Annotated in this window: 111 protein-coding genes and 1 other RNA gene (1 of these 112 only partly in view); 60 read left to right on the top strand and 52 right to left on the bottom strand. The window is 65.3% G+C overall.

Annotated features, from left to right (window positions below):
• Positions 1-91 precede the first annotated feature (91 nt).
• Positions 92-502, top strand: a complete 411-nt coding sequence (locus CVO77_RS18355) for a MerR family transcriptional regulator (protein ID WP_106000306.1) — start codon at positions 92-94, stop codon at positions 500-502.
• Between the two features lie 137 nt (positions 503-639).
• Here the strand turns inward: CVO77_RS18355 and ssrA are convergent.
• Together ssrA and mscL are read right to left on the bottom strand one after the other, a co-directional pair.
• Positions 640-995, bottom strand: a transfer-messenger RNA (tmRNA) gene (gene ssrA / locus CVO77_RS18350).
• Positions 996-1,053: 58 nt separating this feature from the next.
• Positions 1,054-1,470 carry a large conductance mechanosensitive channel protein MscL gene (mscL, locus tag CVO77_RS18345; protein WP_106000305.1) on the bottom strand — a complete coding sequence of 139 codons (417 nt, stop codon included), beginning with the start codon at positions 1,468-1,470 and terminating at the stop codon, positions 1,054-1,056.
• A gap of 117 nt (positions 1,471-1,587) precedes the next feature.
• On the opposite strand from mscL, the gene CVO77_RS18340 reads away from it, so the two are divergent.
• Genes CVO77_RS18340 through CVO77_RS18320 form a run of 5 tightly spaced genes read left to right on the top strand, consistent with a single transcriptional unit; the run spans position 1,588 to position 4,782 of the window.
• Positions 1,588-2,190, top strand: a complete 603-nt coding sequence (locus tag CVO77_RS18340) for a LemA family protein (RefSeq protein ID WP_106000304.1) — start codon at positions 1,588-1,590, stop codon at positions 2,188-2,190.
• A 1-nt stretch (position 2,191) separates the two neighbouring features.
• Positions 2,192-2,716: a TPM domain-containing protein gene (locus CVO77_RS18335; RefSeq protein WP_158258124.1), complete on the top strand. Its 525-nt coding sequence runs from the start codon at positions 2,192-2,194 to the stop codon at positions 2,714-2,716.
• On the top strand, positions 2,713-3,534 hold the full coding sequence (locus tag CVO77_RS18330) for a TPM domain-containing protein (RefSeq protein WP_106000302.1): 822 nt from the start codon (positions 2,713-2,715) through the stop codon (positions 3,532-3,534). The genes CVO77_RS18335 and CVO77_RS18330 overlap by 4 nt, the downstream gene beginning before the upstream one ends.
• Before the next feature lie 12 nt (positions 3,535-3,546).
• Positions 3,547-4,227: a TPM domain-containing protein gene (locus CVO77_RS18325; protein WP_106000301.1), complete on the top strand. Its 681-nt coding sequence runs from the start codon at positions 3,547-3,549 to the stop codon at positions 4,225-4,227.
• A gap of 9 nt (positions 4,228-4,236) precedes the next feature.
• Complete coding sequence (locus CVO77_RS18320; protein WP_106000300.1) at positions 4,237-4,782, top strand: NUDIX hydrolase; 546 nt, start codon at positions 4,237-4,239, stop codon at positions 4,780-4,782.
• 36 nt (positions 4,783-4,818) lie between these two features.
• On the opposite strand, the gene CVO77_RS18315 is transcribed toward CVO77_RS18320, so the two are convergent.
• The 5 genes from CVO77_RS18315 to carA form a co-directional block, all read right to left on the bottom strand.
• Positions 4,819-5,454, bottom strand: a complete 636-nt coding sequence (locus CVO77_RS18315; RefSeq protein WP_106000299.1) for a rhomboid family intramembrane serine protease — start codon at positions 5,452-5,454, stop codon at positions 4,819-4,821.
• A gap of 17 nt (positions 5,455-5,471) precedes the next feature.
• Positions 5,472-5,948 carry a transcription elongation factor GreA gene (greA, locus tag CVO77_RS18310; protein WP_106000298.1) on the bottom strand — a complete coding sequence of 159 codons (477 nt, stop codon included), beginning with the start codon at positions 5,946-5,948 and terminating at the stop codon, positions 5,472-5,474.
• Positions 5,949-6,043: 95 nt separating this feature from the next.
• Positions 6,044-9,364 carry a carbamoyl-phosphate synthase large subunit gene (gene carB, locus CVO77_RS18305; RefSeq protein ID WP_106000297.1) on the bottom strand — a complete coding sequence of 1,107 codons (3,321 nt, stop codon included), beginning with the start codon at positions 9,362-9,364 and terminating at the stop codon, positions 6,044-6,046.
• 4 nt (positions 9,365-9,368) lie between these two features.
• Entirely contained in the window at positions 9,369-9,851 is a 483-nt protein-coding gene (locus CVO77_RS18300) for a hypothetical protein (RefSeq protein ID WP_106000296.1), read from the bottom strand.
• Positions 9,848-11,119, bottom strand: a complete 1,272-nt coding sequence (gene carA, locus CVO77_RS18295) for a glutamine-hydrolyzing carbamoyl-phosphate synthase small subunit (protein ID WP_106000295.1) — start codon at positions 11,117-11,119, stop codon at positions 9,848-9,850. The genes CVO77_RS18300 and carA overlap by 4 nt, the downstream gene beginning before the upstream one ends.
• Before the next feature lie 131 nt (positions 11,120-11,250).
• On the opposite strand from carA, the gene CVO77_RS18290 reads away from it, so the two are divergent.
• From CVO77_RS18290 to CVO77_RS18260, 7 genes are all read left to right on the top strand, one after another.
• Positions 11,251-11,703: a GatB/YqeY domain-containing protein gene (locus CVO77_RS18290; RefSeq protein WP_106000294.1), complete on the top strand. Its 453-nt coding sequence runs from the start codon at positions 11,251-11,253 to the stop codon at positions 11,701-11,703.
• Positions 11,704-11,810: 107 nt separating this feature from the next.
• The gene (locus CVO77_RS18285) at positions 11,811-12,200 is read left to right on the top strand and encodes an endonuclease domain-containing protein (protein ID WP_106000293.1); all 390 of its coding nucleotides are present in this window, start codon (positions 11,811-11,813) and stop codon (positions 12,198-12,200) included.
• Positions 12,197-14,074 (top strand): DNA primase, encoded by a 1,878-nt coding sequence (dnaG, locus tag CVO77_RS18280; protein WP_106000292.1) that lies wholly within the window; start codon positions 12,197-12,199, stop codon positions 14,072-14,074. The genes CVO77_RS18285 and dnaG overlap by 4 nt, the downstream gene beginning before the upstream one ends.
• Before the next feature lie 34 nt (positions 14,075-14,108).
• A complete protein-coding gene (gene rpoD / locus CVO77_RS18275; protein WP_106000291.1) occupies positions 14,109-16,133 on the top strand; it encodes an RNA polymerase sigma factor RpoD in 2,025 nt (674 codons plus the stop codon).
• Between the two features lie 335 nt (positions 16,134-16,468).
• A complete protein-coding gene (locus tag CVO77_RS18270; RefSeq protein ID WP_242446201.1) occupies positions 16,469-16,810 on the top strand; it encodes a PspC domain-containing protein in 342 nt (113 codons plus the stop codon).
• A gap of 269 nt (positions 16,811-17,079) precedes the next feature.
• Positions 17,080-17,766, top strand: a complete 687-nt coding sequence (locus CVO77_RS18265; RefSeq protein WP_106000290.1) for a DUF6975 family protein — start codon at positions 17,080-17,082, stop codon at positions 17,764-17,766.
• Between the two features lie 104 nt (positions 17,767-17,870).
• Positions 17,871-18,716, top strand: coding sequence for an AAA family ATPase (locus tag CVO77_RS18260; protein ID WP_106000289.1), 846 nt, complete (start codon positions 17,871-17,873; stop codon positions 18,714-18,716).
• A gap of 58 nt (positions 18,717-18,774) precedes the next feature.
• Here CVO77_RS18260 and CVO77_RS18255 read toward each other — a convergent pair whose 3' ends face one another.
• Together CVO77_RS18255 and CVO77_RS18250 are read right to left on the bottom strand one after the other, a co-directional pair.
• Positions 18,775-20,172 (bottom strand): methyl-accepting chemotaxis protein, encoded by a 1,398-nt coding sequence (locus CVO77_RS18255; RefSeq protein ID WP_242446009.1) that lies wholly within the window; start codon positions 20,170-20,172, stop codon positions 18,775-18,777.
• Positions 20,173-20,280: 108 nt separating this feature from the next.
• Positions 20,281-21,180, bottom strand: a complete 900-nt coding sequence (locus CVO77_RS18250) for a TraB/GumN family protein (protein ID WP_106000287.1) — start codon at positions 21,178-21,180, stop codon at positions 20,281-20,283.
• Positions 21,181-21,604: 424 nt separating this feature from the next.
• Between CVO77_RS18250 and CVO77_RS18245 the strand changes: the two genes are divergently transcribed.
• The 3 genes from CVO77_RS18245 (at position 21,605) to CVO77_RS18235 (ending at position 24,608) form a co-directional block, all read left to right on the top strand.
• The gene (locus CVO77_RS18245) at positions 21,605-22,783 is read left to right on the top strand and encodes a vWA domain-containing protein (protein ID WP_106000286.1); all 1,179 of its coding nucleotides are present in this window, start codon (positions 21,605-21,607) and stop codon (positions 22,781-22,783) included.
• Between the two features lie 156 nt (positions 22,784-22,939).
• Complete coding sequence (locus tag CVO77_RS18240) at positions 22,940-23,746, top strand: lipid II flippase Amj family protein (RefSeq protein WP_106000285.1); 807 nt, start codon at positions 22,940-22,942, stop codon at positions 23,744-23,746.
• A complete protein-coding gene (locus CVO77_RS18235; protein ID WP_106000284.1) occupies positions 23,739-24,608 on the top strand; it encodes a DUF817 domain-containing protein in 870 nt (289 codons plus the stop codon). The genes CVO77_RS18240 and CVO77_RS18235 overlap by 8 nt, the downstream gene beginning before the upstream one ends.
• 266 nt (positions 24,609-24,874) lie before the next feature.
• Here CVO77_RS18235 and CVO77_RS18230 read toward each other — a convergent pair whose 3' ends face one another.
• Positions 24,875-25,111 (bottom strand): hypothetical protein, encoded by a 237-nt coding sequence (locus tag CVO77_RS18230; RefSeq protein ID WP_106000941.1) that lies wholly within the window; start codon positions 25,109-25,111, stop codon positions 24,875-24,877.
• Between the two features lie 177 nt (positions 25,112-25,288).
• Complete coding sequence (locus tag CVO77_RS18225) at positions 25,289-26,074, bottom strand: NUDIX domain-containing protein (protein ID WP_106000283.1); 786 nt, start codon at positions 26,072-26,074, stop codon at positions 25,289-25,291.
• 91 nt (positions 26,075-26,165) lie between these two features.
• Here CVO77_RS18225 and CVO77_RS18220 point away from each other — a divergent pair, with 91 nt between their 5' ends.
• A complete protein-coding gene (locus CVO77_RS18220; RefSeq protein ID WP_106000282.1) occupies positions 26,166-26,798 on the top strand; it encodes a DUF4126 domain-containing protein in 633 nt (210 codons plus the stop codon).
• Between the two features lie 62 nt (positions 26,799-26,860).
• On the opposite strand, the gene CVO77_RS18215 is transcribed toward CVO77_RS18220, so the two are convergent.
• Together CVO77_RS18215 and CVO77_RS18210 are read right to left on the bottom strand one after the other, a co-directional pair.
• Positions 26,861-28,084 (bottom strand): NAD(P)/FAD-dependent oxidoreductase, encoded by a 1,224-nt coding sequence (locus CVO77_RS18215; protein WP_106000281.1) that lies wholly within the window; start codon positions 28,082-28,084, stop codon positions 26,861-26,863.
• A gap of 79 nt (positions 28,085-28,163) precedes the next feature.
• Positions 28,164-28,901 carry a helix-turn-helix domain-containing protein gene (locus tag CVO77_RS18210; RefSeq protein ID WP_106000280.1) on the bottom strand — a complete coding sequence of 246 codons (738 nt, stop codon included), beginning with the start codon at positions 28,899-28,901 and terminating at the stop codon, positions 28,164-28,166.
• Between the two features lie 106 nt (positions 28,902-29,007).
• Here CVO77_RS18210 and CVO77_RS18205 point away from each other — a divergent pair, with 106 nt between their 5' ends.
• The 6 genes from CVO77_RS18205 (at position 29,008) to CVO77_RS18180 (ending at position 36,399) form a co-directional block, all read left to right on the top strand.
• Entirely contained in the window at positions 29,008-29,925 is a 918-nt protein-coding gene (locus CVO77_RS18205) for an SDR family NAD(P)-dependent oxidoreductase (protein WP_106000279.1), read from the top strand.
• A gap of 10 nt (positions 29,926-29,935) precedes the next feature.
• Positions 29,936-31,105: an acyl-CoA dehydrogenase family protein gene (locus tag CVO77_RS18200; protein WP_106000278.1), complete on the top strand. Its 1,170-nt coding sequence runs from the start codon at positions 29,936-29,938 to the stop codon at positions 31,103-31,105.
• A gap of 114 nt (positions 31,106-31,219) precedes the next feature.
• Complete coding sequence (locus CVO77_RS18195; RefSeq protein WP_106000277.1) at positions 31,220-32,416, top strand: CoA transferase; 1,197 nt, start codon at positions 31,220-31,222, stop codon at positions 32,414-32,416.
• A 163-nt stretch (positions 32,417-32,579) separates the two neighbouring features.
• Positions 32,580-33,809 (top strand): acetyl-CoA C-acetyltransferase, encoded by a 1,230-nt coding sequence (locus CVO77_RS18190; protein WP_106000276.1) that lies wholly within the window; start codon positions 32,580-32,582, stop codon positions 33,807-33,809.
• Positions 33,810-33,952: 143 nt separating this feature from the next.
• On the top strand, positions 33,953-35,548 hold the full coding sequence (locus tag CVO77_RS18185) for an acyl-CoA dehydrogenase family protein (RefSeq protein ID WP_106000275.1): 1,596 nt from the start codon (positions 33,953-33,955) through the stop codon (positions 35,546-35,548).
• A complete protein-coding gene (locus CVO77_RS18180; RefSeq protein WP_106000274.1) occupies positions 35,548-36,399 on the top strand; it encodes an HTD2 family dehydratase in 852 nt (283 codons plus the stop codon). Before CVO77_RS18185 ends, CVO77_RS18180 begins: the two co-directional genes overlap by 1 nt.
• Before the next feature lie 26 nt (positions 36,400-36,425).
• On the opposite strand, the gene CVO77_RS18175 is transcribed toward CVO77_RS18180, so the two are convergent.
• Genes CVO77_RS18175 through CVO77_RS18160 form a run of 4 tightly spaced genes read right to left on the bottom strand, consistent with a single transcriptional unit; the run spans position 36,426 to position 41,877 of the window.
• Complete coding sequence (locus CVO77_RS18175) at positions 36,426-37,538, bottom strand: NAD(P)-dependent alcohol dehydrogenase (RefSeq protein ID WP_106000940.1); 1,113 nt, start codon at positions 37,536-37,538, stop codon at positions 36,426-36,428.
• A 12-nt stretch (positions 37,539-37,550) separates the two neighbouring features.
• Positions 37,551-38,435 carry a helix-turn-helix domain-containing protein gene (locus CVO77_RS18170; RefSeq protein ID WP_106000273.1) on the bottom strand — a complete coding sequence of 295 codons (885 nt, stop codon included), beginning with the start codon at positions 38,433-38,435 and terminating at the stop codon, positions 37,551-37,553.
• Complete coding sequence (locus CVO77_RS18165) at positions 38,432-39,649, bottom strand: cytochrome P450 (RefSeq protein WP_242446008.1); 1,218 nt, start codon at positions 39,647-39,649, stop codon at positions 38,432-38,434. Before CVO77_RS18165 ends, CVO77_RS18170 begins: the two co-directional genes overlap by 4 nt.
• Before the next feature lie 2 nt (positions 39,650-39,651).
• A complete protein-coding gene (locus tag CVO77_RS18160; protein WP_106000272.1) occupies positions 39,652-41,877 on the bottom strand; it encodes a TonB-dependent receptor in 2,226 nt (741 codons plus the stop codon).
• A gap of 221 nt (positions 41,878-42,098) precedes the next feature.
• Between CVO77_RS18160 and CVO77_RS18155 the strand changes: the two genes are divergently transcribed.
• The gene (locus tag CVO77_RS18155) at positions 42,099-42,530 is read left to right on the top strand and encodes a GlcG/HbpS family heme-binding protein (protein ID WP_106000271.1); all 432 of its coding nucleotides are present in this window, start codon (positions 42,099-42,101) and stop codon (positions 42,528-42,530) included.
• Between the two features lie 33 nt (positions 42,531-42,563).
• Here CVO77_RS18155 and CVO77_RS18150 read toward each other — a convergent pair whose 3' ends face one another.
• Positions 42,564-43,259 (bottom strand): tetratricopeptide repeat protein, encoded by a 696-nt coding sequence (locus CVO77_RS18150; protein ID WP_106000270.1) that lies wholly within the window; start codon positions 43,257-43,259, stop codon positions 42,564-42,566.
• Positions 43,260-43,693: 434 nt separating this feature from the next.
• On the opposite strand from CVO77_RS18150, the gene CVO77_RS18145 reads away from it, so the two are divergent.
• Positions 43,694-44,305, top strand: a complete 612-nt coding sequence (locus CVO77_RS18145) for a TetR/AcrR family transcriptional regulator (RefSeq protein ID WP_106000938.1) — start codon at positions 43,694-43,696, stop codon at positions 44,303-44,305.
• A gap of 83 nt (positions 44,306-44,388) precedes the next feature.
• Here CVO77_RS18145 and CVO77_RS18140 read toward each other — a convergent pair whose 3' ends face one another.
• A complete protein-coding gene (locus CVO77_RS18140; RefSeq protein WP_106000269.1) occupies positions 44,389-48,627 on the bottom strand; it encodes a TonB-dependent receptor domain-containing protein in 4,239 nt (1,412 codons plus the stop codon).
• A gap of 387 nt (positions 48,628-49,014) precedes the next feature.
• On the opposite strand from CVO77_RS18140, the gene CVO77_RS18135 reads away from it, so the two are divergent.
• Positions 49,015-49,878, top strand: coding sequence for a metal-dependent hydrolase (locus CVO77_RS18135; protein WP_106000268.1), 864 nt, complete (start codon positions 49,015-49,017; stop codon positions 49,876-49,878).
• Positions 49,879-49,933: 55 nt separating this feature from the next.
• On the opposite strand, the gene CVO77_RS18130 is transcribed toward CVO77_RS18135, so the two are convergent.
• The 3 genes from CVO77_RS18130 to alr are packed head-to-tail and all read right to left on the bottom strand — an operon-like array spanning position 49,934 to position 52,701.
• Entirely contained in the window at positions 49,934-50,290 is a 357-nt protein-coding gene (locus CVO77_RS18130) for a RidA family protein (RefSeq protein WP_106000267.1), read from the bottom strand.
• Between the two features lie 27 nt (positions 50,291-50,317).
• Positions 50,318-51,577: a D-amino acid dehydrogenase gene (locus CVO77_RS18125; protein WP_106000266.1), complete on the bottom strand. Its 1,260-nt coding sequence runs from the start codon at positions 51,575-51,577 to the stop codon at positions 50,318-50,320.
• Complete coding sequence (alr, locus tag CVO77_RS18120; protein WP_106000265.1) at positions 51,574-52,701, bottom strand: alanine racemase; 1,128 nt, start codon at positions 52,699-52,701, stop codon at positions 51,574-51,576. The genes CVO77_RS18125 and alr overlap by 4 nt, the downstream gene beginning before the upstream one ends.
• A gap of 122 nt (positions 52,702-52,823) precedes the next feature.
• On the opposite strand from alr, the gene CVO77_RS18115 reads away from it, so the two are divergent.
• A complete protein-coding gene (locus CVO77_RS18115) occupies positions 52,824-53,270 on the top strand; it encodes an Lrp/AsnC family transcriptional regulator (protein ID WP_106000264.1) in 447 nt (148 codons plus the stop codon).
• 33 nt (positions 53,271-53,303) lie between these two features.
• Here the strand turns inward: CVO77_RS18115 and CVO77_RS18110 are convergent, their stop codons facing one another.
• The 6 genes from CVO77_RS18110 to CVO77_RS18085 form a co-directional block, all read right to left on the bottom strand.
• Positions 53,304-53,987: a fumarylacetoacetate hydrolase family protein gene (locus CVO77_RS18110; protein ID WP_106000263.1), complete on the bottom strand. Its 684-nt coding sequence runs from the start codon at positions 53,985-53,987 to the stop codon at positions 53,304-53,306.
• 125 nt (positions 53,988-54,112) lie between these two features.
• A complete protein-coding gene (locus CVO77_RS18105; RefSeq protein WP_106000262.1) occupies positions 54,113-55,150 on the bottom strand; it encodes a copper resistance protein B in 1,038 nt (345 codons plus the stop codon).
• Positions 55,147-56,904 carry a copper resistance system multicopper oxidase gene (locus CVO77_RS18100; RefSeq protein ID WP_106000261.1) on the bottom strand — a complete coding sequence of 586 codons (1,758 nt, stop codon included), beginning with the start codon at positions 56,902-56,904 and terminating at the stop codon, positions 55,147-55,149. Before CVO77_RS18100 ends, CVO77_RS18105 begins: the two co-directional genes overlap by 4 nt.
• A gap of 69 nt (positions 56,905-56,973) precedes the next feature.
• Positions 56,974-57,561: an RNA polymerase sigma factor gene (locus CVO77_RS18095; RefSeq protein WP_106000260.1), complete on the bottom strand. Its 588-nt coding sequence runs from the start codon at positions 57,559-57,561 to the stop codon at positions 56,974-56,976.
• A complete protein-coding gene (locus tag CVO77_RS18090; RefSeq protein ID WP_106000259.1) occupies positions 57,558-57,995 on the bottom strand; it encodes a periplasmic heavy metal sensor in 438 nt (145 codons plus the stop codon). The genes CVO77_RS18095 and CVO77_RS18090 overlap by 4 nt, the downstream gene beginning before the upstream one ends.
• A 1-nt stretch (position 57,996) precedes the next feature.
• Positions 57,997-58,263 (bottom strand): hypothetical protein, encoded by a 267-nt coding sequence (locus CVO77_RS18085; RefSeq protein WP_106000258.1) that lies wholly within the window; start codon positions 58,261-58,263, stop codon positions 57,997-57,999.
• 190 nt (positions 58,264-58,453) lie between these two features.
• On the opposite strand from CVO77_RS18085, the gene CVO77_RS18080 reads away from it, so the two are divergent.
• Both CVO77_RS18080 and copD read left to right on the top strand, forming a co-directional pair.
• Positions 58,454-58,789 carry a copper resistance protein CopC gene (locus CVO77_RS18080; protein ID WP_242446007.1) on the top strand — a complete coding sequence of 112 codons (336 nt, stop codon included), beginning with the start codon at positions 58,454-58,456 and terminating at the stop codon, positions 58,787-58,789.
• A gap of 4 nt (positions 58,790-58,793) precedes the next feature.
• Entirely contained in the window at positions 58,794-59,741 is a 948-nt protein-coding gene (copD, locus tag CVO77_RS18075; protein ID WP_106000256.1) for a copper homeostasis membrane protein CopD, read from the top strand.
• A gap of 53 nt (positions 59,742-59,794) precedes the next feature.
• On the opposite strand, the gene CVO77_RS18070 is transcribed toward copD, so the two are convergent.
• A complete protein-coding gene (locus CVO77_RS18070) occupies positions 59,795-60,661 on the bottom strand; it encodes a pirin family protein (protein ID WP_106000255.1) in 867 nt (288 codons plus the stop codon).
• 113 nt (positions 60,662-60,774) lie between these two features.
• On the opposite strand from CVO77_RS18070, the gene CVO77_RS18065 reads away from it, so the two are divergent.
• The gene (locus CVO77_RS18065) at positions 60,775-61,686 is read left to right on the top strand and encodes a LysR substrate-binding domain-containing protein (protein ID WP_106000254.1); all 912 of its coding nucleotides are present in this window, start codon (positions 60,775-60,777) and stop codon (positions 61,684-61,686) included.
• A 19-nt stretch (positions 61,687-61,705) separates the two neighbouring features.
• Here the strand turns inward: CVO77_RS18065 and CVO77_RS18060 are convergent, their stop codons facing one another.
• From CVO77_RS18060 to ygfZ, 4 genes are all read right to left on the bottom strand, one after another.
• Positions 61,706-62,371: an MBL fold metallo-hydrolase gene (locus tag CVO77_RS18060; protein WP_106000253.1), complete on the bottom strand. Its 666-nt coding sequence runs from the start codon at positions 62,369-62,371 to the stop codon at positions 61,706-61,708.
• 578 nt (positions 62,372-62,949) lie between these two features.
• Positions 62,950-63,525 carry a retropepsin-like aspartic protease family protein gene (locus CVO77_RS18055; protein ID WP_242446006.1) on the bottom strand — a complete coding sequence of 192 codons (576 nt, stop codon included), beginning with the start codon at positions 63,523-63,525 and terminating at the stop codon, positions 62,950-62,952.
• A gap of 13 nt (positions 63,526-63,538) precedes the next feature.
• A complete protein-coding gene (locus CVO77_RS18050) occupies positions 63,539-64,114 on the bottom strand; it encodes a hypothetical protein (RefSeq protein ID WP_106000252.1) in 576 nt (191 codons plus the stop codon).
• 32 nt (positions 64,115-64,146) lie between these two features.
• The gene (gene ygfZ, locus CVO77_RS18045; RefSeq protein WP_106000251.1) at positions 64,147-64,887 is read right to left on the bottom strand and encodes a CAF17-like 4Fe-4S cluster assembly/insertion protein YgfZ; all 741 of its coding nucleotides are present in this window, start codon (positions 64,885-64,887) and stop codon (positions 64,147-64,149) included.
• Between the two features lie 56 nt (positions 64,888-64,943).
• Between ygfZ and pyrC the strand changes: the two genes are divergently transcribed.
• Positions 64,944-65,966: a dihydroorotase gene (pyrC, locus tag CVO77_RS18040; protein WP_106000250.1), complete on the top strand. Its 1,023-nt coding sequence runs from the start codon at positions 64,944-64,946 to the stop codon at positions 65,964-65,966.
• Here pyrC and rarD read toward each other — a convergent pair.
• Together rarD and CVO77_RS18030 are read right to left on the bottom strand one after the other, a co-directional pair.
• Positions 65,963-66,886 carry an EamA family transporter RarD gene (rarD, locus tag CVO77_RS18035; protein WP_106000249.1) on the bottom strand — a complete coding sequence of 308 codons (924 nt, stop codon included), beginning with the start codon at positions 66,884-66,886 and terminating at the stop codon, positions 65,963-65,965. The two genes, pyrC and rarD, sit on opposite strands and share 4 nt — an antisense overlap.
• Positions 66,887-66,896: 10 nt before the next feature.
• A complete protein-coding gene (locus CVO77_RS18030) occupies positions 66,897-67,118 on the bottom strand; it encodes a hypothetical protein (RefSeq protein ID WP_106000248.1) in 222 nt (73 codons plus the stop codon).
• 179 nt (positions 67,119-67,297) lie between these two features.
• On the opposite strand from CVO77_RS18030, the gene CVO77_RS18025 reads away from it, so the two are divergent.
• From CVO77_RS18025 to CVO77_RS18010, 4 genes are all read left to right on the top strand, one after another.
• A complete protein-coding gene (locus CVO77_RS18025) occupies positions 67,298-67,696 on the top strand; it encodes a glycine zipper 2TM domain-containing protein (protein WP_106000247.1) in 399 nt (132 codons plus the stop codon).
• Between the two features lie 303 nt (positions 67,697-67,999).
• A complete protein-coding gene (locus tag CVO77_RS18020) occupies positions 68,000-68,551 on the top strand; it encodes a GNAT family N-acetyltransferase (RefSeq protein WP_106000246.1) in 552 nt (183 codons plus the stop codon).
• Complete coding sequence (locus tag CVO77_RS18015; protein WP_106000245.1) at positions 68,548-68,988, top strand: DUF1330 domain-containing protein; 441 nt, start codon at positions 68,548-68,550, stop codon at positions 68,986-68,988. Before CVO77_RS18020 ends, CVO77_RS18015 begins: the two co-directional genes overlap by 4 nt.
• Positions 68,989-69,164: 176 nt before the next feature.
• Positions 69,165-69,917, top strand: a complete 753-nt coding sequence (locus tag CVO77_RS18010) for a hypothetical protein (RefSeq protein ID WP_106000244.1) — start codon at positions 69,165-69,167, stop codon at positions 69,915-69,917.
• Positions 69,918-70,001: 84 nt separating this feature from the next.
• On the opposite strand, the gene CVO77_RS18005 is transcribed toward CVO77_RS18010, so the two are convergent.
• Both CVO77_RS18005 and CVO77_RS18000 read right to left on the bottom strand, forming a co-directional pair.
• On the bottom strand, positions 70,002-70,184 hold the full coding sequence (locus tag CVO77_RS18005; RefSeq protein WP_106000243.1) for a CsbD family protein: 183 nt from the start codon (positions 70,182-70,184) through the stop codon (positions 70,002-70,004).
• Between the two features lie 109 nt (positions 70,185-70,293).
• Positions 70,294-71,010, bottom strand: a complete 717-nt coding sequence (locus tag CVO77_RS18000; RefSeq protein ID WP_158258123.1) for a Crp/Fnr family transcriptional regulator — start codon at positions 71,008-71,010, stop codon at positions 70,294-70,296.
• A gap of 217 nt (positions 71,011-71,227) precedes the next feature.
• Between CVO77_RS18000 and CVO77_RS17995 the strand changes: the two genes are divergently transcribed.
• Complete coding sequence (locus CVO77_RS17995; protein ID WP_106000241.1) at positions 71,228-72,616, top strand: DUF1254 domain-containing protein; 1,389 nt, start codon at positions 71,228-71,230, stop codon at positions 72,614-72,616.
• A gap of 51 nt (positions 72,617-72,667) precedes the next feature.
• Here the strand turns inward: CVO77_RS17995 and CVO77_RS17990 are convergent, their stop codons facing one another.
• Together CVO77_RS17990 and thiS are read right to left on the bottom strand one after the other, a co-directional pair.
• A complete protein-coding gene (locus CVO77_RS17990) occupies positions 72,668-73,438 on the bottom strand; it encodes a thiazole synthase (RefSeq protein ID WP_106000240.1) in 771 nt (256 codons plus the stop codon).
• Positions 73,435-73,638 carry a sulfur carrier protein ThiS gene (thiS, locus tag CVO77_RS21865; protein WP_106000239.1) on the bottom strand — a complete coding sequence of 68 codons (204 nt, stop codon included), beginning with the start codon at positions 73,636-73,638 and terminating at the stop codon, positions 73,435-73,437. Before thiS ends, CVO77_RS17990 begins: the two co-directional genes overlap by 4 nt.
• A 78-nt stretch (positions 73,639-73,716) precedes the next feature.
• On the opposite strand from thiS, the gene CVO77_RS17980 reads away from it, so the two are divergent.
• The 4 genes from CVO77_RS17980 (at position 73,717) to CVO77_RS17965 (ending at position 77,636) form a co-directional block, all read left to right on the top strand.
• A complete protein-coding gene (locus tag CVO77_RS17980; RefSeq protein ID WP_106000238.1) occupies positions 73,717-74,157 on the top strand; it encodes a type II 3-dehydroquinate dehydratase in 441 nt (146 codons plus the stop codon).
• A gap of 72 nt (positions 74,158-74,229) precedes the next feature.
• Positions 74,230-74,703 (top strand): acetyl-CoA carboxylase biotin carboxyl carrier protein, encoded by a 474-nt coding sequence (gene accB, locus CVO77_RS17975; protein WP_106000237.1) that lies wholly within the window; start codon positions 74,230-74,232, stop codon positions 74,701-74,703.
• Positions 74,704-74,723: 20 nt separating this feature from the next.
• Positions 74,724-76,082, top strand: coding sequence for an acetyl-CoA carboxylase biotin carboxylase subunit (gene accC / locus CVO77_RS17970; protein WP_106000236.1), 1,359 nt, complete (start codon positions 74,724-74,726; stop codon positions 76,080-76,082).
• A gap of 174 nt (positions 76,083-76,256) precedes the next feature.
• Positions 76,257-77,636, top strand: coding sequence for a L,D-transpeptidase family protein (locus tag CVO77_RS17965; protein ID WP_106000235.1), 1,380 nt, complete (start codon positions 76,257-76,259; stop codon positions 77,634-77,636).
• A gap of 86 nt (positions 77,637-77,722) precedes the next feature.
• Here CVO77_RS17965 and CVO77_RS17960 read toward each other — a convergent pair whose 3' ends face one another.
• On the bottom strand, positions 77,723-78,457 hold the full coding sequence (locus tag CVO77_RS17960) for a murein L,D-transpeptidase catalytic domain family protein (protein ID WP_106000936.1): 735 nt from the start codon (positions 78,455-78,457) through the stop codon (positions 77,723-77,725).
• Between the two features lie 195 nt (positions 78,458-78,652).
• On the opposite strand from CVO77_RS17960, the gene CVO77_RS17955 reads away from it, so the two are divergent.
• Positions 78,653-78,997 carry an arsenate reductase family protein gene (locus CVO77_RS17955; protein WP_106000234.1) on the top strand — a complete coding sequence of 115 codons (345 nt, stop codon included), beginning with the start codon at positions 78,653-78,655 and terminating at the stop codon, positions 78,995-78,997.
• Positions 78,998-79,045: 48 nt separating this feature from the next.
• On the opposite strand, the gene CVO77_RS17950 is transcribed toward CVO77_RS17955, so the two are convergent.
• Positions 79,046-80,167 carry a serine hydrolase domain-containing protein gene (locus tag CVO77_RS17950; protein ID WP_106000233.1) on the bottom strand — a complete coding sequence of 374 codons (1,122 nt, stop codon included), beginning with the start codon at positions 80,165-80,167 and terminating at the stop codon, positions 79,046-79,048.
• Between the two features lie 9 nt (positions 80,168-80,176).
• Between CVO77_RS17950 and CVO77_RS17945 the strand changes: the two genes are divergently transcribed.
• Positions 80,177-80,596 carry a hypothetical protein gene (locus CVO77_RS17945; protein WP_106000232.1) on the top strand — a complete coding sequence of 140 codons (420 nt, stop codon included), beginning with the start codon at positions 80,177-80,179 and terminating at the stop codon, positions 80,594-80,596.
• 2 nt (positions 80,597-80,598) lie between these two features.
• Here CVO77_RS17945 and CVO77_RS17940 read toward each other — a convergent pair whose 3' ends face one another.
• The 3 genes from CVO77_RS17940 to CVO77_RS17930 all read right to left on the bottom strand — a co-directional run bounded on the left by CVO77_RS17940 (position 80,599) and on the right by CVO77_RS17930 (position 84,016).
• Positions 80,599-81,819, bottom strand: a complete 1,221-nt coding sequence (locus tag CVO77_RS17940; protein WP_106000231.1) for a low temperature requirement protein A — start codon at positions 81,817-81,819, stop codon at positions 80,599-80,601.
• A gap of 54 nt (positions 81,820-81,873) precedes the next feature.
• Positions 81,874-82,797, bottom strand: coding sequence for an alpha/beta fold hydrolase (locus CVO77_RS17935; protein ID WP_106000935.1), 924 nt, complete (start codon positions 82,795-82,797; stop codon positions 81,874-81,876).
• A gap of 319 nt (positions 82,798-83,116) precedes the next feature.
• A complete protein-coding gene (locus tag CVO77_RS17930; protein ID WP_106000230.1) occupies positions 83,117-84,016 on the bottom strand; it encodes a pirin family protein in 900 nt (299 codons plus the stop codon).
• Between the two features lie 69 nt (positions 84,017-84,085).
• Between CVO77_RS17930 and CVO77_RS17925 the strand changes: the two genes are divergently transcribed.
• Entirely contained in the window at positions 84,086-84,691 is a 606-nt protein-coding gene (locus CVO77_RS17925; protein WP_106000229.1) for a DUF6445 family protein, read from the top strand.
• A gap of 6 nt (positions 84,692-84,697) precedes the next feature.
• On the opposite strand, the gene CVO77_RS17920 is transcribed toward CVO77_RS17925, so the two are convergent.
• The 3 genes from CVO77_RS17920 to CVO77_RS17910 are packed head-to-tail and all read right to left on the bottom strand — an operon-like array spanning position 84,698 to position 85,682.
• Positions 84,698-85,069 (bottom strand): cupin domain-containing protein, encoded by a 372-nt coding sequence (locus CVO77_RS17920; protein ID WP_197709649.1) that lies wholly within the window; start codon positions 85,067-85,069, stop codon positions 84,698-84,700.
• Positions 85,066-85,425: a DUF2200 domain-containing protein gene (locus tag CVO77_RS17915; RefSeq protein ID WP_106000228.1), complete on the bottom strand. Its 360-nt coding sequence runs from the start codon at positions 85,423-85,425 to the stop codon at positions 85,066-85,068. The genes CVO77_RS17920 and CVO77_RS17915 overlap by 4 nt, the downstream gene beginning before the upstream one ends.
• Positions 85,426-85,433: 8 nt before the next feature.
• Complete coding sequence (locus CVO77_RS17910) at positions 85,434-85,682, bottom strand: BolA family protein (RefSeq protein ID WP_106000227.1); 249 nt, start codon at positions 85,680-85,682, stop codon at positions 85,434-85,436.
• Positions 85,683-85,740: 58 nt separating this feature from the next.
• On the opposite strand from CVO77_RS17910, the gene CVO77_RS17905 reads away from it, so the two are divergent.
• The 3 genes from CVO77_RS17905 to cobS all read left to right on the top strand — a co-directional run bounded on the left by CVO77_RS17905 (position 85,741) and on the right by cobS (position 87,971).
• A complete protein-coding gene (locus CVO77_RS17905) occupies positions 85,741-86,331 on the top strand; it encodes a J domain-containing protein (protein WP_106000226.1) in 591 nt (196 codons plus the stop codon).
• Between the two features lie 10 nt (positions 86,332-86,341).
• Entirely contained in the window at positions 86,342-86,779 is a 438-nt protein-coding gene (locus CVO77_RS17900; RefSeq protein WP_106000225.1) for an ester cyclase, read from the top strand.
• A gap of 202 nt (positions 86,780-86,981) precedes the next feature.
• On the top strand, positions 86,982-87,971 hold the full coding sequence (cobS, locus tag CVO77_RS17895) for a cobaltochelatase subunit CobS (RefSeq protein WP_106000933.1): 990 nt from the start codon (positions 86,982-86,984) through the stop codon (positions 87,969-87,971).
• A 33-nt stretch (positions 87,972-88,004) separates the two neighbouring features.
• Here cobS and CVO77_RS17890 read toward each other — a convergent pair whose 3' ends face one another.
• A complete protein-coding gene (locus tag CVO77_RS17890; protein ID WP_106000224.1) occupies positions 88,005-89,066 on the bottom strand; it encodes a DUF5694 domain-containing protein in 1,062 nt (353 codons plus the stop codon).
• Positions 89,067-89,209: 143 nt separating this feature from the next.
• Between CVO77_RS17890 and CVO77_RS17885 the strand changes: the two genes are divergently transcribed.
• From CVO77_RS17885 to CVO77_RS17860, 6 genes are all read left to right on the top strand, one after another.
• Positions 89,210-90,391: an alpha/beta hydrolase gene (locus tag CVO77_RS17885; protein ID WP_106000223.1), complete on the top strand. Its 1,182-nt coding sequence runs from the start codon at positions 89,210-89,212 to the stop codon at positions 90,389-90,391.
• A 77-nt stretch (positions 90,392-90,468) separates the two neighbouring features.
• Positions 90,469-92,292 carry a cobaltochelatase subunit CobT gene (gene cobT / locus CVO77_RS17880; protein ID WP_106000222.1) on the top strand — a complete coding sequence of 608 codons (1,824 nt, stop codon included), beginning with the start codon at positions 90,469-90,471 and terminating at the stop codon, positions 92,290-92,292.
• Positions 92,293-93,074: 782 nt separating this feature from the next.
• Positions 93,075-94,721: an acetolactate synthase large subunit gene (locus CVO77_RS17875; protein WP_106000221.1), complete on the top strand. Its 1,647-nt coding sequence runs from the start codon at positions 93,075-93,077 to the stop codon at positions 94,719-94,721.
• 135 nt (positions 94,722-94,856) lie between these two features.
• Positions 94,857-96,290, top strand: a complete 1,434-nt coding sequence (locus CVO77_RS17870) for an aldehyde dehydrogenase family protein (protein ID WP_106000220.1) — start codon at positions 94,857-94,859, stop codon at positions 96,288-96,290.
• 243 nt (positions 96,291-96,533) lie between these two features.
• On the top strand, positions 96,534-97,415 hold the full coding sequence (locus tag CVO77_RS17865; protein WP_106000219.1) for a UDP-2,3-diacylglucosamine diphosphatase: 882 nt from the start codon (positions 96,534-96,536) through the stop codon (positions 97,413-97,415).
• Positions 97,412-98,464: a glycosyltransferase family 4 protein gene (locus CVO77_RS17860; protein ID WP_106000218.1), complete on the top strand. Its 1,053-nt coding sequence runs from the start codon at positions 97,412-97,414 to the stop codon at positions 98,462-98,464. Before CVO77_RS17865 ends, CVO77_RS17860 begins: the two co-directional genes overlap by 4 nt.
• Here CVO77_RS17860 and CVO77_RS17855 read toward each other — a convergent pair.
• The gene (locus tag CVO77_RS17855) at positions 98,461-100,851 is read right to left on the bottom strand and encodes a TonB-dependent receptor plug domain-containing protein (RefSeq protein WP_106000217.1); all 2,391 of its coding nucleotides are present in this window, start codon (positions 100,849-100,851) and stop codon (positions 98,461-98,463) included. The two genes, CVO77_RS17860 and CVO77_RS17855, sit on opposite strands and share 4 nt — an antisense overlap.
• 193 nt (positions 100,852-101,044) lie before the next feature.
• Between CVO77_RS17855 and guaA the strand changes: the two genes are divergently transcribed.
• From guaA to CVO77_RS17830, 5 genes are all read left to right on the top strand, one after another.
• Positions 101,045-102,646, top strand: coding sequence for a glutamine-hydrolyzing GMP synthase (gene guaA / locus CVO77_RS17850; protein ID WP_106000216.1), 1,602 nt, complete (start codon positions 101,045-101,047; stop codon positions 102,644-102,646).
• 3 nt (positions 102,647-102,649) lie between these two features.
• The gene (locus CVO77_RS17845; RefSeq protein ID WP_106000215.1) at positions 102,650-103,042 is read left to right on the top strand and encodes a VOC family protein; all 393 of its coding nucleotides are present in this window, start codon (positions 102,650-102,652) and stop codon (positions 103,040-103,042) included.
• Positions 103,043-103,299: 257 nt separating this feature from the next.
• A complete protein-coding gene (locus CVO77_RS17840; protein WP_106000214.1) occupies positions 103,300-103,797 on the top strand; it encodes a GFA family protein in 498 nt (165 codons plus the stop codon).
• 64 nt (positions 103,798-103,861) lie between these two features.
• Entirely contained in the window at positions 103,862-106,675 is a 2,814-nt protein-coding gene (gene polA / locus CVO77_RS17835) for a DNA polymerase I (protein WP_106000213.1), read from the top strand.
• Positions 106,672-107,172 carry a hypothetical protein gene (locus CVO77_RS17830; protein ID WP_106000212.1) on the top strand — a complete coding sequence of 167 codons (501 nt, stop codon included), beginning with the start codon at positions 106,672-106,674 and terminating at the stop codon, positions 107,170-107,172. The genes polA and CVO77_RS17830 overlap by 4 nt, the downstream gene beginning before the upstream one ends.
• 4 nt (positions 107,173-107,176) lie before the next feature.
• Here the strand turns inward: CVO77_RS17830 and CVO77_RS17825 are convergent, their stop codons facing one another.
• Complete coding sequence (locus tag CVO77_RS17825; protein WP_158258122.1) at positions 107,177-107,800, bottom strand: DUF805 domain-containing protein; 624 nt, start codon at positions 107,798-107,800, stop codon at positions 107,177-107,179.
• 211 nt (positions 107,801-108,011) lie between these two features.
• Here CVO77_RS17825 and CVO77_RS17820 point away from each other — a divergent pair, with 211 nt between their 5' ends.
• Positions 108,012-108,683: a CDP-alcohol phosphatidyltransferase family protein gene (locus CVO77_RS17820; RefSeq protein WP_106000210.1), complete on the top strand. Its 672-nt coding sequence runs from the start codon at positions 108,012-108,014 to the stop codon at positions 108,681-108,683.
• Here CVO77_RS17820 and CVO77_RS17815 read toward each other — a convergent pair.
• Complete coding sequence (locus tag CVO77_RS17815; protein WP_106000932.1) at positions 108,680-109,570, bottom strand: prephenate dehydratase; 891 nt, start codon at positions 109,568-109,570, stop codon at positions 108,680-108,682. The genes CVO77_RS17820 and CVO77_RS17815 overlap by 4 nt on opposite strands.
• A 167-nt stretch (positions 109,571-109,737) precedes the next feature.
• Here CVO77_RS17815 and CVO77_RS17810 point away from each other — a divergent pair, with 167 nt between their 5' ends.
• On the top strand, positions 109,738-110,391 hold the full coding sequence (locus tag CVO77_RS17810; RefSeq protein WP_106000209.1) for a c-type cytochrome: 654 nt from the start codon (positions 109,738-109,740) through the stop codon (positions 110,389-110,391).
• Positions 110,391-110,822: a c-type cytochrome gene (locus CVO77_RS17805; protein WP_106000208.1), complete on the top strand. Its 432-nt coding sequence runs from the start codon at positions 110,391-110,393 to the stop codon at positions 110,820-110,822. The genes CVO77_RS17810 and CVO77_RS17805 overlap by 1 nt, the downstream gene beginning before the upstream one ends.
• A gap of 34 nt (positions 110,823-110,856) precedes the next feature.
• Here the strand turns inward: CVO77_RS17805 and CVO77_RS17800 are convergent, their stop codons facing one another.
• On the bottom strand, positions 110,857-110,981 hold the 3' portion of the coding sequence (locus CVO77_RS17800) for an LOG family protein (protein WP_106000207.1). The gene runs 748 nt beyond the window's last position; 125 of the gene's 873 nt are visible here — the last part of the coding sequence; its start codon lies off the right edge, out of view; the stop codon is at positions 110,857-110,859.

Raw genomic sequence — 110,981 nt, 5'->3', positions numbered from 1 at the left:
CTCATCGGGTGGGCTTTCCGGCGAAAGCGTCCCGCTTGGTTCTTCGAGTCGGCGTCCTATATGCAGCCTGTAGCAACTACAGGGTCAAGCGATGAAGATCGGCGAATTGTCGCGTGCCACCGGCACGAATATCGAAACCATCCGCTATTATGAGCGGATCGGCCTGCTGCCCCCGCCCGCGCGCACCGGGGCCAATTACCGCGATTATGGCGCCGAACACCGCTCGCGCCTCAGTTTCGTGCGCCATTCGCGCGACCTGGGCTTCACGATCGAGGAAGTCCGTTCGCTGCTCGACCTGTCCGATCATCCCGACCGCGACTGCGCCGACGCCGACCGCATCGCGACCGCGCACCTTGACCAGGTCGAGGAAAAGATCGCGCAACTGTCGGCGCTCCGCGACGAACTCGCCCGCATCGTCGGCCGCTGCCGCGGCGGCCTGGCGGGCGACTGCCGCGTCATCGAGGCGCTGGGGGATCACGGGCAATGCGAGGGCGCGCATTAAACCTCCCTCGTCATTCCCGCGAAAGCGGGAATCCAGCGAGCGATCAACGCAACTGGGTTCCCGCTTTCGCGGGAATGACGAGGGAGAATATGGGGAAAGGTGGGACGATTCTGTTGCCCGGCTCGTCCCCAGCCGCTGGTATCCGATTCTGTTGCCCGGTTCGGTCCGAACCGCGTTCTATTTGAATAACCTTAGGCCGTGAGGCTTATCGGTTACGCAGCCAGAGCGAGTGCTTCGTTATCGTTAGCACCTATTGGTTTTGAGCCTTGAACGGGTTACTCAGCCCGGGCAAAAATATCGTCTTTGAACACACGTCGATCCTGGTTCGGCCCCGTCAGAAGCCCACCTTTCCTTGCGGATCGGCGGGATTGTGGTGGAGCCGCCGGGTACTGCCCCCGGGTCCGCTGTGTCTATTCCACGACACCATTTATCACCATAGCCGGTCGAAACCGGCACCCCCTATATAGGAAACCCGCCCGCGCTTGGAAAGAGCGCAGGCGGGCGTTCGTCCTGAATCGGCCCCGGCCCGCTCTCGCGTCGGCCGGAAACCCCTATTTTTTCCGCAATTCGTCGCGGATTTCGGTGAGGATATCGACCTCGCTCGGCCCCGCCGGGGCATCGGCGGCCCGGCGCGTCACGCGGTTCACCATCTTGACCAGCAGGAAGATGATCCACGCCAGGATCAGGAAGTTGATCAACGCGGTGATGAAGGCGCCATAACCGACCATCGCGACGCCGGCTTTCTTGAGCGCGACATAATCGGTCGCGGCGATCCCGTCGGGAATGCTGCCGAGCAGGATGAACTTGCTCGAAAAATCGACGCCGCCGAACAGCCAGCCGACGATCGGCATGATCAGGTCCTCGGTCAGCGAACCGGTGATCGTTGCAAAGGCGCCGCCGATGATGACACCGACCGCGAGGTCCATGACATTACCCTTGGCGATAAATTCCTTGAATTCGTTCAGCATCTTGTTGCTCCCCGGATGATCTTTTCCGTATCGGGAAAATGCGCCGGTGATTGCACAAAGGCAAGCACGATCCTATTATGTGTATTGTTGCGGCAAAACGCCGCGCGAGGGAGCTAGATGACCATGTCCTATCGTTCTGCCCGTCTGCTGATCGTGCCGGTTGCCGCGCTGTCGCTGTCCGCCTGCGGCATCAACAGCGTTCCCACCAAGGAAGAGGCCGCAAAGGCCAAGTGGGCGAATGTCGAGGCCGCCTATCAGCGGCGCGCCGACTTGATCCCCAACCTTGTCGAAACCGCGAAGGGCGCGGCGAAGATCGAACAGGCGACGCTCGAGGGCGTGATCCAGGCGCGCGCCTCGGCGACGCAGGTCAAGCTCAGCACCGACGACCTCGAAGATCCGGCGAAAGTCCAGGCCTTCCAGCAGGCGCAGGGCAATGTGTCGAGCGCGCTCGGCCGCCTGCTCGTCACGGTCGAAAAATATCCCGAACTCAAGAGCCAGGCGCGCTTCGCCGACCTGATGACCCAGCTCGAAGGGACCGAGAACCGGATCAATATCTCGATCCAGGATTATAACGGCGCGGTGCAGGACTATAACACGACGATCCGCACCTTCCCCGACATCATCGGCGCCAAGATCGTTCACGGCGCCAAGCCGATGACGCCGTACAAGGCGGTCAGCCCCAATGCGAACGTCGCGCCAAAGGTCGACTTCGGTCAATAAGGTGCGCGCAGCCGCCCTTGCCGCTCCGCTCGCGATCCTGTCGATCGCGGGCGGCTGCAAGGCGGCGCCGGGGCCGGTCGCCGCGAAGGAAACGGCGGCGTGCGACGGCGTCCCCCACATGGCGCTCGCGGGCCGCGTGACCGACGCGGCCGACATCTTGAGCGGCGAGGAGGAAACGCGCCTGTCCGATCGCCTCGCTCGTTACGAAGCACGGACGCAGCATCAGATGGTCGTCGCGACGACGCCCAGCCTGAACGGCGCGCGCGTCGATAATTTCGGAACCTGCCTCGCCAATCGCTGGAAGATCGGGCGCAAGGATCAGGACGACGGCATCCTCCTCCTCGTCGCGCCGAACGAACGGCTCGCGCGCATCGCCACGGGCATCGGCATGGAAAAAATATTGACCGACGACAAGGCATTGGCCGTCATTCATCAGATGATGCCGCAGTTCAGACAGGGCGATTATGCGGGCGGCCTGTCGACCGGTGTCGATGCCATCGCCGCCCAGACCGGAGATACGCCATGAGACCGCTTCTGCTCGGCTGGGCGCTGGGCCTTTCGCTGCTCGCGGTCCCCGCGGCCGCACAGAATTTTCCCAAGCGGACCACCGAACCCGTGGTCGACCAGGCCGACATCATCCCCGCCGACAAGGAGGCCGAGCTCAACCAGCAGCTCGAAAAGCTCAACAAGGATAGCGGCCATCAGTTCGTCGTCGCGACGGTGAACAGCCTCGAAGGCCATGATATCGCCGACTATGGCTACAAGCTCGGCCGCGCGTGGGGGATCGGCAGCAAGGACAATAACGACGGCGTGGTCTTCCTGATCGCGCCGAACGAGCGGCGGATGAACATCTCGGTCGGCTATGGCCTCGAACCCGTGCTCACCGACGCCTTGTCGGGCCGCATCATCCGCGACGTCGTCACGCCGAAGTTCAAGGCCGGCGACATGCCCGGCGGCATCCAGGACGGCGTCGACGCGATCGCCGAACAGATCCAGCTCCCGCCCGAAGAGGCTGCGGCGCGCGCCGCCGCCGCCGACAAGGCCGCGCGCGACCGCGCCGACGACGGCGATTTCGGCGGGCTGTTCTTCATCGGCTTCATCGTCTTTTTCTTCTTCATCCTGCCGATGCTCACCGCCTTCGGGCGGCGCGGCAAGAAGCATCGCCGCCATCGCCCATGGGGCGCCGCGCCGATCATCATCTGGGGCGACAACGACTGGGGCGGTGGCGGCGGCGGTTCCTCATGGGGCGGCGGCGGATCGAGCTGGGGAGGCGGCGGAGGCTTTGGCGGCTTTTCGGGCGGCGGCGGCAGCTTCGGCGGCGGCGGCGCTTCGGGCGGCTGGTAGGGGAACGGGACCATGAAAGTCAGCCATGTCAGCGCCGCCGACCACGACCGCGTCACTGCGGCCGTCGCCGCGGCCGAAGCCGATACGAGCGGCGAGATCGTCACCGTCATCGCGGCGCAGTCGAACGATTATGACGATGTCGCGCTCGTCTGGGCGAGCGTCATCGCCTTTCTCGCCATGTCGATCGTCGCGCTGGCCCCCGATTTCTACCAGGGCCTCTATTACCGGCTCACCGGCGGCTGGGGACACGAACTGACCGCCAACCAGTGGCTCGGGACGGTGATCGCGATCGGCGTCCTCAAATGGATCGGCGTGTGGCTGATCCTGCTCTGGCGCCCGCTGCGCCTGTGGCTCACCCCGCGCGCGATCCTCGCGGCGCGCGTCCGCGCCCGCGCGATCGACCTGTTCAAGGTCGGCACCGAGGCAAAGACGCTGGGACGCACCGGCGTACTCCTTTACGTCAGCCTGCGCGAGCATCGCGCCGACATCGTCGCCGACGAAGCGATCGCGGCAAAGGTCGCGCCCGAAGTCTGGGGCGACGCCATGGCCGCGCTGGTCGATCTCGTCCGCAAGGGCCAGCCCGGCGCGGGCATGGCCGAGGCGGTGCGCCAGATGGGCGCCGTGCTGACCGAACATTTCCCGCGCGGCAGCGAAAATCCGAACGAACTGCCCGATCGGCTGATCGAACTTTAGAGGAAGACCATGCCCCTACCCTCCCCCGACACCCCGGTCGAGACGCGGTGGGAAGGCCGTTTCATCACGGTCAAACAGCAAGGCACATGGGAATATGTCTCGCGCTCGCGCGGCATCCATGCGGCGGTGATCCTCGCGATCGACGACGCGGCCGACGGGCGCCACATCCTCCTGGTCGAGCAATATCGCGTGCCGCTCAAGGTCCGCTGCCTCGAACTTCCCGCCGGTCTCGTCGGCGACGACCATGCGGGCGAAGCGTCGGAAATCGCGGCGCGGCGCGAACTGGAGGAAGAGACCGGCTATCGCGCCGCCGACTGGCGCACCGTCGGCGAATTCTTCAGCTCGCCGGGCATGGTCAGCGAAAGCTTCACCCTGCTCGTCGCCAAGCGGCTGACCAGGGTCAGCGACGGCGGCGGGGTCGATGGCGAGGATATCACCGTCCACCGCGTGCCGCTGACCGGGATCGAGGATTTCATCGCGGCGAAGCGCGCCGAAGGCTGCGGCATCGACGTGCGCGTGGCGCTGCTGCTGGCGGGTGGGTTGCTGGCCGAATAGCATCTGCCGGCCGACACCGGCCGTCGGCCCCGGCCTCTACCGCCCCCCAAAGCGCCAGCGGAGCAGCGGCCGGGCCAGCAGCAGCCCCGCCAGAAATCCGCCGACATGCGCCCAGATCGCGACCGCGCCGAACCCGCCGCCACCCGCGAAACCGAGCGCGAGTTGCAGCCCGATCCACGCCGCGGCGAGCCAGAGCGCGCGCACCCAATGCGCCGGGATCGGCCCGATCGCCGACGTCTGCGTGCGACTGAAGATCAGCGCGAACACCGCGAGCAGCGCCGAGATCGCGCCGCTCGCCCCGATCATCGGCACGGCGGACCCCGGATCGGCAAGATATTGCGCGAGCGCGCCGGCATAGGCGCCGACGAGCAGCAGCACCGCCATCGCCTTGGCCCCCAGCGGCGCCTCGAGCTGGCGACCGATGAACAGCAGCATGACCATGTTGAAGATCAGGTGCAGCCAGCCGCCATGCAGAAAGGTCGAGCTGAGCGGCGTCAGCACGAACGGCACCATCGCGCCGGGCGGCAGGATCAGCTCGGTCCCGAACCGCGCCGGGACGAACCCCGCGCGGACGATCGCCTCGCCCTGAAAGCCGGTGATCTGGAGCAGAACGAACAGAATGACGCAGGCAAGCGCATAGCCTGTGACCAGCGGCGCGTCCTGCGGCTTCATCGCCTTGCCTCCGGGATTCAGACGAATTCGATCTTGGTGACCAGATAATATTTGTCGCCCGACGGCACCGTCACCTCGACCTCGTCATCGACGCGGCGCCCGATCAGCGCCCGCCCCAGCGGCGAGTTATAGCTGATCCGGCCGTCCTTGGCATCGGCCTCGGCCTGGCCGACGATCTGGTAGCGCACCGGCTTGTCGTCCTCGTCGGCGAGGGTGACGGTCGCGCCGAACACGATGCGGTCGCCCGACAGCATCGTCGGGTCGATGATCTGCGCGCGCGACAGCCGGTCCTCAAGGTCGCCGATTGTCGCTTCGACCTGGCCCTGGCGTTCCTTCGCGGCGTGATATTCGGCATTTTCCGAAAGGTCGCCATGCGCGCGCGCTTCCTCGATCGCATCCACGATCAAAGGCCGCTCGGCTTTCAGCGTGGAGAGCTGCGCGCTCAGCTTCTGATAGCCTTCTGCCAGCATCGGCACCTTTTCAACGCTTGCCATTATCCTGTTGTCCTTCGTCAAAAATCCGCCTCGGCGGGTGAGCGCCGGGCGGCTGAGCCGCTGTTTCCGTCGATGTCGGGGGGTGGAGCGGTTCGTCAATAATAGTGCTGAAGCGGTTTTACTTCAAGAGAGTGCGCGCGCAGCGCCCCAATCGCATGCGTTGCGGCATCGCTGCCCGCCGCCGTCGTATAATAAGCGACGTCGGCGGCCAGCGCCGAAGCGCGGATCGACTGCGAATCCTGCAGGCTCTGCCACCCCTCGGTGGTGTTGAAGATCAGTTGCACATCGCCGTCCTTGATCCGGTCGACGATATGCGGGCGGCCTTCGGCGACCTTGTTGACGCGCTCGACCGCGATCCCCTGTTCGACGAGATAGGTGGCGGTGCCGCCGGTCGCGATCACCTGCCAGCCCCAATCGACCAGCCGGCGCACCGGCTCGATGATTCGCGGCTTGTCGCTGTCCTTGACCGACACGAACACCCGGCCATCGGTGGGCAGCCGGTCGCCCGCGCCAAGCTGCGCCTTGGCGAAAGCGAGGTTGAAATTGCTATCGATTCCCATGACTTCGCCGGTGGACTTCATCTCGGGCGACAGGACGGGATCGGTGCCGGGGAAGCGCGCGAAGGGAAAGACCGCTTCCTTCACCGCGACATGCGCGATGTCGCGGTTGATCGTCGGCAGGTCGGCAAGCTTTTCCCCCGCCATCACCCGCGCCGCGATCTTGGCGACGGGCGAGCCCACCGCTTTGGCGACGAACGGCACGGTGCGGCTGGCGCGCGGATTGACCTCGATCAGGAAAACATCGTCGCCCTTGACCGCGAACTGGATGTTCATCAGCCCCAGGACGCCGAGCGCGCGCGCCAGCGCTTCGGTCTGCCGCTCGATCTCGGCGATGATCCCGGCCGACAGGCTGTACGGCGGGATCGAACAGGCGCTGTCGCCCGAATGAACCCCGGCTTCCTCGATATGCTGGAGCACACCCGCGACGACGACATCGGTGCCGTCGCAAAGCGCATCGACATCGACCTCGATCGCGTCGCGCAGATAGCGGTCGATCAGCACCGGGGAATCGCCCGACACCTGCACCGCGGTCTCGATATAATGTTCGAGCTGTGCCTGGTCGTCGACGATCTCCATCGCCCGGCCGCCAAGGACATAGGAGGGGCGCGTCAGCACCGGATAGCCGATGCGCGCGGCGACCGCGACGGCTTCCTCGCGGCTGCGCGCGATGCCGTTCTCGGGCTGCTTTAGGCCAAGCTTGTTGACCAGCGCCGCGAACCGTTCGCGGTCTTCGGCGAGGTCGATCGCGTCGGGCGAGGTGCCGAGAATCGGGATTCCCGCCTCCTCCAGCGCCTGCGCCAGCTTGAGCGGCGTCTGGCCGCCGAACTGGACGATCACCCCGACGAGTTCGCCCTTCGACATCTCGACGTGCAGGATTTCGAGGACATCCTCGGCGGTCAGCGGCTCGAAATAGAGCCGGTCCGACGTGTCATAATCGGTCGACACCGTCTCCGGATTGCAGTTGATCATGATCGTTTCATAACCCGCCTCTTCCAAGGCGAAGCAGGCGTGGCAGCAGCAATAATCGAACTCGATCCCCTGCCCGATCCGGTTCGGACCACCGCCGAGGATGACGATCTTCTTGCGGTCGCTGGGGTTCGCCTCGCACTCGGGCTCGCCAAAGGTCGGGGCTTCATAGGTCGAATAGAGATAGGGGGTCTGCGCCTGAAATTCGGCGGCGCAGGTGTCGATCATCTTGAACACCGGCCGCACGCCAAGCCGATGGCGCAGCGCGCGCACCTCGCCCTCGGTCACGCCGCCGGTCATCGCCTTCACCGTATCGTGGATCAGCCCGCTGCCATGCGCCGCCGCGCTTTTCGATCCCGGCCGCAAATTCGCCGACTGGAGCGCCAGATAGGCAAGCCGTTTGTCGGAAAAGCCCATCGCCTTCAACTTGCGCAGCCCCTCGGCATCGCGCGGCAGGCCGTTTTCGCAAACCTCCTGTTCGGCCGCGACGATCTCGGCAATGCGGTCGAGGAACCACATATCATAACCCGCGACGCGGTTGATCTCGGCGAGCGGCAGCCCTTCGCGGATCGCCTGCGCGGCGTTGAGCAGCCGGTCGGGGGTGCGCTTCGCCAGTTCGCTGCGCAACTGGTCGTGGCTCGCGCCCTTGAGGTGCTCGACGAAGTTGAAGCCCGACAGCCCCGTCTCCAGCCCGCGCAGCGCCTTTTGCAGGCTTTCGTGGATATTGCGCCCGATCGCCATCACTTCGCCGACCGATTTCATCGCGGTCGACAGCGTCGCCTCGGCGCCCTTGAATTTTTCAAAGGCGAAGCGCGGGATCTTGGTGACGACATAGTCGATCGTCGGCTCGAACGACGCCGGAGTGACCCCGGTGATGTCGTTCATGATCTCGTCGAGCGTATAGCCGACCGCCAGCTTCGCCGCGACCTTGGCGATGGGAAAGCCCGTCGCCTTCGACGCCAGCGCCGACGAGCGCGACACGCGCGGGTTCATCTCGATGACGATCAGGCGCCCGTCGGCGGGATTGACCGCGAACTGGACGTTCGACCCGCCGGTCTCGACCCCGATCTCGCGCAGCACCGCGATGCTCGCGTTGCGCATGATCTGATATTCCTTGTCGGTCAGCGTCAGCGCCGGGGCGACGGTGATGCTGTCGCCGGTATGCACGCCCATCGGATCGACATTTTCGATCGAGCAGATGATGATGCAATTATCCTTGCGGTCGCGCACCACCTCCATCTCATATTCTTTCCAGCCGAGGAGCGATTCCTCGATCAGGACTTCGGTGGTCGGCGAGGCGATCAGGCCGCCGCGGACGATATGCTCGAACTCCTCGCGGTTATAGGCGATGCCGCCGCCGGTGCCGCCCATGGTGAAACTGGGACGGATGATCGACGGCAGGCCGGTGCGTTCGAGCACCGCGAACGCCTCGTCGAGCGTATGCGCAATGCCCGAGCGCGCGCTTTCGAGCCCGATCTTGTCCATTGCATCGCGGAACTTGATCCGGTCCTCGGCCTTGTCGATCGCCTCGGCATCGGCGCCGATCATCTCGACGCCATATTTCTCCAGCGTCCCGTCGTTGAACAAAGCCAGCGCGGTGTTGAGCGCGGTCTGCCCGCCCATCGTCGGCAGCACCGCGTCGGGGCGCTCCTTTTCGATGATCTTCGCGACGATCTCGGGCGTGATCGGCTCCACATAAGTGGCGTCGGCAAGGTCGGGATCGGTCATGATCGTCGCCGGGTTGGAGTTGACGAGGACGATGCGATAGCCCTCCTCCTTGAGCGCCTTGATCGCCTGCGTCCCCGAATAATCGAACTCGCACGCCTGACCGATGACGATCGGGCCGGCGCCGATAACGAGGATGGAGGATATATCGGTTCTTTTAGGCATTATTTTATTTTCTCTCGTCGGCGGTCATGGTCGCATTTTCGCGGCGGCCGCGCTCGCAAGTTGCTGCGGCATTCTGGTCGATATTCTCAGGCGGCTGAAATCTTGCAGGATGCCCCGGCAAACATTCAACCGTCTCGGGCGTCGTTCCGCGCGAAACTGCGATAGTCATTCCGTGGATGCGCGCTTCGCCAATTAAGCAGTCAAGTTCGCTGGTTGACGCATCATCCAACGGAACGAAGGACGATCCCATGTGATCGACACCCATAGAATCGGTCTCGAAACGATTAATCCCGCACTTCCTCGCTAACATTGAGCTGAACGCGCCTACCTTTTCCCATTGATAATCGGCTGGCAGGTCAACGTTGTCGTCAACTATCCGGAGGTAAAGACCTACGGGCTCATCCTTCGGCCACAGACTCACGACTGCCGCTGCCAAGGCAACGGGAAGCGCACCTGCCAGCATCCAAAGAAGAGCCGAGCGGTTCATCCCAATCCACCCACAAACTTCTCGAACAAATAGAAGCTGTCCTGCGGCCCTGGGCTCGCCTCGGGGTGATATTGCACGCTGAACGCCTTCTTCCCCGCGACCTTGATGCCGCAGTTCGATCCGTCGAACAGGCTCTTGTGCGTCTCGACCACGCCGGCGGGCAGCGTCGCGGCGTCGACCGCGAAGCCGTGGTTCATGCTGGTGATCTCGACCACGCCATCTTCGGCGCGCTGCACCGGATGGTTCGCGCCGCGGTGGCCCTGGTGCATCTTGATCGTCTTGGCGCCGACCGCGATGCCGAGCATCTGGTGGCCGAGGCAGATGCCGAACAGCGGAATGTCACGGTCGAGCAGCCCCCGGATCAGCGGCACCGCATAGGCGCCCGTCGCCGCGGGATCGCCGGGGCCGTTCGACAGGAACACGCCGTCGGGGTGATGGCTCAGCACCTCGTCGAGGGTCGCGGTCGCGGGCACCACGGTGACGCGCGCGCCGGCCTTGACCAGGTTGCGAAAGATATTGTCCTTCGCGCCATAGTCGATCGCGACGACATGGGGCCTGCTGACCCCCTCCCGCTTGCCGGAGGGGTTAGGGGGGGGCATGTCGGATGGCGCGCCTTCGGAAACAGGCCCTCGCCCGCCCCCTCCCGCAAGCGGGAGGGGGGAAGAATAGCCCTGCCCCAAAGCCCAGACCCCGGCATCCCAATCGCCCGTATCGGTCCGGCTGACCGCCTTCGCGAGGTCCATGCCCTCCAGCCCCGCCCAGCCGCGTGCCATCGCCAGCAACTCGTCGACGTCGAACTGGCCGTCGACGCTATGCGCGATCACCCCGTTCGGCGCCCCCGCGTCGCGGATGCGACGGGTCAGCGCGCGGGTGTCGATGCCGGCAAGCCCGATCACGCCCTGTTCGGCCATCCAGTCGGGCAGGCTCTGGACGCTGCGAAAATTGCTGGGCGCCGTCGGCAGTTCGCGGGTGATGCAGCCGAGCGCGCCGGGAACGCCGCGCTCCATATCCTCGGGGTTCGCCCCGACATTGCCGATGTGCGGAAAGGTGAAGGTGACGACCTGCCCCGCATAGCTCGGGTCGGTCAGGATTTCCTGATAGCCGGTCATCGCGGTGTTGAAGCAAATCTCCCCCACCCCCGCGCCCGCCGCGCCATATCCGACGCCCCACAGGATCGTGCCGTCGGCGAGGACGAGAACGCCGGTCGCGCCATCGGGCTGGCTTTTGGGCGCGACTTTAGGCGCCACAGGGGGATTGGCAGGTGCCATTCAACATGCTCCGGACGGGGGGCTAAACGGCCGACCAAGTAGGAGCCAAAAAAATGATTCACAAGCTATCGGATTTGGAAACTTGCCGCTAGAGAGGGCCTTTCCGAAATTTGCAGCGCATGGGGACACGTATGATTCGTGAGCGTCTTAAGGCTGCGCAGATCGCCGCGATGAAAAGCGGCGACAAGGCGCGGCTCGGCACCATCCGGCTGATGCTGGCCAAGATCAAGGACAAGGACATCGAACTGCGCACCGGCACCGCGCCGGCCGACGACGATGTGCTGGTCACCGACGTGCTGCAAAAAATGGTCAAGCAGCGCCGCGAGTCGATCACCATGTTCGAAGCCGGCGGCCGCCAGGAACTCGCCGATATCGAGGCCGCCGAAGTCGCCGTGATCGAGGAATTCCTGCCCGCGCAGCTCAGCGACGACGAAGCGACCGCCGCGATCAAGGCGATCGTGACCGAACTGGGCGCGGAAAGCCTCAAGGATATGGGCCGGGTCATGGCCGCGGTGAAGGACCGGCTGGGCAGCCAGCTCGACATGAGCAAGGCCAGCGGGTGGGTGAAGGCGGCGTTGTCGTAGGGAGACAGGCCCTCCCCTAATCCCTCCCATAAATGGGAGGGGAACTGGTCGGACCGGGAACGCATATTCTCCCCTCCCGCTTGCGGGAGGGGTCGGGGGAGGGCCTGTTGGACAAAGGCTACAAACGACCGACCGCGAGATCACGCGAACTCCGGCTGAACGCCACCGACGCCGAACGCAAGCTTTGGGCCCAGATCAGCGCCCGAAAAATCGCGGGCGTCCGTTTCAATCGCCAATTCCCCATTGGCCCGTTCATCTGCGATTTCGTTTCGCGCAGCGCCAAACTCGTCATCGAAGTCGATGGCGGGCAACACGCGGTTGATGTAGAAAAAGACGAAGCGCGGACGGCCTATTTGGAAGCACGGGGTTATCGGGTGATCCGTTTCTGGAACAATGATGTATTGGAACGGATCGAAGGCGTCGTGAGCGAGATCGAGCGCGTGCTCGCAGACACGCCCTCCCCTGACCCCTCCCGCAAGCGGGAGGGGGACTCTTGACCCTCACCCCGCAATGGCTCGACGAACTGCGCTCGCGCGTCACCCTCTCGACCCTCATCGGCCGCACGGTGAAGATCACCCGCGCCGGGCGCGAGTATAAGGCCTGCTGCCCCTTCCATAACGAAAAGACGCCCAGCTTCACGATCAACGATGAAAAGGGCTTCTATCATTGCTTCGGGTGCAGCGCGCATGGCGATGCGATCCGCTGGATGACCGACCAGCGCGGCCTGTCGTTCATCGACGCGGTCAAGGAACTCGCCGCCGAAGCCGGGATGGAGGTTCCCGCCGCCGACCCGCGCGCCGCGAAAAAGGCCGAAGAGCAGGCAAGCCTGCGCGACGTCGTGCAGGGCGCCGCCGACTGGTTCACGCAGCAGCTCGGCAGCAGCAACGGCGCCCCGGCGCGCGACTATCTGGCAAAGCGCGGCATTTCGGACGCCACCCGCGCCGCCTTCGGCTTCGGTCTCGCGCCCGACAGCCGCAGCGCACTCAAGGAAGCGCTCAAGAAATTCCCGACCGCGATGCTCGTCGAATCGGGGATGCTGATCGCCGTTGACGAGAAGGAACCCTACGACCGCTTCCGCGGTCGCCTGATGATCCCGATCCGCGACGCGCGCGGCCGGGTGATCGCGTTCGGTGGCCGCATTCTCGGCGATGGCGAGCCCAAATATCTGAACTCGCCCGACACGCCTTTGTTCGACAAGGGCCGCGTCCTTTATAATCTCGACAAGGCCAGCCCAGCGTCGCGGCAGACGAACCGGATCATCGTCGTCGAAGGCTATATGGACGTGATCGCGCTTGCCGAGGCGGGGATCGCCGATGCCGTCGCGCCGCTCGGCACCGCGCTCACCGAGGCGCAGCTCGGGCTGATCTGGCGGATGGTGCCGGTGCCGATCCTCTGCTTCGACGGCGATGCGGCGGGGCAGAAGGCGGCGATGCGCGCCGCGCTGCGCGCGCTGCCGCTGCTGCGCCCCGGTTTCAGCCTCGCCTTCGCGACGCTGCCCGCCGGCCAGGACCCCGACGACATCGTCCGCGCGCGCGGCGCCGACGGTTTCGCGGCGATCCTGGGCGACGCGCAGCCGCTCGTCGAACGGCTCTGGGCGCACGAGGTCGCGGCGGGATCGCTCGCGACGCCCGAGGAGCGTGCCGCGCTTAAAATGCGGCTCCTCGCTCACGCCGACGCGATCGAGGATGCCGACGTCCGCCACCATTATCGCGAGGCGTTCCGCGCAAAGATCGATAGCTTGTTCGCGCGGCAACGCCCCGAACGCGGCCCGCCCGTGCCCTGGGCGCCGCAGCCACAGCGCGGCGGCCGCCGCTACGCGCCCGACCCGCGGCTTCAACCCCCCGCCGACGAAACCCGCGCGCTCAGCCGGACCGGCATCGCCACCCCCTATGCGGCGGCGCTGATCGGCGGATTGCTTCGTTATCCGGAGGCGATGCGGCGCAATGAGGAGGCGCTGTTCCGCCTCGCCATCCCCGATTCCGGCGACGCCGAATTGCTCGGCGCGATGCTTGACATCGCAAATGCCCAAGAAGGGCTTGATTGCGAGGGGTTGCTTGCCATATTGGAGCCGATGAAAGTGTATAATAGGGCGATGACATTGCTCAGAGCCGACGGAATGCACTTCTCATTCAATCGAAGGCTCGAAGGCGAAGAGGCTGATGCGGCACATGAAACCGCGCTGCGCGACCTCGACGAATATATCGGCGTGCTGGTCACCCAGCCCGAAATCCGCGAGCGGCTGGCACAGGCCACCGCGGATTTTCAGCGCACGATGGACGACGAAGGCCTGGCGCGGCAGCAAAAGCTGCGCGCGATGGATGAGGAACTGACCCGCCGCCTGGCCGCGCTGTCCGACAGCAGCAGCCAGTAACGACCCTTTTGACGCCCCTAGGCAGGAAGATTTGATGGCCACCAAGAACACCGCCGAGACCGACACCGACACCGACGGCCCGCTGATCGACCTCAACGAGGCCGACGTCAAAAAGCTGATCGCGCGCGGCAAGAAGCGCGGCTACCTGACCTATGACGAACTGAATGCGGCGCTGCCGCAGGACCAGATGTCGTCGGAGCAGATCGAGGATATCATGTCGGCGATCTCCGACATGGGCATCAACATCGTCGAAAGCGACGAGGATGTGCAGGAAGAGGCCGACGCCGAACCCGACGAGGAAGTCGATGTCAGCGCCGGCACGGGTTCGGTTTCGAACCCCGCGATCGAAAAGAAAAAGGAAACGATCGACCGCACCGACGACCCGGTGCGCATGTATCTGCGCGAGATGGGCGCGGTCGAACTGCTCAGCCGCGAGGGCGAAATCGCGATCGCGAAGCGCATCGAGGCGGGCCGCGACACGATGATCCTCGGCCTGTGCGAAAGCCCGCTGACCTTCAACGCGATCATCGAATGGTCGAACGCGCTCAACAATGGCGACATGCAGCTGCGCGAGATCGTCGACCTCGAAGCGATGCTGTCGAAGGATCCGGCGCCCGAAAACCTTGAAGAAGAAGGCGCCACCGACGACGGAGAGATCAGCGAAAAGAACGCCGGCGTCTCGTTCAAGGACGAGGATGAGGTCGAGGAAGAGCCCGCCGCCGACGGCGACGACGAGGATGGCGAAGGCACCTCGGGCAAGCGCGAGAATTTCGAGGAAGACGACGAGGACAATACGCTGAGCCTCGCGGCGATGGAGGAATTGCTCAAGCCCGACGCGCTCGAGAAATTCGCCAACATCACCAAAAGCTTCAAGGCGTTCCAGAAGCTCCAGAACGCGCGGCTCGAATCGCTGTCGGGTGGCGAGGATTTTCCCGCGGCGTCGGAGAAGAAATATCACAAGCTGCGCGAGGAACTCACCGCGCAGGTCGAGAGCGTGCAGTTTCACGGCACCAAGATCGAATATCTCGTCGATCAGCTCTACAGCTACAACCGCCGCCTGACCGCGCTGGGCGGCCAGATGCTGCGCCTCGCCGAGCGCCACAAAGTGCCGCGCAAATCGTTCCTCGACAATTATGTCGGGCGCGAGCTGGAAGAAAACTGGATCGAGAGCGTCAGCGGACTCGACAAGAAATGGGCCGCCTTCGCCGAGAACGAAGCCGGCGCGGTCGACCGCATCCGCATCGAGATCAGCGAAATCGCACAGGCCGCGGGGATGAGCCTGACCGAGTTCCGCCGCGTCGTGAACATGGTGCAAAAGGGCGAACGCGAAGCGCGCATCGCCAAGAAGGAAATGGTCGAGGCGAACCTGCGCCTCGTCATCTCGATCGCCAAGAAATATACCAACCGCGGCCTGCAATTCCTCGACCTCATTCAGGAAGGCAATATCGGCCTGATGAAGGCGGTCGACAAATTCGAATATCGCCGCGGCTACAAATTCAGCACCTATGCGACCTGGTGGATCCGCCAGGCGATCACCCGCTCGATCGCCGATCAGGCGCGCACGATCCGCATCCCGGTCCATATGATCGAGACGATCAACAAGCTCGTGCGGTGCAGCCGCCAGTTCCTCCACGAAAGCGGCCGCGAGCCGACGCCCGAGGAAATGGCCGAACGGCTGTCGATGCCGCTCGAAAAGGTCCGCAAGGTGATGAAGATCGCCAAGGAACCGATCAGCCTCGAAACGCCGATCGGCGACGAGGAAGACAGCCATCTCGGCGATTTCATCGAGGACAAGAACGCCGTCATTCCGGTCGATGCCGCGGTGCAATCGAACCTCAAGGAAACGGTTACGCGAGTCCTGGCGTCGCTGACGCCGCGTGAGGAGCGCGTTCTGCGCATGCGCTTCGGCATCGGCATGAACACCGACCACACGCTCGAAGAGGTGGGCCAGCAGTTCAGCGTGACCCGCGAACGCATCCGCCAGATCGAGGCCAAGGCGCTGCGCAAGCTGAAGCACCCGTCGCGCAGCCGCAAGATGCGCAGTTTCCTCGACCAGTAAACACCGACACCGAACCACGCCCTGCCCGCGCCCCGTCGCGGCGGGGCGTTTCACCGCCGACAGTCACCCCCGCGCAGGCGGGGGCGACGGTCGGCGACTTGTGCGCCGCACAAAAAACAGGTGCGCGCCATCTTCAAATCTTCACCTTTCTTCCCCAGATAGCAGCGCGTCGGGGCCATGGCTTTCATAGCCCATTCATCTCCCGCCACTTAATGGCGATTCATCCCATTATGTGGGGAAACCATTCATATCCAGGGAAGACAGACTCACCGGCTCGACCCAAAAAGCCCCGGAAAACCGGGAAACTGCCCAATTGGCACGCCCGTTGCTTAGTGATGAGCATCGGCAGGAAACGCCCCTGCCACCAAGAGAAAGACGACAAGATGGACAACGAAACCACCAATCTCTTCCGCCGCCGCGACACCTTCTTCGGTATCTGCGAGGCCGTGGGCCAGGATTTCGGCTTTAACCCCCTGTGGCTCCGCCTCGCCTTCATCGCACCGCTCTTCGTCTTCCCGGTGCAGACCTTCATCGCCTATTTCGCGCTCGGCGTCCTCGTGCTGCTGTCGCGGGCCCTGTTCCCGAACAAGGCCGCCGCGCCGTCGCTGCCGGTCGTTGCCGAGGTTGCCGCCCCGGCCGCCGACGAAAAGGTTGGCGAACTCGCGCTCGCGGCTTGACGCTCGCCGGGCGGGGGCCTCTCCGCTCCCCCGCCCGCACCCCTGCATGGCGCTCCCCGGCGCCATCACCGGACCGGCAAGCTTCCCCGGGCTTGCCGGTCCTCCTGTCTCGATCGGGTGCGTCTCGATCCGGCACAGCGATGCGACGAATCGAGGGTCGCTCATAAACGCCACGTTTACGACGTTGCCCTAAGGCTGGACGCTCGTAGTCCATGCGGCGGGGGGCCAGACCACCGCGACGGACCCTTTTGACAGGCGAGGATCCAGCGTTGAGCCCATCGACCCAGCCCCAATCGCCCCGGCTTGCGCCGCAACCGCGCGGCGTCGCCGAACGTCTCGATCATCTGGTCGCCAGCGACGGCACCGGGGCGCATCCGCACGTTCAATCCGGCGCGCTGTCGAACGGGCCGGAGGCGATGCGCAACCTGGCCGACGCCGTCCATTTCCTCTGCCTGCTCCACGGCCGCTATCCCGGCGTCATCGACAGCGCGGCGCGCAAGGCGGCCAGCCCCGCGTCGCGCAAATGGATGGACGAAGCGGCGCAAGCCTTTGCCCAGGAACGCGCCTTTCTGTCGAAGATCGCCGCCGCGGTCGGCCCGATGCCGAGCACGCCGGGCCAGGCCCAGTGCGAGGCCGCCGTCACCGCGCAGCGCCGCGCGCTCGACATGCTCGCCGAATCGGACCGCCAGGGCTGCGCGATGGGCGCCGCGATCGCGCTGACACTCGACTGGCGCACGATCCGCGTGCTGCTCGACATCAGCGCACAGCGGCTCGAACTTGCGGCGCCGCGCTGCACCTTGCCCGACCTTCGCGACACCGCGCGCGTCGCGGCGCAGATCGCCGACGGCCCCGCGGTCGAACGCGCGATCGCCTTTGGCGCCCAGCAACTCATCGCCCAGCACAGCGGCCTGTGGGATCTGATGGCCGCCCGCGCCGCCAGCCGCGCGCATCCCTGATCCACCCCTCCCGCAGGCGGGAGGGGAGTCTTCTTGCACCGCCCCCTTTGCCTCGCTATGCCACCTCCAATTGACGTTCACGTTAAGGGAAAGGCAGCGCACCGATGCGTTTCGAGGGAACCAGCGCCTATATTGCGACCGACGACCTGAAGGTCGCGGTCAACGCCGCGACGATGCTGCGCCGTCCGCTGCTCGTGAAGGGCGAACCCGGCACCGGCAAGACCGTGCTGGCCGAGGAGATCGCCAAGGCCTTCGATGCGCCGCTGATCCCCTGGAACATCAAGTCGACGACGAAGGCGCAGCAGGGCCTCTACGAATATGACGCGGTCGCGCGGCTGCGCGACGGCCAGCTCGGCGAAGAGCGCGTCCACGACATCCGCAATTACATCAAGAAGGGCAAGCTGTGGGAGGCGTTCACCAGCCCCCAGCTCCCCGTGCTGTTGATCGACGAGATCGACAAGGCCGACATCGAATTTCCGAACGACCTGCTTCAGGAACTCGATCGCATGGCGTTCCATGTCTATGAGACCGACGAGACGATCACCGCGAAGGAACGCCCGATCGTCGTCATCACCTCGAACAATGAAAAGGAACTGCCCGACGCCTTCCTGCGCCGCTGTTTCTTCCATTACATCAAATTCCCCGACCGCGACACGATGGCCGACATCGTCGAGGTCCACTTCCCCGGCATCCAGAAGACGCTGGTCAGCCGCGCGATGGACATTTTCTACGAGGTGCGCGACGTTCCGGGGCTCAAGAAGAAACCCTCGACCAGCGAGCTGATCGACTGGCTCAAGCTGCTGCTGAACGAAGACATGCCGCTCGAAGTCCTCCAGAACCGCGACGTCGGCAAGGCAATCCCGCCGCTGCACGGCGCGTTGCTCAAGAATGAGCAGGATGTGATGCTGTTCGAAAAGCTCGCCTTCATGGCGCGGCGCCAGGGCGGCTGACCCTCAACATTCCGTCATTGCGACCCCGGACTTGATCCGGGGTCGCAATGACGAGGGCTTAAAGCTGATACGCGACCTCGACGTCGCCCCAGCGCCGTCCGCCAATCACCGCGGGCATATAAACATTGCGCACGGTCAGGTAATTCACTCCGTCGCCTTCCTGCCGATAAACGGTCATGAAGAAAGGCGCGGTGCTGCGCTTCGCCGCCATATCGGTTTCGTCGAGCAGGATGCGGCCGTTGCGGCAATGCGCGGTGTCATGTTCGATATCGCCGGTCGGCGCGCGCGAGCATTCGGTGATGTGGGTCGGCAGAAAGCCGTTCATGTCGCCCGCCGACGACATCTTGATCTCGGGATGCTCGGCGACGATCTGGTCGAACAGCGGGCGCCAATGGGCGTCGGCCCAGTCGCACAGGCTGGTGCGAAAGCGTTCGGGGTTCGACCCCGGCACCCGGACATAGTCGGTGTCGAACAATTGCTCCATCGTCAGCCTGCCGTCGGCGATCGCATCCTCGGCGAGCATCACGAAGCGGTCGCGCACGCGCGATGCCAGGTCGACGATCGCCGAATCGGCGGGGCTCACCCCGGCCGAGATCACCGCGTTGAACATCCGGCTCGACACATGTTCCATCGTCAGGATCGAGGTGCGGGTGCCGTCGAGGATCGCGCTGTTGTCGCGCACCGATCCGACGACGCGGTCCATCGCCTCGCGCACTTTCGCGCCATTGGCGTGAACCATCGCGCTCGACTGCGCGATGCGGTCGCTCTGGCCGTCGAGCAGCGCGACAAGGTGCGTCGCGTCGTGCAGCGCGTCGGTGATCGTCTCGAACTGCGCCTCGGCACGGCTCGACTGTTCGACCCCCGACTGGATTTCGGTGACCAGCCCGCTCGCTTCGGCGGCGAGGCTGCCGATCGAGCGGCGGATCTCGTCGGTGGCGCCGCGCGTATTCTGCGCCAGCTTTTTCACTTCGGATGCGACGACCGCGAAGGTGCGCCCGGCATCGCCGGCACGTTCGGCCTCGATCGCGGCGTTGAGCGCGAGCATGTTCGTGGTCTTGGCGATCTGTTCGATCGACTGGCTGACCTGCTGCACCTGCGCCATCACCGCGGCGAAATTGGTGACATGGGTGCCGAGCCGCGCGACGAGGTCGATGACCGAGCGGAATTCGCTGACCGCCAGATTGACGCGCTCCGCCCCCGCGTCGAGCTGTTCGCACGCCCGCGCCGACAGCAATTTCGCCTCATCGGTCGAATCGGCGATCTGGCGCTGGTCGGCCTCGAGCCCGACGACATATTCCTCGAGCCGGCCGAGTTCGGAAATCTGGCGTTCCATCTGATCGGTCGCGCGCTTGATCCGCCCCGCGGCGTCGCTGCACCCGACGGCCAGTTCGCCGCAGTCGCTCGCCACCGACTGGTCGAGAATCGGCGCCGCCGCATTGATCGGATCATATTTCATTGGCTTGCCCGCGTCCCTGGATGATCGCGAAGCTATGCCGGACATTGGTTAACGGCGCGTCAATTTACGGCAGGAGGGCAGAGCTGTTCCGGAGTAGGAAGTTGCCCTTCACTCCGCTGCGGCAGGAGGAGAGCCACGTATCGGGCCGACCCAAAAATATCCGTCGTAATCGCCGCTTTGGTCGGCGTCGGAAGCCGAAGCCAGGGCGATAAAGGGTACGGGGCCGAGGTCCGCACTTCCCCGAGTCGGATGGTTCCCGCAATCGAGCGATTGGTCGGTGACCGGCTTGCCCCCCTGGTTCGCCGAGGGTTTCAACACGCAGTTCCAACTCGTACCCTCGGCGAAACGCATGTTCAGGGTAATCGTGGTCCCATATTGCGTCAGTCGCCTTGCCATCGGATCGAATTGCACGCCGCGCCACGTAACGCTTCCCTTCCGGGCATGGAAATTGCCGGCGAGCACAAGAACCCGATCATATTCCAGGCCGTTTGCAGCCTGGGCGATATTCTCTGCCTGCCCTGCCTCATGGGGCCCTTGTCCCGGCAAATCGGCGAAGCGTCTTGATTGCTCCTCGTCCCTGGGTGCGTTGAATGCGACAATGCGGACGGGCAAGCCTCGCTCCTTGAGATCATGGAGGCGCACGAGCATGTCAAACATCGCCCTGCTGGCGACCCCGTCTTTGCGGCCGCGCCAGCCGATTTCCAAAAGCGACCCGGCAAACTGATTGGCCGGCAGCTTCCAGGCGTCCTGAAGCTTTCGATCATCGGCGGCACTCAGTTCGACCGCAACCAGCGTTCGCTGTCCTTTCGAGCTCAAAGCACAGGCAAGATCGGCGATGAACGCGGGCGCTTGCTGTGTGCCATGCTGCTCGCCGAAAACCACGAAGCGGGGATCGCGATCGACGATAGCGTCCCAGCCCTTGGGGACGCTGCATTGCGAGGATTTCGACGCGTCCGGCAGTTCGCTCTGCCCTGCGACTAAAAGGAACAAACCCGCAATCAGACTCATACCATAATCCCTGCACAACGATGATATATTATATCAATATTCGGAATCTTTACAACAGGTCGTGAGCCAACATACGGAAAAATGGCTTTCCTAAAATGCTCGACGATGGTCTACCCTGCCGAATGAAGCCTTCGTTCGCCCGAACCTTGCCGGCTCTGCGAGACGCTTACGCGCTACCAAAAGCGACAAAGGAGACAATCCGGTTGCTCACGTCCGTATATTTTGTCTCCTTAAGGCCACAAAAGCCCCGATATCGCATCGCCCATACGAGGCTTTTGTGGCCTTAGGCGGCGGGCGCTCCGATCCGCATTCGCGATTCGCGAGTGAAGTTGCGCAGTTTCCTGCCATTTTCCGTTCTCCTTCCTTCGCCTTCCGTAAACGTAAAGTGATTGCGCCCGCCGCGCCGACAGGATAACCCTGCCCCATGTTTTTCGGCTTCCTCGACGAGCTTCGCGCCGCGGGCATTCCCGCCAGCCTGAAAGAGCATCTGCTGCTGCTGGAGGCGCTCGACCGCGAGGTGATCGACCGCACGCCCGAGCAATTCTATTATTTGAGCCGCGCCGTCTATGTGAAGGACGAGGGCCTGCTCGACCGCTTCGACCAGGTGTTCAACAAGGTCTTCAAGGGCCTGCTCACCGATTACGGCCAGAACCCCGTCGACATTCCCGAGGAATGGCTGAAGGCGGTGGCCGAGAAATATCTGACTGCCGAAGAGATGGAGGCGATCAAGTCGCTCGGCGATTGGGACAAGATCATGGAGACGCTGAAGGAGCGGCTCGAGGAACAGCAAAAGCGCCACCAGGGCGGCAGCAAGTGGATCGGCACCGGCGGCACCTCGCCCTTCGGCAATTCGGGCTATAACCCCGAGGGCGTGCGGATCGGCGGCGAGAGCAAGCACAAGCGCGCGCTAAAGGTGTGGGAAAAGCGCGAGTTCCAGAATCTCGACAACACCAAGGAACTCGGCACCCGCAACATCAAGATCGCGCTGCGCCGCCTGCGCAAATTCGCGCGTGAGGGCGCGGCCGACGAGCTCGACATTCCGGGCACGATCGACGGCACCGCGCGGCAGGGCTGGCTCGACATCCGCATGCGCCCCGAACGGCGCAACGCGGTCAAGCTGCTGCTCTTTCTCGACGTCGGCGGGTCGATGGACCCGTTCATCAAGCTGTGCGAGGAATTGTTCAGCGCCGCGACGAGCGAATTCAAGAATCTCGAATTCTTCTATTTCCACAATTGCCCGTATGAAGGGGTGTGGAAGGACAATAAGCGCCGCTGGTCCGAACGCCACCAGATGTGGGACATCCTCCACAAATATGGCCATGATTACAAACTGATCTTCGTCGGCGATGCGTCGATGAGCGCCTATGAAATCACCCATCCGGGCGGCAGCGTCGAACATTTCAACGAAGAGTCCGGCGCGGTATGGCTCCAGCGGATGACCCGCATCTATCCCGCCGCGGTGTGGCTCAACCCGGTGCCCGAGGCGCATTGGGGCTACACCCAGTCGGTCAAGCTGATCAAGCAGTTGATGAACGACCGCATGTACCCGCTCAGCCTCGCCGGGCTCGACGGTGCGATGCGCGAGCTGACGCGCAAGCATTGACGGCGGCCGCATAACCGACAAAGCATCCGCATCCCCGAGCGAAGACGAGGGGCTCGTTCGAGCGAAGCGAGAACCCGCAAGGTCGCTGCCTCGACTTCGCTCGGCATAGCCCCTCGTCTTCGCTCGGGGAGACGGAAGTTTTATATCGAGATCTCCATGATCGACCTCCCGCTCGTCGCCATCCTTCTCCTCACCGGCTTCATCAACCTGATCGGCGCGCTCGCCTATGCGGCGCGGATCGCCGGGGTGCGGACGCGGCGGATCGCCATGTCGTTCGCGCTGTTCAACATCCTCGTGCTCTTCTCGCGCACCTCGAACAGCTTCCTCGGTCCCTTCCTCGCCAAGCGGATCGAGACGCGAATCCACGACGGCAGCGGCGCGTCGCTGTTCGTCGACATGCAGTTCGTCCTCGCCGCCGCCAGCGTCGCGACCTTGATCGGCATCCTGCTCGTCCCCACCGGCCAGCGCATGTTCGCCGCCGCGATCGGCTGGTATCAGGACAATCGCTCGACGACGAAGCTCGCGATGAAGGCCGTCAGCCCCGGCGGGCTGCGCACCCTGCGCGATTCGCTGCGTTTCCCCAGTCTGACGCATCTCAGGAGCTGGCGGATGCCACACGGGATCGGCTGGGGCGTGCTGATCGCCAACTGCCTCGCGCAATCGCTGCTCGCGGTCGGCGTCGTCGCCTCGCTCTATGCCGGCTATCTCGCCCCCGAATTTCGCGTCACCGCCTCGCAGCTTTCGGCGCTGATCAACGGTTTCGCGACCATCCTCCTGTTCGCCTTCATCGACCCGCAACTGTCGGTGATGACCGACGACGCGGTCGAGGGAAAGGTCGACGAGGCCGATTTCCGCCGCGCGATCACCTTCATCTCGCTGAGCCGCCTCGCCGGGACGGTGCTGGCGCAGGCGCTGCTGCTGCCGGCGGCGATGCTGATCGCCTATGTCTCCGTGCATGTCTGAGGCCGAACGGAGCCACAGCCGCTTCCACGCCGTCCGCTCGCGCCTCGAGGCGATGGCGGTCGAGCCGGGCCCGCGCGGCTGGTGCCTCGAATTTCTCGTCTTCGGCTTCAAACAGGGCTGGGCGTGCCTGTTCGGCGCGCTGATGCTGATTCTGCTGCTCGGCACGCACCTCTTCTGGCCCGACGGCGCCGCGATCCACCGCTATGACGCCATCACGATCGGCGCGGTGCTAATCCAGATCGCCATGCTCGCCTTTCGGCTCGAAACGCCAAGGGAAGCGGTCGTCATCCTGATCTTTCACATCGTCGGCACGGTGATGGAATTGTTCAAGACCGCCGCGGGATCGTGGCAATATCCCGAGGAGAGCCTGCTCCACATCGGCGCGGTGCCGCTCTTTTCGGGCTTCATGTATGCCGCGGTCGGCAGCTATATCGCCCGCGTCTGGCGCATCTTCGATTTCCGCTACACCCGCTATCCGCCCGCCTGGACGAGCCATGCCCTCGCCGCCGCCATCTATGTCAATTTCTTCGCGCACCACTGGCTTCCCGACATCCGCTGGCTGCTGTTCGCGGCGACCGCCTTTCTCTTCTGGCGCTGCCAGGTCTGGTTTCGCCCGCTCCACGTCCACCGCCGGATGCCTTTGCTCGTCGGCTGGGGCCTCGTCGCGCTATTCATCTGGTTCGCGGAGAATATCGGCACCTTCGCCCGCGCCTGGACCTATCCCAGCCAGAGGGACGGCTGGCACATGGTCGGGATCGAAAAGCTCGGGAGCTGGTATCTGCTGATGATCATCAGCTTCGTGCTGGTCAGCCTGGTCCAGCGGCCGAAAACGCCATCATCCACAACGACCGCCCGCGGATAACGCCGCTCTGACGCACAATCGGGCTGCGTAGGGTCAGCCCCTTGTCGCGCGATCGCGGCGTCGAAATGGCACGAAGAGGCCGCGCAAGCGGGAACGCCTTGCCTACCGATCCACGCGAAGCCCCTGCCCCGCTTCGGCCCGAGCCCCCCGTCGCCCGAACCCCGTCGCCGGAGCCCTCCCCATCGGAATATCCGAACTCCGAACGCACAAAAGGCCCCGGACGAGAGGTCCGGAGCCTTTTGGTATATCTATGCGATCAGCCGATATTACGGGCTGGTCGGGGTGTCGCTGTTGTTGTCGGTCGCCAGGATGATGCCACCGATGATGGCGGCCAGCGCGACAATGGCGATGATCCAGCTGGTGCTGCCCTCGAGCTCGCTTTCGCCACCCAGAGCCGATGTGGCACGAGCCGAATCAAGCGAGGTAGCAGCCGAAGCGGCAACCGGAGCTGCGATCATCGACGTTGCCGCGAGGGAGATCGCGGCTTTCTTAAGCAGGTTCATCTTCTTCTCCGTCCACTGGAACATAGTCTTATCGAATCACATCAACGCCTTGGCTATCGACGTGAATCTACTCAACCTCTGTAGGCATAGTCCTTGCCGATTGCAACGACGATTTGCCCTACCCGCCATTTGTTATGAATCTGCTAAACCAGCAAAAAGCACCGAATTGGTACCAATTCATCCACGCCGGATATGATCGAGCGGCTCGCTCGTCACCGGGTAGCCGAGATGGTCGGGGATGCACAGATGCGAGCCGCCGTCGCGCTCCTCGATCCACGGCGTCACCAGTTCGACCGGGAAACGCCCGGCGTGCGCCGAAAAATCGGCAAAACCATCGGCCTGCGCCAGCCGTTCCAGATTGCGCCGGGTCGGGAAGATGATCGACACGTCGCCGCGGTCGGCCATCGCCAGCGTGTCGGCCGCGCTGGCCCAGAAGATCTGGCTGTGTTCGGCCTCCTCGACCGTCAATTCGTGCCCGTGCGGCGGCGCGGCGACGGCATAAAAGCGGGTGTCGAAGGTCCGCGCTTCCTTGAAATTCGGGCACCAGCGCGCAAAGGGCACGAGCGTTTCGAGCGCGAGTCGCTCGCCGCGCTCCGCCAGCAGATCGGACAGGAGCGTGCCGTCGAGCAGCGCCCGGCGGGTTGCGGCAATTTCGTGATCGGCGAGCGTCGGCCAGCCGACCGCGAGGCCGGTCTCCTCGATCGTTTCGCGCAGCGCCGCGACCCGCGCCGCGCCCTCGGCATCGCCCGGCGCGAAACCGTGCCGCTCGGCCACCACATGGTCGTCGGGGTCGATGCGCCCGCCCGGAAACACCATGGCGCCCGCCGCGAAGGCCATGGTCGCCGCGCGCTTGACCATCAATATCTCGTCGGGACCGCCGCCGCCCGACGGTCGCATGATGACGAGAGTGGCGGCGGGGATGGCGTTGTCCGGCAGGGCGGACGGCAAAGCTGACGGATTCATGCCCAAGCCTAACTCCGCGCGCCGCGCTTGTCATCCCCATTGCAGCCGAGGCGCCGACGGTGCAGGATGGCGCTCCAGCGGGAGCAGGACCATGGGAATATTGGAAATTCTGGGTGTCGCCGGCAGCCTCAGCCTGCTCGCGGGCTGGCGGCTTTACCTGACCATCCTCGCCACCGGCATCGCAATGCATTTCGGCTGGCTGCCGCTGCCCGAACATCTGAAGGCGCTGCAGGTTCTGGCGAACCCCTGGGTGCTCGGCGTCGCGACGGTCGGCACGCTCGCCGAATTTCTGGCGGACAAGGTCGCATGGGTCGATTCGGCCTGGGACACGATCCACGGCTTCATCCGCCCGCTCGGCGGCGCGCTGCTCGCGCTCGCGCTCGTCGACAGTTCCGATCCGACGTGGCAGGTTGTGGCCTTCCTCCTCGGCGGCGGCGGCGCGCTGCTCAGCCATGGGGCCAAAGCGACGACGCGCGCGGTCGTCAACATCAGCCCCGAACCGTTCAGCAACGCGGCGGTCTCGACCGGCGAAGACGTCGCCACCACCGGGCTGCTCGCGCTCGCCATCGCCTATCCCGCGATCGCGATCGTGATCGCCGTCCTGCTCGCGGGCGCCGCGGTGGTCGTGATCATCGCGCTGCGCCGCCTGCTCCGCAACATCAAGACGACGCTGAAACGCGCGCTCGGCGACCTGCCGGAAACGGAAAGTCTGCCGCCAGCTTAAGGGTCGGCCTTTTCAGGCAAAAACCCGTTCCCCCGCGAAGACCGGGGCGCAATATATAAGGTTCAACCCGCCAGCAATTCCTTGAGCGGCTTGTCCGTATCGGCAAGCTGCTCCGCCGTCGCGACCAGCCCCGCCGTGACGATCATCCGGCCCTGAACATAATCCTTGGTCGCGTTGACGCAGTCGAGCGCGATCACCCGGCCCGCCTTCAAATAGACGATCGAAAAGCTGCGGTTCGCGGGGTCGCCGCGCAGCACCGCCTGGTCGTGCCCGGTCGACAGCCCGGCGGTCTGGAGCTTCAGATCATATTGGTTCGACCAGAACCAGGGGATGGCGTGATAGGGCGCTTCATCACCGACGATGCCTTTCGCGACGACATTCGCCTGGTCATTGGCGTTCTGCACCGATTCAAGGCGGATCGTCGCGCCCTCGGCAAAGGCGTTTTCATGCGCGGCGCAGTCGCCGATCGCATAGATGTCGGGCAGGCTCGTCTTGCAATGGCGATCGACCAGCACGCCGTTGCCGCTCGCGGCGCCTGCCGCGACCAGCGGCCCGGTCGCGGGGATGATGCCGATGCCGACGATGACGAGGTCGGCCGGAATCACCTCGCCATCGGCCAGGCGCACCCCGGTGACATGGTCGCGGCCCTCGATCGCCTCGACGCCGACGCCCAGGCGCAGATCGACGCCATGGTCGCGATGTTCCTTTTCATAGAAGCGCGACAATTCCTCGCCCGCGACCCGCGCCAGGACGCGGTCGAGCGCTTCGAGCAGCACGACCTTCTTGCCCGCCTTGCGCAGCACCGCCGCCGCTTCGAGCCCGATATAGCCGCCGCCGATGACGACGATCTGCCCCGCCGTCTCCGACGCCGCCTTCATCGCGTCGGCGTCGGCGCGGGTGCGCACGCCCTGCACGCCGGGCAGGTCGCCGCCGGGGATCGGCAGCATCCGCGGGCTTCCGCCGGTCGCCCAGACGAGCTTGCCATAGCCGATCGTCTCGCCGCCATCGGTGGTCACGCTGTGCGCGGCCGGATCGACCGAGGCGACGCGCGTGCCGAGCAGCATCGTCACCTCGCGTTCGTCCCAATATTTGGCGGGACGAAGCTGGATGCGCTCGAATTCCTTTTCGCCCGCGAAATATTCCTTCGACAGCGGCGGCCGCTCATAGGGGAGTTCGGATTCGTCGCCGATGATCGCGATGCTGCCCGCGAATTTCTGCGTCCGCAGCATGATCGCCACCTGAGCGCCGCCGTGTCCGGCCCCCACGATCACCACGTCGAATTGCATAATCCCTCCGTTACGGCGCACTCGTTTTTCGGCTGCGCCTCTGGCATGCCGCGGCTGGCGGCACAACAAACATTGGCTATCAGGCGGACAGTATCACCTCGTCGCGCAGCGCCACAAGCGCCGCGCCCAGCGCCTCGACTTCGGCATCGCTGCGCGATCCGGCGACGAACGACGCCGACAGACAGAAACCGGGGGCGATGTCGGCGATTCCCGCGGCAACGGTGCAGACGCCGCGATGGGCATAGCCCCGGTCGATCGCAAAGCCCTGCGCCGCCGCCGCCGCAACCTGCCGCGCATAGGCGTCGAACGGCAGTTCGGCCTGCCAGCGCACCGGGGCATGGCGCCGCGCCAGTTCGGCTTCGCTCGCGCCCTGCACGGCGGCGATCGCCCGGCCCGCCGCGCCGCTGCCGAGCGGCTGGCGCTGGCCGTCGGCAAGGCTGAGCCGCATCCCCGCGTCGCTTTCGGCGCGCGCGGCAAGCTGCATGCGATCGCGCGATACGATCTTCCACAGACCGACCGCGGCTTCGGCGCTCTGAGCAAAGCGCGCCATCAGCGGCCGCGCGCGGTCGGCCAGCCGCGCGGCGCCGGTGTCGCGCAGCGCATCCGCCGCCTGCCACGCCGACGCCAGCCGATAATATTTCGTCCGCGCATCGCGTTCGACCGCGCCTTCGGCGACCAGCGTTTTCAGCAGGTTGAGGCAACTCGACGGGCTGAGGTCGACGACGCGGCCGATATCCGACAGCGTCAGCGCCTCCGTTTCCGCGAGCAGGCGGAGGATGGCGAAGGCTTGCGAAACGGAGCGTACCGGACCGGTCATGGCACTGGAGATATTTTCAACAGGGTGAAAAATCAATTCTTAATGTTGAAATAATGCAGGACGGCGCTTATCGCGCTATCGACACGAATCGAACGGGAGAGCGGCCATGAGCTTATGCCTTGACGGAAAGGTCGTCGCCATCACCGGCGCCGGACGCGGCATCGGCCGCGAACTGGCGCTGCATTGCGCGGCCCAGGGCGCGGCGGTGATCGTCAACGACCCCGGCGTCGCGCAGGCGGGCGACGGCGGCGATGCCGCTCCGGCCGAGACCACCGCCGCCGACATCATCGCTGCGGGCGGCAGGGCCGCCGCCAATTTCGGCAATGTCGCCGATCCCAGGGAAGCCGCGAGCATCGTCGAGGATGCGGTCGCGCAATTCGGCCGCATCGACGCGGTCGTCAACAACGCGGGCATCCTGCGCGACACCATCTGGCACAAGATGAGCTATGAGGACTGGAAGAGCGTCATCGAGGTCAATCTGACCGGCGTCTTCAACGTCTCGAAGGCCGCGACGCCTTATTTTCGCGAGCAGCAGTCGGGCAGCTTCATCCACTTCACCTCGACCAGCGGCCTGATCGGCAATATCGGCCAGGCCAATTATTCGGCGGCCAAGCTCGGCGTCGTCGCGCTGTCGCAGTCGATCGCGCTCGACATGGCGCGCGCCGGGGTCCGCTCGAACTGCATCGCGCCTTTTGCGTGGAGCCGGATGACCTCGTCGATCCCCGCCGAGACCCCCGAACAGCAGGAGCGCGTCAAGCGCCTCCAGGACATGTCGGCCGACAAGATCGCGCCGCTCGTCGCCTATCTCGCCTCCGACCTGTCGAAAGACGTCACCAACCAGATCTTCAGCGTGCGCCGGAACGAAATCCTGCTCTTCTCGAAACCGCGCCCGGTGCGCTCGATGACCAGGCTCGATGGCTGGACCGCCGAAGCGATCGCCGACGAGCTGATCCCCGCCTTCCGCCCCGCCTTCGCGCGCGCCGACGAAGTGTCGGCGCACGTCTTCCCCTACGACCCGATCTGAGGAGCCCCCCATGAGCAATCCCGGCATGGACGCGGACGTTTTCGACCAGTTCATCGAGCAATTGCAGCGCTATGTCCGCGACCGTCTTCTCCCCGCCGAAAAGGAGATCATCGAAACCGACCGCATCCCCGACGACATCCTCGCCGAGATGCAGGGCATGGGTCTCTTCGGCCTGACCATCCCCGAGGAATATGGCGGCGCGGGCATGAACGTCCGCCAATATGTCAGGACGATCCACACGATCAGCTATGCGATGCCGGCCTTCCGCTCGATCATCTCGATCAACATCGGCATGTTCGCCTCGGCGCTCAAAAATGGCGGGACCGAAGCGCAGAAGGCCGAGTGGCTGCCGCGCGTCGCGGCGGGTGCGATCGCCGCTTTCGGCCTCACCGAGCCGGGATCGGGATCGGATTCGGCGGGGCTTCAGACCACGGCGACCCAGACCGACAATGGCTGGATCTTGAACGGCACCAAGCGCTACATCACCAATTCGCCCTTCGCCAAGGTCGGGCTGATCATGGCGCGGACGAGCAAGGAAAATCTCCCCAAGAACGCCCATGTCTCGGCCTTCATCGTGCCGATGGACGCGCCCGGCGTGTCGATCGGCAAGTCGGACAAGAAGATGGGCCAGTCGGGAAGCCACATCGCCGACATCGTCCTCGACGACGTCCGCGTCGGCGGCGAGGCTTTGCTCGGCGGCGAGCTTGGCAAGGGCTTCGCCTTCGCGATGATGAGCCTCGACAACGGCCGCATGTCGGTCGGCGCCGCCGCGACCGCCTATGCCCGCCGCGCGCTCGACAGCGCGGTGCGCTACGCGACCGAGCGCAAGGCGTTCGGCGAGCCGATCGCCAATTTCCAGCTCATCCAGCAGATGCTCGCGCAAAGCGAAATCGATATCTACGCCGCCGAATGTATGATGGCCGACGTCACGGCCCGCGCCGACGCGGGCGAGAATGTCCTGCGCAAGGCGGCGGCGTTCAAGGTCTTCGCCTCCGAAATGTGCGGCCGCGTCGTCGACGCCTGCGTCCAGGTCTATGGCGGCGCGGGCTATCTCGCCGAATATGACGCCGAACGCTTCTTTCGCGACGCACGCATCTATCGCATCTACGAAGGCACGACGCAGATCCTCCAGCTCCAGATCGCCAAGCATATGCTGCGCGAATTCGCGGCGGCGAATTGAGGGTGAAGAACCGCTTCTCCAACGATCGTCATCCCGGCGAAGGCCGGGGTCTCGCCCTCGCGTTCCGCCGCACCGGCGAAATCCCGGCCTTCGCCGGGATGACGGGAGCAGATCATGTATAACCTTCTCACCAACCTCCCCGTCATCGAGGCGTCGTCCTTCGTCGCCTCCCCGACCGCCGGGCTCTATCTCGCGCAATTCGGGGCCGAGGTGATCCGCGTCGACCAGGTCGGCGGCGGCCCCGATTTCCGCCGCTGGCCGGTGACGGCCAAAAACAACTCGCTCTATTGGGAAAATCTCAACCGCGCGAAGAAATCGGTCGCGCTCGACCTCGCCCGCCCCGAAGGACGCGAATTGCTGCAGGCGCTGGTCCGCGCCACCGGCCAGTTCGTCACCAATTTCCCGGCGGGCGGCTTCCTCTCGCACGAATTGCTGGCCGAGGACCGCCCCGACCTCGTCACCGTGCGCGTGATGGGCTGGGCCGACGGCTCGCCCGCGCTCGACTATACGGTGAACAACAGCGTCGGCTATCCGATGCTCACCGGCGCGGGGCCGGAGCCGGTCAATCATGTCCTGCCCGCGTGGGATCTGCTCACCGGCGCCTATGCCGCCTTCGCGCTGCTCGCCGCGATCCAGCGCCGCGCCGCGACCGGCGAAGGCGGCGAAGTGCGCATTCCGCTGTCCGACGTCGCGATCGGCACCGTCGCCAATATGGGCGGCCTCGCCGAAGTGCTTTACACCGGCGAGAACCGGCGGCGGCTCGGCAACGCCGTCTACGGCCTGTTCGGGCGCGACTTCACCACCCGCGACGGCCGGCGGACGATGATCGTCGTCGTCACCCCGCGCCAATGGGCGAACCTCGTCGCCGCGCTGAACCTCGGCGATGCGGTCGCGGCGGTCGAGACGGCACGCGGCGTCTCCTTCGCGAAGGACGACGGTCTGCGCTTCACCCACCGCGACGCGCTCTATCCATTGTTCGAGCGCGCGATCGCCGCGCGCGACCACAGCGACCTCGCCGCCGCCTTCGACGCGGGCGGGATCGTCCATTCGCCCTATCGCACGATGCTCGACGCCGCGAACGACCCGGCGCTGGTGGCGAACAACCCGATCTTCGGAAGCGCAAACAACCCCAGCGGCTTCGCCTACCCCGCCGCGGGCGCCTTCGCGACGATCCCGCAGGCGACCCGCCAGCCGCCCCGCCCCGCCCCGCGCAACGGTGAGCATAGCGAGGAAGTGCTGGCTTCGCGCCTCTCGCTCCCCTCGGGCGAGATCGCCCGGCTGATCGACGCCGGTATCGTCGGTGTCGGCTGAGCTTCCCTCCCTCTCTCCGTGTTCCCCCGCGAAGGCGGGGGCCCATCACCTGCACTCTCGTCTCTCCACAGCCGTTGGCGGAGACTTCGAACTTCGGATGATGGACCCCCGCCTTCGCGGGGGAACGCAAATCATATTTTGAATCGATAAGTTGGAGAATGACATGACCCTGCGCCGCGCCGCCATCGTCGCCCCCATCCGCACCGCCGTCGGCAAGTTCGGCGGTTCGCTGTCCTCGATCACCGCGGGCGATCTCGGCGCCGTCATCCTGAAGGCGCTGATCGAACGGACGAAGATCGACCCCGCGCGCGTCGATGACGTCGTCTTCAGCCAGGGCTATGGCAATGGCGAGGCGCCGTGCATCGGCCACTGGTCGTGGCTCGCCGCCGGTCTGCCGCTCGAGGTGCCGGGCTATCAGCTCGACCGCCGCTGCGGCTCGGGGCTGCAGGCAATCGTCAACGCCGCGATGATGGTCCAGACCGGCATGTCCGATGTCGTCGTCGCGGGCGGCGTCGAATCGATGTCGAACGTCGAACATTACAGCACCGACATCCGCAAGGGCGTGCGCGCGGGCAATCTGACGCTCCACGACCGCCTGACGCGCGGCCGCGTCATGTCGCAGCCGGTCGAGCGCTTCGGAATCATCACCGGGATGATCGAAACCGCCGAGAATCTGGCGAAGGATTATAATATCAGCCGCGAGGCGTGCGACGCCTATGCGGTGCGCAGCCATCAGCGCGCGGCCGCCGCCTGGGCGAAGGGGCTGTTCGACGACGAACTGGTGCCGGTCAGCGTGGCGCAGAAGAAGGGCGACCCGGTCGTCTTCGCCCATGACGAGGGCTATCGCGCCGACGCCACGCTGGAAACGCTCGGCAAGCTGCGCGCGCTGGAAGCCAAGACTATTCCGGGCGCCGTCGTCACCGCGGGCAATGCGAGCCAGCAGAATGACGCCGCCGCCGCCTGCCTCGTCGTCGCCGAGGACAAGCTCGACGAACTCGGCCTCACGCCCATCGCCTGGTATCACAGCTCAGCGGCGGCGGGCTGCGACCCCAGCCGCATGGGCATCGGCCCCGTCCCCGCGGTCGAACGGCTGTTCGCGCGCAGCGGTCTCGGGTGGGACGACATCGACCTCGTCGAACTCAACGAAGCCTTCGCGCCGCAGGTGCTCGCGGTGCTCAAAGGCTGGGGCTGGTCCGACGACGACAGCCGCAACGAGATATTGAACGTCAACGGCTCGGGCATCTCGCTCGGCCACCCGATCGGCGCGACCGGCGGGCGTATCCTCGCCAATCTGACGCGCGAACTGGTTCGCAGGAACGGCCGCTATGGCCTTGAAACCATGTGCATCGGCGGCGGTCAGGGCATCGCCGCGATTTTCGAACGCGCGGCTTGAAGGGCCACAGGATCGATGAGGATGAAACCACCATCTCGACAAAAAGCCGTTTGTGCTGAGCTTGTCGAAGCACCGTCCTTCCTCGCGACCTCCGAAAAGAAGAACGGCCCTTCGACAAGCTCAAGGCGAACGGATTGTTGATAATGCGTGCAAATCTGAAGAAAGCCCTGACCGCCGCACAGGCCTATCGCACCGCCGCGCAGGCGGCGCTCGCCGAACGACTGACCGCAAACCCAATCGACCGCGAACAACGCGCGGCGCATGGTTTCGCATGGGTCGCAACGACCGTCGCCGCGCTGGAAGCGACCCTCGCATGGTGCGAGTCCGGCCAGGACTCGAACCCCCTCGACGCGAAGATCACCACCCTCGCCTTCGCCGAAGCCATCGGCCAGCTCACCGGCGGCCTGCCGATGGGGCAGAATGAAATCTTCCGCCCCGCCGACCTCGGCCTCACCGCCGCCGCGCGAACGCTCGCCGACGCCTGCCCCGGCCTGCTGGGCGCCGATCATGCCGCCACCCGCGCCGCTGTCGCCGCCGCGCTCGCCGAGGCGCATTGGCCGAGCGAGACGCTCCACGACGCCGACCTCGACGCGATCCGCGACCAATATCGCCGCTTCACCGACGCCGCGATCGTCCCCCACGCGCATGGCTGGCACCTCGCCAACGATCTGATCCCCGATGCCACGGTGCAGGCGATGGCCGACCTCGGCACCTTCGGCGTTTGCATAGCAGAGGAATTTGGCGGCCTCGGCCTCGACAAGCTCGTCATGTGCCTCGTCACCGAGGAATTGTCGCGCGGCTGGATCGGCGCGGGATCGCTCGGCACCCGGTCGGAGATCGCGGGCGAGCTGATCGCGATGGGCGGCACCGACGCGCAAAAGGCCGAATGGCTGCCAAAGATCGCCAGCGGCGAAATCCTGCCCACCGCCGTGTTCACCGAACCCGACACCGGCTCCGACCTCGGCTCGCTGCAAACCAAGGCCCGGCGCGACGGCGATCATTGGGTGATCGACGGCGCGAAAAACTGGATCACCCACGCCAGCCGTTCCGACCTGATGACCCTGCTCGCACGCACCGTCCCCGATGCGAAAGGCTATGCCGGCCTGTCGATGCTGCTCGTCCCCAAACCACGCGGCACGGAGGCCGATCCTTTCCCGGCCAAGGGCATGAGCGGCAGCGAAATCGCGGTGCTCGGCTATCGCGGCATGCGCGAATATGCGCTGCAATTCGACGGCATGACGGCGCCCGCCGACGCGCTGCTCGGCGGCGAGGAAGGCCAGGGCTTCAAACAGCTCATGCGCACTTTCGAGGGCGCGCGCATCCAGACCGCCGCGCGCGCGGTCGGCGTCGCGCGCCGCGCGCTCGAACTCGGGCTCGATTATGCCCTCGCCCGCAAACAATTCGGCAAGGCGATCGTCCACTTCCCGCGCGTCGCCGACAAGCTCGCGATGAGCCTCGTCGATTTCGTCACCGCGCGCGAACTCAGCTACGCCGCGGCGCGCGCCAAGGACAGCGGCAAGCGCTGCGATATCGAGGCGGGAATGGCGAAACTGCTCGGCGCGCGCGCCGCCTGGTCGAACGCCGACGCCGCGCTGCAAATCCACGGCGGCAACGGCTATGCGCTCGAATATGAGATCAGCCGCGTGCTGTGCGACGCCCGCATCCTCAACATCTTCGAGGGGGCGGCGGAGATTCAGGCGCAGGTGATCGCGCGCGGGCTGACCGGAGGACGAAATTGATGAGCGACTGGCAAGCGTGGATCGGCCGCGAGGATAGGCGCCGCGACCATATCGATCCGGCCGCGGTGACGCGCTGGCTCGCGACGATCGACCGCGCCGCGCCCGCCGACGGCAGCGTCCCGCAGGGCTGGCACTGGTGCCTCGGCCTTCCCGATGCGCCGACCGCGACCCTGGGCGCCGACGGCCATCCGCTGCGCGACGACAGCGCGAACAGCTTCCTGCCGCCGATCCCGCTCCCCCGCCGCATGTGGGCGGCGAGTAAGGTCGAGTTTTTCGCGCCGCTGCGCCCCGGCCAGTCGGTGGAGCGCAGCTCGCGCGTCGCCGCGATCACCGAAAAACAGGGTGGCAGCGGCACGCTTGTCTTCGCCGAAGTTGCCCATGAAACCCGTGGCGATGGCGCGCTGGCAATCCGCGAAAAACAGACGATCGTGTTTCGCGAGGCGGCCCCCGCGGGCGCGCCGCCTGCCCCGCCACCGCCGGGTGACGGCAACTTCGACCCGTCGGCATGGGATGCGCATCACATGCTCGTTCCGTCGGAGCCGCTGCTGTTCCGTTATTCGGCGCTGACCTTCAACAGCCACCGAATCCATTATGATCTGCCCTATGCACGCGGGCAGGAGGGCTATCGCGGCCTCGTCGTCCACGGCCCGCTCACCGCCACGCTGCTGCTCGACCTCGCGGCCCGACATTTCGGCGACAACCAATTGAAAAAATTCGACTTTAGAGGAACATCACCCGCCATCTGCGGCGAGGAGCTCCATCTGGCGCTACGCGGCACTTTCGCCAACATCGAACTCGCCGCCTTCGCCGCCGACGGACGGCAGGTGATGGCGGCAAGCGCCGCGATCTGACCGGATCGAAATCCTGTCCGCTTTCCTCAGGGTATCAGCACGACCTTGATGCACTCCCCACGCGCCTGCGCGGCGACCGCCTCGTTGATCTGGTCGAGCGGAAAAGTCTGGATCAGCGTGTCGAAGGGAAAGCGCCCCGCGGCATGATGCGCGATCAGTTCGGGGATGAAGCTCTGTGGATCGCTGTCGCCCTCGATAATCCCGATGATGCGGTGGCCGGGGGTCATCAGCGCGGCGATATTGACGCTGATCGCGGCGTCGGCCTTGGCCGGCACCCCGACGAGCCCGATCGCGCCATGGCTGCCGAGCGCGGCAAGCCCCGCCTCGATGACGGGCACGACCCCGCTGGTGTCGAACGCGAAGTCGAGCCCCGCCGGGACGATCGCGCGCAGCGCTTCGGCCAGGTCGCCCGCTTCGCCCGGATCGATGACGTGCGTGGCGCCGAGCGTCGTCGCGATGGCGCGCCGCGCGGCGATCGGCTCGACGAGGATGATCGCCGCACAGCCCTGAATGACCGCCCCCATCACCGCCGCGAGCCCGACCGGACCGCCGCCGAAGATCGCGATGCTCGACCCCGCGGGGCAGGCGAGCGAGTTCATCACCCCGCCCGCGCCGGTCTGGAACCCGCAGCCCAGTGGCCCGAGCAGTTCGAGCGCGACGTTCGACGTATCGACCTTCACGACATTGCGCGCGCGCGTGACGGTGAGCGCGGAAAAGGAGGATTGGCCAAAGAAGTGCGAGGTGACGCGCGCACCGTCGCTGGCATAGGCCGTCGAGCCATCGTCGAGCCGCATCCCGGCATAGTTGAGCGGCACGAAGCTCTGGCAATAGCTCGGCAGATGCTCGTCGCAGCGCGGGCAGGCGCCGCAGCTCGAAAAGCCGACGACCACCGCGTCGCCGACGCTCAGGCCCTCGACCCCCTCGCCCACCGCCTCGATCACCCCGGCGCCTTCATGGCCGAGCACGCCGGGCAGCGCGAAGGGCGCGAACTGGTCGCGAAAGATCAGGTCGGTGTGGCACAGGCCGACCCCCGCGATCCGCACCCGCACCTCGCCCGCGCGCGGCGCCTCGACCGCAATCGTCTCGATCGTGAAATCGCCGCCGGGCTCTCGCACCACGGCCGCCGTCGCGTCGGTCATCCCATTCTCCATTCAGTGTAGCCCGCGCCGTTCCTGCTGGCGATAATCGCTCGGCGCCATGCCGAACCAGCTCCTGAAAGCGCGGCTGAAATGGCTCTGGCTGGTAAAGCCCGTCACCTCGGACAGCGCCGCAAGGCTGAGGTCGGTCTGGACGAGCATCTGCTGCGCGCGGTCGAGCCGCGCCTTCATCACATATTGGTGCGGCGAGATGCCGGTTGCCTTCTTGAACAGGCGACAGAAATGCGATGGCGTGACCCCCGCGACCGCAGCCATCGCGTCAAGGCTATGCTCTTCCGCCGGATTGGCGAGCACCGCGTTCATGATCTTGTGGAGCCGATAGGCCGAGAAATCCGACACCGGGATTTCGGTGGGATTGCCATGCGCGGGCGGTCCCGACAGGATATGCGCCTTCAACGCATTGACCATCGCCGAGACATAGGCGGTGCGCTCCTCCGCCTGCGGCGCGTAAAGCTCGGACAGGATCTGGCGCGTCAGCGCGACGCCGAGCGGGTCGGCGAAGGCAAAGCGCATCTTGTTGAACTGTTCGGCATGCGGTTGCCCGGCCAGGACGTCCGACGACATCGACAGAGTCACGACGTCAAGCTCGCCATCGACGAGCCAACCGGTCGGCATCCCCGCGGGGACGATCGTCGCGCAGCCGGGGATTGAACTCGTCTCGGTCCAGCCGTCGCGGTCCCAGGTCTTGACCTGCGGCTTGCCCGCGACATGGACGGTGAAGATCGGCTGCGGCAGCGCGGGCAAGGTGTAGGTGCCGACGAACTGGCGCCACCGGCAGAGCGACCAGCCGTCGCCGAACGACCCCATCTCGACATCGGGCGCGCGGCCCAGGACGTCGCAGATGATATTCTTGTTGTCCCAGACGCCGTCCTGTTTCACGTCACCAGCCTGACATCGAGCCGCTTGAAGCCGTTGATGAAATTCGACCGCACGCGGCTCGGCTCTCCGATAATCTCGAAACGCCGAACATGCCGCGCCATCCACGCAAACGCCAGCCGCAATTGCATCTCGGCCAGCCGCGAGCCGACACAGACGTGGGTGCCCGCGCCAAAGGCGAGATGCTGGCGGATCGGGCGGGTGACGTCGAAGGCGTCGGGATCGGCGAACATCGCCGGGTCGCGGTTGCCAGCGGGGTAGAAGACGACGACCTTGTCGCCCTCGCAGATCGCCTGTCCGCCCAGTTCGGTATCGCGGGTGGCGGTGCGGCGCATGTGGATCACCGGACTCGCATGGCGGACCATTTCCTTGACCGCACCTGGCAACAGGCCGGGGTCGGCGCGCACCCTGTCCCATTGGTCGGGGTTGGCCGCAAAGGCGATCAGGCTGTGGTTGATCGAATTGCGCGTCGTCTCGTTGCCGCCGACGAGCGCCAGGATCAGATTGCCGATGAAATCGCCGAGCGGAACGGGTTCCCCCTGGATTTCCGTGTTCGCGAGCAAGGATGCGATATCGGGACCTGGGTTGGCGCGGCGTTCCGCGAACAGCGCGGAAGCAAAGGCGACGAACTCCCCCATCACCGCTGCCATGGCCTCCGGTGACTGGCGAAAATCGGGATCGTCCTCGCCGACGAAAGCGTCGGTCCAGCGGTGGAGGTCGCGCCACGTCTCGGCCGGGACACCGAGCAGTTCGGCGAGGGTGAGCAGCGGCAGCGGGACGGTCAGCAGCGGCAAGATGTCGACCGTCTCGCCCAGCGGCACGTCGGCGAACAGCCGCTCGACCCGGTCGGCGATCCGCGCCTCGATCCCCTCCAGCCGCCCCGGCGACAGCGCGGGCATGATGAAGCGGCGATATTGCGTGTGGGTCGGCGGGTCGCGCGAGATGAAGGGAATGCCGATCGCCGCCTCGCCCGCGCCGGTCAGCCCGACCTCATTCTCGTTGAAGATGCGGTGCCCGCCATTCTCGTGCGCCGAGGAAAAGAGGTCGGCCTGGCGCGACACGGTGATGATGTCGCCGAACCCCAGCACCGCCCAGAATCCCGCGCCATCCTCCTCGGGGTTCCAATGGACCGAGCCCGCGGCGCGCAGGGCCGCAAGCTCGGCATAGGGCATGCCGCCGACATAGAGATCGGGATCCTTGAGATCGACCGCCGCCACGATCAGAAGCCGTAGCGCAGGCTGACGCCATAGGTGCGCGGCGCGGCGGGGACGAGGAAGTTGAACGGAAAGCCCGCGCCGCGAAGGTCGAGGCCATAGCCATGGGTCTTGCGGTCGAAAAGGTTGTTGGCGAACAACCGCACCGTCAGCGCATCGGTCGACCAGCTCAGCGATGCGTTCACCTTGGCGTTCGCGCCTTGCTGCAACTCGCTGTTCACCTGCGGCGTGCCGGGCGCGTCGATGGTGTTGAACGGCGAATAATATTGGCGGCTCGAATAGGCCATGTTTGGCGCAAAGGTCAGCGTGCCGCCCGCGACGTCGATCATGTCCCACTCGAACCCGAGCTGCGCGGTGAGCTTGGGCGCGAAGGGAAGCTGGTTGCCCGACAGATCGGCCCCCTGTAGCGTCAGCTCCTTATATTTCGAGTGCAGCCAACCGAGCGAAGCGTTGACGCGGAAACCGTCGGTGGGTCGCAGCGTCGTTTCGACCTCGAGGCCGTAAACCTCCGACGACGGCGCATTGACGAGGAAGGAGACGGGCCCGGCGCGCGTGTCCTGAAGCTGCTGGTTCGAATAGTCGTAATAAAAGGCCGAGGCGGCATAGGTGAGCAGGCGCCCGCCCGCGCGGCCCTTGATCCCGGCCTCATAGGCGTTGACCCGCTCGGGCTCGATATAGCCGATCCCCGCCGACGAGGTGTAGCCGCCGCCGTTGACCGCGCCGGCGCGATAGCCGCGGTTGTAGCTGGCATAGACCAGCGGGCCGTCGTCGAAGCTATAGCTGAGCGCGACGCGCCCGGTCAGCGCATTGTTGGTATCGGCGAGCGCGAAGCGCGCGGCCGGATCATAGGGGCAGGTGCCCGCCACCCCCGCGCACGGCACGGTCGTCGCGATCGGCGTATCGGGATCGTCGACCCCGCCGACAAACAGATAGGCGAAAGCGTCGTCGTAACGCGACTTGTCTTTGGTGTAGCGCGCTCCGATCGTCAGCACGAGCCGGTCGGCAAGGTCGATGTCGGCCTGGCCGAAGATCGCATAGCTTTTACGCACTTGCCGGTAATGCTGGAAGAAGCCGCCCGCCGGGGGCAACGGCAGGTTGAACCGGTTGTCGGTGATATTGCGGTCCCAGCCATAGAAGAGCCCGCCGACGAACGTGACGCCGTCGCCCTCATAATTGGCGCGCAATTCCTGGCTGAACTGGCGATATTTCGAGCGCCAGTTGATATCGAGCAGGTCGAGCGGCGATCCGTCGGCCGCCTGCTGCAAATCCTGCTTGCCGCCGTCATAGCTGGTGATCGAGGTCAGGCTGAGCCGATCCGACAGTTCGAGCGCGATATTGGCCGAAAAGCCCCACGCGTCGGTGCGATTCTCGCCGATGCGATTCTCGTTGGTCTCGAAGAAGCCGAGCCCGGTGCGAAAGGCGCCGAGGCCGTGGACCGCCGCCTGCGTCCCGCGATCGCGCCCGCCATAGGCGCGCAGCACGATGTCGAGCGTCTCGGTCGGCTTGACGCGCAGCGACGCGCGGCCTTGCAAACTGTCGACCGACGCCGCATCGCGGCCGCCGGGAAAGACATTTTTGATCTGCCCATCGCCCTTGGCGTAATTGACCGCGAGGCGAAGCCCCGCGACATCCTCGGCCAGTGTCGCCTCGGCCGCGCCCTGCGCGGTGATCGTGTCGAAATTCGCATAGCCGAGCTGGATATAGCCATCGGTGCCCGACAGGCCCGGTTTCTTGGTGATGAAGTTGATCGCGCCGCCGGTGGTGTTGCGGCCGAACAAGGTGCCCTGTGGCCCGCGCAGCACCTCGATCCGGTCGAGGTCGAACAGCCCCATCCCATGGCTGGTGCGCGGCGCGAGATAGACGTCGTCGAGATAGACCCCGACGGGCGACGCCTGATTGCTGTTATATTCGTTCGCGACCCCGATGCCGCGCAGCGAGAAATTGGGCTGCGTGTCGCCATAGGGGCTGTTGATCTGAAGATTGGGGACGGCGTCGCCGAGCTGCGCCGAATTGGTGATGCCGCGTTCGGCGAGCGTGTCGCCGCCAAGCGCGGTGACCGCGAGCGGCACGTCGAGCAGCGATTGTTCGCGGCGCTGCGCGGTGACGACGATATCGCCGTCGGCGGCGCCGCTCTCCGCGGGCGCGTTGCCGGTTTCCTGCGCCAGCGCGGCGGTCGATGTCGAAACTGCGAGCGCAACCAGCAGCGCGCGCGAAAAGGCCAGACTTGCCATATCATCTCTCCCGATCGAGGTTTCTGCGAACCTCATCGGGATAAAGAGTAGAGCGGCGTCCCCCGCGTGGCTTTAGCCTCGCTTGCAACGAGATTTGACATTTCTTGCGCGCGAAAGGGCGAGAATCTCGGCGCCGGACTCCCCTGCGATGGGGCTGGCGCAAGGCAGGCGAAGCTGGCAAGGGGGCCGCGTGAGTAATTAGCTTACTAAGGAGTTTCCGCATGGCCCATAGCCGCTCGATCAACACCATCTCCGCTGCCTGCGCCCGCCAACTGACCGACGCCGCCGCAGCCGCAGCCGCCGAGATCGGAGTGCCGATGTGCATCGCGATTACCTGCGCCGCGGGCAATCTGCTCCACTTCCTGCGCATGGACGGCGCGCCGCTGCTCAGCAGCGATATTGCGATCAACAAAGCCTATACCGCCGCCGGTTTCGGCATGGCGACGCATGCGTGGCACGAATTCATCAAGGACGACCCGCCACTACTCCACGGCATCGTCCACACCGACCGCCTCGTCACCTTCGGCGGCGGCTATCCGATCCGCGAAGGCAAAGCGATGATCGGCGGCATCGGCATCAGTGGTGGGCATTATAGCCAGGACATGGACGTCGCGACCAAAGCGCTTGCCGCGATCGGCCTGGCCGCCGGCTAACGCGGCAGGCCCCTCGCCCTGCCGTCGGCCGCGTCAGGATATCCGGCCGAACGGCAGCAATTGCTCGGCGAGGCGGGAGGCGCCCTTGTTGTCGCCGGCGCGGATCAGCGCGACGACGCGCTTTGCCGCCGCCTGCGTGATCCGGTCGACTTCGGTAGGCGTCGACGCGCGCACTGCCTTGTCGAGCAGCAGCTTTGCCGCGGGAGCGTCCTTCGCGTCGAACGCGACGCGCGCCAGCCCGGCATAGGCGGGGAAGAACGCCCGGTTGCCGCCGAGGTTCACCGCCTTGTTCAGCGCCGCCAGCCCCTTGCTCTTGCTCGCACCGAGCGCAGAACCGCCGATCAACGTGCCGACATCGGCGATCACCGTCAGGTGCCAACCGCCAAGCGCGATCTGTGCTTCCGGGTCATTGGGATGGCGCGCCGCGAAACTGTTCAGAATATCGCGTCCGCGCCTGGCATCGCCGACCGACCGCGTCAGCTTTCCGCGATAGCCGAGCGCGATGCCCTGCTGCAATTGGGCGTCGCGATTACCCGGATCGCTTGCCAGCGTCGCCGCCAGCGACCCGATCGCCTTGTTGACGAGCCCCAGCGCCCGGCTCTTGTCGGCGGTCTGGAAGGCCGCTGTGACCAGTGTCGCCCGCGCGCTGCTGGCCGGGGCGGCGGCGGACGCGGCCGGGCCCGCCAGAGCGATCGAAACCATCGTCAGAAAAGCGATCGATTTGTGCATGCGTCGAAACTCCCGTCGGTTGCCCTGTTCGAGATTCGATTGTCAAAATTTAACATTGATGTCAATTATAAATTGAAGCCCCTCCGACGACAGGCTGTATTTCAACAGATTTCGGTCAAATTGGAGGGTGATCGTATAAAAATATCTGCCCATGATATAAGTTGATGTCAAAATGATGGAATCGCGCCGATGGTGGGCGGGGGCATGCGGCTGTGGCTCACGCGGCGCCTTCCGCACGCCGCGACGCCCGGCTCGGCCCCGATCTGACTCACTCCCTCTTCGCGGGTTCGGCACGGCCCCGCACATGCTGTCATATTGACGAATGCGCGGCGGCGGTTCAGGAGTCGCCGCATCGCGCCGTCGGCCGCCACCCCGCCGGGCCGACGCGCCGCAGTCCCACGCACCGGGGAATAGAGGGACCATCATTGACCGAAATGGCGAAAGCTCCAACCGAACCCCGGGTTCGGCGACGCAAGTGGATGGGGGACAAGGCGCGCGAAGAAGGGCTGATCGCCGCGCGCAAGCTCCTGCTCGAAGGCGGGCCCGCCGCGGTGACGCTCGCCAGCGTCGGCGAAGCGATCGGCATGTCGCACGCCAATGTCCTCTATCATTTCGGGTCGGCCGCCGATCTCCAGTCGGCGCTGATGGGATCGATGATCCGCGACCTGACCGATGCGCTCGACGGCGCGGTCGAACGCATCAAGACCGATGGCGCCGCACCGCGGGTGATCGTCGACCAGGTGTTCGACGCCTTCGGCGAAGGCGGCGCCGGCCAACTCGCCGCCTGGATCGCCCTGTCGCGCGATTTTTCGCACCTCGAGCCGGTGCGCGAGGCGGTGAATAGCCTCGTCGTCGCCTTTCGCGACAAGTTCCTCGACGAGGATGCCGACCCGCGCGTCCGCTCGGCGGTGCTGATGGTCGCGACCTGCGCCTTCGGCGACGCGGTGATCGGCCCGCACCTGCGCGACATGCTGGGCCAGGACGAAGATGCGATGCGCAGCCTGGCGGCCAAGCTGCTGCCGATGTTCGTCATCGCGCCGCTTTAGCTCCCTCCCCCCGAAAAAAAGGGGCGGGGCAAGGCCCGCCCCCAGTGGACGCTTCCCGGAGTGCGGGTGGGAGAGCGGTTGGATCAGTTTCCGAAGCCGATGCTCAGCTTGATATAGGGGCCGTGGATCGTGCGGTCATATTTCCCCGGACCCTCCGCCCCGCCGCCGTCGATAGCGTTGAAATAGCGGTCCCAGCGATACCCCGCCTTCACCCCCACGCGCCCGATGCTGTATGACAGGCCGGCCGCGGCGCCGAGCGTGGGCACAGTGGCGCTGCTGCGGCGGGCGATGCTGACGTGCTCGCTCGTCATGCTCGTGGGCGCCGTGGGCTGCGCGTAAGCGACCGCGATACGCCTCAACAAATTGGCTACGAAATCGCTGGAGGCGTTATCACGGGTTTCCGAGTTGGTTTCCTCGGCTGTAATGCGAGCCCTTTGATGGCCGAAGAGCAACCCCGCCGTGATCGCCCAGTCGAAACCGACAGTGCCCGTTTCCGGGGAGCCGAACATATCCACTGAGCCATCCCATTTCGCGATGGGACCGACGCCCTGAAACTCCCTCTCCAGTTCCGCATAGCTTTGATAGCGATGGAAGGTGGTAAATCCTTTCGCGAAGGCGTTGTTGGGCTGGATATTGTCGGGCACGCCGAGGATATCGAGCGAGGTATCCGAGTCGAGATCGGCGTAGCGCGCACCAAGACCGATCGAGGATCGCGCGCCTTTGCCCAGTCCGACATCGTGGCTGACGACGAAGTCCGCGATCAGATGCTTTTCCACCTCAACCACCCCGACATCCGAATAGATGGTATGGCGAATGCCGCGCGTATCGAGGTCACAGGTGTCGCTGAGCGGGCAAAGAAGTTCGCTCACTTGCTCCGCGCGACCCCGCCGCTTCACCCCGTCCTTGCCATAGCGAAGCTGAGCGGTCAGCTTCCACGGGCTATCGTTCGGCTGGACGATCAATGCAAGGTCGGTGCCGTCACGCCACGACGTCCGGCGCTTGGCCTGGATCGGGGTGAAGGAATCGAGTTCGGTTGGAAAGGCATCGGCGAAGGTCGGGCGATAGGACGCATTGCCTCCGCCATGCCGCAGCAATTCCACCCCGCCTTCCAGCGTCACATCCCACGGCGTGCCCGGCGTGTGGGCCCGATTGGCTCCCCCGAACCCAAAGGGCAGGCCCGAAAACTCCTTCGTGACGCGCAGGCCGTAGCGGCGCGGCTCGGTTAGGAAGACGTTGGTGACCAGATTGGTGTCGTCGCTGAGCAGGAAGGCGCCGGTGATCGCGGTCTTGTTGAAGACATTCTTGACATAGGCCATGATGTTCCAGCCCGATGGCTCATTGTGCAGCAACAGTGCGGCGTTGACCGTGGAATAGGGCCGGATGCGATCATAGTCGGGACGATTGAAGACGCGCGCCCAGCTTTTTCCCTGATAATAATAATCCCCGTGCAGCGTCGCCAGCCAGTCGCCACCCAGCGGCAAAGTATAGTCGGCGGTCACCGATACTGTAACGTGCGGCGCATTGGGCAGTTCGTTGCCCGATATGTCGGTAAAGAAGCCTTCGCCATTGTTCGGCGCGGTCGAAGGATCCCAGCCGGCATATCCCGGCTTCCACGACAGCATCGAAACTCCACTGCCGGTCGTCGGATTGGGGACATAGGGCAGCGCCGTCACGGGATCGAGTCCGAGCTGATAAGCAAGCTCGCAACCGCCGGGGTTCCCCCCGCCCTTGCCACCCAGGTTGATGAGTGCCGGGGTTCCTTCCGGCGTTATGGCGTTGGCCCATGCGGCCGGAGTTACACCCTGAAACAATGCGACAGGAAGGATGCAATTTGACGGATAGGACGGGAAGGGTCGCACGACCACCCAGTCGGGATTGCCTGCAGTGCGATCCATCAGATCGATCGCTCGCGATCCCTTTTTAAGCTTGCTGTCCTGGTAGCCGAGTTTCAGCCCGAGCTGAAAATTGCGCGTCGGACTCCACAGCGTTTCGAGTTCGGCGCCCCATACCAGCGTATCGAAATTCAGGTTGACCGCCGACCGATCGACGACCTGCGAAATCTGGTACCCGCTATAATCATAGAAGAAGGCGGCAGCGTTGATCGTCAGCGTGCGATCGAACAATTCATTCTTGATGCCGATTTCGAACGCATTGACATATTCTGGATCGAACGTTTCGGGACGCGTCGCCGATCGCCGGATGATGGCCTTTGCCACGTCGTTCGCCCCGCCTGCGCTCAGTGCGTAGGCGACCGCGCCGGTCGAGGGCGGATTGGCGCCGCCCGCCTTATAGCCTCGCGATATCGACCCATAGATGAGGGTGCTGTCGGTAAAGGAAAGTACGGGCTTCCAGTCGATGCTGATCTTACCCGTGGGCTTGATCCATTGTTGCCGTATCGTCTTTTCGACCGGATAGCCGGCAGCGTCCGCCCCCAGCACCCAACTGGGGATGCGCGGCGCCTTCTTTCGGTCGACCGTCAACCGTCCGCCGACCGTCAGCTTCAGATCGTCGGCCAGCTCGTAATAGGCCTCACCGAAGGCGGACCAGGAAGTTAGCCCATAGGGATTGTCGCTGAGGAAGTAATTATGTCCCTGCCCGTTGAGATTATCGACCGAATTGGGATCCATATAAACGCAGCCCGACACCTCATAGGCGCGATCGAACGTCGGCGGCTGCAGCCCGTTGATCAGACACTCGCGGTTGTCGCTGACACCGGCCTGATAAGGCGGCAAATCGAGATAATCATCGCGAAGCCCGCCCGTCGCCGAGATCAGGCCGAGCGAGTTGAAGAAGACGTAGAATTTTTCCTTGGTATCATATTTCAGGAAATTGGCGCCGATATTGAAATTGAGCGGCCCATCGTTGTTGGACGTCAGGCGGAACTCCTGCGCGAACTGCGTCGATTTGGCCGTCGACAAATCCATGCCGACGAGCCGGTCGGTGCAGCCGATCTGCGGATCGCAGAAAATACCCGTCTTCATGAACTGACCGGGAAGATAGGGTTCGGGCACTTCGGTCGGCCCCAGTTGGAGGACGCCCGATCGCGCGAGGGTATCGTCATATCTGAACGCCCCCGGCGCCGTATTGAAGCGATTGAAATCCTGCGTCGAAAAAATGCTGTCGGTGGAATAGGCGGTTTCCGACGACAGCCGCAGATTGTCCGCGACATCCCAGCCAAGTTGCAGTTCGAAAATGTTCGACCGGGCGCGATAGTTGGGCTCGACCGTCGATTCGATTTCGCGCAGGCTGCGCGACTGGGTACGGCTGACGTATGGGTCCTGCAGCGCCACCGGCAGGTTGATCGCGCCCAGTGGCAGATAATAGGGCAGCGATACGCCGTTCGGCGTCTGGTAGCTTTCGTCCGAATAGAAGCTCGACGGCAGGCATCCCTGGCTGAAAGTCGCCTGGGCGCCAGCGAATAGCGATCGCTGTCCCGCTTCGGGTAGTGTCTGCAAATGCGTCACTGGAAACCCGGCAACCTCTGTCACTTCATCGGTTTTGCACAATTGTTTCCCCGAACGCAGGCGGTCGTCCTTCTCGTTGAAATGTTCCCAGACGAAATTGGCCTCGAAATTGTCGGTCGGCCGGAACAGCAGACTGGCGCGCGTCGACCAGAGGTCGCGGCCGTCGGTCTGCTTGTCGGTGATGCTGTTGTGGACATAGCCGTCGCGCATCGTCCATGCGCCGGCGAGGCGGAGCGCGACCTTCTCATCGACGATCGGAATGTTGATCATCCCTTCGGTGCGGATCTGGTTATAGCTGCCGACATCGACCGACAGCTTCGCGCTCGGCTCGAACTTCGGCTTCGCGGTCACCAGGTTGACGACACCGGCGGTCGCATTGCGGCCATAGAGCGTGCCCTGCGGCCCGCGCAGGATTTCGACACGTTCGAGGTCGAAGAATTCCTGCTCGAAAAAGCGGTTGCGGATGAAGGGGGTATTGTTGAGCGCGACCCCGACCGCGGGGTCGGTCGTCACCGAAATCGCCTGTGTCCCGATGCCGCGAATCTGGATCGAATAGCCCGAGAAATTGGTCTTGGTGAAGGTCATGTTGGGAACCTGCGTCATCAGGTCGGGCCCGCCCGTCACCTGCCGCGTCGTCAGTTCCTCCATCGTCACCGCGGTGACGGCGGCGGGCACGTCCTGGATCGATTCGGCGCGCTTGCGCGCGGTCACGACGATATCATTGCTCCCGTCGCGCTGATTGTCCGCCACCGACTTCTGTCGCGCGGCATCCTGCGCCGCCGCTGGCATCGCCAGACACACCGAAACCGCGATCAGGCTTACAGCTGCGCTAACACGCAAGACGCTTGTCGACCCCATAGCAATCCTCCCCTGTGGTAGCGGAATCTGGCCCGCCTTCTTTTATCGAGTCATAAATTTCGTAAATTTACTTTGATGTCAATATCAAAATATTGCGAGGCCGAACCAAGCCCCGCACTGCGCAAAATTCAGCCGATCGGTCATGGCGAGAATCTGTCGCGCTCGCGGCATATCTTCTCCTCTATCTGAACCGCAACACGGTGAAACCTTAAAATACCGCATTATTTCAGTCAGTTAATTTCGATCTGGATGGAAGGCGCGCACAAGGCGCCTCCCGCCGCCGTCAAAGCGCGCCCGATGGCACGCTGCCAGCCTCTTCGGATTCTTGTTGACATCAATGTCTAAACGAATCTATTTTGACATCATTGTTAAAACGGAGCCGAACCCATGACCCTCGAGAAGCATCTGTCCAAGAGTCCGAACGACCTGTCGATCCGGATCCGCAATCTCCACTTTCAATTCGACGCGAACCGGGCGCGCGGACGACGCTGGTGGCACGGCGGCGACCCGGTCGCGACCGCCTTTTTCAACGCGCTGTCGGCCACCTTTCCCGATGGCGAGAAATTCTTCATGGATAGCGTGCGCGAATATCGCCACCTGACCAGCGAGCCGCTGCGGTCACAGATCAAGGATTTCGTCGGCCAGGAAGCGGTGCACAGCCGCGAACACCGCGAGTTCAACGCACTCGCCGCCGACGCGGGCTATGACATCGCCAGGCTCGAGGCACGGACATTGAGGGTCATCGCGCTCGGACGGCGCAATGCGAAAATCCGGCAGCTCGCGGCGACCTGCGCGCTCGAACATTTCACTGCGATCCTCGCGCACAGCCTGCTCGAAGCAGGCAGCACCGACCTCGCCGGCGCGCCCGAAGAGGCCAAGCGCATGTGGAGCTGGCACGCGATGGAGGAGCTTGAGCACAAGGCGGTCGCCTTCGACACGTTGATAGTCGCGACGCGGGACTGGTCGTCGCCGCGACGCTATTTGCTGCGCACCGCCACCATGGTCGCGAGCACCCTGCTCTTCTTTTGGACGATCGGGGCCAATATGGCGTCACTCTATCGCGAGGACCGCATCAACACGCCCGCGACCTGGTGGAGGACCGCCAAATATCTGATGGCGAAGCCCGGCGTGCTCCGCCGTTGTTTCCGGCCCTATCTGCAATATTACCGGCCGGGCTTCCATCCGTGGGACCATGACGACCGCGCTCTGCTCGCGCTGACCGAGGCAAAATACGGGCTCGCCGCGGCCTGATGAAATATGCGTTTGCGGGGCGCGCCGACGCGCCCCGCAAACAGGAATCATGCCGTCAACCGCGGTCGGGCAGCGCGGCGGTCACGATGACTTCGACCTTATAGTCGTCAGTGGCGAGGCGCACCTCGCCGGTGGCGCGGGTCGGAGCGTTGGCGCCCGCGATCCACTCTTCCCAAACGGCGTTCATCGCCGCGAAGTCGGCCATGTCGGCAAGCCAGATGGTGGCGGTGAGCAAGCGGTCGCGGCTGGTCCCCGCCTCGCCCAGGAGTTTGTCGACCGACGCGAGCACGGCGCGCGTCTGCGCCGCCGCACTTTCGCCGGGCGCGCCGACCTGGCCCGCGAGGTAGACGATGCCGCTGTGGATCACGGCCTGGCTCATGCGGGGGCCGCTATGCAGGCGTTCGATGGTCACTTCTTCCTTCTCCTTCGATAAAGCGTGTCAGCGCGAATAGCGCGAAAGGGCGAGGTCGGCATGGTCGATGGGCGGCGCTGTCCCGCCGATGATGCTGGCGATCAGCCGCGCGGAACCACATGCCATCGTCCAGCCCAATGTGCCATGTCCGGCGTTCAAAAAAAGGTTCGGCAAGCGCGTCGCGCCGATGACCGGCGTGCTGTCGGGGGTCATCGGCCGCAATCCGCTCCAGAAATTCGTCTCCGCCTTCGTGGCCGCGGCGCCCGGAAACAGGTCGTTCAGCGAGTGCAACAGCGTTGCCTCGCGGCGTTCCGACAGCGTGCGATCGAACCCCGAAAGCTCGGCCATCCCGCCGACCCGGATGCGGTCTCCGAGCCGGGTGATCGCAATCTTGTAGCTTTCGTCGAGAAGCGTCGAAACCGGGGCGCGGCCTTCGTCGGCGATCGGGACCGTGATCGAATAGCCCTTGACCGGATAGATCGGAATATCGAGGCCGAGGGGCCGCAGCAGGCCCGGCGTAAAACTTGCCAGCGCCGCGAGATAGGCGTCACCGGTGATCGTCCCGCGATCGGTGCGCACGCCGACGATCCGCCCGCCTTCGCTTTCAAGCGCTTCGATGGTGGTGTCGTAAAGGATTTCGACCCCCAGCGCCGGAAGCCGGTCCGCGAGCGCGCGCGTGAAGAGGTGGCAGTCGCCGGTTTCATCGCCGGGCAGCCGCAGCCCCCCGACGAACCGGTCGCGGGTCGCAGCCAGCCCCGGTTCGGCCCCGACGCAGCCGTCGCGCTCCAACAATTCATAGGCGACGCCATAATCCTTGAGGACGGCGATATCGCTCGCGCTGTCGTCATATTGCTTTTGCGTGCGAAAAAGCTGGAGCGTGCCCTGTTCGCGATGATCATATGCGATCCCCAGCTCGGTTCGCAGGGTGATCAGCTCGTCGCGGCTGAACTCGGCAAGACGAACCATGCGGCTCTTGTTCAGGGCATAGCGCGCCGCCGTGCAGTTGCGCAGCATCGCCAGAATCCACCGCAGCATGGCAGGGTCGAAGCGCGGTTTGAGGATCAGCGGCGCGTGATGCATGAACAGCCAGCGCAAGGCCTTGACCGGAATGCCCGGCGCCGCCCACGGCGACGCATAGCCAGGGGAAATCTCGCCCGCATTGGCAAAGCTGGTCTCGAGCCCCGGCCCCTTCTGGCGATCGATCAGCACGACCTCATGCCCCGCCTTGGCGAGATAATAGGCCGATGTGACGCCGATGACCCCGGCGCCAAGAATCACGATCTTCATATCCTGTCTCCCGCGATCTGCGATTGGCCGTCTTCGACGAAAATCCGCGCGTGGCGCGATCCGAGACGGGTCAGCACTTCATAGGGGATCGTCCCCGCATCGCGAGCGACGTCGGCCAGCGATTGTGACGGCCCAATCAGTTCGACCAGGTCGCCTTCGGCGAGCGCGGCGGCGCGGGGATCGCTGATGTCGATCGTCAGGCTGTCCATCGACACCCGTCCGACGATCGGCAGCGCGACGCCGTCCCACCAGGCGCGGCCGACGCCGCCAAGATTGCGCGGCCAGCCATCGGCATAGCCGATGCCGATCGTGGCGAGGCGCTGCGGCCCGCGCGCGACATGGTCGAGCCCATAGCCGACGCCGACTCCCGGCCCGATCTCGCGGATCTGCAGGATGCGCGCGTGCAACGTCGCGACGGGCCGCAGCCCGGCCGCGGCCGGGCCGGGATCGACGCCGAACAGCGCAACCCCCGGACGGACGATGGCGCAATGAAAGCCCTTCGGCAGAAACGAGCCGCCACTGTTGGCGATCGACGCCGGGGCATCGGGAAACAGCCCGCAGCCCGCGGTGAAGGCGCCGAGCTGCGCTGCGTTGGCGGGATGATCGGGATCGTCGCCGCACGCGAGATGGGTCATGACGAGGCGCAGGTCGATTTCGCGCGCGAAGGCCGGATCGCGCGACAGCGGTTCGGCCTCGGCAAGCGAAAGCCCCAGGCGCGACATGCCGGTGTCGAGTTGCAGCGCCGCCGGCAGCGCCGTCCCGCGCGACACGGCGAGCCGGCGCCAGGCGGCCACCTGCGTGGACGAATTGAGCACCGGGATATGCCCCGCGTCGGCGCATCGACTCTCGGCGCCGGGATCGAGGCCGTTGAGAATGAAGATAGGAACGTCGGCGCCCAACATGACCGCCAGCGCATCGGCCTCGACGAGCCGCGCCACGAAGAACGTCCGGCACCCTTCGCGATAGAGCGCCGCCGCCACCTGTTCGGCGCCAAGGCCATAGCCGTTGGCCTTGACCACCGCCCCGGCGCGCGCCGGGGCAACGCGCGCGGCGATCGAGCGATAATTGGCGCGGATCGCGTCGAGGTCGATCCGGAGGATGCTCGACGACAAAATTTGAGCCATGACCCTTCATCCTCCGCGGAACGCAAGATAGTCAAAATCTCTTCCAATGTGCCGCTCATATGACGTAGAAACAGGCATAATATGGACAACATATAGAATTATATACGGGGCAATCGCAGAATATGCAGTCACTCGACGACATCGACCGGCGCATCCTGAATCGGCTACGGCTCGATGCCCGGATCACCAACCAGGCGCTCGCGAGCGAGGTCGGCCTGTCGCCCTCGGCCTGCCTGCGCCGCGTACGTCTGCTCGAACAATCGGGGGTGATCCGCGGCTATGCGGCGATCGTTTCGCACGCCGCCCCCCATGAAGGGACGACCGCGATCGTTCAGATCGAACTCGAACGACAGACCGAGGAATATCTCGTGCGCTTCGAGAAGGCGGTGCGCGATCATGCCGAGATTCAGGAATGGTATCTGATGACCGGCGGCGGCGATTATGTCCTGCGGGTCCAGATCGACGGCATCGACGCCTATGGCGCCTTCCACCGCGACGTGCTGTCGCGCCTGCCCGGCGTCTCGCGGATCATGTCGAGCTTCGCGATGCGCAGCAACCGCCGGATGTAGAACGCTGTCGGCCGGTCGCCATATGGCAACAAGTTATACGAAGCGATTCGCGATCACGCCGATGCCGTCGACTCCGCCTTCGACGACATCGCCCGCAACGACGCGCCCAACACCCGCCGGAGTGCCGGTGTAGATGAGGTCGCCGGGCCTGAGTTCGACATAGGTCGACAGTTCGGCGATGATGTCGGCGACCGGCCAGATCATGTCGGCGATGTCGCCGTCCTGCCGCAGCTCGCCATTGACCGACAGCCAGATCCGCGCGCTGGCGGGGTGGCCGACCTCGGCCGAGGGGCGGATCGGCGAGAGGATGGCGCTATGATCGAAACCTTTCGCCATGTCCCACGGCCGACCGCCGGCCTTGGCGTCGGCCTGCAAGTCGCGGCGCGTCAGGTCGTTGCCGACGGCATAGCCGAAGATGCAGCCCGCGGCATCGTCGGATGCGATGTTCGCGCCGCCCTTCGCAAGCGCCACCACCAGCTCGATCTCGTGATGCAGATTGGCGGTGCGCGGCGGCATCGCGATGTCGCCCGTGCCCAGGGCGACCGCGTCGGCGGGCTTCGAGAAGAAGAAGGGCGGCTCGCGGCTGGGGTCGCCGCCCATCTCGCGCGCATGGTCGGCGTAATTCTTGCCGACGCAGAAAATGCGGCGGACGAGAAAGCGTTCGCCGCTTCCGGCGATTGCGGCGGTGGGAGCGGAAACGGAAAATGACAGGCCCATGCGTGCATCCTCGATATCAGGCCGCCGACGGGGGCGCGTGGTTTTTCAACCCGCCTGCGCAGCAATATCGACGCCATAGAGCTTGCCGCTCGCCGCGACCAGCCTCGCTTTCACGCAAGGCAGGCCTAAAACCAGACGCGCACTCCCATCACGAAGCTGACGCCGTTCGTATCCTCACCAGCGGCACGCGCGAACCGCGCGGTGTCGCCGAGCTGGCGCGCCCATTCGACCCCGACATAGGGCGCGAATTCCTTGACGACCTCATAGCGAAGCCGCAGCCCGAGTTCGACATTGGAAAGCCCCGACCCGGTGCTCGTCTCGCGAACGTCCTGAAGCGCGAAATTGACCTCCGCCCGTGGTTGCAGGATCAGCCTCTGAGTAATGCGCTGATCGTAAAACCCCTCGACCCGCCCAAGCAGATCGCCCTTGTTCGACAGGAACAGCGCGCCTTCGACCTCGAACCAATAGGGCGCGAGGCCTTCGAAGCCGACGACCACGTAGCTGCGGTCGGGCCCTTCGCCCAGATCCTGCCGCACACCGGCCTGGAGGTTGAAATAGGGGCCGACCGCGCGGCTGTAGAGCAATTGCAGTTCGGCCGCCTCGACCCCTTCGCCCCACCAGCCTTCGCCTTCGCTCTTGAGCGTGACGCGATCGACATCGCCGCCGTACCAGCCTTCGACTCCCCAGCGATATCCGTCGCGGCCCTTGCGCGCCTGATATTCGGCGCGGTCCAGGCTCAGGAAAGCGATCGTCTGCCCACCGCTCTCCTTCATCATTTCATCGCGTGCGCGATCCATCTCGGCTTTTGGATAGATTTGGTCGGCATACCAATCGTCCGGCGGCGCGGGGGCGGGCGCATCGCCCGCTGGCAGGTCGGTGCCGACCGCGCCCGTCGCCGGGCCGGGCGGCGCGTCGCCGGGGGTGCAATGGCCCATCGCGGCATGCTCGGGCGGGCAGCCCGGCGACCCGGCGTCGGCGGGCTGATCCATGACCATGCCCGGCATATCGTCGTGATCCATGCTTTCTGCGGGCCGGGGCGTGTGCTGAGCCTCAGGCGCCGGCGCGGCGGGCGGCTCATCGTGCATCGCATGACCCTGCGCGGCCGCCGGATCGGCGAAGGCCAGCGCGGCACCGCCGACAAGGAACAGCGCGAGCCGGGTCATGCCGCCTCCCCGCGCGGACGGACGCTGACGACCCGCATCATCCCGGCATACATATGATAGAGAAGATGACAGTGGAACGCCCAGTCGCCGACCGCGTCGGCGGTCAGGTCAAAGGTCGCGATGCCCCCCGGCTGGACCAGCACCGTATGCTTGCGCGGCGCCCGGTCGCCCTTGCCGGTGACCAGTTCAAAGAAATGGCCGTGCAGGTGGATCGGGTGGCTCATCATCGTATCGTTGATCAAATTGACGCGCACCCGCTCACCCTCGATGAACGGGATCGGTTCGTGATGATCCGACATCTTCATGCCGTCGAACGACCACATGAAGCGTTCCATATTGCCGGTCAGGTGGATGTCGAGCGAGCGCTCGGGCGCGCGAACGTCGGGATTGCGGTCGAGCGCGACGAGTTGCTTGTAGGTCAGAACCTCGTGCCCGACATCGTCGAGCCCCTGGCCGGGCTCGCCCATTCGGTCGACGGGCATCGGTGAGATCGTCTGGACGCTCGGGTCGCGCTTGACCTGCGGCGCGGCGTCGAAGTCGCGCATGCCATGATCCATCGCGCCGCCATCGCCCTCGATCGTGCAATGGCCCATCGCGGCATGCTCGGCCGAACAGGACGCATCGCCGCCCGCCCCCGCGCCCATCGCGCCCATCCCCATATCCTTCATCGTCGCCAGCGGCCGCGAACGCAGCGGCGGAACTTCGGCCGTCATTCCGGGGCGCGGCGCCAGCGTCGCCCGCCCCATCCCCGATCGATCATTGGCTTCGGCGACGAACGTATAGGCGCGATCCACGGCCGGGGTGACGATCACGTCATAGGTCTCGGCAACCGCGATCTGGAACTCGTCGGTCTCGACCGGCACGATGTTCAGGCCGTCGGCCTGCACGACGGTCATCCGCAGTCCGGGGATACGGACATTGAAGATCGACATTGCCGATGCGTTGATGATGCGCAGCCTGACACGCTCGCCGGGATTGAAAAGCGCGGTCCAATTGTCGCGCGGGCCATGGCCGTTGACCAGAAAGGTGTAGGTCGAGCCGCTGACGTCGGCGACGTCGGTCGGGTCCATCCGCATCGCGCCCCAGGCGATGCGCTCGTCGAGCGGTTGATCCTTGCCTGCCAGCAATCCGGCGAGCGTCTGACGCTGCCCGTTGAAATGGCCGGGGTTGGCCTTGAGCTTGTGAAAGATCGCCTCGGGCGAGATGTGGCTGTGATCGGACAGCACCACGACATGCTCGCGGTCATAGACGACCGGGTCGGTGCCCTCGGGGTCGATGACGATCGGCCCATAATGGCCGATTTGTTCCTGAAGGCCCGAATGGCTGTGATACCAATAGGTGCCCGACTGGATGACCGGAAATTCGTAGATGAAGGTCGAGCGCGGCTTGATCCCCGGAAAACTGACCCCCGGAACACCGTCCATCTGAAACGGGAGGAGCAGCCCGTGCCAGTGGATCGAGCTGTCCTCATCAAGGTCGTTGACGACGGTCAGCCTGGCGGTCTGCCCTTCCTTCAGGCGCACCAGCGGCGCCGGCACCGTCCCGTTTATCCCGATCGCGCGGCTCAGCCGGCCGTCGACCCGCATCGTCTGGCGCGCGATGCGCAGCGTGATGTCGCTGCCCGACACCGTCGGGATCGGCGCGGTGATGCCGGACGACACCGGCTGCGCCCAGGCCGGGAACCACGCCGCCATCGCAGCGACCCCGCCGCCGCCCAAAGCCCCGCCGACGAACCGGCGCCTGTTGATCTGCATATTCTTTCCGACCGTTCGTGATTGCTCTTCAAACCCATACGCAGGCAGATCGCGCGCCCCTTATCCGAATCAGCGATATGAGGCGCCCTCGCCGGGAACGGCGAGCAGCTGCCGGAGCCGCGCCCGCGCGCGATAGAGGCGCGTTTCGACCGTTTTCTCACTGACGCTCAACAACGCCGCAGCCTCTGCCTGGCTGACCTCCTCCACCCCCCGCAGGACCAGAATCTCGCGCAAATTCCGCGGCAGCCTGGCGATCGCGGCGCGGACACGGGCAAGTTCGATCCGGTCATCGGTCTGGGTGTCGGGAAGCGGCGTGTCGCTGGCGATATCGTACGCGGATTCAATCGGGAGCGCGCGCGCGAAGAAGGCGCGAACCTTGCGCCGCCGCGCCCAGTCGCGGCACTTGTTGATCGCGATCCGGCTGATCCAGATGCGAAAGGGCCGCTCGCCATCATAGCGGTCGATGGCTGCGAACGCCGCGACAAAGGCTTCCTGGGTCAAATCCATCGCCTCCTCGGCATCGCCGATCTGCCGCACGATCAGTCGGTAAACCAAGGCCTTGTAGCGATTGAGCAGTTCACGATAGGCGTCCTCGCGCCCGGCCCGCGCGAACGCGGCCAGGTCGGTGTCCGACCATTGCGACGGGTCGGCACTCACCGCGCATCGGCGGTCAGCGCCTTGACCACGATCTTGTCGAACATGCGCGCCTGGTCGCTGTCGAGGACAGCGCGCATCGTAAAGAGATGTTCCAGCGTTTCCTTTTGCAGCGTTCCCATGACCCGATGGCTATGGTCGATCGCCTCGGTGACTTGCGGGCCATAGCCATGCTCGGCCTCGATCGCCTGGGCCAGTTGGACATTGGCGGCGCGCATATCCTGCTCCAGTGCTCGCCGGCGGCCCGCGAAATCGGCCTCGATCTTGTCGATCCGGACCTTCTGCTGCGCTGTCAGGTCGAGTTGATTGTGCAGGAGCGCATGAAGCTCGGTTTCGCTTGCCCTGGGAACATCCGTCGCCAGGCGGCCGACGAACACCCCGGCGATGGCGGCGGCAAAGGCGATGAGGCCGACAAGCAGCAGGCGGCGTGACGGCATGTTATCGCGCGTCCAACAGCGTCGAAGGCGCAAGCGCGCTTGCCGGGGCGAGCGGGCTGAGCGCGCTCGCCGCGACCGCCGGCCGCGAAACCATGCTCCCCGCGACCACCCCGCCACCCAGCGACAGGAAAGCGGCGAGCGTCATCGCCCGGCGCAGGACCGCCGCCTCCCGGCGCCGGACGCCAAGCGCGCGGATGACCCGGTCGTCGAGCGCGTCGAGCGCCGCCGGCAGATCGACCCGGCTCAAGATACGAAGTTCGTCGTCCATCAACCTCTTGCCGAATGGCCTTCCCCAATGGGTCCTGACCCTATGTCCATACGCGGCTGCGGCGATCATCCCTCAAACGGGTCGGCGAGGGCCAAACGACGCGCCTGCGTATTAGCAGAACAGACCAACAATTGGAGGTTTTATGCTCAAGTCCTTTTTCCCGTCCGCGGCGGCCGCTCTCGCCCTGCTGGTGGCGCCGGTCGCGACGAGCGCGCACACGAGGCTCGTCGGTTCGACGCCGGCGGCCGGTTCGACCGTCGCCAAGACGACATCCGTGAGCCTGCAATTCAGCGAGCGGCTGATCCCTTCGACGATCAGGACGAGCCTCGTCATGACCGGTATGCCCGGAATGGACGATCATGCGCCCATGAAAATTCCTTACTCATCGGCGATGGGCAAGGACGGAAAATCGATGACCCTCATGCTCAAGCGTCCACTCGCGGCGGGCACCTACACGCTGAGCTGGTCGGCGGCGGGCGCGGACACGCATCGCATGGGAAGCGAATTCAGCTTCACGGTGAAATAAGGCGATGAGCGATCCCGCGCTGATCGGCATCCGGTTCGCGCTCTATGCGGACCTGATGCTCGTCGCCGGGCTCGCGGCCTTCCTCCTCTACGCTCTGACGCGCGACGAGCGCGCAAGCCCCGCACTGACCGACAGGATCTGGCGCGCCGAACGATGGCTCTGCGCGGCCGGGCTTCTCGTGTCGGCCCTCGGGATGGGCGTGCTCGCGGCGTCGATGCAGGATGTCGGCCTCCTCGCGCTCGACGCGCAGTCCTTCCAGGATATCGTCCGGCAAAGCGACGCGGGCACCGCGTGGCTCTATCGCAGCGCCGCGCTCGCCGCCGCGCTGGCGGCCTCGATCTGGATGAGGCGGTGGCCGCACGCCGCCGCCATGCTGCTTGTGGCGGCGGCCATGGCCGCGGTCGCGACTCTCGCCTGGTCGGGCCACGCCGGCGCGAGCGAGGGCGCTGCCGGGATCATCCACCGGGTCGGCGACATCGTGCATATGACGGCAGCGGCAGTGTGGATCGGCGCGCTTGCGGCCTTTGTCCTGCTCCTCCATCCGCGATGTCCCGAGGGGGCCGCGATCGCCGCGCGAAGTCTCGAACAATTTTCGACCATCGGCACGATCTGCGTCCTGCTCATCGCGGGAACCGGGCTCCTCAACGGCCAGATGATTATCGGCGCGCAGAATCTCGGCCGATCGCTCGCCGCACCCTATGGGCAATTGCTTCTCGCCAAGCTTGCATTGTTCGCGCTCATGCTCGCTCTCGCCGCCGCCAATCGCTGGCGGTTCACGCTGGCGCTCGGCGCCGCGATCGCGCAGGCGGAAGCGAGCCGTGACGAGAACTCTTCGGGAACCATCGCCACCCTGCGCAAGAGCCTGATCGTCGAAGCGACGGCAGCCTTCACCATCCTTGCTCTGGTCGCCTGGTTGGGAACGCTCGATCCTTTCGGCAGCGAAGGCATGTGACCCGAAGGAGGGCCCGGCTCCCCGCCCGGTGGCGAAAGGGAGCCGGGTCCGCGTCAGGCCGCCGCTCTTGCGAACCTGCCGCCGTTATAATCGTCGATCGCCTGACGGATTTCCGCCTCATTGTTCATCACAAAGGGACCGTGGCCAAAGATCGGCTCGTCGATCGGTTCACCGGTCAGGACCAGGATCGTCGCGTCGCCGTCGGCATGGACGCGCACCGCGTCGCCGTCGCGGCTGAGCAGCAACATCTCGGCCTCGCCCACCCCCTCGCCGCCGTTCACCGTGACATGGCCGCCAAGCACCACCAGCATCGCGGTGTGCCCCTCGGGCAGGTCGAGCGTCAGATCGGCGTCGCGGTTCAGCCGCACGTCCCAGACGTTGATCGGGGTGAAGGTGCGCGCCGGCCCCTTCGTGCCCAGCAACTCGCCGGCGATGACGCGGCCCAGCCCTGCGCCGCCCGGAAGCTCGACGGTCGGGATTTCGGCCGCAGTGATGCCCTGATAGCCGCCGGGCGCCATCTTGTCCTTGGCGGGCAGATTGACCCAGAGCTGCACCATCTTGAACGGGCCGCCGGTTTTGCCGAACGCCGGGGAATGATATTCCTCATGGATGATCCCACCCGCGGCGGTCATCCACTGGACGTCGCCGGGGCCGATGACGCCACCATTGCCCGCCGAATCCCTGTGCTCGACCTCACCGTCATAGACGATCGTCACCGTCTCGAACCCGCGATGCGGATGCTGGCCGACGCCGCGCCGGCTGGTGGTCGGCGCGAAATTATAGGGGCCTGCATAATCGAGCAGCAGGAAGGGACTCACCTGCCCGCCGAGGCTGTTGTAGGAAAAGAGCGAGCGGACCGGAAAGCCGTCGCCGACCCAATGCTGGTTGGGATTGCTGTAGGTGCCGAGGATCGTCTTCATAGTGCATCTCCTGCGCCTCCCATGCGGGAGGTTGTTGGTTGCAGCCGATATATCCATGCAACAATCCGATCAGAAGATTGTAAAACTGGATTCAGAATCCTATTAACAGGACAATGCAGGATCTCAACGACCTCTATTATTTCGTCCAGGCGGTCGATCATGGCGGCTTCACCGCGGCGGCGCGCGCGCTGGGAATGCAAAAGTCAAAGCTCAGCCGCCGCGTCGGCTTGCTCGAGGAGCGGTTGGGGGCGCGACTGATCCAGCGGTCGACCCGGCGCTTTTCGGTGACCGAAATCGGCCGCGAATATTATCGCCATTGCGTCGCGATGCTGGTCGAGGCCGAAGCGGCGCAGACGGTCGTCGAGCAATCCCGCGCCGAGCCGTGCGGCATCGTCCGGCTGAGTTGCCCGACCGGCCTGCTCGCTTTCCAGTTCGGCGACCTTTTCGCCCGCTACATGGCGCTCTATCCCGATGTCGAACTCCATGTCGAAAGCACCAACCGCCGCATCGACGTGATTGGCGAAGGCTTCGACCTCGCGATCCGCGTCCGCCCACCGCCGCTTCCTGAAAGCGACCTCGTCATGCGCCGTTTCGACGAGCGCACCATCCGCATCGTCGCGAACCCTCAATTGCTCCGCGCGCACGCGATCTCGCTGCCGTCCGATCTGTCCGGTCTTCCCAGCCTCGATTTCGGCTCGCTCGGCGGCGACCATCGCTGGCGCCTGGTCCATGCCGACGGCAGCACCGCCGACGTGCGTCATCAGCCGCGCCTCGTCACCGACGACATGGCGTTGTTGCGCGACGCCGCGCTCGCCGGGGTGGGGATGGTGCGCCTTCCCACGCTCGTGGTCTGGGAGGATCTGCAACAGGGACGACTGGTGACCGTGCTCCCCGAATGGCGCTTGTCGAACGAGATCGTCCACGCCGTTTTCCCATCGAAACGCGGCCTGCTACCGTCGGTTCGCTCCTTGCTCGACTTTCTGGCGAGCGAATGCGCTACGCAGCGCCAACGTATAACCGGCTGAAGGGACCGACAGCCCGGATTCAGCGTCCCACCACCCCATCGGCCACATAGGGGTTCGTCCGCCGTTCCTGCGCAAAGCTGCTGTGCGGGCCGTGGCCGGGCAGAAAGATCGTGTCGCCGCCGAGCGGCCAGAGTTTTTGCGTGATCGAATCGAGAAGCTGCTGGTGATTGCCGCGCGGAAAGTCGGTGCGGCCGATCGACCCTTGGAACAGCACGTCGCCGACGATCGCGAGTTTCGACGGGGCGTGATGAAAGACGACGTGACCGGGCGTGTGGCCGGGGCAATGGATGACGTCGATCTGAAGATTGCCGACCGTCACCGTGTCGCCGTCGACGAGCCAGCGGTCGGGCTCGAACACCTCGCCCGCCATCCCGAAGCGGGCGCCGTCCTCGCCGAGCTTTTCGATCCAGAAGCGATCGTCCTCGTGCGGCCCCTCGATCGGCACGCCCAGTTCCTTCGCCAGCACGCCGGCCTGGCCGCAATGGTCCATATGGCCGTGGGTGACGAGGATCTTCTCGACCTCGACCCCGGTCTGCTGGACCGCTTCCTTCAGCTTGTCGAGGTCGCCGCCGGGATCGACGAAGGCCGCCTTGTTGGTTTCGGTGCACCACAGCAAAGTGCAATTCTGCTGAAAAGCGGTGACCGGCACGATCGCGGCCTTCAGCGGAGGGTTGGGAGCGTTCATGGCCGCCGATGTGGGGAAATGGCGCGGCTTTGGCAAGGGTGGCGGTCTGCTCCCGATCGAAAACCGCCAAAAGCGATCCTCCCCCACGGGGGGAGGGGGACCACCCGAAGGGTGGTGGAGGGGCACAGGAGGTTTGCGCCGCGCTCGGCCGAAAGAGCCGCGCATTTCCAACGCTGGGTCGCGCCTATTATTTCAACGGCAAGGCAAGCCGACTGTGCCCCTCCACCATGCTTCGCATGGTCCCCCTCCCCGTGCCGGGGAGGATCGGAAAGGTCCGCGCCCCACCACAATGCAGGCATCGGCTTCAAATAGGCCTTTCCTACATTATCCGGCTGTGCCAGCTTTTATCCGGTTCTTTCATTTGGTGGATAAAGCGATGGCGGTCCAGCTTGCGGGGGTGGCCACGGCGAGGCGTGCCGGGCGCGTTCACCACGCGTCGAGGCCCGGATCGGGCATGCAAGAGGCTGAACTTTCCTGAACTTTGGAAATGACCACGCGCTCCTTGCGCCGACCAGCCCCCGGATCCAAGCCGCGATGACGAAAGAAGACAGGGCAGATTTCCGGCCCCAAACAGCCCCTCACCGCAACGTCATCATGTCCCCTTCGACATTCACCGCGTCGAGCTTGGCGAGGAAGCTCTGGCCGAGCAGCGAGACGCCCATGTCGGCATCGACCACCGCCGCCTCGACATTCCGCACCGCGATCCCGTCGACCTCGACGCTGTCGAGCATGACGATCCGCATCGGCACCTGGCCGCCCGCGGTCTGCGCCATGCCGCCGACCGGCAGGCGGTCGACATCGATCCCGATCGCCTCCGCATCGCGCCGCGTCAACGCAACGAGCGAGGCGCCGCTGTCGACGAGCATGCGGATCTGCGTGCCCTGCACGTCGGTGTCGGCATAGAAATGCGAATCGGACGCGCGCCTGATCTTGACCGGCCCCGCCGGCGACGAGGAGGTTTTGGCAGCGGCGGCGGCGGCATCGCGTCCCCGCGTCGTCCAGTTGCTTTCGCCGGCGTAGCGATCGACCACAGGCGCCGCGGGCGCTTCGGCCTTTTGCCGGCCGGCGATCCCGGCGATGCCGATCGAGCCTGCCGCGATCATCGCGGCCATGGTGATGAAACGCCCCAACATGGCGCGTTTGTCGCAGATCATGATTGGGGAATGGTTAAGCGGGTTCCCGCTCGACGAAGGCACGCCAGCGCGGTGTTTCGCCCCGGATGCTGTAGGTGATGCGCGCGCAGGCATAGCGCCGCCCCGGCGCATTGTCGGCTTCGGCGGCGGTGGTCGGCCAGGACGCATCGGCGTCCGACGACCAGCAGACGATCGCCTCGGCCTCGGGCCGCGCGGCGATCGCGGCGCGATCTTCGGCGGTCAGCGTCGCGGGCGGCTGCCACCCCAGGATGGCGCGGTGCGTGACCCCTTGCGCAAACAGTGCGTGGCGGAACGGGCTGTCGCGGTCGCGCAGCAGGGCCGTCACGCGCGCGCGGTCGGGCGCGGCGAGCCACCGGCCGCCGAGCAGCGGCCCCCAACGGCTTTCATCCATCGAACGCAGCGCGGGAAGCAATTCGTCGGCGGCGGCCTCGAACCGCGCGGTCCAGGGCGAATCCCCGGCGAGCGGCGTCAAGATCGAGGGGGCGGTGGCCTTCTCGGGCGCGATCGGCACGAGCGGCGGATCGGCGGCGATGGCCGGGACGGCGGCAAGAGCGGCGACGAACGCCGAAGCAATCAGACAGGCGCGCATGGCGGGAAAATTACCACGCCCGCCTGCACCTGTCATGAACCAGTATCGACGGTAAGCGCTTCGCGCATCCATCCCGGCGCCGCGACGGGGTCGATATTTTCGACCCGCCGATGCTCGACCGACCAGCCGAGTTCGGGATAGGCGACGACTTGCCGCTTGGCGTCGGCTTCGGCGATCGGAGCGACGACCAGCCGCCGGTTGACCTTCTGCCGCCAGTTCATTCGCGCCGTATTCTCCTGCCCGACATAGCAGCCCTTGGCAAAGCTGACGCCGTTCAGTTCGGCGGCATTGCATTCGAGCCAGAGCGTCGTCCCGTCGCCAAGCTCGGCGCGCCCCTCGGTGACGCCCAGCGATAGGCGGTGCGCCTGCCACGCGGCATCGGCCCCCTCCCCTGCTGCGCCTGCATCGGCGGGCGCGAGCCAGCGCTGACCCAGGTCGGACAGGCGCGGATCGACGACGCCCAAATCGCCTTGCTTCGCCCAATGGACGCCCAGCCCCTCTTCGCGCGCAATTATGATCGCGCGGCGGAGGCGATAGAGCGTCAGGCGTTTGGCGAGATCGTCGGCAGCGGCGCGCTCGCAATCGATCAGCACATCCGCCTCGTCGGCCCAGATCAGGAAGTCGAACAGCACTTTGCCCTGCGGGGTCAGCAGCGCCGCCCACACCGGCAGATTGCCCGCGACATCGTTGGTGACGAGGCCTTGCAGGAAGCCGCGCACATCCTCCCCCGAAAGACGGACGAGCGCGCGGTCGTTGAGGGTGGTATTGGGCATGGCGATAATCTAGGGACGCTCCAGCCAAAACCAACCCATTTATCGACGAGCCGCAGATGACCGACCGCCTGACGATCCGCCGCCCCGACGACTGGCACGTCCATCTGCGTGACGGCGCGATGCTGGGCGCGGTCGCGCGTCATACCGCGCGCCAGTTCGCGCGCGCGATCATCATGCCCAACCTGTCGCCGCCGGTGACGACCGCGGCGGAAGGCGCGGCGTATCGCGATCGCATCCGCGCCGCCGTGCCGAAGGAACTCGACTTCACCCCGTTGATCGTCGCCTATCTGACCGATCGCAGCGACGCCGACGAACTGACGCGCGGCCATGCCGCGGGGGTATTCACCGCCGCGAAACTCTATCCCGCCCACGCGACGACGGGCAGCGCGCACGGCGTCACCGACATCGCCAACATCCTGCCCGTGCTCGATCGCATGGCCGAGATCGGCATGCCGCTGCTGATCCATGGCGAGGTGACCGACCAGGACGTCGACATCTTCGACCGCGAAGCGGTGTTCATCGACCGCATCCTCGCGCCGCTCGTGAAGAAGCTGCCGACCCTCAAGATCGTGTTCGAACATATCACGACGGCCGAAGCGGTCGATTTCGTGCGGGACGCGCCCGCGAATATCGGCGCGACGATCACCCCGCAGCACCTCCACATCAACCGCAACGCGATGCTCGTCGGCGGCATCCGGCCGCACGCTTACTGCCTGCCCGTCGCCAAGCGCGAGGCGCACCGGCTCGCGGTGCGCGCGGCGGCGGTGTCGGGCTCGCCCAAATTCTTCCTCGGCACCGACAGCGCGCCGCACGCGGTTCACACGAAAGAGGCCGCTTGCGGCTGCGCGGGCATTTTCAACGCGCCCTATGCGCTCGAATCCTATGTGACGGTGTTCGACGAGGAAGGCGCGCTCGACAAGTTCGAGGGCTTTGCGAGCGAGCATGGCCCGAATTTCTATGGCCTGCCGCTCAATGGCGGCACGATCACGCTCGAACGCGGCGAGACGGTGGTGCCCGACAGGATCGGCGAAGTCGTCCCCTTCCACGCGGGCGAGACATTGGGCTGGCGGCTGGTTTAGGCGATCCCGACCATCCGTTCGGCGCGCATCTTGCGCCACATATCAAAGCTGAACACCGCGATACTGATCCAGATCAAGAGGAAGCAGGCAAATTGCACGGGCTTCAGCGGCTCGTGGAAGGCGAACAGGCCGAGCAGGAATTGCAACGTCGGCGCCAGATATTGCGCAAAGCCGAGCGCGGCATAGCTCATCCGCCGCGCCGCCGTCGCGAAGAGGAGCAGCGGCACCGCGGTCACGATACCGCTCGCCATCAAGAGCAGGCTGATCGAGCCGCCCGATCCAAAGCCGCGCCCGTCGCCGATCCACAGATACCAGCCCGCGACCGCGAGCGCCAAGGGCGTCAGCAGCGTCGTCTCGACCGCGAGGCCGGGGAGCGACCCCACCGGCACGATCTTGCGGATCAGACCATAGAAGCCGAAGGTCAGCGCGAGCATCAGGCTGATCCACAAAGTGTCGAGCGCCCCCGCGAGCAGGATCGCGACCCCGACGCCCGCGATAACGACCGCGACGAGCTGGAGCCGGCCGAGCCGCTCGCCGAGGAAAACCATTCCCAGCACCACATTGATCAGCGGGTTGAGATAATAGCCAAGGCTCGCCGCGAGCACATGGTCGGTGAAGATCGCGAAGATATAGACGAGCCAGTTGACCGCGATCAGCAGCGAACTCGCGAGCAGCATCCGCAGCACGCGAATGTCGCGGAGCGCGGCGAGATAGTCGCCGATCTGCCGCCGGAAGACCATGATGACGAAACAGAGCGGCAGCGACCAGATGATGCGCTGCGCCAGCACCTCGACCGGCGGAACGCTTTCGACCAATTTGAAGAAGAGCGGGACAAAGCCCCAGATGCCATAAGCGGCTAGCGCATAGGGCAGGCCGCTCTGATCGCTCCCCGCCGGGGCCGGGGCCGGAGACGTCGCCATGGCCCCGCGATCAGATGATGCCGCCGCCGAGCATCAGGCGAACGACGCCGATGACGATGACGACGATATTGAGATTGCGTCCGCTGGTCCGGCTCGACATCGCGCCGAGCGCCAGCCCGACGACCGCGATCGGCACCACCACCCAATTCGCCCAGCCAAGCAGCGGGATGAAGGCGGGAATGGCGAGAATCAGCGCGATAAGGCCGATGACGATCGAGGCGATGTTCAACATGGCCTTGGTGTCGCATGGCGGCGCCCCGCCTTCAAGAGCCTTTCGGTTCGTCTATGGATTCACTCGCTTCGTCTCGTTGCTTCAGGTTCATGCAACGGCTTGCGAGCGCGGCTCGTTCTCCCCTCGAAGCGTCCGGTCCCGCTCGGGAAGGAGGCGCCATGACCAGGAAAGGATTTGATATGCGTATTTTGACCAAGGGCATGATGGGTCTGTTCGTCGCGGCCAGCGTCGTCGGCACCGTGCCCGCTTATGCCGGCGTGGCGAGCGCCGTCCCCGGCTATCACTCGACCGATGCGTCGGCGGACTATTACAAGAAGCGCAAGCACGACCGTCGCCATTATGCGCAGCGTGACCAGCGCGTGAATAGCAACACGCGCATCTGGCGCGGCAATGACGGCCGTTATCGCTGCAAGCGGGATAATGGCACCACGGGCCTGCTGATCGGCGGCGCGGTCGGCGGCCTCGCCGGTCATGAGATCGCGGGCAACGGCGACAAGCTGCTCGGCACCGTGCTCGGCGCCGCGGGCGGCGCGCTGCTCGGCCGCGAGATCGACAAGGATAAATATCGCTGCCGCTAGGGGACAAATATCGCCGCGGCCAAGCGACGAATGTCGCTGCCGCCAGGCGATGGAAACCCATCGCGGGTGTGGGTCCGAGACCCCTCCGCCCGCACACGTGATGGAGAGGGCGCCGGCCTAACCCCCGGCGCCCTCGATTTTGTGCGTCGTCGATGGGTTGCGGGCACGGCGCCCTCCCCTCCCGCTTCGTCCGGCTGAACGCGGGCGCATTCGCAACGCGCCCCGATCGTCAATCTTCGCAGGTCTTGCCCCCTGATCGCGCTTGCCGCACAAGCGTCGGCCAATCGCTGCGGGAGAAGAGATATGCTCAATGGCCCCCTGCTCGTGACCGGGCGGCTGATCCTGCGTCCGCCCGCGACCGAGGATTTCGACGCCTTTGCCGCGATGTGCGCCGAAGAGGACACGATGCGCTTCATCGGCGGCACCTGCCCGCGGTCGGCGGCGTGGCGGCAATGGTGTACGCTCGCTGGAGCGTGGCACATCCGCGGCTTTTCGATGTTCTCGGTGATCGAGCGCGACACCGGCGAATGGGTCGGCCGCCTCGGCCCGTGGGAACCCGACGGCTGGCCCGCGCCCGAGGTCGGCTATGGCGTGCGCGCCAAATTCGCCGGCAAGGGTTACGCCTTCGAGGGCGCGGTCGCGGCGTGCGATTTCGCGGTCGAATTCCTGAAATGGCCCGAGCTGATGCACAGCATCGACCCCGCCAATAGCCGCTCGCAGGCGCTCGCCCAGCGGCTCGGCGCGACGAACAGCGGGCCGACCCGCCTCCCCGCGCCTTTTCAGGACGCACCGGTCGACGCCTGGACGCAAAGCGCCGATGCCTGGCGCGTGAAACGCAAGGAGTTTCAGCCGTGAGCGACCAGCACATCGACCCCGAACGCGCGCAGTTCGACGCCTTCAAGGCGCTGCCGCGCGACACGAAAATCCACATGCTCAACCTCGTCCGCTTCAAGGACAAGGCGAGCTATCCCGCCGACCATCCGCTCGCGTCCGCCGGGCTGAGCGGGGCGGAGGCTTATGCGAATTATGGCCGCGACAGCGGGGCGGTGTTCGAGCGCCTCGGCGGCCGCATCATCTGGCGCGGGGCGATGGAGGCGATGGTGATCGGCCCCGACGGCGACGTTTGGGACGCGATGTTCGTCGCCGAATATCCGAATAGCGGCGCCTTCATGGCGATGGTGACCGATCCCGCCTATCGCCAGGCGGTCGTCCACCGCCAGGCCGCGGTCGAGACGTCGCGGCTGATCCGCTGTGCGCCGCGCGATGCGGGTTCGGGACGGTTCGCCGATTAGGGGTGAAATACACCTCTCGTCATGGCGAGCGGAGCGAAGCAATGACGGAGAAAATGACATTCCGTCTCGCTCCGGCACAGGTTTGAGCCGACAAAGTCGCGCCCATTAACGCATTTTATTTGGGCCTTTTTAACCAGGATCGGGCATTCCGGGGGGATGTTAAGGGAGTGTTAGCTATGATCGCGCGGGGAAAATGGCTGATCGCGGGCCTGATGGTGGCGGCGGCGGTGCCGCTGGCGGGGTGCCGCGACAATCCGGCGGCCAAGGCCGATCTCAAGCCGATCGACGACGGGCTGACCGACGGCGATCCGGCGGTCAAGGGCGCGCTCGAAGACAAGATCATGGTCGATCCCAGGCTGACCGGCCAGGCGAACCGCAACGCCGCGGCGCCGGGCAACCAGCCCGTCGGCGGCGGCGTCCCCGGCATCGCGGCTGGCAAGGCGGCGACGGCGGCCGAAGCCGCGGCGGCGTTGGCCGCAGGCAAGCTGCTCGCCGCACCCAAGGCCCTGCCCTTCGAGGAAGGCTGCAACGGCGATTGCGCTGCAAAGCGCCCGGTCACGATCGGCGCGCTCGCACGCGACCAGCAAAAGGGAAGCTGCGACGCCAAGCTGACCTATGGCAACGCCTGGGCCGACCGCCTGCCGACCGCGTTCAAAGTCTACCCGCGCGCGACGCTGCGCGAAGCCGCGGGCGTCGCCGGCGGCAAATGCAACATCCGCGTCGTCAATTTCCAGACCGCCGCCTCGATCCAGGGCGTGCTCGACTATTATCACACGCTGGCGGTGCACGCCGGCTACACCAGCGACCATCGCGTGCGCGGCAATGAGCATATGCTCGGCGGCACCAAGGGCGACCTTGCTTTCGTCATCTTCGCGCGCCGCGACGGCGGCATGACCGACGTCGACCTGGTCGCCTCGGGCGGGAAGTAACAAGCACTCGCCACGGCGCAAGACAAAAGGCCCCGAGGGTGAGGAACCCCCGGGGCCTTTGTCATGCGTGACGAGGCGCGATCGTCAAATCTTGTCGCCGAGCGCGCCCTTGACCTTGCCGGTCAGATTCTGGGCTTCGCCCTTTCGTTCCTGCGCGATGCCTTCGGCGCGCAGCCGCTCGTTGTCGGTCGCCTTGCCAACCGCCTGCTTCACATTGCCGGCGGCTTGGTTGGCGAGACCTTTTGCTTTGTCCTTGAGTTCACCCACGGTGTATCTCCTTGGTTTTCAGAGGCGAAAGGGACGCGCCTCTTACCGGATCAACGAGGCACGGGAGCGCTTGTTCCGCCTGGCAGGACAAACGGCCCCAGGAAAGCGATCACCCGCGCGCGACGATGTCGTCGAGCGCCGCCGGGCTCAGGATCGTGACGCGATTATAATCGACCGCGATCAGCCCCGCCTCCTCGAACCCGCGCAGCAGCTTGTTGATGCTCTGCCGCGTCACGCCGAGCATCGCGCCCAGCTGTTCCTGCGGCAGGCGCAGCGCCAGCTCGGTGCCCGCCCGGCCCGCGACACCGTGAATCCGCGCAAGGTCGGCAAGCGTCGCCGCCATCCGCTGTTCGAGCGAGCCGAGCTTCTGGTTGTTGAGCTGGCGCAGACTGTCGCCGTGCCGCGCGCACATCAACAACGCGATGTCGCGCCATAATATGGGTTCGGCGTCGAGGATCGCGGCCAGCCCGTCGCACGGCAGGTGCAGCAGCACGCTGTCCTCATAGGCGCTATAGACATAATGGATCGGCGGTTCGGCAAGCAGGCGGACGATCGCGAGAATTTCGTGCGGCCCCTGCACGCTCAGCACGAATTTCTTGCCCGCCGCCGACGCGCGGCTGACCTCGACCTCGCCCGCGGCAATGACGAACGCCTCGCGCCTTTCGGGATCGCGCGCGAAGATTTCGGCGCCGCGCGCATAATGTTCGGCGCGCGCGATCGCCGCGACCTCGGCAAGCGGCGCCTCGGGCCAGGCGGCGAACAGCGGACAGAGCCGAAGCCCGGCGAGGCGGTCCTCGCGCGACCATGCACGCTGGTCCGTCGCCATGCTCCTTCTCCCCAATTTCGTCATTGCGAGCGAAGCGAAGCAATCCAGAGCGGTATGCGCGACGCTGGATTGCTTCGCTTCGCTCGCAATGACGAGACTTATTGCCATCCCGGTCTAAATGCGAACGGCAAGATTCCCAAAGAGATTGTCGGCGCGATGACAGACTGCGCCTGCGCCCGGCGCTAGGGAGCAAAAAAATCGAGAGGAGTGTCGTTCGATGAAAAGCCTGCTTGCCCTTCTGGCGATGGCGGCCGCCTTCGTGACCAGCGCAGCCCATGCCGCGCCGGTCAGCGAGGAGGATGCCTATGCCATCGGCCTCGAAGCCTATACCTATGCCTATCCGATGGTGCTGATGGAAACCACGCGGCGCGTGTCGACCAATGCCGGTGCCGATGGCCGAATGCGCGCGCCGATGAACCATTTCGGGCATATGCGGACCTATCCCGACGCCAGTTTCAAGGACGTCGTGCGTCCCAATGCCGACACGCTCTATTCGCCGCTGTGGTTCGATGTCGGCACGGAACCGCTGATCATCACCCTGCCGAAAACGGCGGGCCGCTATCATGTCGTGCCGATCATGGACATGTGGACCGACGTTTTCGCCGCGCTCGGCACCCGCACCACCGGCAACGACGGCGGCATCATCGCGCTCGTCGGTCCGCACTGGCAGGGGACATTGCCAAAGGGAATGTGGATGGTCCGCAGCCCGACCGAAATGGGTTGGATCATCGGCCGCATCCAGACCAACGGCGCCGCCGACTACGACCATGTCCACGCGCTCCAGGCGAGTTATTCCGCGACCCCGCTGTCGGCGTGGGGCAAGCCGCAAGCGCCCGTGGCGCTCAAGACAGACCCTATGGTCGATATGAAGACGCCGCCGGTCGAACAGGTCGCGAAGATGACCCCTGCGGCCTTTTTCGCGCTGTTCGCCGAAACGCTGAAGCATAATCCGCCGCACGCCAGCGACTATGCGGTGCTGGCGCGGATGGAGCGCGTCGGGCTGGTCCCAGGACAGAGCTTCGACCTTGCCGCCGCCGATCCGGCGGTGCAGCGCGGGCTGACACGCGCCGCCGTCGACGCATGGCAGCGGATTATGAACCGCCGCAAGGGGCTCAACCTGACGCGCAACAATTGGGTCGCGATGGGCAATGCGCTCGGCGTCTATGGCAATGATTATCTCCAGCGCGCCTTCATCGCCTTTGCCGGCCTCGGCGCGCTGCCGCCCGAAGAAGCCGTCTATCCGATGGCGCCGCTCGACAGCGACGGCAAGCCGCTGACCGGCGCCTCGCGCTATGTCCTCCATTTCGACAAGGATCAGATTCCGCCGGCCGACGCCTTCTGGTCGCTGACCATGTATGGCGCCGATCAGTTCTTCGTCGCCAATCCGATCGATCGCTTCGCGATCGGCGACCGCGACAAGCTGAGTTTCAACCCCGACGGTTCGCTCGACCTCTATATCCAGAAGGATAATCCGGGCGCCGACAAGGAAGCCAACTGGCTGCCCGCCCCCGACGGGCCGTTCAGCATGAACCTGCGCCTCTACCTCCCGCGCCGCCCGGCGCTGGAAGGAAGCTGGATCGCGCCGCCGATCAAGCGTGTGCCGTAACACCCGTCCGTCATCCCGGCGAAGGCCGGGATGACGACCCAGTAGGAAAAACTAAATCAGCCCCGCGAGCGGGCTCGACGGATCGGCGTAGCGCCGCACGCCCATGCGCCCCGCAAGGTAGGAATCGCGCCCCGCCTCGACCGCCAGTTTCATCGCGCGCGCCATGCGAATGGGGTCTTTGGCCTCGGCGATCGCGGTGTTCATCAGCACCCCGTCGCAGCCAAGCTCCATCGCCACCGCGGCATCGCTCGCGGTGCCGACCCCCGCATCGACGAGCACCGGCACCGATGCGCCTTCGACGATCAGGCGGATCGTCACGCGGTTCTGGATGCCAAGCCCCGATCCGATCGGCGCCCCCAGCGGCATGACCGCGACCGCGCCCGCATCCTCGAGTTGCTTCGCCGCGATCGGATCGTCGACGCAATAGACCATCGGCAGAAAGCCTTCCTTCGCGAGCACTTCGGTCGCCTCGAGCGTCTCGCGCATGTTCGGATAGAGCGTCTTCGCCTCGCCGAGCACTTCCAGCTTCACCAGATCCCAGCCCCCCGCCTCGCGCGCCAGCCGCAGCGTGCGGATCGCGTCGTCGGCGTTGAAACAGCCCGCGGTGTTGGGCAGATAAGTGATCTTCTTCGGATCGATATAGTCGGTGAGCATCGGCGCCGACGGGTCGGACACATTGACCCGGCGCACCGCGACGGTGACGATCTCGGCCCCCGACGCCGCGACGGCGGCGGCATTCTGTTCGAAATCCTTATATTTGCCGGTGCCGACAATCAGCCGCGACGTGAAAGTCCGCCCGGCAACGCTCCAACCGTCGGTCAACAACCGCCTCCTACGAAATGAACGATTTCCAGCGCATCGCCCTCGGCAAGCGCAACGTCGGCGAGGGTCGAGCGCGGCACGATCGCGCGATTGCGCTCGACCGCGACCTTCTTCCCGTCGAGGCCCAGCGACGCGACGAGATCGGCGATGCTACCTTCGCGCACATGCCTCTGCTCGCCGTTGAGGATGATCGATAACATCTGGCCTACCTCGCTTTGCCTTTCGCCGTGCAGCCCATATAGGGGGAGCGCGCATCCTAGCAACCGAAAGGCCGTCGCTTGTCCGAACTTCCGACCGTCTATGTCCTTAGCGGCCCCAACCTCAACCTGCTCGGCACGCGCGAGCCCGAAATTTACGGCCACGACACGCTGAACGACATCCACGCGCGGCTGGCGGCGCAGGCGGCTGATCTCGGCCTGCGCGTCGAATGCCGCCAAACGAACCACGAGGGCGTGCTGATCGACTGGCTGCACGAAGCTTATGTCGAAGGCGCCAAGGCGGTGCTGCTCAACGCGGGCGGCTATACCCACACGTCGATCGCGATCCACGACGCGATCAAGTCGATCAAGGTGCCGGTGATCGAGGTTCATCTGTCGGACCCGATGCAGCGCGAGCCGTTTCGCCATCTCAGCTATGTCGGCATGGCGGCGGCCCTGCATTTTGCGGGGCATGGCGCGAACAGCTACACGCTGGCGCTGGACGCCGCCGCCCGTCTCTGACAAGAGGGGCGCCATCAGAACAGGGGTCCGAGCGCCGCATCCAACGGCGCCGCAGCAACAGGAAAAATTCTCATGGGTGACCATAAAGACAATGGCCTCAACATCGATCCGGCCTTCGTGCGGGCGCTCGCCGAACTGCTCGACGACACGCAGCTTTCGGAGATCGAGGTCGAAGACGGCGACCGCAAGGTGCGCGTCGCGCGGACGCTGACCGCCGCGCCGGTCGCTTATGCGCCGGCACCGGTTGCCGCCGCGGCCGCCCCTGCGGCTCCCGCCGCCGTCGCCGCACCGGCGCCCGCCGTCGACAGCTTCGCCGACGCGGTGAAGTCGCCGATGGTCGGCACCGTCTATCTCGCCCCCGAACCCGGCGCGCCCAATTTCGCCGCGATCGGTTCGGCGGTGAAGGCCGGCGACACGGTCCTGATCATCGAGGCGATGAAGGTGATGAACCCGATCGTCGCCCCCGCCGCGGGCACGCTCAAGGCCGTGCATGTCGAGAACAGCCAGCCGGTCGAATTCGACCAGCCGCTGTTCACCCTCGGCTGATCCGAAGGGCGAATTTGGTCATGACCATCGAAAAGCTCCTGATCGCCAACCGTGGCGAGATCGCGCTGCGTATCCACCGCGCGTGTCACGAAATGGGCATCAGGACGGTCGCGGTCCATTCGACCGCCGACACCGACGCGATGCACGTCCGCCTCGCCGACGAAGCCGTGTGCATCGGCCCGCCCGCGGCGAAAGACAGCTATCTCAACATCCCCGCGATCATTTCGGCGGCGGAGATCACCGGTGCCGACGCCATCCATCCCGGCTATGGTTTCCTCTCTGAAAACGAGCGCTTTGCCGAGATCATCGAAGCGCACAACATGGTCTTCGTCGGGCCGAAGCCCGAACATATCCGCACGATGGGCGACAAGGTCGAGGCCAAGCGCACCGCGGTCAAGCTGGGCCTGCCGGTGGTTCCGGGCTCGCCCGGCGCGGTGACGTTCAGCGAGGAAACCAAGAAGCTCGCGCATGAGATCGGCTATCCGGTGCTGATCAAGGCGGCGTCGGGCGGCGGCGGCCGCGGCATGAAGGTCGTCCCCGACGAGGACAGCCTCGAAAGCCTGATGGGTCAGGCATCGAGCGAAGCGGCGGCCGCCTTCGGCGATCCGACCGTCTATATGGAAAAATATCTCGGCAACCCGCGCCATATCGAATTCCAGATCTTCGGCGACGGCAAGGGCAATGCCATCCACCTCGGCGAGCGCGACTGCTCGCTCCAGCGCCGCCACCAGAAAGTGCTCGAAGAGGCCCCCTCGCCGATCATCTCGGCAGAGGAGCGCGCGCGCATGGGCGGCATCTGCGCCGACGCGATGGCGGCGATGCACTATCGCGGCGCTGGCACGATCGAATTCCTTTGGGAAAATGGCGAATTCTTCTTCATCGAGATGAACACGCGCATCCAGGTCGAGCATCCGGTGACCGAAATGATCACCGGCTTCGACCTCGTTCGCGAACAGATTCGCATCGCGGGCGGCGCGGGCCTGTCGGTCAAGCAGGAGGATCTCGAATTTCGCGGCCACGCGATGGAATGCCGTATCAATGCCGAGGATCCGCGCAGCTTCCTGCCCTCGCCCGGCAAGGTGACGAGCTATCACGCCGCGGGCGGCATGCATGTGCGCGTCGATAGCGGGCTTTACGCCGGCTATTCGATCCCACCCTATTATGACAGCATGATCGGCAAGCTGATCGTCTATGGCCGCAGCCGCGAAAGCTGCATGATGCGGATGCGCCGCGCGCTGGGGGAAATGGTGATCGGCGGCGTCAAGACGAACATCCCGCTCCACCAGGCGCTGCTCGCCGACCCCGACGTGATCAACGGCGATTACACGATCAAGTGGCTCGAGGAATGGCTCGCGAAACAGGACGCGGACGCGGCCTGAGTCTTCTTTCATAGCGTGTTCCCCCGCGAAGGCGGGGGGCCATCACCGGCCGGTTCGAACTTGCACGGGCAGAAGATGGGTCCCCGCCTTCGCCGGGGCATACGGATTATTGCACGCCGGCCTGTGCCCTAGCTCCCTTTAACTGCCCCGCCTTTTTGGCTATGGCCCTTTACCATGGTCAAAAAATCCCCCCTTTTCGTGCATCCGTCCGCGGCACTGCTCCTCCCCCTGGCGCTGCTTGCGTCTCCCGCGCTCGCGCAGACGACCAACGTCAAGGAGGATTCGGTCGTCCTGCAACCCGACAAGGTCAAGGACGACGCCCCCGTCGTCGAAACCATGACGCAGGCCAATCTGCCCGACTGGTCGGTGGCGAACGCCAAGGCGCTGCTCGGCGTCGTCCAGAGCGTCGGCGACGAAGGCCTGTTCGCAAAGGATTATGATCCCGACGCGCTGCAGGCGGCGATCGACGGCGGCGACCAGGACCAGCTCGATCGGGTCGCGACCGACAGCTTCCTGCTGCTCGCGACGCACCTGCGCGACGGCCGCACGCCCAATGTGGCGCGCAAGCAATGGTTCATGACCGACAGCGACGCGCAGACCGAGCCGCTGATCGCGCTCCTGACCTCGGCGCTGACGACCAACACCATTCCTGCGGCACTCGCCGGGCTCGACCCGGTGCATCCCAATTTCGTGGCGCTGAAGGCGGCGCTCAAGACGGCGAAAACCCCCGCCGACGCCAATGCGATCCGCGTCAACATGGAACGCTGGCGCTGGATGCCGCGCGATCTTGGCGATCATTATGTCGTCAGCAATGTTCCCGAATATCTGACCCGTGTCATCCACGGCGGCACGATCATCGCGACGCACAAGGCGGTCGTCGGCAAGCCGTCGACCCCGACGCCGCAGCTCAACCCGATGGCGACCGGGATCATCCTCAACCCGACCTGGACGCTGCCGCGCAGCATCATCGCCGAAGGCATCGGCGCGACGATCGCGAACAACCCCGCCCGCGCCCGCGCGCAAGGCTATACCTGGACGGGCAGCGGCAAGTCGCTGTCGGTGGTGCAGCAGCCGGGCGCCAACAACGCGCTGGGCGTGATGAAGATGGAGATGCTCAACCCGCACGCCATCTACCTGCACGACACGCCGTCGAAGGGCGCTTTCGCGGCGGCGGCGCGCGCCTTCAGCCACGGCTGCATCCGCACCGAGCGGGCGCTGCACTTTTCCGGGCTGATGGCGGTCTATTTCGCCGGGCGCAGTCCCGAGGAATTTGGCGAGGCGGTCGCGAGCGGCAAGACGACGAAATTCACCTTCGAACAGCCCTTCCCCGTCTATGTCGCCTATTGGACCGTCGTTCCGGGCGCCAAGGGCGGCGTCACCAAGCTCGCCGACATCTATGGCCGCGATGCCCCCGTCGTCGCGAGCTTCGCCAAACCCGGCCGCGCCGCCGCGGTGGTGATCTCGCCGAACCCGCCGGCGGTGGTACCGACGGTGCCGGTGGCAGCAACCCCCACCACGCAGGTCGGCAAGCTGGGCAACGGCGGGATCTACTGAACGACACCTGTTGCCCCCGCGAAGGCGGGGGCCGCTGGCAATCTTACGCTACCCCGCTAGCCGCCTGTACGGGGCGACGGCGCAGGTCAATCTGCCGTCTTCGGCATCGTCCCGCTGGTCGCGCTCGCGCGAACCATATTCTCGGTTCCCGGCAGCGGCTCTGTCGGCATCTGGAAACTCGGCATCGGTGGCGGCAGGCTGAGCTTGTCGGCAAAGAGCAGGCGCCCCGGCCCGAGCTTATAGAGTATCGTCGGCAGCAATTCCTCGCCAAAGACGAAGCAGCCCTCGCTGCGCCCCAGCTTGCCCTGCGTCGCGATCAGCGACGGTTCGGCATACCAGGCGCCGTGGATGACGATCGCGCGCATGTCGGCATTGTTGTTATCGGCCTCCAGCCCCGCGAGCCGCATCGACGATCCGTTCGCACCCCAATAATAATCGCTGGTGCGATAGGCGCCCCGCGACGACGCCAGGCTGCCCGGCGCGTTCGAGAAACGCTTGAGCCAGCCGTCGTGCTGCGGGTCCGACCCGCGGCCGTGGGTCACCGGAAACATCTCGATCTTGCCCGCCGCCATGTCGATCAGCGCGAAGCGCGGACGCGACGACGGCAACCCGAAATCGACGATGCCGACGCGGTCGGTCTGGTGGATGTTGCGCGATTGCAGCGCAAGCTGCTTGCGCGCGACGGCGAGATAGTCGACCGGCGCCTGCACCGGCGCCGGAGGGGGCAGCACGGATTGGGGCTGAGCGATCCAGTCGGGCAATTGGGCGGCGCGCGCCGACGTCGCGGCCAGCGCCCCCGCGCTCGCTAACGCCGCCAACATCGCTCTGCGATCCATCAATTCATTCACGTAAACAGCAACCCCGCATTGGCCGCCTCTGGCGGTCCCTCGATCGTCCATAGATCGTATTCGGGCCGCGAAAGGCAAGCTGGTGGTTCCCCTTCATGCGGGCAGATGTGCCATATATGCCATGAATAGCGGGTTTACGCTGCGGTAAGCTCCGGTTAGGACGCGCGCATGAGAGCAACCATCTGGCACAACCCCGCCTGCGGCACCTCGCGCAAGACGCTGGCGATTCTCGAGGAAACCCCCGGAGTCGAGGTCGAGGTCGTCGAATATCTGAAGACCCCCTATACGGCGGACAAGCTGCGCCAGTTGTTCAGCGACGCCGGCCTCACCGCCCGCGAAGCGCTCCGCCTGCGCGGCACCGACGCCGAAGAGCACGGGCTGAAGGACGCGAGCGAAGAGGCGATCATCGCCGCGATGGTGGAAAATCCCGCCTATGTGGACCGCCCCTTCGTCGAGACCGACAAGGGTGTGCGCTATTGCCGCCCGCAGGATCTGGTGCGCGAGATTTTGTAACGCCCGCCCTGGGGCGGGGGGCGACGGTCATGATCGCTCGAAGCCCGCTCAAAGCGCCGCCGTCAGATCCGCCAGATGGCGGCGCAGCGCCGGGAACTGGTCGTCCTTCGTGATCCCCAGCCGGACGATCGTCACCCGCTGCGACGGCGAGACGATGATATATTGCCCCTGATGCCCGATGCAGGCGAACAGGTCGTTCGGGCCGCGATCGGGCCAGAGCGCGGCGTCGGCGCCCGGCGGACGCCGCCGGTTGAGCCAGATATGGCCGCCATAGCCCGGATCGTCCGCCGACGGGGTCAGCATGAATTTCATCCAGGTTTCAGGCAGCAGCCGCTGGCCGCCCGCGACGCCATGGTTGCGCAGGAATTCACCGAACTTCGCATAGTCGCGCGCGGTGGCGTGCATGATAGAACCGCCGATCATCGTGCCGTGCGCATCGAATTCGGGGGTCAGGCTGGTCATACCGAGTGGCTCGATCAACCGGCCCTGGATGAAATCGCGCATCGCCGCGCGCCGCGCATCGGGATTTTGCGACGGGGTCAGCGTGTCGGCCAATATATCGGCGAGGATCACGCTGGTCGCCGAGCTATAGTTGAACACCTCGCCGGGCTTTGCCGCCGCGGGCTTGGCTTCGGCAAAGGCGGCCATGTCGCCCGCGCCGGTGCCGAACAGCATCTGGATCGTATCGCCCTTCCACACCGGATCGCCGGTTTCGACATGCTCGAGCCCCGAGGCCATGTGAAGCAGGTGGCGCAGCGTGATCGGCCCGCGCGGATCGCCGGTCCGCTGCCACGCCGCGACCGGCGCCGGCGCGTCGAGCGACAATTGCCCGTCGGCGACGAGGAAACCCGTGAGCACGGCGGTGATGCTCTTCGCCATCGACCAGCTGATCAGCTTCGAATTGCGGTCGAACCCCGGACCATAACGTTCATAGATCGGCGCGCCGTCGCGCAGCACGAGCAGCGCGCGCGTCTCGCCCACCGCATCGGCGTCGCCGAACAGCGCGTCGGCTTTCGCCCGGATCGTCGGATCGAGCGCCGCAAGCGCGGGTGAAGCGTCGATCGGCCGGGGATCGATCGACGGACTCCCCTGCCCTGCCGCCTGCGCGAGCGACCAGCCGCCCAGAAGCAGCAGCGCGGCACTTGCCAGCATGGCTTTTTTGGTGATCATGGCGATCCCGTGAGTAACACCAACCCACCCGAGACGGCAACGCCCGACCAACCGCCGAGCACGCCGCGCCCCGAAGTGCCGCCGCACCTGCGCGGTCGCAAGCGGCGGGACGGTAAGCGGGGCGGCTGCCTGCCATGGGTCGCGGGCTTCGGCGTCCTGTTCGCGCTGTTCCTCGTCTGGAAGCTGCCGTCGTTCAAGGCGCAGGCCGAACTGGGGTCGGCCTATGCCGCGCGCATCGGCTGCTCGTGCCGCTATGTCGAGGGACGCAGCCTCGAAAGCTGCCAGACCGATTTCGAGCCGGGAATGGAAATGGTGTCGATCAGCGACGATCCGGCGACGAAGACCATCACCGGCAGCGTCCCCCTGCTCGCGTCGCGCAGCGCCCATTATGCCGGGGCGAGCGGCTGCCTGATCAATCCCGCGAATTAACGTCAGGCTCGGTCGAAGCGCTCGATCCACGGCGCCCAGCGCCGCCAGCCGCCATGATAGCTGCCCCATTCCCAGATGGCGGTGAAGACGAGCGCCGCGAAGGTCGCGAGGCCGAGCGCGATCGGTTGCCAGTGACCGAACCAGGCGGCGGCGCCGACGGCAAGCAGCAGCGCGCTTCCGATCATATGCGAAAAGGGCGGCAATCGGCGGTCGTTCGTCGCTTTCTTGAACCCCATATTGCCGATCAGGAACAACAGTGGTCCGCCGATCGAAACCGCGAGCAGCCCCGGCTCGATATGTCCCTGCGGGTGCATCAGCAGCATCTCGTCGGCGACCGCCGAAACGATGAGTCCCGCGACGATCGCGATGTGCCAATAGGTATAGGCGTTGCGCGCGATCAGCCCTGCCTGATCGCTCGTCTCGATCCGTTCGCTGCCGCGCCGCGCGCCGCTGTCGAAATAGAGCCACCACAGCGCCGCCGAGCCAAGAAAACAGGTCGCGAAAGCGAACCAGTGGAGCCGATCCTGCGGCAGCTCGGCAAAAGTCGCGCCGGTGATCAGCACCCCCTCGCCGAGCGAGATGATCACGAACAACGCGCAGCGTTCGGCCATATGTGCGCCCGAAATATCCCAGTCGCCCGCCTCCGAGCGCCCGAGGATCGGGGTCGGGAAGAAAAGCGCCGGGCCCGCATAATCGATCAGCAACGCCGCGCCCCACAGCAGCAGCCGCTGATCGGGCGCCGCCGCCGCCCCGGCGATCCACAAAGGCAGCGACAACAGCAGCCAGAAAGTGATCCGCAGAAAACTGCGCGCGCGGGCAGGATGAACCCCGCGGCTGGCCCAGACCATATAGAGCGAGCGGCCGATCTGCATCGAGCAATAGGCCGCGGCGAACAGCCAGCCCTGCTTGCCGAAGGCGCCGGGAATCGAAATCGACAGCATGAGCCCGCCGAGCATCAGCAGGATCAGCATCAGCCGGACATGGGCACGCTCGGGGTCGAGCCAGTTGGCGACCCACGTCGTATAGATCCAGACCCACCAGACCGCGAACAGCAGCAGCAAGGTTCGAAGCGCGCCGAGCCATCCCAGATGAGCGAGCAGCGTATGCGACAATTGGGTGATCGCAAAAACAAAGACGAGGTCGAAGAACAGTTCGATATTGGTGACCGGCGCGTGGCCGTGACCACCGTGATCGCGGAATAATTTCGCCTTACCCGTCACCATCGCCCTTCCCCTTTGCAAAGCCGCCCTCCGCGCGAACCCGCCGAGCGGGCGGCATCAGCCGTCGGCGAGAAAGGCGTCCATCGCCGCATTGACCGCCTCGGGATCTTCCCACGGCACGAAATGCCCGCAGCCGGGCACCGTCACGACCGTCGATTGCGTCACCAGTTCGTCGATGCCGTCGAGATTGCACGCGGGCAGCGCGACATCGTCGAGCGCCCATATGACCAGCGTCGGGATCGCCAGCTTGGGAAAGGGCGCCGCGGGCGGCGCGGCATAGGGCTCGTCCATCGCGGGAACGGTCAGCGGCGAGGCGCGATACCAGTTGATCATGGCGCGGCAGGTGTCGCGGTTCTCCCAATCCTTCAGCAACCGGGCGATTTCGTCGGGCGGCTGGATGCCGCCGCTCGGCACGCGCCCGGCAAAGGCATGCGCCAGCAGGCTGGCGATGCCATGCTCGTCGAGCAGCGCGTCGCTCGCCGCATCGCGAAAGATGCGGATATACTGGCTCGCCGCGCGCTGCTCTTCATTGGCAAGCAGCAGACGCTGGAAGATCGCGGGATGCGGCGCATTGGCGATCACCGCGTGAGTGACGCGCCCCGACCATGCGGGATGCAATCCGCCGGGCTGCCCGCCCAGCGCGACGCCCCAGGCGATCGCCCCGCCCCAATCATGCCCGACGACCGTGAAATCATCGACGCCCAGCGCGTCGGCGAGCGCGAAAATGTCGGCGATCAGCTTGTCGGGGGTATAGGCCTCGACCTCCCGCGGCTTCGACGACCCGCGATAGCCGCGCTGGTCGGGCGCGAGGCAGCGAAAGCGGTCGGCGAAATGCGGCAGTTGAAAGCGCCAGGTGCGATGCGATTCGGGAAAACCGTGGAGGAAGATCAGCACCGGCGCATCGCGCGGCCCCACATCGACGACGTCGAGTTCGACCCCGGTCGCCAGCGTCACCCGCACCTGCTCGAAATCGCCCGTCATCCGCATGCTCCATAAGTTGCTTTTCAAAACCAGATTGGCGGGGTGGGACGCGACTGACAAGCCTCTCCGCCGCACGCAGAGAAATTTTGCGCGTAGAGGCGCAGAGGTCGCAGAGATTTTTGGTTCACGCGGAGCCGAGGAGAATATGGCTCGGGCCGGCAGGCTCCTTTCCGCTCACCATGCGGCGTTCGTCGCAGACGTGCGGGAATATGACCGCTTCGCGGCCGACACCGTCTCGCCGCGTCTCCGCGCGAACCCATCCTTCCTCTCTGTGATCTCTGCGCCTCTGCGCGCAAATCAGAATAACCGCCGCCAGAAGTCAGGGATAAGTTGGCGTTTTCGGCATCCCCGGCAGCGGGATATATTCCTCGCTATCGCCGGGCACCAACGGGAATTTGCGGGCCTTCCAGTCGTGCTTCGCTTCGTTGATCCGGTCGCGCGACGAGCTGACGAAATTCCACCACAAATGCCGCGGCGTTGAAAACGCCTCGCCGCCGAGCAGCATCACCCGCGCGTCGGTCGCCGCGCGCAGTGTCATCGCTTCGCCCGGTTTGAGGATATAGAGGCTGTAGCGGTCGAGCGCCTCGCCATCGAGGCTCGCATCGCCCATCGCGACGAGCACCGCGCGCTCGTCGGCCTCGGCCTCGATCGGCAGGCTGGAGCCTGCATTCATCCCTATATCGGCATAGATGGTCGCACTATGCTGCGTCGTCGGCGCGGTCGCGCCCCACAGGCTGCCCATGATCACCCGCGCCGAAACCGCCCCATCCTCGATAAGCGGCAGGTCTTTGGCCGCAACATGCTCGAACGCCGGGTCGATCTCTTCCTTATCGTCGGGCAGCGCGAGCCAGGTCTGCATCCCCGAAATCGGCGATCCGGTGGCGCGCTCGGCCTGCGGGGTGCGCTCCGAATGGACGATCCCGCGCCCCGCCGTCATCAGGTTGCACGCGCCGGGACGGATCGTCGCCTGCGTGCCCAGGCTGTCGCGATGGTCGATCGCCCCCTCGAAAAGATAGGTCAGCGTCGACAGGTTGATATGCGGATGCGGCCGCACGTCCATCCCCTGCCCGATGTCGAAATGCGCCGGGCCGAACTGATCGACGAAGATGAAGGGACCAACCATCGTCCGCTCCTTGTTCGGCAGGGTTCGCCGCACGTCGAAGGCGCCGATATCGTGGGTCGAGGGGGTGATAATCTGGAAAAAATCTCTATGGGCCATCGGCGCATGTCCTTGTCCGGGAGGAGTCGATGTTTTGCACAACGGCGCACCCGTTGCTAGGGCCGTGCGATGCCGACCTCGATCATTATCGTCGACGATTTCCTCGACGACCCCGACCCGCTTCGCGCCGCGGCGTTGCGTTTGACCTATCCCGATCAGCAGGGCGCGTTTCCAGGACGCAACTCGATCGAGCGCATCAATATCGAGGGGCTCGACCAATTCGCGTCGGATCTGGTCGGTGAGCCTCTGGAGGCAAGCGGTTCACCACTTTCGCACGCAAAATGCCGGATCACGCTGGCGAAGGATATCGGCCGCGCCCATGTCCATATCGATAGCAGCCACTGGTCGGGAATCCTCTACCTAAGCCGCCCTCAGGACTGTCGGGGCGGAACCGAATTCTTTCGCCACAAGGCAACCAACAGCGAGCGAGCGCCCCGCGATCAGGCCGAACTCGAGGCAATGGGCTTCATGGACGTCGCCCAGATGCACCGCGAGGTCATCGAACGCGACAGCAAGAACCCCGATGCCTGGGACCAGGTGATGACCGCTCCGATGCGCTATAACCGCCTCGTCATGTTGCGCCCCTGGCTATGGCATACGGCGGGACCAGGTTTTGGCGACAGCATCGAAAACGGTCGCCTTGTCTATCTGATGTTCTTCAAGCTCGCCCGCTGAACACATTCATCCGAGCCGTTCAAGCATCCCCCGCGTCCTGTCGGTTTCGGCATTGCCCGTGTTGCGTGTCGAATTGGGTTCGAGCAGCAGGACGTGGCATTCGCCGTCCAGCGCCTCGGGGCAATGCTCAGTGCCGTGGGGGACGATGATGAACTCGCCTGGCCCGACGATCACCTCGCGCTCGCGAAACGCCATCTTCATCTGTCCTGAAACGACAAGGAACAATTCGTCTTCCACATCATGGTGATGCCAGTCGAATTTGCCGTCGAGTTTCACCAGCTTGACCTGGAAATCATTGATGTCGCCCGCGACACGCGGGTTCCAGTGATCGTGGAAGGTCGCGAAGGCCTCGGCAAGATTGACCTTGTCGATCGTCACGGCGCGTCCGTCCGCAATATCTTCTCCATCGCCTTCCCCTTGGCGAGTTCGTCGATCAGCTTGTCGAGATAGCGAATCTCGCGCATCAGCGGCTCGGCGATGTCTTCGACCCGCACGCCGCAAACGACGCCCCGGATTTGCGCGCGCGCTGCGTTCATCGCGGGCGCGGCGGCGAAGAAGCCGGCAAAATCGATTCCGGCCGCGATCTGCTCGTCCAGTTGCGACTGGCTATAGCCGGTCAGCCAGCGGATGATTTCGTCGACCTCGACCTTCGTCCGTCCCTTGCGCTCCGCCTTGGCGACCAGAAGGGGATAAACCTTCGCAAAGCTCATGCGATAGATGCGGTGCTCTGCCATCCAGCGTCCTATTCCCCCGGCGCGCTGGCCTTGATCGCCAGCGCATGGACGCGGTTCCCCGGCAGGTCGCCGAGCGCCTTGTTCACCGCGCGCTGACGCGCGACGCGATTCTGACCCGAAAAACCGGCCCACTCGATGGTCAGGCTGAAATGCGATTCGCCCGACCCATCGTCGCCGGCATGGCCGTGATGTTTGGCACTGTCGTTACTGAGGACGAAATCGGCATCGGGAAAAGCCGCCGTCAGCCGCTCCTCCATCTCGTGTTGCACTGGACCTTTTTGTGTCATGCAGCCATGTTGGGACCGGATACGCCACATGACAAGCCCCCGCTCCCCCCGATTCCATGGCCGCGTCGCGCGCGAAGCCGCCTGCGCCGTTCCCGGTTGCCGCGAACCCGGCGAATTCCGCGCCCCCGCGACGCAGCACCGTTCGCCCGACGGCCCACCGCCCTATCGCTATCTGTGCCTCGACCATGTCCGCGAATTCAACGCGGGCTATAATTTCTTCGAGGGCATGAACGCCGACCAGATCATGGCGGCGCAGTCGCCCACTGCCGGCTGGGAAACCGAAAGCCGCGCCTTTCGCGCCGCGGGCAGCGCCGACCTGCCGCCGCGCTGGGCCGATTTCAAGGACCCGATGGAGGCGCTCGGCGCGCGCTTTCGCCAGCGGATGGACGAAGCGCGGCGCGAGGCCGCCGACCCGCGCTTCAACCGCGAGGAGCATCGCGCCCTGGCGCTCATGGGCCTTTCGCCCGAGGCCGACCGCGCGGCGCTCCGCCGTCGCTACAGCGAACTCGTCCGCAAATATCACCCCGACCGCAACGGCGGCGACCGGAGTTTCGAGGCGAGGCTCGGCGAAGTCGTCGCGGCCTATCAATTGCTGCGAAAAACAAAGGCCTTCGCATAGGAGAGGGACAATGGACGATCTGAACACGCGGCGGATCGAAACCGTGCGCCGCCACATGGCGCTGGAGATCACGCACGACTGGGACGGCGTCCTCGCGACCTTCGAGCATCCGCGCTACGAACTGCTCGGCCCCGGCACCATCTTCGACGGCGAGGCGGCGGTGCGGTCCTATTTCGCCGCCTCGCGCGAGCCTTTTCCCGACCAGGCGAACGAAGTGATCGCGATCGCCGCCGACGCAGCGACCGACAGCGTGCTCGTCGAATTCTGGCTGACCGGCACCCACCTCGGCCCGCTGCGCCTCGGTCTGCGGACGATCGAGGCGACCGGCAAGGCCTTCCGCGTCCGCATGGCGGCGAGCTTCGAATTCGCGCCGGGCGGCGACCGGATCGTCTGCGAGCGGCCCTATTACGACCAGTCGGCGGTGATGAAAGCGCTCGGCCTCTTCTGAATAAGCCGTTGCAAGCCGCAACCCATGGCGATACCGCGCTCCGACGGTCGGCGGAAATGCGCCGACTCCTCTTCCCCGTCACCCTGAACGTGTTTCAGGGTCCATGGCCCGACCTTTCCGCTGGCGCCGCGTCAAACGAGGGCCAAGGCCATGGATGCTGAAACCAGTTCAGCATGACGATCATGAAACTATGGATGCGATGATGACCGATATCCCGAACAGCCTCCCCGACCATCATGGCGCGACCCTGCTCGCCGCCCCCGATATCGAGGTCGATGCGCGCGAGGTTTTCGGGGTCGATATCGACATGAAGATCCCGGCGTTCAGCGAAGCGGACGAGCGCGTCCCCGACCTCGACCCCGCCTATGTTTTCGACGGCGACACGACGCTCGCGATCCTCGCCGGCTTCAAGTTCAACCGCCGCGTGATGGTGCAGGGCTACCACGGCACCGGCAAGTCGACCCATATCGAACAGGTCGCCGCGCGACTCAAATGGCCGTGCATCCGCGTCAACCTCGACGCGCATATCAGCCGTATCGACCTTGTCGGCCGCGACGCGATCGTGCTGCGCGAAGGCCAGCAGGTCACCGAATTTCGCGAAGGCCTGCTCCCCTGGGCGCTCCAGACCCCGACCGCGCTCGTTTTCGACGAATATGACGCGGGACGCCCTGACGTGATGTTCGTGATCCAGCGCGTGCTCGAGGCCGAAGGCAAGCTGACCCTGCTCGACCAGAATCGCGTGATCCGCCCGAACCCGCATTTCCGCCTGTTCTCGACCGCGAACACCGTCGGGCTCGGCGATACGAGCGGCCTTTATCATGGCACGCAGCAGATCAACCAGGGCCAGATGGACCGCTGGAACATCGTCGTCACGCTGAACTATCTTCCCGCCGCGACCGAAAGCGCGATCATCCTCGCCAAGGTGCCCGGCACCGACGACACGACCGTCGCCAATATGGTCAAGGTCGCCGACCTGTCGCGCCAAGGCTTCATCAACGGCGACATCTCGACCGTCATGAGCCCGCGCACCGTGATCAGCTGGGCACAGAATGCCGCGATCTTCAACAATCTCGGCTTCGCCTTCCGCCTCACCTTCCTCAACAAATGCGACGAGGCCGAACGGATGATCGTCGCCGAATATTATCAGCGCGTGTTCGGCGAGGATTTGCCTGAGGGTATCATCGGCAAGTAAGCGGCCGGGGCGGCGACACGCCGCCCCGCACCGTCATTTCAATATGGTCTCGGCATCGGCCAGCCGGACGTCGTGCATCCGATTCAGATAGGCTTCAAAATAGCCCTTGTGCGACGCGCCGACAATGCTGAGCGTGCGTGCGCCCGGCTGCGCCGCCATCGCCGCGCGGATGTTCGCGGCCATGCGCAGGTTGCGCGTTTCCCACCAGCCGACGTAGCGACGGCCGTAATTCTGCGGCGTCGCATCAGCAAGCGCCGCGCCGAAATCGCTGTCATACGCCACGCGCGCCGTCGCAGGACTGTTATAGGCGCGATAGAGGTCGAGCAGGCCGGCCCCGTCGAGCTTCGCCTCCAGCGCCTTGTCGGCGGCGGCCCGTTCCTTCGCGACCGGATTGTTCCAGATCCGCTGCAAGGCCGCGTTGAATCCGGCATCGTCGTTCAGCCACGCGGTCGTCGCATCGGCGCTGTGATCGTCGACCGAATAAACGCGCTCCAGCCCCAGCCGCGCCGCGAGCGTGGAGGCGATCAGGAAATTCTCGTTGCGACGGGTCGTCAGCGTGTCGAGTCGCTCCGTGAGCGCCGCGTCGAGTCCGTCGCCCGCGTGCCGTTCGGCGGTGGGCAGCCGAAGCCATTGCACGAGCGCCGACGCCTGCTCACCGCCCGCGAGGAAGACCGCGGCCAGATGGCGCCGCTCGGCGGCGGCGGGATTCGCGGGCCATGCCGCAAGGAGGCGCCCGGCCTCGGCAGTGGCCGCCGGAACGTCGAGCCCGGTCGCCTTGCGAGCCGGTTCGGGGTCCCAGCAATAAGTGTCGTACACGTCAGGATAGAGCGGCTTGTAGCTCAGCAGCATATCGCAATCAGGGCCGGAAACGCCCTCGATCGTGATGATCCGTGGCTTCCACGCCGCAAGCCGCGCGAGCAGCGGGTCGAGGCTGACGGCCGAAAACCCGTCGGGAAGCCCCGAAAGATGGGGCGTGCCAAGAACGAGCAGTTCGCCCGCCGTACCGGCCTTGAGCGCCGCCGGATCGAAGGACGGCGCATAGGGCGGCGGCGCGTTGGTTCCCGCGACGAACAGCAGAGCAGCAAATAGCGACATGACTTTCTCCCTCGATCGCCGCTCACGGCGTTCGGTCGCGATAGATGAAGTGTATTACTCGATCAATACTCCTGTTCGATCCATTTTTGCCTTCCCCCCATTATCAACTTCCAAAGCGTCGCCGGCTCTGCCAGCGTTGCGCGATGCGCCTCCTTGCGGCTCTCGCCTGCCTACTCCTTTCCGGCTGCATCTCGCCCGTCGACTACGGCGATGTCCGCCACGCCGCCTATGTCGCCGACCCGCGCTGCACCGCCCAGGCGGGGGCGCCGGTCGACGAGGCGGCGCTACCGTTGTTCTTCGTGACCAGTCGGCTGCCCGATTGCCGCACCGAGGCGATCGCGCTCACCAATCATCGCGGCGACACGCTGCGCTACGGCCGCTTCGCCGCGCCGCGCGAGACCGAGGTCGGCGGCAAGAAAAAACTGCGCACGCCAATGGCGTTCCAGAATGAAGGCGACTGGTGGCAGGCGCTTCAGGCCGAGACCGACCGGCGGCAGGGCCGCGTCCTCCTTTATGTCCACGGCTATCGCGAGACGTTCGAGACGACGTCGAAGGACGCCGCGCAGATCGCGCGCATGACGGGTTTCGACGGGCCGGTGATCGAATATAGCTGGCCCTCGCAGGGCGAAGTGCTGAAATATGCGGTCGACGAGACCAATATGTATCACGACGTGCGCCATTTCGGCGACGTCCTGCGAACCCTTGCCGATCGGCCGTGGGTCAAGGAAATCGTGATCGTGTCGCACTCGCTCGGCGCGCGGCTGGTGATCCCCGCGATCGCCACCGCCGACCGCCTGTCGCGCCGCGCCGGACGCGCGACGAACATCTCCAACATCATCCTCGCCTCGCCCGACATAGACCGCGAGACGTTCGAGCGCGACACCGCCGACGATGTCCTCGCGCCCGAACGAGTCGAGCGTGGGCGGCGCGTCACCATCTATGTCTCGCTGAAGGACAAGGCGCTCGCCGCCTCGCGCGTGTTGCACGGCTATCCGCGGCTCGGCTCGCCCTATTGCTTCGATCCGTTCGAGGCGGCCGACCTTCGGGCGAAGGGGCAGCCCGAACGCTGCTACGTCAAGGCCGTGCCGGGCGTGACGGTGATCGACACGACCGACGTTTCGCGCGGATCGACCGGACACAGCAATTTTCTGCGCAGCGCGGCGGCCTGCCGCGATTTCGTCGACGTCGTCGACGGCAAGCGCACCCGGCCCGAGCGCATCGCGACGCCATGGGCTTACGTCTTTCGCCTGATCCCCGACCCTGCCGATCCCCAACCCGACGATAATGTCATCTGCCACCGCACCGCCGGCGACGAAGAGGATTGAAGCGCGAACGGCCATCCCCTCCCTCGTCACTCCGGACCCTTCCTTCCATCTCAAAAGCTGGTTAGAGCCGACTCATCATGGCGTCCCAATCTCCTCTCGACGATCTGAAAACCGCGCTGTCGAGCGTCGCGCGCGCGGTTACCCGCGACCCGGAGGTCGAGGTCGGCTTTACCGCCGACGCCCCGGCGCAGATCGGCAAGGCGATCAAGGTGCCGACCCCGTCGCGCACCCTGCCGCGCGACCAGGTCGCCGAAGCGCGCGGTTTCGCCGACGGCTATGCGCTGCGCATGAAGCATCACAGCGAAAAGCTCCACAACGCCGCGCGTCCGGCGGAGCCGCTGGCCGCTGCCGCGTTCGACGCGATGGAGCGCGCGCGGGTCGAGGCGCTCGGTGCGCGCAACATGGCGGGGATGCGCGCCAATCTGTCGGCCAGCCTCGCGATGCGGATGCGGTCGGACCCGATTACCCGCGCGCAGGCCAAGGACGATGTGCCGATATCGAGCGCGCTCGAACTGCTGCTGCGCGAGGCGCTGACCGGCGACCGGGCGCCGCAAGGGACCGAGACCGGCCTGTCGCTGGTGCGCGAATGGATCACCCAGGACGCGGGCGGCGATCTGACCGCGCTCGCGATGCTGATCGACGACCAGGCCGCCTTTGCCGAAACCGCGAAGCTCGCGCTCCGCCACCTCGACCTCATCCAGGGCGACGAGCCGCTGGAGCAAGGATCGGACGATAGCGGCGAAGAGGATGAGTCGGAGGCCGACGACAGCCAGGAAGAGCAGGAAAGCGAGGACGGCGGCGCCGGAGAAAGCCAGGTCGACGCACGCGCCGAAACCGCGGGCGATCAGGCCGACGACGGCGACACCGACCCCGACGCGCAGGAGATGGAGGCCGACGGCGAGCCCGAAATGGGCGGCGAAGGCGACGAGGGGATGCTGCCCGTGCGCCCCAACCGCCTGCCGACCGACGTCCCCGATTTCAACTATCTGCGTTTCACCGAAAAGCATGACGAGATCATCCTCGCGACCGAGCTTTGCGACGCCGACGAACTGACCCGGTTGCGCGCCTATCTCGACCAGCAGATGACGCATTTGCAGGGCGCGGTGACCAAGCTCGCGAATCGCCTCCAGCGCCGCCTGATGGCGCAGCAGAATCGCGCCTGGGATTTCGACCAGGAGGAGGGCCAGCTCGACGCTGCCCGCCTCGCCCGCGTCGTCGTCTCACCCGGCCAGTCGCTCTCCTACAAGATCGAACGCGATACCGACTTTCGCGACACCGTCGTCACGCTGCTGATCGACAATAGCGGCTCGATGCGCGGGCGGCCGATCAGCATCGCCGCGATCAGCGCCGACATCCTCGCGCGCACGCTCGAACGCTGCGGCGTCAAGACCGAGATCCTCGGCTTCACCACCCGCACCTGGAAGGGCGGGCAGAGCCGTGAGGACTGGCTCGCCGCCGGCCGCCCACCGCACCCCGGCCGCCTCAACGACCTGCGGCACATCATCTACAAGCCCGCCGACGAACCCTATCGCCGCGCGCGGCGGTCGCTCGGCCTGATGATGCGCGAGGGGCTGCTCAAGGAAAATATCGACGGCGAAGCCCTGATGTGGGCGCACCACCGCATCATCAACCGCCCCGAGGAACGCCGCATCCTGATGGTGATTTCGGACGGCGCGCCGGTCGACGACAGCACGCTGTCGGTCAACCATGGCGCCTATCTCGACCAGCATCTGCGGCAAGTGATCGAATGGATCGAGAACCGCTCGCCGGTCGAGCTCTGCGCGATCGGCATCGGCCATGACGTCACGCGCTACTACAGCCGCGCGGTGACGATCATGGACGCCGAGCAGCTTGGCGGGACGATGGTCGAGCAATTGGCGGGGCTGTTCGATATCGACTGAGCATCGCCGAAGCCATGGGTGGGGATCGTCATGGCGAGCGGAGCGAAGCGGGTGGCGACAAAATCCGCTGTCCTACAAAATCGGGCCACGTTATCGTCACCTCATGCCCTCGCCTCCCCCGCGCCGCACGCCCGCAATGGCGCTCCCGCACACAGTTTCGCTTAAAGCCACAAAGGACACAATTTCGTGCCGTCCACGCGGGGCTTTTGTGGCTTTAAAGCGCAGTCATCGTCGGATGGCCCATTCGCGAAGCGTTCGCGTTTCCGCGCGAAGGCGGGGATTCATCTCCGGTCGGTTCAAGATATCACCAACGGGAGATCGCTCCCGCCTCCGTGGGAGCGCATGGCTTATTCAGCATGCTTGGAAAGAAATGCCCGCAACGCGATTCCCCTCACAACGCGATTCCAGAGTGAAGTTGCGCAGTTTTCCGCGCCTCCGCACGAATCCCTTTCCGCTTTCTCTGCGATCTCTGCGGCCTCTGCGCGATCCTGCCCAGCACAACGTGGAAGGCCCACCCCCGCTGCGACTAGGACGCAAAGCGCCCAGGTCTCGCTGCTCCTCCCGCTTGCGGGAGGGGAGTCGCTCCGCTCGCAACAACGATGGTTTACGCCTCCACCAAGCCCCGCGTGACAACCCCTTCCCCCCTCGTTACAAATCCCATCCAGTGCAGCAGGGACTCGCGGGCCAACGACGAGAGCCGCTGCGCCGACATCGATGCCGCTGGTCGCCGGCACGAATTCAGAGCCGCGCCATAGGGGCGTGGCTGAGGGGGCGACTTTAGCATGAAAAAAGCATCCGACCTGTTCATCGAATGCCTCGAGGAAGAGGGCGTCGAATATATTTTCGGCGTTCCGGGCGAGGAGAATCTCGACTTTCTCGACAGTCTGTCGCGCTCCAAAACGATCAAGCTGATCCTGACCCGGCACGAACAGGGCGCGGGCTTCATGGCCGCAACCTATGGCCGCCACACCGGCAAGACCGGCGTCTGCCTCGCCACGCTCGGCCCCGGCGCGACCAACTTCGTCACCGCGGCCGCCTATGCACAGCTCGGCGGGATGCCGATGATGATGATCACCGGGCAGAAACCGATCAAGAAGTCGAAACAGGGGCGCTTCCAGATTCTCGACGTCGTCGCGATGATGGGGCCGATCACCAAATATACCCACCAGATGGCGTCGTCGGACAATATTCCGAGCCGCGTGCGCGAAGCCTTCCGCCTCGCCGAGGAGGAAAAACCCGGCGCGGTGCATATCGAATTGCCCGAAGATATCGCCGACGAACAGACCGACAGCGTGCCGCTGAAGCGTAGCCATGCGCGCCGGCCGACGGCGGACGTCAAATCGATCCGCGAAGCGGTGAAGGCGCTGGAAAATGCCAAGTCGCCGGTGCTGGTGATCGGCGCCGGCGCCAACCGCACGATGACCAGCCGGATGCTCCTGCAATTCATCGAAAAGACCGGCATCCCCTTCCTGACCACCCAACTCGGCAAGGGCGTGATCGACGAGCGGCACCCGAAATTCCTCGGCTGCGCCGCGCTGTCGGCGGGCGATTTCGTCCACCGCGCGGTCGAGGCGTCGGACTGCATCGTCAATCTCGGCCATGATGTCATCGAAAAGCCGCCCTTCTTCATGAAGCAGGGCGGCCCGACCGTGATCCATGTGTCGACCAAGACCGCCGAGGTCGATCCGGTCTATTTCCCGAACATCGAGGTCATCGGCGATATCGCCAACGCGGTATGGCAGATGAAGGAGGATATCGTCCCCAACGGCGGCTGGAAATTCGACGACATGCTGCGCTATCGCCGGGGCGAGGTCGAACATACCGCACCGCTCGCCGCCGACGCGCGCTTCCCGATCTTCCCGCCGCACCTGGTGCAGTCGGTCCGCGACGCGATGCCCGACGACGGGATCATCTGCCTCGACAATGGCGTCTATAAAATCTGGTTCGCGCGCGGCTACACCGCGTGCAAGCCGAACACCGTGCTGCTCGACAATGCGCTCGCGACGATGGGCGCGGGGCTGCCGTCGGCGATGATGTCGGCGATGGTCTATCCCGACCGCAAGGTGATGGCGATCTGCGGCGACGGCGGCTTCATGATGAACAGCCAGGAGATGGAGACCGCAGTCCGCCTAGGGCTCAACATCACGGTGCTGATCCTCAACGATTCGAGCTATGGCATGATCCGCTGGAAACAGGCGAACATGGGCTTCAAAGATTGGGGACTGACCTATGGCAACCCCGATTTCGTCAAATATGCCGAGGCCTATGGCGCCCACGGCCACCGCGTCGAAAGCGCCGCGCATCTGAAGGAACTTCTCGCCCACACCCGCGACACGCCGGGGGTGCATCTGATCGACTGCCCGGTCGACTATTCGGAAAATGACCAGATTTTGAACATCGACATCAAGAAACTGTCGAAGGAGTTGTAAGCCGTTGCCCCTCCCGCAAGCGGGAGGGGCCGCGAGACTTGCGAGCCTGCTCGCTAGTCGCAGCGGGGTGGGCAATCCGCCCAGCCGCTTGCCCACCCCCGACCCCTCCCGCAAGCGGGAGGGGGGAGAAATGGAATGAAACTCAAGGACGTCTACCCGCTCTACCTCAACAACAAGGCGGTGCAGCCGAACACCGACCTTGCGGTAATCGACAAGTTCACTGGTGAGGTCGCGTTCCGCACCGCGCTTGCGACCCCCGACGTAATCGACGAAGCGATCGCCGGCGCCGTGCGCGCCGCCGAGCCGATGGCGCGGCTGGCGAGCTATGAGAAGCGCGACGTCCTCACCCATTGTGTCGGGCGCTTTCAGGAGCGGTTCGACGAGCTTGCCTATGCGCTGTGCGTCGAGGCTGGCAAGCCGATCGCCGATGCCGAGGGCGAGGTCAGTCGCCTGATCGACACCTTCCGCATCGCTGCCGAGGAAGCGGTGCGCAATTATGGCGAGATCCAGCCGCTCGACATTTCGGCGCGCGCCAAGGGTTATATGGGAATGTGGAAGCGCGTGCCGATCGGGCCGTGCAGCTTCATCTCGCCGTTCAATTTCCCGCTCAATCTTGCCGCGCACAAGATCGCACCGGCGATCGCGATCGGTTGCCCCTTCGTGATGAAGCCCGCGTCGATGACGCCCTTGGGCGCGATCATCATGGGCGAGGTGCTCGCCGAATGCGACATCTTGCCCGAAGGCGCGTTCAGCATCCTGCCCGCAAGCCGCGACGGCGCCGACCTGTTCACCACCGACGAGCGGCTGAAACTGCTCAGCTTCACCGGCTCGCCCGGCGTCGGCTGGGATTTGAAGGCCAAGGCGGGCAAGAAAAAAATCGTCCTCGAACTCGGCGGCAACGCCGCGGTGATTGTCGACAAGGACGCCGACCTCGACCATGCGCTCGCGCGGATCGTCTTCGGCGCCTTCTATCAATCGGGCCAGTCGTGCATCGGCGTGCAGCGGATCATCATCCACGCCGACATCTACGACCGGTTCCGCGACATGCTGGTCGAAAAGACCGGGACGCTGGTCGCGGGCGACCCCAAGGACCGCAAGACCTTCATCGGCCCGATGATTTCCGAAAAGGAAGCGGCACGGCTGGATGGCTGGATTCAGGAAGCGGTGGCGAACGGTGCCAAGCTGCTCGTCGGCGGCAAGCGCGAGGGCGCGATGCTCGAGGCGACTTTGCTCGAAGACGTCGACCGCAGCGCCAAAGCCTATCGCGAAGAGGCGTTCGGGCCGGTCGCCATCCTGTCACGCTTCACCGACTGGGACACCGCGCTTGCCGAGGTCAACGACAGCAAGTTCGGCCTCCAGGCCGGCATTTTCACGCGCGACCTGCACAAGGTGCTCGAGGCGTGGGACCATCTCGAGGTCGGCGGCGTCGTCGTCAACGACGTGTCGAGCTACCGCGTCGATAACATGCCCTATGGCGGGGTGAAGGATTCAGGGCTCGGCCGCGAAGGAATCCGCTTCGCGATGGAGGATATGAGCGAGATCCGCAATCTGGTGATCCGTCGGACCTGATCCATAGAATCGTCATTGCGAGCGGAACGAAGCAATCTCCAGTCGGCATCCTGTCATGTCGATAGCCGGAGATTGCCGCATCGCTTCGCTCCTCGCAATGACGGCTTCCCAATTCCCGTCACAAATCCGCCCCCTAATCTTCATCAAACCGACGCGGCTTCATCGCGCAGACTGTAACAAAACTCCTGTCTAGGCCGTGGGCAGCCAAGGCTGCCTTCGGCCAAGGCCCCCGGAGTGCGTGACATGGCCTCGATCTCGACCCTGCCAATCCCTGCCCGCTTCCCCGACCCCTTCACGTCCGACCCGCATATCCCCGAACGTCTGATCGGCGAGCGCCGCAGCTACCGCAGCATCTGGGTCAGCGACATCCATCTTGGCACGCGCGGCTGCAACGCCGCGATGCTGATCGACTTCTTCGACCATGTCGATTGCGAGACGCTCTATCTGGTCGGCGACATCATCGACGGCTGGCGGCTCAAGAAGCGGCATTTCTGGCCGCCCGAGCATAATGACGTCGTGTGGCGCGTGCTCAAGCGCGCCCGGCGCGGCACGCGGGTCGTCTATGTCCCCGGCAACCATGACGAGATGGTCAAGCCGTTCGACGGCTTCGATTTCGGTGGAGTCGAAATCCGCCGCGAGGCGATCCACCAGACCGCCGACGGCAAGACATTGCTCGTCGTCCACGGCGACGAATTCGACGCGGTGATGCTCGCACACCGCTGGCTGGCCTTCGTCGGCGACGCCGCCTACACCGCGCTGATGAAGGCGAATGGGGTGGTGAACGCCATCCGTGGCAAATTGGGCTTGCCCTATTGGTCGCTGTCGATGGTCGCCAAGCACAAGGTCAAGAACGCCGTCCAGTTCATCGGCCATTATGAAGAGGTCGTCGCCCACGCCGCCCGCTCTCGCGGGGTCGACGGCGTCGTGTGCGGCCATATCCACAGCGCCGAGATGCGCGAGATCGAGGGCGCCCTCTATTATAACGACGGCGACTGGGTCGAGGGCTGCACCGCGCTGGTCGAACATCATGACGGACGCATGGAGATTCTCCGCTGGGCCGAGGAGGTCGCCGCCCGCAATGCCCCGATGCAACTCCATCTGCCCGCACCGGCGCGCGCCGCATGAAAATCCTTATCGTCACCGACGCATGGGAGCCGCAGGTCAACGGCGTCGTCCGCACCTTGCAGGCGACGATCGGCGAACTGCGCAAGGCGGGGCATGAGGTCGCGGTGATTTCACCGGGCCTGTTCCACTCGATCCCCTGCCCCAGCTATGGCGAGATTCGCCTCGCCTTCGCGGGCTGGCGCAGGGTCGGGCGGATGATCGCGCGCCACGCGCCGCAGGCGATCCATATCTCGACCGAAGGGCCGCTGGGCCTCGCCGCGCGGCGCTGGTGCCTGAAAAGCGGCTTTCCCTTCACCACCGCCTATCACACGCGCTTTCCCGAATATGTTGCGGCGCGGTTGCCCGTGTCGCCCGCTTTCGTCTGGCGCTTTATCCGCTGGTTTCATCGCCCTGCCCGCCATATCATGGTCGCGACGCACAGCCTCGCCCGCGAGCTCGCCGACCACGGCCTGACCCGGACGATGATCTGGGAACGCGGCGTCGATCATGCGCTGTTCCACCCCGACCGCGCCCCGCATCCGGCGTTCGAAGGGCTGGCGCGCCCGATCCAGCTCTATGTCGGTCGCGTCGCGATCGAAAAGAATATCGGCGCTTTTCTCGGCGGCGGCCCGCAAGCCGGAACCAAGGTGATCGTCGGCAGCGGCCCCGCGCTCGAGGCGCTTCGGGCGCGCTATCCGGGCGCGCTTTTCCTCGGCAAGCTCGGCGGCGAAGCGCTGGCGCGCGCTTATGCGGGGGCGGACGTCTTCGTCTTTCCCAGCCGCACCGACACCTTTGGCCTCGTCGTCATCGAGGCCCTGTCGTGCGGCACCCCGGTCGCCGCCTATCCGGTGCCCGGACCGGGCGACATCGTGCGCGATGGCGCGGGTGCGCTCGACGAGAATCTGGACGGTGCGATCGCGGCCGCGCTGACCTGCGACCGCGCCGCCGCCGCCGCGCTCGGCGCGCGCTACAACTGGACCGCCTGCACCGCGCAATTTCTGAGCGCGCTGACCTTCGTGTCGGCCGAGCCCGCGGCGATCACTCCGTCGGGCGCACCCTATCCCGCCTAGAAGGACTTGCGCCATTCCAGTTCGATATAGCGGCCGAGCGGGTCGGTGTAGCCGGGCTGATAGTTGATCGGCACGATGCCGTTGGCGTCGGTGATCTTGCGCTGGGCATCGAACAGATTATCGACCGACAGGCGCAGGCGCGAATTCTTCAGGAACGGCAGCGACTTGGTCATCTTTGGCTGTTGGTTGAAATCCATGAAGAAACGCAGGTTGAAGGTCGCCAGGTCACCGAATTTGAGGTCGCCCGCGCTGCCGCCGACAACGGTGCTGCCGCTGTCATATTTGGCGCTGACGCGCGCGCCCATCCCCTTGTAGAAGACGCCGCCGTCGAGTTCGACGAGATTGCGATTGCTGCCACCGCCATTGCCGGTCGCCGATCCGTTCAGCAGGTCGAGTTCGGGTACGCCTGGGCGGATGAACACCGTGTCGGTCAGTTTGATCGTATGATAGAGCGACACTTGCCAGCGGCCGCCCTGCGGCCCGCCGAGCATGCCGCCGGGGCCGCCGCGACCGCGGCCACCACTGCGGCCGGCGCCGCCCTGACCGCGCGGCCCGCGCGCGCCGTCGCGCTGGGGACCGCCTTCACCGCCCTGCGACCCGTCCTGCTTCGGCTGGGCAAAGCTCTTCCCGAAGTTGAAGCCCCAGCGAATCTGCGAATTTTCGGCGCGATCGAAATTGACCGGCCGCTGATCGAGCGCGACCAGCACGCCATTGGCGTCGCGCGTCACGCGGTCGGGAAAGGCCGCCTCGATCTCGGGCGTCAGCAGCGGAAAGGCGTTCGCGGTGTCATAGCTCTTGTTGCTGTTGTAATTGATAGAGAGCCGGAGCCCGTCGATCATCGGCGGCGACCAGTTGAGCCCTAGCTTGAAATCGCGATGCTGTTCGGCGAGCAGGAAGGGATTGCCGCCGGTGGTCGTCGTGATCTGTACCGTCTGCCCGGTCGCAAAGTCGTAATAGGTGACCGCGGGGGTCACGAGAGGCGCCGCGCCGAGTTGCTGGATGCCGGGCGCGGCTTCGTCGCGGTTGAAACTCGCGATCACCGACAGATTTTTGGTGACTCCCCAATTGAGGTTGGCACCCCAGCTTTTCAGCGATGCAAAATCGCTCGGGTTCTGGACCTCTCCGCTCAGAGTCAGCGACACCCGGCCGATCTTGCCGACATTATAATCGGGATCGAGCAACGGAACGGTCAGCGAACCGAACACGCCCGGCAGATCGCGGGCAAGGTCGCTCGTCGTCACGATGCCGAAGCGGTCGGACTGGCTGTCGTAGCGGATTCCCGAATAGCTGCCGGTCATCGACAGACGGATCGGCCCCGCCCAGCCCTCGATAACGCTCCCCGACAGGTTGGCGCTGCCGCCGAAGGTCTGCTGGCTGCTGTCGAATCGGTCGCGTCCGCCGCCGATGCGGTCGGTGAAGGTGCGCTGATCGGCATCGGCATAATTGCCCGACAGCGACCAGCGCCAATCGCCGAGCATGCCGTTGACGCTGGCGGTCGAGGTCAGATTGCGGCTGCGGCTGTCGCGTTCGAGCGGATCGGTCACTCCGCCCGCGCCGGGGCCAAGCAGCGACAGGCTGTCGGTCTGGTCGAGACGCAGGTTGAGCGAGGCGTCGGTGACCTTGTTCAGGCTGCGCTGGATCGTCCCGTCGATCGAATAGGCATCCGATGCGGGAAGCAGGCTGCGGCCGGTATCGCCCAGGTTCCGTTCGCGTTCGAGGAGCATGCTATTATGCGCCCACCCACCGTTCAGGTTGATCCGGCCTTTTTCGCCGATCGCGACGAAGCTTGGCTCGATCTCGCTCTGGAACCGTCCGCCCTGCGTCGGAACGCCGCCCTCGGCCTCGACCGAGAGCTGGCGAAAATTGGGCTTGAGGACAAGGTTCACGACGCGGTCGGTCGCGGCATAGCCATATTGGAGCGCGACCTCTTCGGGGAATATCTCGACCTTCGCAATCGCTTCGGGCGGCAGGTTGCGGACTTCGCCGAAGCCGCCGATGCGTCGGCCGTTGACGAGAATGATCGGACGGCCGCTGCCGCGTCCGCGCCCCGACCGCGTCTGCGGCGCCAGCGCGTCGAGCAGTTCGGAGACGTTCGACACGCCATAGCTGGCGATCGCCGCCTCATCGAGTTCGGCCTCGGCCTTGATCTCGGTGTCGAGTTGCCCCGCGAGGCGCGGCGCGGTGACGATGATCTCGTTCCCGCTATAATCGTCGTAGGCATCCTCACTATCCTGGAACGCCGCCACGGCGGGATCAGCGGGCTGTTCGGCCACCGCCGCGACAGCAGGGGGGCCGATCGGAATATCGGCCATCGCCGGCAGCGCCAGCGACGCTCCCGCCGCCAGCAAGACGGCGCGCGTCGAAATGAGAAGGCGATCATTATTCATAAGGAGAGAACCTTGTTTCTTTTTATCTTCGTTTTTCTTTGCAGGACGGGGCTTAACGCCCGCTGACGCCGCTCTTTGTTCGCGGTTCATCTATGTCGCAATTGTCGCAACAATGTGTCGGGATCACCGCTGTTCCACCAACGGTGGATATCGACCGCTGGACAGCAGGACCGCGCCACTTTATCGGCCAGCCATGCCGACTCCAGACACCGCCGCCCGCTCCCAAGCCGCTCTGGCCGAATCCATCCTGATCGTCGATTTCGGCAGTCAGGTGACCCAGCTCATCGCCCGCCGCGTCCGCGAAGCGGGGGTCTATAGCGAGATCGTCCCGTTCAACGCCGCCGAAGCCGCGCTCGAACGGATGCAGCCCAAGGGCGTGATCCTTTCGGGCTCGCCGGCGTCGGTCCCCGCGACGGGCAGCCCGCGCGCGCCACAGTCGATCTTCGACAGCGGCCTGCCGATCCTCGGCATCTGTTACGGGCAGCAGGTGATGAGCCAGCAACTCGGCGGACAGGTCGAACCCGGCGGCGCCGACGGGACGCGCGACGGCGAATTCGGCCGCGCCTTCCTGACCGTCACCGAACCTTGCGTGCTGTTCGACGGCCTGTGGGAGGTCGGGTCACGCCATCAGGTGTGGATGAGCCACGGCGACCGCGTCACCGAATTCGCCCCCGGCTTCCGCATCGTCGCGATCAGCGACGGCGCGCCCTTCGCGCTGATCGCCGACGACGAGCGCCGCTATTATGGCACCCAGTTCCACCCCGAGGTCGTCCACACCCCCGACGGCGGCAAGCTGATCGCCAATTTCGTGCGCCATGTCTGCGGCTGCTCGGGCGACTGGACGATGGCCGAATTCCGCGCGACAAAAATCGCCGAGATCCGCGCCCAGGTCGGCGACCAGCGCGTGCTCTGCGGCCTGTCGGGCGGCGTCGACAGCGCGGTCGCCGCGGTGCTGATCCACGAGGCGATCGGCGAGCAACTCACCTGCGTCTTCGTCGATCACGGCCTGCTGCGCATGAACGAGCGTGAGCAGGTCGAGCGCCTGTTCCGCGACCATTACAACATCCCGCTCGTCGTCGTCGATGCCGAGGAGCGCTTCATGAGCGGCCTCGCGGGAGTCACCGACCCCGAGAAGAAGCGCAAGTTCATCGGCGGCGAATTCATCAATGTGTTCGAGGAGGAAGCGAAGAAGATCGGCGGCGCCGATTTCCTTGCACAGGGCACGCTCTATCCCGACGTGATTGAAAGCGTGTCGTTCACCGGCGGGCCGAGCGTGACGATCAAAAGCCACCATAATGTCGGCGGCCTCCCCGAACGCATGAACATGGAGCTCGTCGAACCCTTACGCGAACTGTTCAAGGACGAGGTTCGCCTGCTCGGCAAGGAACTCGGCCTCCCCGACATCTTCGTCGGCCGTCACCCCTTCCCCGGCCCCGGCCTCGCGATCCGCATTCCGGGCGAAGTGTCGAAGGACCGCTGCGACATCCTCCGCAAGGCCGATGCCGTCTATCTCGAAGAGATTCGTAATGCCGGGCTCTACGACGCGATCTGGCAGGCGTTCGCGGTCTTGCTGCCCGTGAAAACCGTCGGCGTGATGGGCGACGGGCGCACCTACGACCATGTCTGCGCGCTGCGCGCCGTGACCTCGACCGACGGCATGACCGCCGACATCTACCCCTTCGACGCAAGCTTCCTGTCCCGCTGCGCGACGCGGATCATCAACGAGGTCGAGGGCATCAACCGCGTGGTGTACGATTATACGTCGAAACCGCCGGGGACGATCGAGTGGGAGTGAGGCATGTCCATCGCCTATATCACCATCGGCACCAACGATATGGCGCGGTCGCGGCGCTATTATGACGCCATCATGCCGCATCTCGGCGGCCGGCTAGAGGTCGAATATGGCGATCAGGCCTGTTGCTATGTGATGCGCGACGAGCGTCGCATCTGGATCGGAAAACCGCAGGACGGACAGCCCGCGACGGCGGGGAACGGCATCATGCCCGGTTTCCTGTGCGACAGCGAGACGGCCGTCGACGCCGCCCACGCCGCCGCGCTGTCGCATGGTGGGACCGATGAGGGCGCTCCCGGTCCGCGCCCGCTCTATGGTCCCGATTTCTATGGCGCCTACGCCCGCGACCCCGAAGGCAACAAGAGGAGCTTCGTCCGCTTCGGGGCGTCGCAGACTTGATGATTCTTTCCGCACGCAAAGGAAGCGCTACACTGACAGGCCGCGAATCCGTCAACGTTGATGAACGAGATAGATCGAGGCATTGCCGCGCTCGGCGCAATCTTGTTTGCGGTCGCGATTGGCAGCGGGTACAGCGAAAATGCCGCAGATGCTATCCGCGCTGCCGCGTGGTCGTAAAACGATGATCGAAATTTCGAAGGCGAAGCTCTCGCTCTGATCACGCGGGCGCTTCGCCCCAACGGGTTGGCGGGGTTGTCATGAGTTCCACTCAGAACAGGATCGAAACCCAGGCCTCGGGCGGCTGTCAGTGCGGCGCGGTGCGCTATCGGGCGACCGCGATGCTCGACACCTCGCACATCTGCCATTGCCGCATGTGCCAGAAGGCGGCGGGGAGTTATTTCGCGGCGCTGGTCGGCATCCCGCGCGACGCATTGACCTGGACGCGCGGCGCGCCCGCGGTCTTCAAAAGCTCCGATCCGGTCGAGCGCGGCTTTTGTTCGACATGCGGGACACCGCTCTATTACGACTATCTGGAGAGCGAGCACCTGAGCGTCACGACCGGCTCGCTCGACGATCCGGCACGTTTTCCGCCCAAGATGCAGTTCGGCATCGAGGGCCGGATGCCCTGGTTCGACACCATCGTCGCGCTTCCACAGGACGGTACGACCGAAGAGACGATGCCCGGCGCCGCCGAACGGATCGCCGCGAGCAACCATCAACACCCCGATCACGACACCGCCGACTGGCCCCGATGACCGCCGCCGCAAAGCTGTCCATCGCCTATCGCTAGCGCGGCGGCGCCCTGCTACACCCCGCCCCATGTCCGAGAAGAATCATCTCTATCTGGTCGATGGCTCCAGCTACATCTTCCGCGCCTACCACCGCCTGCCGCCGCTGACGAACCCGAACGGGGTGCCCGTCGGCGCGGTCTATGGCTATACCACCATGCTCTGGAAGCTGGCGAAGGATCTGCACGATGCCGACGGGCCGACGCACCTCGCCGTCATCCTCGACCATAGCAGCCACTCGTTCCGCAACGACATCTATGATCAATATAAGGCGAATCGGCCCGAGCCGCCCGAGGATCTGCGCCCGCAATTCCCGCTGATCCGCGACGCGACGCGCGCCTTTTCCCTGCCGTGCATCGAGATGGAAGGGTTCGAGGCCGACGATCTGATCGCAAGCTATGCCGAGGCCGCGGTGCGCGAAGGCTGGGACGTCACGATTGTCTCGTCCGACAAGGATCTGATGCAGCTCATCCGCGAGCCGGCGGGCGACGCGCCGCAGGTCGATATGCTCGACACGATGAAGAATGTCCGCATGGGGCTGGAGGCGGTGAACGAGAAATTCGGGGTCACCCCCGATCTCGTCGGCGACGTGCTCGCGCTGATGGGCGACAGCGTCGACAATGTCCCCGGCGTGCGCGGGGTCGGGCCGAAGACCGCGACCAAGCTCATCCAGGAATATGGCAATCTGACCGCCGCGCTCGACGGCGCCGAGACGATGAAGGCCAGCAAGCTGCGCGACAATCTGATCGAGCATCGCGCGATGGCCGAATTGTCGCGCGTCCTGGTCGACCTGAAACGCGATATCGCGCTGCCCGATGCGCTCGACACGCTGAAACTCGGCGCGATTCCACCCGCACCGCTCAAGCTGTTCCTCGACGAGCATGGTTTTCGCTCGCTGTCGGCAAAGCTCGACGGCGGCGTGACACCCGGCGGCCCGCCGACGCTGCCGCGTCCCGGCGCCGCCCCGACCGCAGCGCCCGCTGCGCCCTCGACACCGACGCTGCCCGCGATGCCGCCGATCGACCGATCACTCTACGAAACGGTGACGACGATCGAAGCACTCGACCGCTGGATCGAGGCGGCGCGCACCGCGCATGTCGTCGCGGTCGATACCGAAACCGCGAGCCTCGACAGCGTCACCGGCGACCTCGTCGGGGTCAGCCTGTCGACCGGCGCAGGCCAGGCCTGCTACATCCCGCTCGGCCACGGCGGCACCGACATGTTCGCCGAAAAGCCAGAGCAGATTCCGATGCGCGACGCGCTCGACCGGCTCGCGCCGCTGTTCTCCGACGATGCGGTGCTCAAGGTCGGGCATAATCTCAAATATGACATCGGCGTGCTCGCGCAGCACGGGCTGACCATCGCGCCCTATGACGACACGTTGGTGATGAGCTTCGCGCTCGACGCGGGCAAGCATCAGCACGGGCTCGACGAACTGGCAAAGCTCCACCTCGACCATGTCTGCCTGACCTTCAAGGAGATGTGCGGCACCGGCAAGGCGCAGATCAGCTTTGCCGAGGTGCAACTCGACCGCGCCACCGAATATGCCGCCGAAGATGCCGAAGTCGCGTGGCGGCTCTGGAAGCTGCTCAAACTGCGGCTACCTATCGAAGGCGGGACGCGCGTCTACGAGATGGTCGATCGCCCGCTGGCGGCGGTCGTCGAGCGAATGGAACGCGCAGGCATCATGGTGAACCGCGACTATCTCGCGCGGCTGTCGGGCGAATTTGCGGGCGAGATGCTGCGGATGGAGGGCGAGATTCATGCACTGGCAGGCCAGCCCTTCGCGATCGGCAGCCCGAAACAACTCGGCGAAATCCTGTTCGACAAGCTGGGGTTGAAGGGTGGCCGCAAGGGCAAATCGGGCGACTGGTCGACCGACCAGAACGAACTCGAACGCCTCGAACGCGACGGCGTGCCGATCGCGCGCAAGATTTTGGAATGGCGTCAGCTCGCCAAGCTCAAGTCGACCTACACCGACGCCTTGCAGCAACAGATCAATGCCAAGACCGGCCGCGTCCACACCAGCTACAGCCTCGTCGGCGCGCAGACCGGGCGACTGTCGTCGACCGATCCGAATTTGCAGAATATCCCGATCCGCACCGAAACCGGCCGCCAGATTCGCGACGCCTTCATCGCCGCGCCCGGCCATGTGCTGATCGCCGCCGACTATAGCCAGATCGAACTCCGCCTCGCGGCGCATATGGCCGACGTTCCCGAACTCAAACAGGCGTTCGCGCAGGGTCAGGATATTCACGCCGCGACCGCGATCGAATTGTTCGGCGAGGTCAACCGCGACACGCGCGGCAAGGCAAAGACGGTGAATTTCTCGATCCTCTACGGCATTTCGCGCTGGGGTCTTGCCGGCCGCCTCGAAGTGACGCCCGATGAGGCGCAGGCGCTGATCAGTCGCTACTTCGAGCGCTTTCCCGGCATCAGCGACTATATCACCGACACGCTCGAGACGGTGCGCGCGCGCGGCTATACCGAGACGCTGTTCGGACGAAAAACCTGGTTTCCGCGCATCAAGGCGGCGAGCCAGAACGAGCGCGCCGGCAGCGAACGCGCCGCGATCAACGCCCCGATCCAGGGCACCAGCGCCGACCTCATCAAGCGCGCGATGGCGCGGATGCCCAAAGCGCTCGACGATGCCGGGCTCGGCGATGTCAGGATGCTGCTCCAGGTCCACGACGAACTCGTCTTCGAAGCGCCCGAAGACAAGGCGAAAGCCGCGGGCGAGGTCATCCGCCGGGTGATGGCGGGGGCCGCCGAACCGGCGCTGACGCTGTCGGTCGCGCTCGAAGTCGAGGTCGGCATCGGCAAGAGCTGGGGCGAAGCGCATTGATCGCGGCGCTGCTGCTCGCGGCGGCGCTCGCCGCCGATCCGGTCGCGCCCGCTCCCGCGCCAACGGCCGAAACCGAAATCGCGCCCCCCGCGATCGCCGATACCGACGTGCGCGAATATGCCGCGGTCGCGGGGCGCAAGGTCGCGGGACGCCCGGTCGGCGGCCCCTATGCCAGCGCCGACAAGCTGTTGCTGCTCGGCCGTGACGGCAAGGGCTATCCCGTCGTCACGGCGAGCCTCGGCTTTCCGGTGCGCCAGTCGCTGCCCGCGCCGCCAAAGGGTACGCTTGCCGTCGTGCGGCTGCACCAGCGCTCGGAAACGGTCGTTCCCGGCCCCACCGCCGACGACCTTGCCTTCGTCGCCGCGAACAGGCTGCCGCTGTTCGTGATCGGCGAATGGGGGCGGCCGGCGCCGATGTGGGAGGTCGCGTGGGTCGATGACGGCGTCCGCTTCCGCATGATCGGCGAAGTCGGCGAAATCGGCCCCTGGCAGGAATAGGGGATCAGCGCTGCGGCGGCCCATAGCGGTTCGGCCCCGCGGTCCCCGCGCGCACCAGTTCGATGACGAGCCAGAGCAGGATCAGCCCGCCAAGGACGGAGGGCCAGTCGGGCTCGGCCGACGCCTGCATCTTCGCCGGGAAGGACAAGAGGTCGGCGAAATCGGGCCGAACCTTCTTCTCGATCTCGGCCAGGATTTGCGGCATCCGTTCCGCCATCTCCGCCATGCGCCGCGCTTGCCCCAGCCCGGTCGCGAACACCGCTCCCGGCAAAGCCAGCGCCCACCAGCCCCCGCGGCCACGATCGTGCAGGCGCCGCGCCGTCGCGGTCAGCAGCAGCAATGCGCCGAGCAGATGGAGCCCGAGGCTCGCATAGGTCACGGTCACCATCGCGCGAAACTGATGCTGCAGGAATGGCGCGCCGGCCGCCGGAACCCCCGGACGGGTCGCCATGACCAGATCAAGCGGCGGGATGGTCAGGGCGAACTGGATGATGAATTGCAGAACGACGAGGGGGCCGAAAACAAGGATCAGGAAAAGCCAATATTGCATCCGGTCGTCGCGCCCTCGCGCGTCGAACAACCCGCCGACTCCGCGCCGCGCGATCTGCGCCATCGAAACGTCCGCCATGCTCCGTCCCCCAGAGTCCCTCTTCATTCGCGGTGCAGACTATCGGGCCGCGCCGGGACTGCCAATCGCCGAAACGCGCCACTTTGGCCGCAAGCCGTCGCCACGATGCGCGATCGGCGGCAGGTGGTCTTTGCGGCTCCGCACCTTTGGTCTATGACAGCGCCATGACATCCCGCCGGCACTTTTGCGACAGCGGCGACGAAAGGCTTTCATGACGATCCCCCCGGCGGCCGGCGCGCCGACCCGCATTCAGCAAAATTTCCTCGCGCGCCACGAACGCCGCCTGCTCAACTGGATTTGCCCCCGCCTGCCCGCCTGGGCCACTCCCGACCAGCTCACCGCGCTCGGTTTCCTCGGCGCGGTCATCGTCGCCGCTGGCTATATGCTGAGCTGGATCGACGACGAATGGCTGGGGCTTTGCCTTGTCGGTTATATCGTCAACTGGTTCGGCGACTCGCTGGACGGCAGCCTCGCGCGCTGGCGGCGGATCGAGCGGCCGAGCTATGGCTATTTCGTCGATCACAGCATCGACGCGGTCGGGACGCTGCTGATGGTCGGAGCGATCGGCGCCAGCCCTTATATGCGGCTCGACGTCGCACTGATGGCGGTGATCGGCTATTTCCTGCTGTCGATCCACACTTTCCTCGCCGCGAAAGTCGTCGGCGAATTCCGCCTTTCCTACATGGCGGGCGGGCCGACCGAGCTTCGCCTGATGCTGATGGCGATGACCGTCACCATGGCCCTCGTCGGTCCGGGCGACATCGGCGGAACCAATTTCTCGCCCTTCGATCTGTTCGCGCTCGTCGTCTCGAGCATCCTCGTGACGATCTTCGTCGTCCAGAGCTACGCCATGGCGCACATGCTCCGCCGACGCGGGCGTTAGGGCCGCAGCCGCGCCTGCGGATAGGTGCCGAGCAGCGACAGCGACTTGGTCTGGAAATCCAGCTCTTCGAGCGCGCGGTCGACACGTTCGTCGCCGGGCGCGCCGACGATGTCGGCATAGAATTTGGTCGCCGCAAAGCTGCCGCCGACCTGATAGCTTTCGAGCTTGGTCATGTTGACGCCGTTGGTCGCAAAGCCGCCGAGCGCCTTGTAGAGCGCGGCGGGGATATTCTTCACCTCGAAGACGAAGGTCGTCATCAGCGCGTCGATTTCGCTGAAATCGGCCATGGGTTCGCGCGCGAGGACGACGAAGCGGGTCATATTATGGTCGGCGTCTTCCATGCCGGTGCCGTGCAGCGTCAGCCCGTAAAGCTTGGCCGCGTGCGGCGGCGCAAGTGCCGCCAGGCCGACCTCGTCGCTATCGGCGACCCACGCGGCCGCGCCCGCGGTGTCGCTGTGCGCAACCGGCGAGATATTGTTCGCGCGCAGCCACAGGCGGCACTGGCCGAGCGCCTGTTCGTGGCTCATCGCGCGGGTGACGGGGCCGAGGTCGCGGCTCATCAGGCCATAGCGGATCGGCAGGAAATGCTCGCCGACGATATAAAGGCCGGATTCGGGGAGCAGGAAATGGATGTCGGCGACGCGGCCGTGCAGGCTGTTCTCGATCGGGATGATCGCGCGGTCGACGCGGCCATCGCGCACCGCGTCGATCGCGTCCTCGAACGAATAGCAGGGCAGTGGCAGCGAGTTCGCGTCATATTCGCGCGCGGCAAGGTCGCTGTTCGCGCCGGGGGCGCCCTGAAAGGCCAGGCCGCGCGCCGGATCGGCGAGCGCCGCCGCCTTCATGCCGTCCACCAATGCTTGTGCCGAAGCCGAATAACTGCCCATGATCGCCTTCCCGCGCCAGAACCGCGGCGCATAGCGGCAGCGCCCTTCGCACGCAACCGGCGCGGCTTCGCATTTCATCCCCTTGCGCCGCGCTCCTGGCCCCAGTAAGGGAGCGTCCAAATCATAGATGCGCCCATGGGCGGGCGTTAGCGAACGGGGCTGCAAGCATGGACAATCGCAACAACACTATTGCCGGCTGGGTGCTGTTCGCCGGTATCTGCGCGCTGGGCCTGACCATCGGCTCGGGCATGTTGTTCGCCAGCCATAATCCCGAAAAGCCGGGCTTTCCGATCGAGGATACGGCGAGCGGCGGCGGCGGCGCGGCGGCGGCCGTTCCGCTTCCCAACCTGCTCGCCGCGGCCGACGCCGCGAAGGGCGAGACGGTGTTCGCCAAATGCGCCGCATGTCACACGATCAATTCGGGCGGCGCCAACGGCATCGGTCCCAATCTTTATGGCACGATGGGTGAAGCGATCGGCCAGGGCAAGGCGGGCTTCGCCTTCTCCGACGCGCTCAAGAATGTCGGCGGCAACTGGGACTTCGACAAGATGGACCATTGGCTGACCAGCCCGCGCAAGTTCGCGGCCGGCACCAAGATGTCGTTCGCCGGCCTGTCGAGCCCCGAAGATCGCGCCAATTTGATCGTCTATCTCAACGCGCAGGGTTCGAACCTGCCGCTGCCGAAGCCCGAGGCTGCGCCCGCGGGTGACGCCGCCGCTCCGGCCGAAGGCGACAAGGCGGCCGCTCCGGCTGCCGAAGAAGGCGCCGCTGCGCCCGCCGCCGAAGGCGCGGCCCCGGCTCCGGCCGAAGCCAAGAAATAATGCGCCTCACGCCCGTCATCTTGGCGGGCGCGCTGATGCTCGTCGGCTGCGGCAAGGCCGAACAACCGGCCGAACCTGCCGCCGGAGACATGCCAGTCGCCGAGACTCCGGCGCCGACGATCGAACCGACCGCCGCAATGGGCGAACAAGTGTTCAAGCGCTGCGCCGCCTGCCATACGATCGATTCGGGCGGCGCCAACGGCATCGGCCCGAACCTCCACGGCATCGTCGGCCGCGCGGTCGCATCGCACGCGGGCTTTTCCTATTCGGGGGCGATGAAGGCCAAGGGCGGCGTTTGGGACGAGTCCGCGCTGGACCATTTCCTCACCGCACCGATGAAGGCGCTTCCCGGCACCCGTATGGCCTTCGCCGGCATCATCGACGCCGCCGACCGCAAGGCGCTGATCCTGTATCTGAAAGCGCAGAAATAACCCATCGACCCCGCCTACGCGGGCGCGATAGCCATCAATGCTGCTCGCTGTTCGCGTAGAAATCCTGGATGATCCCCCAGGCCTCCTCCGCGGTCTCGACGAACTGGAACAGGCCCAGGTCGCGGGCGCTGACGACGCCTTCCTCGACCAGCGCTTCGA

This window comes from Sphingopyxis lindanitolerans (genome assembly GCF_002993885.1).
Classification (GTDB): domain Bacteria; phylum Pseudomonadota; class Alphaproteobacteria; order Sphingomonadales; family Sphingomonadaceae; genus Sphingopyxis; species Sphingopyxis lindanitolerans.
Note: the sequence above shows the minus strand (reverse complement) of the source record. Positions and strands in the feature narration are given on the sequence as shown.

Coding starts and splice junctions, on each gene's coding strand:
- CVO77_RS18355 (WP_106000306.1), top strand. CDS start 92: ATGAAGATCGGCGAATTGTCGCGTGCCACCGGCACGAATATCGAAACC.
- mscL (WP_106000305.1), bottom strand. CDS start 1,470: ATGCTGAACGAATTCAAGGAATTTATCGCCAAGGGTAATGTCATGGAC.
- CVO77_RS18340 (WP_106000304.1), top strand. CDS start 1,588: ATGACCATGTCCTATCGTTCTGCCCGTCTGCTGATCGTGCCGGTTGCC.
- CVO77_RS18330 (WP_106000302.1), top strand. CDS start 2,713: ATGAGACCGCTTCTGCTCGGCTGGGCGCTGGGCCTTTCGCTGCTCGCG.
- CVO77_RS18325 (WP_106000301.1), top strand. CDS start 3,547: ATGAAAGTCAGCCATGTCAGCGCCGCCGACCACGACCGCGTCACTGCG.
- CVO77_RS18320 (WP_106000300.1), top strand. CDS start 4,237: ATGCCCCTACCCTCCCCCGACACCCCGGTCGAGACGCGGTGGGAAGGC.
- CVO77_RS18315 (WP_106000299.1), bottom strand. CDS start 5,454: ATGAAGCCGCAGGACGCGCCGCTGGTCACAGGCTATGCGCTTGCCTGC.
- greA (WP_106000298.1), bottom strand. CDS start 5,948: ATGGCAAGCGTTGAAAAGGTGCCGATGCTGGCAGAAGGCTATCAGAAG.
- carB (WP_106000297.1), bottom strand. CDS start 9,364: ATGCCTAAAAGAACCGATATATCCTCCATCCTCGTTATCGGCGCCGGC.
- CVO77_RS18300 (WP_106000296.1), bottom strand. CDS start 9,851: ATGAACCGCTCGGCTCTTCTTTGGATGCTGGCAGGTGCGCTTCCCGTT.
- carA (WP_106000295.1), bottom strand. CDS start 11,119: ATGGCACCTGCCAATCCCCCTGTGGCGCCTAAAGTCGCGCCCAAAAGC.
- CVO77_RS18290 (WP_106000294.1), top strand. CDS start 11,251: ATGATTCGTGAGCGTCTTAAGGCTGCGCAGATCGCCGCGATGAAAAGC.
- rpoD (WP_106000291.1), top strand. CDS start 14,109: ATGGCCACCAAGAACACCGCCGAGACCGACACCGACACCGACGGCCCG.
- CVO77_RS18270 (WP_242446201.1), top strand. CDS start 16,469: ATGAGCATCGGCAGGAAACGCCCCTGCCACCAAGAGAAAGACGACAAG.
- CVO77_RS18260 (WP_106000289.1), top strand. CDS start 17,871: ATGCGTTTCGAGGGAACCAGCGCCTATATTGCGACCGACGACCTGAAG.
- CVO77_RS18255 (WP_242446009.1), bottom strand. CDS start 20,172: ATGAAATATGATCCGATCAATGCGGCGGCGCCGATTCTCGACCAGTCG.
- CVO77_RS18250 (WP_106000287.1), bottom strand. CDS start 21,180: ATGAGTCTGATTGCGGGTTTGTTCCTTTTAGTCGCAGGGCAGAGCGAA.
- CVO77_RS18245 (WP_106000286.1), top strand. CDS start 21,605: ATGTTTTTCGGCTTCCTCGACGAGCTTCGCGCCGCGGGCATTCCCGCC.
- CVO77_RS18240 (WP_106000285.1), top strand. CDS start 22,940: ATGATCGACCTCCCGCTCGTCGCCATCCTTCTCCTCACCGGCTTCATC.
- CVO77_RS18235 (WP_106000284.1), top strand. CDS start 23,739: ATGTCTGAGGCCGAACGGAGCCACAGCCGCTTCCACGCCGTCCGCTCG.
- CVO77_RS18230 (WP_106000941.1), bottom strand. CDS start 25,111: ATGAACCTGCTTAAGAAAGCCGCGATCTCCCTCGCGGCAACGTCGATG.
- CVO77_RS18225 (WP_106000283.1), bottom strand. CDS start 26,074: ATGAATCCGTCAGCTTTGCCGTCCGCCCTGCCGGACAACGCCATCCCC.
- CVO77_RS18220 (WP_106000282.1), top strand. CDS start 26,166: ATGGGAATATTGGAAATTCTGGGTGTCGCCGGCAGCCTCAGCCTGCTC.
- CVO77_RS18215 (WP_106000281.1), bottom strand. CDS start 28,084: ATGCAATTCGACGTGGTGATCGTGGGGGCCGGACACGGCGGCGCTCAG.
- CVO77_RS18210 (WP_106000280.1), bottom strand. CDS start 28,901: ATGACCGGTCCGGTACGCTCCGTTTCGCAAGCCTTCGCCATCCTCCGC.
- CVO77_RS18205 (WP_106000279.1), top strand. CDS start 29,008: ATGAGCTTATGCCTTGACGGAAAGGTCGTCGCCATCACCGGCGCCGGA.
- CVO77_RS18200 (WP_106000278.1), top strand. CDS start 29,936: ATGAGCAATCCCGGCATGGACGCGGACGTTTTCGACCAGTTCATCGAG.
- CVO77_RS18195 (WP_106000277.1), top strand. CDS start 31,220: ATGTATAACCTTCTCACCAACCTCCCCGTCATCGAGGCGTCGTCCTTC.
- CVO77_RS18190 (WP_106000276.1), top strand. CDS start 32,580: ATGACCCTGCGCCGCGCCGCCATCGTCGCCCCCATCCGCACCGCCGTC.
- CVO77_RS18185 (WP_106000275.1), top strand. CDS start 33,953: ATGCGTGCAAATCTGAAGAAAGCCCTGACCGCCGCACAGGCCTATCGC.
- CVO77_RS18180 (WP_106000274.1), top strand. CDS start 35,548: ATGAGCGACTGGCAAGCGTGGATCGGCCGCGAGGATAGGCGCCGCGAC.
- CVO77_RS18175 (WP_106000940.1), bottom strand. CDS start 37,538: ATGACCGACGCGACGGCGGCCGTGGTGCGAGAGCCCGGCGGCGATTTC.
- CVO77_RS18160 (WP_106000272.1), bottom strand. CDS start 41,877: ATGGCAAGTCTGGCCTTTTCGCGCGCGCTGCTGGTTGCGCTCGCAGTT.
- CVO77_RS18155 (WP_106000271.1), top strand. CDS start 42,099: ATGGCCCATAGCCGCTCGATCAACACCATCTCCGCTGCCTGCGCCCGC.
- CVO77_RS18150 (WP_106000270.1), bottom strand. CDS start 43,259: ATGCACAAATCGATCGCTTTTCTGACGATGGTTTCGATCGCTCTGGCG.
- CVO77_RS18145 (WP_106000938.1), top strand. CDS start 43,694: ATGGCGAAAGCTCCAACCGAACCCCGGGTTCGGCGACGCAAGTGGATG.
- CVO77_RS18140 (WP_106000269.1), bottom strand. CDS start 48,627: ATGGGGTCGACAAGCGTCTTGCGTGTTAGCGCAGCTGTAAGCCTGATC.
- CVO77_RS18135 (WP_106000268.1), top strand. CDS start 49,015: ATGACCCTCGAGAAGCATCTGTCCAAGAGTCCGAACGACCTGTCGATC.
- CVO77_RS18125 (WP_106000266.1), bottom strand. CDS start 51,577: ATGAAGATCGTGATTCTTGGCGCCGGGGTCATCGGCGTCACATCGGCC.
- alr (WP_106000265.1), bottom strand. CDS start 52,701: ATGGCTCAAATTTTGTCGTCGAGCATCCTCCGGATCGACCTCGACGCG.
- CVO77_RS18115 (WP_106000264.1), top strand. CDS start 52,824: ATGCAGTCACTCGACGACATCGACCGGCGCATCCTGAATCGGCTACGG.
- CVO77_RS18110 (WP_106000263.1), bottom strand. CDS start 53,987: ATGGGCCTGTCATTTTCCGTTTCCGCTCCCACCGCCGCAATCGCCGGA.
- CVO77_RS18105 (WP_106000262.1), bottom strand. CDS start 55,150: ATGACCCGGCTCGCGCTGTTCCTTGTCGGCGGTGCCGCGCTGGCCTTC.
- CVO77_RS18100 (WP_106000261.1), bottom strand. CDS start 56,904: ATGCAGATCAACAGGCGCCGGTTCGTCGGCGGGGCTTTGGGCGGCGGC.
- CVO77_RS18090 (WP_106000259.1), bottom strand. CDS start 57,995: ATGCCGTCACGCCGCCTGCTGCTTGTCGGCCTCATCGCCTTTGCCGCC.
- CVO77_RS18085 (WP_106000258.1), bottom strand. CDS start 58,263: ATGGACGACGAACTTCGTATCTTGAGCCGGGTCGATCTGCCGGCGGCG.
- copD (WP_106000256.1), top strand. CDS start 58,794: ATGAGCGATCCCGCGCTGATCGGCATCCGGTTCGCGCTCTATGCGGAC.
- CVO77_RS18070 (WP_106000255.1), bottom strand. CDS start 60,661: ATGAAGACGATCCTCGGCACCTACAGCAATCCCAACCAGCATTGGGTC.
- CVO77_RS18065 (WP_106000254.1), top strand. CDS start 60,775: ATGCAGGATCTCAACGACCTCTATTATTTCGTCCAGGCGGTCGATCAT.
- CVO77_RS18060 (WP_106000253.1), bottom strand. CDS start 62,371: ATGAACGCTCCCAACCCTCCGCTGAAGGCCGCGATCGTGCCGGTCACC.
- CVO77_RS18055 (WP_242446006.1), bottom strand. CDS start 63,525: ATGATCTGCGACAAACGCGCCATGTTGGGGCGTTTCATCACCATGGCC.
- CVO77_RS18050 (WP_106000252.1), bottom strand. CDS start 64,114: ATGCGCGCCTGTCTGATTGCTTCGGCGTTCGTCGCCGCTCTTGCCGCC.
- ygfZ (WP_106000251.1), bottom strand. CDS start 64,887: ATGCCCAATACCACCCTCAACGACCGCGCGCTCGTCCGTCTTTCGGGG.
- pyrC (WP_106000250.1), top strand. CDS start 64,944: ATGACCGACCGCCTGACGATCCGCCGCCCCGACGACTGGCACGTCCAT.
- rarD (WP_106000249.1), bottom strand. CDS start 66,886: ATGGCGACGTCTCCGGCCCCGGCCCCGGCGGGGAGCGATCAGAGCGGC.
- CVO77_RS18030 (WP_106000248.1), bottom strand. CDS start 67,118: ATGTTGAACATCGCCTCGATCGTCATCGGCCTTATCGCGCTGATTCTC.
- CVO77_RS18025 (WP_106000247.1), top strand. CDS start 67,298: ATGCGTATTTTGACCAAGGGCATGATGGGTCTGTTCGTCGCGGCCAGC.
- CVO77_RS18020 (WP_106000246.1), top strand. CDS start 68,000: ATGCTCAATGGCCCCCTGCTCGTGACCGGGCGGCTGATCCTGCGTCCG.
- CVO77_RS18010 (WP_106000244.1), top strand. CDS start 69,165: ATGATCGCGCGGGGAAAATGGCTGATCGCGGGCCTGATGGTGGCGGCG.
- CVO77_RS18000 (WP_158258123.1), bottom strand. CDS start 71,010: ATGGCGACGGACCAGCGTGCATGGTCGCGCGAGGACCGCCTCGCCGGG.
- CVO77_RS17995 (WP_106000241.1), top strand. CDS start 71,228: ATGAAAAGCCTGCTTGCCCTTCTGGCGATGGCGGCCGCCTTCGTGACC.
- thiS (WP_106000239.1), bottom strand. CDS start 73,638: ATGTTATCGATCATCCTCAACGGCGAGCAGAGGCATGTGCGCGAAGGT.
- accB (WP_106000237.1), top strand. CDS start 74,230: ATGGGTGACCATAAAGACAATGGCCTCAACATCGATCCGGCCTTCGTG.
- accC (WP_106000236.1), top strand. CDS start 74,724: ATGACCATCGAAAAGCTCCTGATCGCCAACCGTGGCGAGATCGCGCTG.
- CVO77_RS17965 (WP_106000235.1), top strand. CDS start 76,257: ATGGTCAAAAAATCCCCCCTTTTCGTGCATCCGTCCGCGGCACTGCTC.
- CVO77_RS17960 (WP_106000936.1), bottom strand. CDS start 78,457: ATGTTGGCGGCGTTAGCGAGCGCGGGGGCGCTGGCCGCGACGTCGGCG.
- CVO77_RS17955 (WP_106000234.1), top strand. CDS start 78,653: ATGAGAGCAACCATCTGGCACAACCCCGCCTGCGGCACCTCGCGCAAG.
- CVO77_RS17950 (WP_106000233.1), bottom strand. CDS start 80,167: ATGATCACCAAAAAAGCCATGCTGGCAAGTGCCGCGCTGCTGCTTCTG.
- CVO77_RS17940 (WP_106000231.1), bottom strand. CDS start 81,819: ATGGTGACGGGTAAGGCGAAATTATTCCGCGATCACGGTGGTCACGGC.
- CVO77_RS17935 (WP_106000935.1), bottom strand. CDS start 82,797: ATGACGGGCGATTTCGAGCAGGTGCGGGTGACGCTGGCGACCGGGGTC.
- CVO77_RS17930 (WP_106000230.1), bottom strand. CDS start 84,016: ATGGCCCATAGAGATTTTTTCCAGATTATCACCCCCTCGACCCACGAT.
- CVO77_RS17925 (WP_106000229.1), top strand. CDS start 84,086: ATGCCGACCTCGATCATTATCGTCGACGATTTCCTCGACGACCCCGAC.
- CVO77_RS17915 (WP_106000228.1), bottom strand. CDS start 85,425: ATGGCAGAGCACCGCATCTATCGCATGAGCTTTGCGAAGGTTTATCCC.
- CVO77_RS17910 (WP_106000227.1), bottom strand. CDS start 85,682: ATGGAGGAGCGGCTGACGGCGGCTTTTCCCGATGCCGATTTCGTCCTC.
- CVO77_RS17905 (WP_106000226.1), top strand. CDS start 85,741: ATGACAAGCCCCCGCTCCCCCCGATTCCATGGCCGCGTCGCGCGCGAA.
- CVO77_RS17900 (WP_106000225.1), top strand. CDS start 86,342: ATGGACGATCTGAACACGCGGCGGATCGAAACCGTGCGCCGCCACATG.
- cobS (WP_106000933.1), top strand. CDS start 86,982: ATGACCGATATCCCGAACAGCCTCCCCGACCATCATGGCGCGACCCTG.
- CVO77_RS17890 (WP_106000224.1), bottom strand. CDS start 89,066: ATGTCGCTATTTGCTGCTCTGCTGTTCGTCGCGGGAACCAACGCGCCG.
- CVO77_RS17885 (WP_106000223.1), top strand. CDS start 89,210: ATGCGCCTCCTTGCGGCTCTCGCCTGCCTACTCCTTTCCGGCTGCATC.
- cobT (WP_106000222.1), top strand. CDS start 90,469: ATGGCGTCCCAATCTCCTCTCGACGATCTGAAAACCGCGCTGTCGAGC.
- CVO77_RS17875 (WP_106000221.1), top strand. CDS start 93,075: ATGAAAAAAGCATCCGACCTGTTCATCGAATGCCTCGAGGAAGAGGGC.
- CVO77_RS17870 (WP_106000220.1), top strand. CDS start 94,857: ATGAAACTCAAGGACGTCTACCCGCTCTACCTCAACAACAAGGCGGTG.
- CVO77_RS17865 (WP_106000219.1), top strand. CDS start 96,534: ATGGCCTCGATCTCGACCCTGCCAATCCCTGCCCGCTTCCCCGACCCC.
- CVO77_RS17860 (WP_106000218.1), top strand. CDS start 97,412: ATGAAAATCCTTATCGTCACCGACGCATGGGAGCCGCAGGTCAACGGC.
- CVO77_RS17855 (WP_106000217.1), bottom strand. CDS start 100,851: ATGAATAATGATCGCCTTCTCATTTCGACGCGCGCCGTCTTGCTGGCG.
- guaA (WP_106000216.1), top strand. CDS start 101,045: ATGCCGACTCCAGACACCGCCGCCCGCTCCCAAGCCGCTCTGGCCGAA.
- CVO77_RS17845 (WP_106000215.1), top strand. CDS start 102,650: ATGTCCATCGCCTATATCACCATCGGCACCAACGATATGGCGCGGTCG.
- CVO77_RS17840 (WP_106000214.1), top strand. CDS start 103,300: ATGAGTTCCACTCAGAACAGGATCGAAACCCAGGCCTCGGGCGGCTGT.
- polA (WP_106000213.1), top strand. CDS start 103,862: ATGTCCGAGAAGAATCATCTCTATCTGGTCGATGGCTCCAGCTACATC.
- CVO77_RS17825 (WP_158258122.1), bottom strand. CDS start 107,800: ATGGCGGACGTTTCGATGGCGCAGATCGCGCGGCGCGGAGTCGGCGGG.
- CVO77_RS17820 (WP_106000210.1), top strand. CDS start 108,012: ATGACGATCCCCCCGGCGGCCGGCGCGCCGACCCGCATTCAGCAAAAT.
- CVO77_RS17815 (WP_106000932.1), bottom strand. CDS start 109,570: ATGGGCAGTTATTCGGCTTCGGCACAAGCATTGGTGGACGGCATGAAG.
- CVO77_RS17810 (WP_106000209.1), top strand. CDS start 109,738: ATGGACAATCGCAACAACACTATTGCCGGCTGGGTGCTGTTCGCCGGT.
- CVO77_RS17805 (WP_106000208.1), top strand. CDS start 110,391: ATGCGCCTCACGCCCGTCATCTTGGCGGGCGCGCTGATGCTCGTCGGC.